Source organism: Pseudonocardia autotrophica, from assembly GCF_003945385.1.
GTDB lineage: Bacteria > Actinomycetota > Actinomycetes > Mycobacteriales > Pseudonocardiaceae > Pseudonocardia > Pseudonocardia autotrophica.
The window spans coordinates 5128341-5240838 of sequence record NZ_AP018920.1 but is presented as its reverse complement, the minus strand read 5'-3'; the positions used below and the strand labels follow the sequence as shown (position 1 = coordinate 5240838).

The 112498-nt window shown below is 72.8% G+C and carries 112 protein-coding genes (2 of these 112 only partly in view); 57 read left to right on the top strand and 55 right to left on the bottom strand.

Features of this window, described 5'->3' with window-relative positions; translation table 11 throughout:
* Positions 1-61, bottom strand: the start of a protein-coding gene (locus Pdca_RS24490; RefSeq protein WP_085916543.1) for a spinster family MFS transporter. 1301 nt of this gene lie to the left of the window's left edge; 61 of the gene's 1362 nt are visible here — the first part of the coding sequence; its start codon is at positions 59-61; the stop codon falls past the left edge of the window.
* 98 nt (positions 62-159) lie between these two features.
* Positions 160-1110 carry a sugar-binding transcriptional regulator gene (locus Pdca_RS24485; RefSeq protein WP_085916544.1) on the bottom strand — a complete coding sequence of 317 codons (951 nt, stop codon included), beginning with the start codon at positions 1108-1110 and terminating at the stop codon, positions 160-162.
* Positions 1111-1217: 107 nt separating this feature from the next.
* On the opposite strand from Pdca_RS24485, the gene Pdca_RS24480 reads away from it, so the two are divergent.
* The 5 genes from Pdca_RS24480 (at position 1218) to Pdca_RS24460 (ending at position 6910) form a co-directional block, all read left to right on the top strand.
* Positions 1218-1553: a glycosyltransferase family protein gene (locus Pdca_RS24480; protein WP_085916545.1), complete on the top strand. Its 336-nt coding sequence runs from the start codon at positions 1218-1220 to the stop codon at positions 1551-1553.
* Positions 1554-1770: 217 nt separating this feature from the next.
* On the top strand, positions 1771-2190 hold the full coding sequence (locus Pdca_RS24475) for a PEP-utilizing enzyme (protein WP_085916546.1): 420 nt from the start codon (positions 1771-1773) through the stop codon (positions 2188-2190).
* A 45-nt stretch (positions 2191-2235) separates the two neighbouring features.
* Positions 2236-3666 carry a hypothetical protein gene (locus Pdca_RS24470; protein ID WP_085916547.1) on the top strand — a complete coding sequence of 477 codons (1431 nt, stop codon included), beginning with the start codon at positions 2236-2238 and terminating at the stop codon, positions 3664-3666.
* 110 nt (positions 3667-3776) lie between these two features.
* Complete coding sequence (locus Pdca_RS24465; protein WP_085916548.1) at positions 3777-4397, top strand: hypothetical protein; 621 nt, start codon at positions 3777-3779, stop codon at positions 4395-4397.
* On the top strand, positions 4394-6910 hold the full coding sequence (locus Pdca_RS24460; protein WP_232021168.1) for a pyruvate, phosphate dikinase: 2517 nt from the start codon (positions 4394-4396) through the stop codon (positions 6908-6910). Before Pdca_RS24465 ends, Pdca_RS24460 begins: the two co-directional genes overlap by 4 nt.
* Positions 6911-7452: 542 nt before the next feature.
* Here Pdca_RS24460 and Pdca_RS24455 read toward each other — a convergent pair.
* Entirely contained in the window at positions 7453-8787 is a 1335-nt protein-coding gene (locus tag Pdca_RS24455; RefSeq protein ID WP_085916549.1) for an MFS transporter, read from the bottom strand.
* Between the two features lie 140 nt (positions 8788-8927).
* On the opposite strand from Pdca_RS24455, the gene Pdca_RS24450 reads away from it, so the two are divergent.
* From Pdca_RS24450 to Pdca_RS24425, 6 genes are all read left to right on the top strand, one after another.
* Positions 8928-9851 (top strand): carbohydrate kinase family protein, encoded by a 924-nt coding sequence (locus Pdca_RS24450; protein WP_158092361.1) that lies wholly within the window; start codon positions 8928-8930, stop codon positions 9849-9851.
* Between the two features lie 31 nt (positions 9852-9882).
* Positions 9883-10746: a hypothetical protein gene (locus tag Pdca_RS24445; protein ID WP_085916551.1), complete on the top strand. Its 864-nt coding sequence runs from the start codon at positions 9883-9885 to the stop codon at positions 10744-10746.
* On the top strand, positions 10743-11546 hold the full coding sequence (locus Pdca_RS24440; RefSeq protein ID WP_085916552.1) for a DeoR/GlpR family DNA-binding transcription regulator: 804 nt from the start codon (positions 10743-10745) through the stop codon (positions 11544-11546). Before Pdca_RS24445 ends, Pdca_RS24440 begins: the two co-directional genes overlap by 4 nt.
* 91 nt (positions 11547-11637) lie before the next feature.
* The gene (locus Pdca_RS24435) at positions 11638-12699 is read left to right on the top strand and encodes an alcohol dehydrogenase catalytic domain-containing protein (RefSeq protein ID WP_158092362.1); all 1062 of its coding nucleotides are present in this window, start codon (positions 11638-11640) and stop codon (positions 12697-12699) included.
* Positions 12696-13793 carry an isocitrate/isopropylmalate dehydrogenase family protein gene (locus Pdca_RS24430; RefSeq protein ID WP_085916554.1) on the top strand — a complete coding sequence of 366 codons (1098 nt, stop codon included), beginning with the start codon at positions 12696-12698 and terminating at the stop codon, positions 13791-13793. Before Pdca_RS24435 ends, Pdca_RS24430 begins: the two co-directional genes overlap by 4 nt.
* On the top strand, positions 13786-15228 hold the full coding sequence (locus Pdca_RS24425; protein WP_085916555.1) for an aldehyde dehydrogenase family protein: 1443 nt from the start codon (positions 13786-13788) through the stop codon (positions 15226-15228). The genes Pdca_RS24430 and Pdca_RS24425 overlap by 8 nt, the downstream gene beginning before the upstream one ends.
* Before the next feature lie 33 nt (positions 15229-15261).
* Here the strand turns inward: Pdca_RS24425 and Pdca_RS24420 are convergent, their stop codons facing one another.
* Genes Pdca_RS24420 through Pdca_RS24410 form a run of 3 tightly spaced genes read right to left on the bottom strand, consistent with a single transcriptional unit; the run spans position 15262 to position 18003 of the window.
* Positions 15262-16014: a tyrosine-protein phosphatase gene (locus tag Pdca_RS24420; protein WP_085916556.1), complete on the bottom strand. Its 753-nt coding sequence runs from the start codon at positions 16012-16014 to the stop codon at positions 15262-15264.
* Entirely contained in the window at positions 16011-16997 is a 987-nt protein-coding gene (locus Pdca_RS24415) for an HAD family hydrolase (RefSeq protein WP_085916557.1), read from the bottom strand. Before Pdca_RS24415 ends, Pdca_RS24420 begins: the two co-directional genes overlap by 4 nt.
* Before the next feature lie 7 nt (positions 16998-17004).
* A complete protein-coding gene (locus tag Pdca_RS24410) occupies positions 17005-18003 on the bottom strand; it encodes a DUF7064 domain-containing protein (RefSeq protein WP_085916558.1) in 999 nt (332 codons plus the stop codon).
* A 235-nt stretch (positions 18004-18238) separates the two neighbouring features.
* Between Pdca_RS24410 and Pdca_RS24405 the strand changes: the two genes are divergently transcribed.
* From Pdca_RS24405 to eutJ, 4 genes are all read left to right on the top strand, one after another.
* Positions 18239-18532: a EutN/CcmL family microcompartment protein gene (locus Pdca_RS24405; protein ID WP_085916559.1), complete on the top strand. Its 294-nt coding sequence runs from the start codon at positions 18239-18241 to the stop codon at positions 18530-18532.
* A 45-nt stretch (positions 18533-18577) separates the two neighbouring features.
* Positions 18578-18901, top strand: a complete 324-nt coding sequence (locus Pdca_RS24400) for a BMC domain-containing protein (RefSeq protein ID WP_085916560.1) — start codon at positions 18578-18580, stop codon at positions 18899-18901.
* Positions 18902-18996: 95 nt separating this feature from the next.
* Positions 18997-20406 (top strand): aldehyde dehydrogenase family protein, encoded by a 1410-nt coding sequence (locus tag Pdca_RS24395; protein ID WP_085916563.1) that lies wholly within the window; start codon positions 18997-18999, stop codon positions 20404-20406.
* The gene (eutJ, locus tag Pdca_RS24390) at positions 20407-21321 is read left to right on the top strand and encodes an ethanolamine utilization protein EutJ (protein WP_125911539.1); all 915 of its coding nucleotides are present in this window, start codon (positions 20407-20409) and stop codon (positions 21319-21321) included. It abuts the gene before it with no gap.
* Positions 21322-21332: 11 nt separating this feature from the next.
* Here the strand turns inward: eutJ and Pdca_RS24385 are convergent, their stop codons facing one another.
* The gene (locus Pdca_RS24385; protein ID WP_125911538.1) at positions 21333-22616 is read right to left on the bottom strand and encodes an IS110 family RNA-guided transposase; all 1284 of its coding nucleotides are present in this window, start codon (positions 22614-22616) and stop codon (positions 21333-21335) included.
* A 254-nt stretch (positions 22617-22870) separates the two neighbouring features.
* On the opposite strand from Pdca_RS24385, the gene Pdca_RS24380 reads away from it, so the two are divergent.
* Genes Pdca_RS24380 through Pdca_RS24365 form a run of 4 tightly spaced genes read left to right on the top strand, consistent with a single transcriptional unit; the run spans position 22871 to position 28144 of the window.
* Positions 22871-23503, top strand: a complete 633-nt coding sequence (locus Pdca_RS24380) for a BMC domain-containing protein (RefSeq protein ID WP_232021167.1) — start codon at positions 22871-22873, stop codon at positions 23501-23503.
* Entirely contained in the window at positions 23500-24918 is a 1419-nt protein-coding gene (locus tag Pdca_RS24375) for a malate dehydrogenase (RefSeq protein WP_085913118.1), read from the top strand. Before Pdca_RS24380 ends, Pdca_RS24375 begins: the two co-directional genes overlap by 4 nt.
* Complete coding sequence (locus Pdca_RS24370; protein WP_085913119.1) at positions 24918-25949, top strand: alcohol dehydrogenase catalytic domain-containing protein; 1032 nt, start codon at positions 24918-24920, stop codon at positions 25947-25949. The genes Pdca_RS24375 and Pdca_RS24370 overlap by 1 nt, the downstream gene beginning before the upstream one ends.
* Positions 25950-25963: 14 nt before the next feature.
* The gene (locus tag Pdca_RS24365; protein ID WP_085913120.1) at positions 25964-28144 is read left to right on the top strand and encodes a helix-turn-helix domain-containing protein; all 2181 of its coding nucleotides are present in this window, start codon (positions 25964-25966) and stop codon (positions 28142-28144) included.
* A 102-nt stretch (positions 28145-28246) separates the two neighbouring features.
* Here Pdca_RS24365 and Pdca_RS24360 read toward each other — a convergent pair whose 3' ends face one another.
* A complete protein-coding gene (locus Pdca_RS24360) occupies positions 28247-28552 on the bottom strand; it encodes a BMC domain-containing protein (RefSeq protein WP_085913121.1) in 306 nt (101 codons plus the stop codon).
* Between the two features lie 228 nt (positions 28553-28780).
* Between Pdca_RS24360 and Pdca_RS24355 the strand changes: the two genes are divergently transcribed.
* A complete protein-coding gene (locus Pdca_RS24355; protein WP_085913122.1) occupies positions 28781-29356 on the top strand; it encodes a DinB family protein in 576 nt (191 codons plus the stop codon).
* 7 nt (positions 29357-29363) lie between these two features.
* Here the strand turns inward: Pdca_RS24355 and Pdca_RS24350 are convergent, their stop codons facing one another.
* Both Pdca_RS24350 and solA read right to left on the bottom strand, forming a co-directional pair.
* Positions 29364-30656: an aromatic ring-hydroxylating oxygenase subunit alpha gene (locus Pdca_RS24350; protein ID WP_085913123.1), complete on the bottom strand. Its 1293-nt coding sequence runs from the start codon at positions 30654-30656 to the stop codon at positions 29364-29366.
* A 25-nt stretch (positions 30657-30681) separates the two neighbouring features.
* Positions 30682-31866 (bottom strand): N-methyl-L-tryptophan oxidase, encoded by a 1185-nt coding sequence (gene solA, locus Pdca_RS24345; RefSeq protein ID WP_085913124.1) that lies wholly within the window; start codon positions 31864-31866, stop codon positions 30682-30684.
* Between the two features lie 73 nt (positions 31867-31939).
* Here solA and Pdca_RS24340 point away from each other — a divergent pair, with 73 nt between their 5' ends.
* The gene (locus tag Pdca_RS24340) at positions 31940-32872 is read left to right on the top strand and encodes a LysR family transcriptional regulator (protein WP_085913125.1); all 933 of its coding nucleotides are present in this window, start codon (positions 31940-31942) and stop codon (positions 32870-32872) included.
* Between the two features lie 47 nt (positions 32873-32919).
* On the opposite strand, the gene Pdca_RS24335 is transcribed toward Pdca_RS24340, so the two are convergent.
* Positions 32920-33327 carry a hypothetical protein gene (locus Pdca_RS24335; RefSeq protein WP_085913126.1) on the bottom strand — a complete coding sequence of 136 codons (408 nt, stop codon included), beginning with the start codon at positions 33325-33327 and terminating at the stop codon, positions 32920-32922.
* 191 nt (positions 33328-33518) lie between these two features.
* Between Pdca_RS24335 and Pdca_RS24330 the strand changes: the two genes are divergently transcribed.
* From Pdca_RS24330 to Pdca_RS24315, 4 genes are all read left to right on the top strand, one after another.
* Complete coding sequence (locus tag Pdca_RS24330; RefSeq protein ID WP_085913127.1) at positions 33519-35840, top strand: S9 family peptidase; 2322 nt, start codon at positions 33519-33521, stop codon at positions 35838-35840.
* A complete protein-coding gene (locus tag Pdca_RS24325; RefSeq protein ID WP_085913128.1) occupies positions 35837-36439 on the top strand; it encodes a hypothetical protein in 603 nt (200 codons plus the stop codon). Before Pdca_RS24330 ends, Pdca_RS24325 begins: the two co-directional genes overlap by 4 nt.
* Before the next feature lie 99 nt (positions 36440-36538).
* Entirely contained in the window at positions 36539-37204 is a 666-nt protein-coding gene (locus Pdca_RS24320) for a GOLPH3/VPS74 family protein (RefSeq protein ID WP_085913243.1), read from the top strand.
* 182 nt (positions 37205-37386) lie between these two features.
* Positions 37387-37746 carry a hypothetical protein gene (locus Pdca_RS24315; protein WP_085913244.1) on the top strand — a complete coding sequence of 120 codons (360 nt, stop codon included), beginning with the start codon at positions 37387-37389 and terminating at the stop codon, positions 37744-37746.
* A 51-nt stretch (positions 37747-37797) separates the two neighbouring features.
* Here the strand turns inward: Pdca_RS24315 and Pdca_RS24310 are convergent, their stop codons facing one another.
* A complete protein-coding gene (locus Pdca_RS24310; RefSeq protein ID WP_085913129.1) occupies positions 37798-38553 on the bottom strand; it encodes an IclR family transcriptional regulator in 756 nt (251 codons plus the stop codon).
* A 126-nt stretch (positions 38554-38679) separates the two neighbouring features.
* Here Pdca_RS24310 and Pdca_RS24305 point away from each other — a divergent pair, with 126 nt between their 5' ends.
* From Pdca_RS24305 to Pdca_RS24275, 7 genes are read left to right on the top strand one after another with little or no spacing between them, the layout of a single operon-like run.
* Positions 38680-39594, top strand: a complete 915-nt coding sequence (locus Pdca_RS24305) for an amidohydrolase family protein (RefSeq protein ID WP_269462815.1) — start codon at positions 38680-38682, stop codon at positions 39592-39594.
* Positions 39591-40337: an SDR family NAD(P)-dependent oxidoreductase gene (locus tag Pdca_RS24300; protein ID WP_085913130.1), complete on the top strand. Its 747-nt coding sequence runs from the start codon at positions 39591-39593 to the stop codon at positions 40335-40337. The genes Pdca_RS24305 and Pdca_RS24300 overlap by 4 nt, the downstream gene beginning before the upstream one ends.
* A gap of 10 nt (positions 40338-40347) precedes the next feature.
* On the top strand, positions 40348-41826 hold the full coding sequence (locus Pdca_RS24295; protein ID WP_085913131.1) for a class I adenylate-forming enzyme family protein: 1479 nt from the start codon (positions 40348-40350) through the stop codon (positions 41824-41826).
* Positions 41823-43043 carry an acyl-CoA dehydrogenase family protein gene (locus Pdca_RS24290; RefSeq protein ID WP_085913132.1) on the top strand — a complete coding sequence of 407 codons (1221 nt, stop codon included), beginning with the start codon at positions 41823-41825 and terminating at the stop codon, positions 43041-43043. Before Pdca_RS24295 ends, Pdca_RS24290 begins: the two co-directional genes overlap by 4 nt.
* Positions 43040-44188: an acyl-CoA dehydrogenase family protein gene (locus Pdca_RS24285; RefSeq protein WP_085913133.1), complete on the top strand. Its 1149-nt coding sequence runs from the start codon at positions 43040-43042 to the stop codon at positions 44186-44188. The genes Pdca_RS24290 and Pdca_RS24285 overlap by 4 nt, the downstream gene beginning before the upstream one ends.
* 21 nt (positions 44189-44209) lie before the next feature.
* Complete coding sequence (locus tag Pdca_RS24280) at positions 44210-44692, top strand: FAS1-like dehydratase domain-containing protein (protein ID WP_085913134.1); 483 nt, start codon at positions 44210-44212, stop codon at positions 44690-44692.
* The gene (locus Pdca_RS24275; RefSeq protein ID WP_232021165.1) at positions 44689-45114 is read left to right on the top strand and encodes a MaoC family dehydratase; all 426 of its coding nucleotides are present in this window, start codon (positions 44689-44691) and stop codon (positions 45112-45114) included. The genes Pdca_RS24280 and Pdca_RS24275 overlap by 4 nt, the downstream gene beginning before the upstream one ends.
* Positions 45115-45253: 139 nt before the next feature.
* On the opposite strand, the gene Pdca_RS24270 is transcribed toward Pdca_RS24275, so the two are convergent.
* The 6 genes from Pdca_RS24270 to Pdca_RS24245 all read right to left on the bottom strand — a co-directional run bounded on the left by Pdca_RS24270 (position 45254) and on the right by Pdca_RS24245 (position 51448).
* Positions 45254-46870: a thiamine pyrophosphate-binding protein gene (locus Pdca_RS24270; RefSeq protein WP_085913135.1), complete on the bottom strand. Its 1617-nt coding sequence runs from the start codon at positions 46868-46870 to the stop codon at positions 45254-45256.
* A gap of 16 nt (positions 46871-46886) precedes the next feature.
* Positions 46887-47702 carry an ABC transporter ATP-binding protein gene (locus Pdca_RS24265; RefSeq protein WP_085913136.1) on the bottom strand — a complete coding sequence of 272 codons (816 nt, stop codon included), beginning with the start codon at positions 47700-47702 and terminating at the stop codon, positions 46887-46889.
* Between the two features lie 4 nt (positions 47703-47706).
* Positions 47707-48546, bottom strand: a complete 840-nt coding sequence (locus Pdca_RS24260; RefSeq protein ID WP_158092174.1) for an ABC transporter permease — start codon at positions 48544-48546, stop codon at positions 47707-47709.
* Positions 48543-49439, bottom strand: coding sequence for an ABC transporter permease (locus Pdca_RS24255; RefSeq protein WP_085913137.1), 897 nt, complete (start codon positions 49437-49439; stop codon positions 48543-48545). Before Pdca_RS24255 ends, Pdca_RS24260 begins: the two co-directional genes overlap by 4 nt.
* A gap of 32 nt (positions 49440-49471) precedes the next feature.
* Positions 49472-50434: an ABC transporter substrate-binding protein gene (locus tag Pdca_RS24250; protein WP_125911536.1), complete on the bottom strand. Its 963-nt coding sequence runs from the start codon at positions 50432-50434 to the stop codon at positions 49472-49474.
* A gap of 213 nt (positions 50435-50647) precedes the next feature.
* Positions 50648-51448: an IclR family transcriptional regulator gene (locus Pdca_RS24245; RefSeq protein ID WP_085913139.1), complete on the bottom strand. Its 801-nt coding sequence runs from the start codon at positions 51446-51448 to the stop codon at positions 50648-50650.
* Between the two features lie 58 nt (positions 51449-51506).
* Here Pdca_RS24245 and Pdca_RS24240 point away from each other — a divergent pair, with 58 nt between their 5' ends.
* The 4 genes from Pdca_RS24240 to Pdca_RS24230 all read left to right on the top strand — a co-directional run bounded on the left by Pdca_RS24240 (position 51507) and on the right by Pdca_RS24230 (position 54977).
* Positions 51507-52778 (top strand): FAD-dependent oxidoreductase, encoded by a 1272-nt coding sequence (locus Pdca_RS24240; protein ID WP_085913140.1) that lies wholly within the window; start codon positions 51507-51509, stop codon positions 52776-52778.
* Positions 52775-52933 carry a hypothetical protein gene (locus tag Pdca_RS35760; RefSeq protein WP_158092175.1) on the top strand — a complete coding sequence of 53 codons (159 nt, stop codon included), beginning with the start codon at positions 52775-52777 and terminating at the stop codon, positions 52931-52933. The genes Pdca_RS24240 and Pdca_RS35760 overlap by 4 nt, the downstream gene beginning before the upstream one ends.
* Positions 52934-52943: 10 nt before the next feature.
* Positions 52944-53828: a fumarylacetoacetate hydrolase family protein gene (locus Pdca_RS24235; RefSeq protein WP_085913248.1), complete on the top strand. Its 885-nt coding sequence runs from the start codon at positions 52944-52946 to the stop codon at positions 53826-53828.
* A 111-nt stretch (positions 53829-53939) separates the two neighbouring features.
* Positions 53940-54977 carry a 5-methyltetrahydropteroyltriglutamate--homocysteine methyltransferase gene (locus Pdca_RS24230; RefSeq protein ID WP_085913141.1) on the top strand — a complete coding sequence of 346 codons (1038 nt, stop codon included), beginning with the start codon at positions 53940-53942 and terminating at the stop codon, positions 54975-54977.
* A 112-nt stretch (positions 54978-55089) separates the two neighbouring features.
* Here the strand turns inward: Pdca_RS24230 and Pdca_RS24225 are convergent, their stop codons facing one another.
* The 5 genes from Pdca_RS24225 to Pdca_RS24205 all read right to left on the bottom strand — a co-directional run bounded on the left by Pdca_RS24225 (position 55090) and on the right by Pdca_RS24205 (position 60442).
* A complete protein-coding gene (locus Pdca_RS24225) occupies positions 55090-55668 on the bottom strand; it encodes a TetR/AcrR family transcriptional regulator (RefSeq protein ID WP_197719810.1) in 579 nt (192 codons plus the stop codon).
* 125 nt (positions 55669-55793) lie between these two features.
* The gene (locus Pdca_RS24220) at positions 55794-56963 is read right to left on the bottom strand and encodes an acyl-CoA dehydrogenase family protein (RefSeq protein ID WP_085913143.1); all 1170 of its coding nucleotides are present in this window, start codon (positions 56961-56963) and stop codon (positions 55794-55796) included.
* Between the two features lie 20 nt (positions 56964-56983).
* Positions 56984-57712 carry an SDR family NAD(P)-dependent oxidoreductase gene (locus Pdca_RS24215; RefSeq protein WP_085913144.1) on the bottom strand — a complete coding sequence of 243 codons (729 nt, stop codon included), beginning with the start codon at positions 57710-57712 and terminating at the stop codon, positions 56984-56986.
* Positions 57705-59318 carry an AMP-binding protein gene (locus Pdca_RS24210; protein WP_085913145.1) on the bottom strand — a complete coding sequence of 538 codons (1614 nt, stop codon included), beginning with the start codon at positions 59316-59318 and terminating at the stop codon, positions 57705-57707. The genes Pdca_RS24215 and Pdca_RS24210 overlap by 8 nt, the downstream gene beginning before the upstream one ends.
* Positions 59315-60442: an NDMA-dependent alcohol dehydrogenase gene (locus tag Pdca_RS24205; protein ID WP_085913146.1), complete on the bottom strand. Its 1128-nt coding sequence runs from the start codon at positions 60440-60442 to the stop codon at positions 59315-59317. The genes Pdca_RS24210 and Pdca_RS24205 overlap by 4 nt, the downstream gene beginning before the upstream one ends.
* Positions 60443-60680: 238 nt before the next feature.
* On the opposite strand from Pdca_RS24205, the gene Pdca_RS24200 reads away from it, so the two are divergent.
* Positions 60681-61130, top strand: a complete 450-nt coding sequence (locus tag Pdca_RS24200; protein WP_085913147.1) for an SRPBCC family protein — start codon at positions 60681-60683, stop codon at positions 61128-61130.
* 81 nt (positions 61131-61211) lie between these two features.
* On the opposite strand, the gene Pdca_RS24195 is transcribed toward Pdca_RS24200, so the two are convergent.
* The 13 genes from Pdca_RS24195 to Pdca_RS24135 form a co-directional block, all read right to left on the bottom strand.
* Complete coding sequence (locus tag Pdca_RS24195) at positions 61212-63503, bottom strand: heavy metal translocating P-type ATPase (protein WP_085913148.1); 2292 nt, start codon at positions 63501-63503, stop codon at positions 61212-61214.
* A complete protein-coding gene (locus tag Pdca_RS24190) occupies positions 63500-64447 on the bottom strand; it encodes a hypothetical protein (RefSeq protein WP_232021164.1) in 948 nt (315 codons plus the stop codon). Before Pdca_RS24190 ends, Pdca_RS24195 begins: the two co-directional genes overlap by 4 nt.
* 79 nt (positions 64448-64526) lie before the next feature.
* Positions 64527-64739, bottom strand: a complete 213-nt coding sequence (locus Pdca_RS24185; RefSeq protein ID WP_085913149.1) for a heavy-metal-associated domain-containing protein — start codon at positions 64737-64739, stop codon at positions 64527-64529.
* 43 nt (positions 64740-64782) lie between these two features.
* Positions 64783-65064 (bottom strand): metal-sensitive transcriptional regulator, encoded by a 282-nt coding sequence (locus Pdca_RS24180; protein WP_085913150.1) that lies wholly within the window; start codon positions 65062-65064, stop codon positions 64783-64785.
* A 189-nt stretch (positions 65065-65253) separates the two neighbouring features.
* Positions 65254-66399 (bottom strand): CaiB/BaiF CoA transferase family protein, encoded by a 1146-nt coding sequence (locus Pdca_RS24175; RefSeq protein ID WP_085913151.1) that lies wholly within the window; start codon positions 66397-66399, stop codon positions 65254-65256.
* Positions 66400-66475: 76 nt separating this feature from the next.
* The gene (locus Pdca_RS24170; RefSeq protein WP_085913152.1) at positions 66476-67084 is read right to left on the bottom strand and encodes a phosphoribosylanthranilate isomerase; all 609 of its coding nucleotides are present in this window, start codon (positions 67082-67084) and stop codon (positions 66476-66478) included.
* A 23-nt stretch (positions 67085-67107) separates the two neighbouring features.
* Positions 67108-68043, bottom strand: coding sequence for a PDR/VanB family oxidoreductase (locus tag Pdca_RS24165; RefSeq protein WP_085913153.1), 936 nt, complete (start codon positions 68041-68043; stop codon positions 67108-67110).
* The gene (locus Pdca_RS24160) at positions 68040-68258 is read right to left on the bottom strand and encodes a hypothetical protein (protein WP_085913154.1); all 219 of its coding nucleotides are present in this window, start codon (positions 68256-68258) and stop codon (positions 68040-68042) included. The genes Pdca_RS24165 and Pdca_RS24160 overlap by 4 nt, the downstream gene beginning before the upstream one ends.
* A complete protein-coding gene (locus Pdca_RS24155) occupies positions 68255-69310 on the bottom strand; it encodes an aromatic ring-hydroxylating oxygenase subunit alpha (RefSeq protein WP_085913155.1) in 1056 nt (351 codons plus the stop codon). The genes Pdca_RS24160 and Pdca_RS24155 overlap by 4 nt, the downstream gene beginning before the upstream one ends.
* 124 nt (positions 69311-69434) lie before the next feature.
* The gene (locus Pdca_RS24150; RefSeq protein WP_085913156.1) at positions 69435-70220 is read right to left on the bottom strand and encodes an IclR family transcriptional regulator; all 786 of its coding nucleotides are present in this window, start codon (positions 70218-70220) and stop codon (positions 69435-69437) included.
* On the bottom strand, positions 70217-70534 hold the full coding sequence (locus Pdca_RS24145; protein WP_085913157.1) for a hypothetical protein: 318 nt from the start codon (positions 70532-70534) through the stop codon (positions 70217-70219). Before Pdca_RS24145 ends, Pdca_RS24150 begins: the two co-directional genes overlap by 4 nt.
* A gap of 245 nt (positions 70535-70779) precedes the next feature.
* Positions 70780-71388 (bottom strand): TetR/AcrR family transcriptional regulator, encoded by a 609-nt coding sequence (locus tag Pdca_RS24140; RefSeq protein ID WP_085913158.1) that lies wholly within the window; start codon positions 71386-71388, stop codon positions 70780-70782.
* Positions 71385-72194, bottom strand: a complete 810-nt coding sequence (locus tag Pdca_RS24135; protein WP_085913159.1) for an enoyl-CoA hydratase/isomerase family protein — start codon at positions 72192-72194, stop codon at positions 71385-71387. The genes Pdca_RS24140 and Pdca_RS24135 overlap by 4 nt, the downstream gene beginning before the upstream one ends.
* Before the next feature lie 151 nt (positions 72195-72345).
* Here Pdca_RS24135 and paaZ point away from each other — a divergent pair, with 151 nt between their 5' ends.
* The 4 genes from paaZ to Pdca_RS24115 all read left to right on the top strand — a co-directional run bounded on the left by paaZ (position 72346) and on the right by Pdca_RS24115 (position 76901).
* The gene (gene paaZ, locus Pdca_RS24130; RefSeq protein ID WP_085913160.1) at positions 72346-74376 is read left to right on the top strand and encodes a phenylacetic acid degradation bifunctional protein PaaZ; all 2031 of its coding nucleotides are present in this window, start codon (positions 72346-72348) and stop codon (positions 74374-74376) included.
* Positions 74373-75698: a phenylacetate--CoA ligase PaaK gene (gene paaK / locus Pdca_RS24125; RefSeq protein ID WP_085913161.1), complete on the top strand. Its 1326-nt coding sequence runs from the start codon at positions 74373-74375 to the stop codon at positions 75696-75698. Before paaZ ends, paaK begins: the two co-directional genes overlap by 4 nt.
* A gap of 51 nt (positions 75699-75749) precedes the next feature.
* The gene (locus tag Pdca_RS24120; protein WP_269462814.1) at positions 75750-76445 is read left to right on the top strand and encodes a DsbA family oxidoreductase; all 696 of its coding nucleotides are present in this window, start codon (positions 75750-75752) and stop codon (positions 76443-76445) included.
* A gap of 147 nt (positions 76446-76592) precedes the next feature.
* Entirely contained in the window at positions 76593-76901 is a 309-nt protein-coding gene (locus Pdca_RS24115; protein WP_085913163.1) for an ACT domain-containing protein, read from the top strand.
* 119 nt (positions 76902-77020) lie between these two features.
* Here the strand turns inward: Pdca_RS24115 and Pdca_RS35755 are convergent, their stop codons facing one another.
* A complete protein-coding gene (locus tag Pdca_RS35755; protein WP_085913164.1) occupies positions 77021-77254 on the bottom strand; it encodes a DUF2795 domain-containing protein in 234 nt (77 codons plus the stop codon).
* A gap of 150 nt (positions 77255-77404) precedes the next feature.
* On the opposite strand from Pdca_RS35755, the gene Pdca_RS24105 reads away from it, so the two are divergent.
* Positions 77405-77878 (top strand): MarR family winged helix-turn-helix transcriptional regulator, encoded by a 474-nt coding sequence (locus Pdca_RS24105; protein ID WP_085913165.1) that lies wholly within the window; start codon positions 77405-77407, stop codon positions 77876-77878.
* Here the strand turns inward: Pdca_RS24105 and Pdca_RS24100 are convergent.
* From Pdca_RS24100 to Pdca_RS24085, 4 genes are read right to left on the bottom strand one after another with little or no spacing between them, the layout of a single operon-like run.
* On the bottom strand, positions 77862-78833 hold the full coding sequence (locus Pdca_RS24100; protein ID WP_085913166.1) for a pirin family protein: 972 nt from the start codon (positions 78831-78833) through the stop codon (positions 77862-77864). The genes Pdca_RS24105 and Pdca_RS24100 overlap by 17 nt on opposite strands.
* Positions 78830-79321, bottom strand: a complete 492-nt coding sequence (locus tag Pdca_RS24095; RefSeq protein WP_085913167.1) for a carboxymuconolactone decarboxylase family protein — start codon at positions 79319-79321, stop codon at positions 78830-78832. The genes Pdca_RS24100 and Pdca_RS24095 overlap by 4 nt, the downstream gene beginning before the upstream one ends.
* On the bottom strand, positions 79318-79653 hold the full coding sequence (locus Pdca_RS24090) for a GNAT family N-acetyltransferase (protein WP_085913168.1): 336 nt from the start codon (positions 79651-79653) through the stop codon (positions 79318-79320). Before Pdca_RS24090 ends, Pdca_RS24095 begins: the two co-directional genes overlap by 4 nt.
* Positions 79654-79697: 44 nt before the next feature.
* On the bottom strand, positions 79698-80342 hold the full coding sequence (locus Pdca_RS24085) for a hypothetical protein (protein ID WP_085913169.1): 645 nt from the start codon (positions 80340-80342) through the stop codon (positions 79698-79700).
* Between the two features lie 138 nt (positions 80343-80480).
* Between Pdca_RS24085 and Pdca_RS24080 the strand changes: the two genes are divergently transcribed.
* Positions 80481-81650 carry a low temperature requirement protein A gene (locus Pdca_RS24080; protein WP_085913170.1) on the top strand — a complete coding sequence of 390 codons (1170 nt, stop codon included), beginning with the start codon at positions 80481-80483 and terminating at the stop codon, positions 81648-81650.
* On the opposite strand, the gene Pdca_RS24075 is transcribed toward Pdca_RS24080, so the two are convergent.
* The gene (locus Pdca_RS24075; protein ID WP_085913171.1) at positions 81644-83002 is read right to left on the bottom strand and encodes a mycothione reductase; all 1359 of its coding nucleotides are present in this window, start codon (positions 83000-83002) and stop codon (positions 81644-81646) included. The genes Pdca_RS24080 and Pdca_RS24075 overlap by 7 nt on opposite strands.
* Before the next feature lie 840 nt (positions 83003-83842).
* Between Pdca_RS24075 and modA the strand changes: the two genes are divergently transcribed.
* A complete protein-coding gene (modA, locus tag Pdca_RS24070) occupies positions 83843-84640 on the top strand; it encodes a molybdate ABC transporter substrate-binding protein (RefSeq protein ID WP_232021163.1) in 798 nt (265 codons plus the stop codon).
* A 37-nt stretch (positions 84641-84677) separates the two neighbouring features.
* Here the strand turns inward: modA and cydB are convergent, their stop codons facing one another.
* The 3 genes from cydB to Pdca_RS24055 form a co-directional block, all read right to left on the bottom strand.
* Positions 84678-85694, bottom strand: coding sequence for a cytochrome d ubiquinol oxidase subunit II (gene cydB, locus Pdca_RS24065; RefSeq protein ID WP_085913173.1), 1017 nt, complete (start codon positions 85692-85694; stop codon positions 84678-84680).
* Between the two features lie 10 nt (positions 85695-85704).
* Entirely contained in the window at positions 85705-87099 is a 1395-nt protein-coding gene (locus Pdca_RS24060) for a cytochrome ubiquinol oxidase subunit I (RefSeq protein WP_085913174.1), read from the bottom strand.
* 211 nt (positions 87100-87310) lie between these two features.
* Complete coding sequence (locus Pdca_RS24055) at positions 87311-88315, bottom strand: Acg family FMN-binding oxidoreductase (protein ID WP_085913175.1); 1005 nt, start codon at positions 88313-88315, stop codon at positions 87311-87313.
* 206 nt (positions 88316-88521) lie between these two features.
* Between Pdca_RS24055 and Pdca_RS24050 the strand changes: the two genes are divergently transcribed.
* Positions 88522-90222 (top strand): sensor histidine kinase, encoded by a 1701-nt coding sequence (locus tag Pdca_RS24050; RefSeq protein ID WP_085913176.1) that lies wholly within the window; start codon positions 88522-88524, stop codon positions 90220-90222.
* Between the two features lie 10 nt (positions 90223-90232).
* On the opposite strand, the gene Pdca_RS24045 is transcribed toward Pdca_RS24050, so the two are convergent.
* The 3 genes from Pdca_RS24045 to Pdca_RS35750 form a co-directional block, all read right to left on the bottom strand.
* Positions 90233-90883 carry a response regulator gene (locus Pdca_RS24045; RefSeq protein WP_085913249.1) on the bottom strand — a complete coding sequence of 217 codons (651 nt, stop codon included), beginning with the start codon at positions 90881-90883 and terminating at the stop codon, positions 90233-90235.
* Between the two features lie 127 nt (positions 90884-91010).
* Positions 91011-92042 (bottom strand): Acg family FMN-binding oxidoreductase, encoded by a 1032-nt coding sequence (locus Pdca_RS24040; protein WP_085913177.1) that lies wholly within the window; start codon positions 92040-92042, stop codon positions 91011-91013.
* On the bottom strand, positions 92039-92503 hold the full coding sequence (locus tag Pdca_RS35750; RefSeq protein ID WP_085913178.1) for a hypothetical protein: 465 nt from the start codon (positions 92501-92503) through the stop codon (positions 92039-92041). The genes Pdca_RS24040 and Pdca_RS35750 overlap by 4 nt, the downstream gene beginning before the upstream one ends.
* A gap of 148 nt (positions 92504-92651) precedes the next feature.
* Here Pdca_RS35750 and Pdca_RS24030 point away from each other — a divergent pair, with 148 nt between their 5' ends.
* Positions 92652-93803, top strand: a complete 1152-nt coding sequence (locus tag Pdca_RS24030; RefSeq protein ID WP_085913179.1) for a PIN domain-containing protein — start codon at positions 92652-92654, stop codon at positions 93801-93803.
* A 52-nt stretch (positions 93804-93855) separates the two neighbouring features.
* Here Pdca_RS24030 and Pdca_RS24025 read toward each other — a convergent pair whose 3' ends face one another.
* Positions 93856-94758 carry a DUF2188 domain-containing protein gene (locus Pdca_RS24025; protein WP_085913180.1) on the bottom strand — a complete coding sequence of 301 codons (903 nt, stop codon included), beginning with the start codon at positions 94756-94758 and terminating at the stop codon, positions 93856-93858.
* A gap of 96 nt (positions 94759-94854) precedes the next feature.
* The gene (locus tag Pdca_RS24020) at positions 94855-95253 is read right to left on the bottom strand and encodes a DoxX family protein (protein ID WP_085913181.1); all 399 of its coding nucleotides are present in this window, start codon (positions 95251-95253) and stop codon (positions 94855-94857) included.
* 410 nt (positions 95254-95663) lie between these two features.
* On the opposite strand from Pdca_RS24020, the gene Pdca_RS24015 reads away from it, so the two are divergent.
* The gene (locus Pdca_RS24015; RefSeq protein WP_085913250.1) at positions 95664-95918 is read left to right on the top strand and encodes a hypothetical protein; all 255 of its coding nucleotides are present in this window, start codon (positions 95664-95666) and stop codon (positions 95916-95918) included.
* 57 nt (positions 95919-95975) lie between these two features.
* Here Pdca_RS24015 and Pdca_RS24010 read toward each other — a convergent pair whose 3' ends face one another.
* Both Pdca_RS24010 and gltB read right to left on the bottom strand, forming a co-directional pair.
* Entirely contained in the window at positions 95976-97427 is a 1452-nt protein-coding gene (locus Pdca_RS24010) for a glutamate synthase subunit beta (protein WP_085913182.1), read from the bottom strand.
* Between the two features lie 59 nt (positions 97428-97486).
* Positions 97487-101971, bottom strand: a complete 4485-nt coding sequence (gltB, locus tag Pdca_RS24005; RefSeq protein WP_232021721.1) for a glutamate synthase large subunit — start codon at positions 101969-101971, stop codon at positions 97487-97489.
* A 719-nt stretch (positions 101972-102690) separates the two neighbouring features.
* Between gltB and Pdca_RS24000 the strand changes: the two genes are divergently transcribed.
* Positions 102691-103518, top strand: coding sequence for a (2Fe-2S)-binding protein (locus Pdca_RS24000; protein WP_085913183.1), 828 nt, complete (start codon positions 102691-102693; stop codon positions 103516-103518).
* On the opposite strand, the gene Pdca_RS23995 is transcribed toward Pdca_RS24000, so the two are convergent.
* The 3 genes from Pdca_RS23995 to Pdca_RS23985 are packed head-to-tail and all read right to left on the bottom strand — an operon-like array spanning position 103502 to position 105056.
* Entirely contained in the window at positions 103502-103858 is a 357-nt protein-coding gene (locus Pdca_RS23995; RefSeq protein ID WP_085913184.1) for an Asp23/Gls24 family envelope stress response protein, read from the bottom strand. The two genes, Pdca_RS24000 and Pdca_RS23995, sit on opposite strands and share 17 nt — an antisense overlap.
* On the bottom strand, positions 103855-104415 hold the full coding sequence (locus tag Pdca_RS23990) for an Asp23/Gls24 family envelope stress response protein (protein ID WP_085913185.1): 561 nt from the start codon (positions 104413-104415) through the stop codon (positions 103855-103857). Before Pdca_RS23990 ends, Pdca_RS23995 begins: the two co-directional genes overlap by 4 nt.
* Complete coding sequence (locus tag Pdca_RS23985; RefSeq protein ID WP_085913186.1) at positions 104406-105056, bottom strand: RNA polymerase sigma factor; 651 nt, start codon at positions 105054-105056, stop codon at positions 104406-104408. The genes Pdca_RS23990 and Pdca_RS23985 overlap by 10 nt, the downstream gene beginning before the upstream one ends.
* 122 nt (positions 105057-105178) lie before the next feature.
* Here Pdca_RS23985 and Pdca_RS23980 point away from each other — a divergent pair, with 122 nt between their 5' ends.
* From Pdca_RS23980 to Pdca_RS23945, 9 genes are all read left to right on the top strand, one after another.
* Positions 105179-105355: a CsbD family protein gene (locus tag Pdca_RS23980; RefSeq protein WP_085913187.1), complete on the top strand. Its 177-nt coding sequence runs from the start codon at positions 105179-105181 to the stop codon at positions 105353-105355.
* Positions 105356-105454: 99 nt separating this feature from the next.
* Complete coding sequence (locus Pdca_RS23975; RefSeq protein WP_085913188.1) at positions 105455-105748, top strand: hypothetical protein; 294 nt, start codon at positions 105455-105457, stop codon at positions 105746-105748.
* A 207-nt stretch (positions 105749-105955) separates the two neighbouring features.
* Positions 105956-107437, top strand: coding sequence for a trigger factor (gene tig / locus Pdca_RS23970; protein ID WP_085913189.1), 1482 nt, complete (start codon positions 105956-105958; stop codon positions 107435-107437).
* Between the two features lie 321 nt (positions 107438-107758).
* Complete coding sequence (locus Pdca_RS23965; RefSeq protein ID WP_085913252.1) at positions 107759-108361, top strand: ATP-dependent Clp protease proteolytic subunit; 603 nt, start codon at positions 107759-107761, stop codon at positions 108359-108361.
* A gap of 32 nt (positions 108362-108393) precedes the next feature.
* A complete protein-coding gene (locus Pdca_RS23960) occupies positions 108394-109053 on the top strand; it encodes an ATP-dependent Clp protease proteolytic subunit (RefSeq protein ID WP_085913253.1) in 660 nt (219 codons plus the stop codon).
* A 239-nt stretch (positions 109054-109292) separates the two neighbouring features.
* Positions 109293-110585 carry an ATP-dependent Clp protease ATP-binding subunit ClpX gene (gene clpX, locus Pdca_RS23955; protein ID WP_085913190.1) on the top strand — a complete coding sequence of 431 codons (1293 nt, stop codon included), beginning with the start codon at positions 109293-109295 and terminating at the stop codon, positions 110583-110585.
* Between the two features lie 155 nt (positions 110586-110740).
* Positions 110741-112138 (top strand): OFA family MFS transporter, encoded by a 1398-nt coding sequence (locus Pdca_RS23950; protein ID WP_085913191.1) that lies wholly within the window; start codon positions 110741-110743, stop codon positions 112136-112138.
* Entirely contained in the window at positions 112135-112278 is a 144-nt protein-coding gene (locus tag Pdca_RS35745; RefSeq protein ID WP_085913192.1) for an MFS transporter small subunit, read from the top strand. Before Pdca_RS23950 ends, Pdca_RS35745 begins: the two co-directional genes overlap by 4 nt.
* An 80-nt stretch (positions 112279-112358) precedes the next feature.
* A protein-coding gene (locus Pdca_RS23945; protein ID WP_085913193.1) for an alkaline phosphatase D family protein crosses the window boundary here: on the top strand, positions 112359-112498 show its 5' portion. Its footprint extends 1423 nt past the window's final position; the window shows 140 of its 1563 coding nt (coding positions 1-140); the start codon lies at positions 112359-112361; the stop codon falls past the right edge of the window.

The window sequence follows — 112498 nt, the reverse complement described above, 5'->3', positions numbered from 1 at the left end:
CCTGCGCCCCCTGGTCCTGGTCGGTGGGCAGGAAGTCCTCGCGTGGGCGTCTGCTCGTCATCGACCCCTCCGATACCGGTGTCCACATCGTTGTGGATCCGGCACAGCCTGCCGGATCGGGACGAATCCGTCACCGGTTCCGGGCCGGCGTCCCCGGGGTCACGCGCCGGCGAGTCCGATGAGCGCGTCGGCCGTCCCGGCGTCGCAGACCAGGGTGTGCACCAGTCCGGACCGGAGCACCGCGTCGGCGGCCGCGGCCCGTTCCCGGTCCCGGACCAGCGCGACGACCTCGCCGGCCGCGCGCAGCTCCGCCTCCCCGATCGCGATCAGGTGCCGGGACAGCCCGGTGTCGAGCACCCGGCCGTCGGCGTCGACGAGCAGTCCGACGATCTCGCCGCAGGCGCCGCGCCCGCCGAGCCGCCTGCGCTCCTGCACGGTGAGCACGTCGTGCACCGTCGAGCCGCCGTCCCGCCAGGCGCCGATCCCGACGACCGCGGTGCCGAGCTCGCCGAAGCGGGCGTAGGCGTCGGCGACGCCCGGCTGCTCCCGCAGGGTCCGGACCGTCTCCGGGTCCGGGAGCACGAGCGGGGCGTAGATCGGGAACGCCTCACCCCCGCAGAGCGCGGCCGCCCGGAACACCGCGGTGGCCGATCCGTCCCGCCGCCACGGCAGCGAGTAGGCGCCGCACAGTTGCACGATCGTGCAGCGGGCGAGCCGGTGCAGGTGCTCGACGACGTCGTTGACCGTCCGTGACCAGGCCAGCCCCAGTACGTCCCCGGTGCGGACGGTCTCGCACAGCAGGTCCGCGCCGAGCGCGGCGACCCGGTCCGGCGCGGTACGGGCCGGGCCGTCCGCCGCGACGAGCGCGCGCTGCAGGCCGTAGGCGGCGCCGACCCGCGCCGACCGGGCCGCGTCGAGATCGGGTCCCGGGTCGATGGTGATCCGTACCAGCCCGCGCTCCTGGGCGGCCTCCAGCAGCCGTGCGACCTGGAAGCGGCTGAGCCCCAGCTCGGTGGCGATCGTGGTCTTCGTCCGGTGCTGCCGGAAGTAGCGGTCGGCGACGTCGGTCATCTGCAGCCGATGGGCCGGGCCCGGATCCAGCGCGCTCATATGAGCACCCTAGTGCGCAGATTCCGGTGCCGCGTTGACCCGGAGGAGGTCTGGAACATCTACTGGACTGTGAGCAGACCGCTCATCTGAGACCCGAGGAGGGCGCCATGACCGTGAGCGACGTCGTCCGCACCCGGGTCCGGACCGAGCCGGTCCCGCCGGCAGGTCTGCTCCTCGTCGGCCCCGATGACGGCTACGGCGACATCGCCCTGGAGCGACTCACCCTCACCGGCACCTGGCACGGCGCCGCCCGCACGACGGACCGGATGCTGGTCGTGCTGGCCGGGGCCGCCCGGGTGCTCGTGTCCGGTGGGCCGGTCGTGGTCCTGGGGCCGAACGAGGTCGTGCACGTCGGGCACGGGCGGGCCGTCACGGTCGAGACGCCCGGCGGCCCGGCACTGGAGCTGATCCTGCTCGCCGTCCCGGCGACGCACCCCGGCTGACCGCGCGACCTTCTTCCCGGCCGAGCACACGGCGGATCGCCCCGGCCGACCGCCCGGCGCTGTCCCCGCAGGACAAGTGTCACGGAGACTTTTGTCCGCGGGTTCCATCGGACAGCGTGGTGGTTGACGGCACTGTGACCTACGCAACGTAGTGATGCCGACGTCCGGCAGATCCTCGGGCAGGCGACAGTCCCACAGAGTTCAAGGAGGAACTTCCATGGCCGAAGTGCTGGCGGAGGGCTACAACGTCTTCGACACCGCCAAGTCGCCCAGCGGAACCGTGAAGTACCTGTCCGCGCCGGCAGACGTGATCGCACTGATCCAGTCCGGCAAGCTGAGCGAGCACATCCTGCTGGTCCAGGGCGGGACGACGACCTTCCTCGCGCCGGCCCTCAGCATGGGTGCGCTCGGCGTGATCACCATGTCCGGCGCCCCGGAGTCGCACCTGGGGATCCTGTCCCGCGAGTTCCAGACCCCCTGCGTCATGACGGCCTACCTGACCTCCAGCGAGTCCCGCTACGTGGTGGGAGCGACCGATCCCTCGCACTTCGACGAGATCGCCAAGGCGCTCGACGGCCGCAAGGTCCGGTTGGACTGCACCGACAACGAGGTCGGCCGGGTCGTCGCGGACGACTGACCACCCCCTCCCGCACGCCGCCGATCCGGACAGGAGCACACCGCAGTGACGACCACCGAAGGCAAGAAGGCGACCTACAAGAAGCGCTACGAGGAGGGCGACGACGGCCTCCGTTTCCAGGACCTCACCTACACCGGCAACTTCGTCGGGCTGGAGCCCGTCACCGACGGCATCAAGGGCGACAAGATGCTGAAGGCCCGGGCGAAGTCCGGTGTGCTGGAGAAGGTGTCCAAGGACGACGTCCTCAACGGCCAGTTCTCCATCGACGAGCTCAACGACCTCAACAACTACCTCGCCTGGAACATCTGGGACGTGCTGGTCATGCGCGCCACCGAGGGCGTGAGCGGCATGATCCCGCGCCAGGAGTACGAGATCCTGGCCTTCATGCACGAGTTCTACCGGTGGCCGGAGATCCTGCGGATGACCACCAACGAGGTCGGCCCGCAGGGCGTCATGGACATCGGCGCGTCCGCCCGCCGGGAGATCGGCACCAAGGTCAACTCCGTGCACGACTGGTGCATCGGGGCGGTCGGCTTCGGGATGGGCCGGTGCGGCCTGCTGGCCCTCGAGGCGATCGGGCCGGACGACTATGTCGCCGAGTCGAACGAGATCCTCAAGTTCATGCAGCGCGTGCTGTGGGGTAAGCGCCAGGACGGCTACATCCTCAACTCCCAGGACCGCTACCGCTGCCGGATCCACGAGGAGGACTTCCTGGAGCAGCTGACCGCCCAGGTCGAGACGCTCGAGCCCGGCAGCCCGAAGCACGGGGCCTTCACCCAGTTCAACGCCGCCACCGAGCTGCTCGCGTTCCTGCACCACTACGACAACCGGCTCGGGCTCGGCGACACCGGGCCCTACGAGCTGCCCGACGGAAACCTGCTGATCCTGCGGGACCTGTTCGTGAACGAGGAGATCTACCACTGGTCGGACGTGAGCGAGGACGCGAAGCTCCCGCACGCGTACACCCTGGCCATGATCATCGACCCGGAGAAGATGGGCCTGGAGGAGATCCGGGTCAACGACATCTCGACCACCTTCACGCGGCCGAAGAACTACATCGAGGCGATCATCGGCGGGGCGGTGTTCGCCCGCGAGAAGTGGGACACGCCGATGGGCGAGGTCTACCCGATCAAGATCGACGAGCTCGGGGATCACCTGGGCCGGGTGCAGCAGGCGACCCTGAAGCTCTACACCAAGACGTCGAAGATGTGCCGGCGCGACCTGATCTGGAACGGCCAGTACGTCTACTACATCGACATGATCCTCCCGCACCTGCGCAAGGCCGGAACCTACGAGAAGGCCTGCCGCGACTACGACCTGTGGGAGATCGACCAGCGGGTCTCGAACTACTACTACGACATCACCAAGCGCGGGTTCGCCCAGGAGACGGTGCCCAGCAAGATCTTCTCCGGAGCCGGGTACCTGCCCTTCTCCGAGAACGCGGACCTGCGCAGCTCCAAGGGCCGCTGGCTCTGACATCCGGGTGACCGCGCCGTTCCACCCGGCCGGTCCGACCTCGACGAGCCGACCCGGCCGGGCGGCGCGGCGCTCCCCGCCGCGCCGCCCGGCCCCGTGAAGGGAGCCCCATGACCGCAGTCGTGCTGGACAAGACCGACTACGACGTGCTCGACGTCGTCACGCTGAAGAAGATGGCGAGCACCCAGGTCGTCGCCGCCGCCTCCGGGATCGCCCCGGAGCAGGTGGACGCGGCGCTGGAACGGCTGACCGGCCGTGGCCTGGTCGTCGTCGCGGGCGGATCGGCCCTGCCCACCGACGACGCGGAGCCCGCACTCGCGGCCGCCGCGGCGCAGTTCTACGCCGCGGTGCGCGCCGACGCCGACGTGCTGGCACTCGTCGAGCGGTTCGAGACCACCAACGCACAGTTCCTGACCACCATGTCGTCCTGGCAGCAGATCGACGTCGGCGGGCGGAAGGTCACCAACGACCACTCGGACCCGGACTACGACGACAAGGTCATCGCCCGGCTGGAGAAGCTCGTCGCCCGGCTGACCCCGCTGCTCGACGCGCTGGCCGGGCACGACGCGCGCTTCGCCCGGTACCCGGAGCGCTTCGCCGCCGCCCTCGGGTCGATCGACCGGGGGCAGCACGAGTTCGTCTCGTCGCCGACGATCGACTCGGTGCACAACATCTGGTTCGAGTTCCACGAGGACCTGCTGCGGACGCTGGGCCGGGAGCGGGCGGAGTGACCGGGCAACGGACCACGATCGGAGCGCCGGTCCTCACCCGCACCTTCGCCGAGGCCGATCCGGCCGACGTCGACTGGCTCGGGGGCAAGGGCAGCGGGCTGGCCCGGATGAGCCAGCAGGGACTGCGGGTCCCGCCGGGGTACGTCATCGGCACCGCGGCCTGCCGGAGCTACCTGGGGGAGGGCAGACTGCCCGACGGCCTGGCCGAGGAGATCACGACCCGGCTCGCGGAGCTGGAACGGCAGGCCGGGAAGACCTTCGGCGCCGGCCCGGTCCCGCTTCTGCTGTCGGTGCGCTCGGGAGCGCCGGTCTCGATGCCGGGGATGATGGACACGATCCTCAATCTCGGGCTCGACCGGGCGGCCGCCGTCGCGCTCGCCGCGGCCACCGGGGACAGCCGGTTCGTCGCCGATCTGATCGCCCGCTTCCACGCGATGTACGCCGAGACCGTGCTCGGGGCGCTCGATCCGGGAGAGGGCATCGACGAGCTCGTCGCGCAGGTGCGTCCCGGCGACGACCCCGGTGAGGTGCACGACCGCATCTGGCAGGCCTGCGAGGAGGCGCTCGCGGACTCCGACGGCGAGTCGGTGCCCGCCGACCCGCACGCACAGCTCTTCGGGGCCGTCGAGGCGGTCTTCCGGTCGTGGAACACCCGCCGGGCCCGCACCTACCGCGACTTCCACGCGATCCCGCACGACCTGGGCACCGCCGTCGTCGTGCAGTCGATGGTGTTCGGGAACCTCTCCGACGACTCCGGATCGGGCGTGGTGTTCACCCGGAACCCGGCCACCGGGGAACCGGGCCTGTTCGGCGAGTACCTGGCGCACAGCCAGGGCGAGGACGTCGTCGCGGGCACCCGGACGCCCGACCCGGTCGACCGCGCGCTGGCCCCGGAGCTGCTCGACGAGCTGCGCCGGACCTGCTCCGAGCTGGAACGGGCGCAGGGCGACGTGCTCGACATCGAGTTCACCGTCGAGCGGTCGGTTCTGTATTTCCTGCAGGTCCGCAGCGCCAAGCGGACCCCGGAGGCGGCGGTGCGGATCGCCGCCGACTTCCTGACCGAGGGTGTGGTGGGCGCCGCCGCGGCGCTGCGCAATCTGACCCCGGAGCACGTCCGTCAGGTGCAGCGGCCGGGGTTCGACGACGAGGAGACCGAGCAGGCGCGCGCGGCGGGCCGGCTGCTCACCACCGGCATCGGGGCCTGCCCCGGCCAGGTGAGCGGATTGCTCGTGCTGGATCCGGACCGGGCGAAGGAGCGGGCCGACGCCGGCGAGGACGTGATCCTCGCGCGGGCCGTCACCAGCCCCGCCGACCTGCACGGGATGATCGCGGCGCGCGGCATCGTGACCGCGACCGGCGGCTCGACCAGCCATGCGGCCGTCGTCGCGCGGGCGCTCGGAACGGCCTGCGTGGTCGGCGCCGGGGCGATCGTCGTCGACGGCGCGGCCCGGACCCTGACGATCGGCGACCGGACCGTGGCCGAGGGCGAAGAGGTGTCGCTCGACGGTGCCGGCGGTGAGCTGTTCCTCGGCCGGATCAGCACGGCGACGCCGGCCGTCGCCACCGGGTCGCTCGGCTCGGTGCTCGCGACCGCGGCCGGGGCGTCCGGCTGCGAGGTGCTGGTCCGGGTGACGCTGCCCGCGGACGTGCAGCACGCCCGGGACGCGGGCGCACACGGGCTGGTGACCGCGGTCGACGACGTCCTCGCAGCGAGCGGGCACATCGACGGCCTGGTCCGCAGGCTGCTCGACGACGCCGAGGCGGACGGCCCGTTCGACCGGGTCGCCGAGCTCGTCGAGCTGGAGTTCACGCCGCTGCTCGCCGCGGCGGGGGACCTGGAGGTCGGGGTCCGCGCCATCGATCTCGTCGCCGACGAGGCCCGCGAGATGCTGCAGCAGACCGCGGTCACCACCCGGCACCCGGAGCTGGCTATGCCACTCGGCCGCCCGGCGCTGGTCCGCGCGCAGCTGCGGGGACTGGCCAGGGCAGCGGCCAACGCGGGCCGCACGTCGGGGGTGCATCTGGCCCTGCGGCACGTCTGCGACCCGGCGGAGGCCGCCGCGCTGCGCACGATCGCCGACGAGGCCGCCGACGAGACGCACGGCGCGGTCGCGGTCGGCGCCTACCTGACTAGCCCGCGGGCCGCCGCCGGCGCGCCGAAGATCGCCGCCGCCGTCGACGTCGTGTGGGTGGAGGTGCGGGCCCTGCAGGCGGCCGTGTTCGGGATCCCGGCGCGCCAGCTGCTCACCGCCGAGCCGCTCGACGGGTACCTGCGCCGGGGGCTGCTCGCGGTGGACCCGCGAACCGAACTCGACGAGGTGGTCCGGGGTCTGCTCGACGGCGTCGCCGGCGCGGTACGGGCCGGGCGCACGGTCGGGATGCGGCTGTCCGGCGAGGTCCCGGAGGAAGCCGCCGCGCAGCTGTTCGCGCTCGGGTTCCGGCGCTTCGCGGTGGACGCCGACGGGGCCCGCCCGCTGGTGCTGGCCCTGGGCAAAGCGGCGCTGGCCCGGTGAGTCCGGCGGCCGGGCCCGGCACCTCGCCGGGCCCGGCCACCGGACCCCTTCGGTCCTGAACAACCGCTCACGTGGTGAGTGGTTCACGAACTCGGGTACTGCCCGGGGGGGGGGAGCCGGGCGGTCGCGGGTGGTGCTGTGGAGTGGGCGATTCACTCACCTGGTGAGCGGTATCGGCTCGGGAGATTCCGGGCCCGGCTCGCGCCACCCTCAGCCTGCGGGCAACAGCAGAGCGCCAGGTGGCATCCGCTCCGTCGGTTCTCGACGTCGCACAGGCCGAGATTCCCCGCCTCCGGGATCACGACGGCGCATCCTCCGGTAGTGCGCTGATCGGTCCTCCGGAAGCCGGCTCAGCAGTTGTTGCAGGACAGCCGAGAGGCCGCACCCGGACTCGGTGCCCGGATCGGAATCTGCTGCGATCTCCGCGCAGGCTCGCGGGTGGGGGAAATCGTCCGGGGGCAGTTGCCGGACGTCATCGACCACCCCGGCAGGTTCGGGTACCGCCGCGAGAAGACGAGCAGCGCCTTGCCATGAACCCGCCTTCAGGCGGGGTCTCGGCCGGAGGTCGGAGTGATCGTCGACGGCGGTGCGGTCGCGTCGACCGGTCCACCTGCGATCGGATTCCGCTGGACCATGCGGCGCACGAAGACGAGCATCACCAGGCCGTAGATCGCCCAGAGGGCGAGGAACATCAGGCCGGCGCTCTCGGTGCCGAAGCCGTCGATGACGAGTCCGACGCCATAGGGGCCGACGAAACCACCGATGCTGCCCACCGAGTTGATGAAGGCGAGACCCGCGGCCGCTGCCGTGCCTGTGAGCATCCGCTGGGGGAAGCTCCAGTAGATCGGCTGGCCGGCGAAGATGCCGAAGGCCGCCACGCACAGCGCGATCATCTGTACGACCGGGTTGTCGAACACCGCACCGGCGGCCAGACCGATCCCCGCGAGCACCAGGGTGCCCGCGATGTGCGCGAACGGGGTGCGCTTGCGTTCCGCGCGGCGGGGGACCCAGATGAGGGCGAGCGCCGCGGCGATCCAGGGCAGCGTCGCGAGCCAACCGGTCGCCATCGCAGAGACACCGAATGCGCTGATGATGATGGGCAACCACAGCGACAGGCCGTACCCGAGCAACGGATAGGCGAGGAAACCGGCTGCGAGCAGCAGGACCCGACGGTCCTTGAGCGCGGCGAGCGGGTGGTGGTTCGCGACGTGCTCGACCTGCTTGCTGTCGGCGGCGACGTCCGCCGCGACGATTGCCCGCTCCTGCTCGGTCAGCCATGTCGCATCACTGGGGTGGTCCGGAAGAACGCGTAGCACGACGAAGGCCAGCAGGACCGGCGGGAGGCCCACGACGAGGAACAGCCACTGCCATCCTGCGAGGCCGCCGACCCCGTCGAGCGACAGGAGGCTCCCGGACAGCGGGCTCCCGAGCGCCAGCGCGATCGGGTTGGCCAGCAGGAACAGCCCGACGATCCGGCCGCGGCGGGGGCCGGGGAACCATCGGGTGATGAGGTACAGGATGCCGGGGTAGAAACCGGCCTCGGCGACACCGAGCAGGAACCGCAGGATGTAGAAGCTGATCGGCCCCTGGGCGAACGCCATCGCCATCGTGACCAGCCCCCAGGAGATCATGATCCTGGCGAACCAGCGGCGCGGCCCGTAGCGCATGAGGAGCAGGTTGCTGGGGACTTCGAGGAACGCGTATGCGAGGAAGAAGAGCCCCGCGCCCAGCCCGAAGGCTGCCGCCCCGATGCCGAGATCGGCCCCCATGTCGAGTTGGGCGAAGCCGACCACCGTGCGGTCGATGTAGGCGAAGAGGTAGATCACCACCAGCAGCGGCAGGAGCCGCAGGGAGACCTTGCGATAGACGTCCGACACGGGAGCAGTCCTCCTTGACCTGGTTCACCGGAGCGGTGGAAGTGGTGGATCACGCGCAAGAAATGTTTGAAAACCAACGTTCTGTCGGTAAGGTAGAGCATGTTGATGGAAAGTCAACACTTCAACTGGCAGGAGACTCGATGCCGCGCGCTACCCCTCTCTCCGGCTCCGTGCTGTTCGTCGGCTCCGCCGTGCACGACACGATCGCCGTCGTCGACGAGCTGCCCGGTCCGGACGACCGGGTCGAGGCGGACGCGATCGTGCGCAGCGGCGGCGGTCCGGCGGCCACGGCGGCGGTGGCAGCGGCCCGGATGGGAGTTGCCGTCGAGCTCGCCACCGCGGTCGGCGACGACGATCTGGGGCGCGAAGTGCTGTCGGCGCTCGAGGCGGCGGGGGTCGGTCTACGGCACGCCGAGATCCGACAGGGCGAGACCACCGCGCAGAGCGTCGCGGTCGTCTCCCGCACCGGCAATGCGCGGTGTCTGATGGTGCGCCCCGGGCCGGCCCTCGGCGGGCTCCCCGGTGGCTACGACTGGGTCCATGCCGACCAGGCCGGTTATCCGGTCGTCGGCCCCGCCCGTGACCGGTTCGGGTGCCTCAGCATCGACGACGGCAACCACATCACCGGGCTCGATCTGTCCGTCGTCGACCTCTACGCACCGACCCTGCAGAGTCTCCGCGCTCGCACCGGGACGTCCACGGCCACCTCGGCACTGGCCGTGGCGCACGCGCGGGGGGCGACCCTCACGGTAGCCACCGACGGAGGCGACGGCGCGGTGGTGTACGACGGAGCGCAGCCGCTGCACGTCCCCGCGCTGGCCGTCGAACCACTGGTGAGCACGCTGGGCGCGGGCGACGTCTTCCACGGGGCATTGCTGGCGGGTCTGATACTCGGCCGGGGCCTCGAGGAAGCGGCCCGGCTGGCCGCTGTCTGCGCCGCGTTGGCCTGCCGTGCGATCGACGGCCGGGGATCGCTACCCGATCTCGCCGAGGCTGAGGCCCACCTGGACCTGCTCGGGGCGAGCGCACCACTCGCCCCCGCGGCCGCCCTTCCGCTGTTCTGACCGACTCCCCGTCCACCTGGAGGAACGACACATGACGTCGATCACGATGCCCGAGGCCCTCGTCCCGTTGACCGACGCTGCGGGCAGGTTCTCCATGCTCGCCATCGACCAGCGGGAGTCCCTGCGGACGATGATCGGCGCTGTCACCCATGACCCGGTGACGGATGCCGACCTGACCGACTTCAAGACTCGCGCCGCACAGGCGCTCACCCCGCATGCGTCCGCGGTGTTGCTGGACCGCTTCCAGGGGCTCGGTGCCGCTGCCGTGCGTGATCCGGAGTGTGCGTTCATCCTCGCCGCCGACATCCTGCACCAGGAGCCGGGCGGGCCGGTGACCGGCGCGTCCCTCGACGAGGACCTGACCGTTGACATGATCCACGCGCACGGCGCCGATGCACTGAAGATGCTGGTGCCGTGGCTCCCGGGTGAGCGGGATGCCGCGATCGAGCTGGCCGGGCGCTTCATGGACCTGTGCACCGCGGCGGGCCTGCCGGGGATCGTCGAGGGTGTGGTGCGGCCGCACGACATCGCGTCATGGACCGACGTCGAACGCAACGACGCTCTGGTCGAGGCGGCCAAGGATCTTGCGACGGTCCGGCCTTCGCTGTACAAGGCCGAGGTCCCGTCCTACGGGCGCGGATCCTCCGCCGAGCTCACCACCGAGGCAACCCGGATCTCCGGGCAGCTCGACTGCCCCTGGGTCGTGCTGTCGTCGGGCGTGGCACCCGCCGACTTCCCGGCAGCGGTGGCCGCCTGCGTCGAGGGAGGTGCAGACGGCTTCCTCGCCGGGCGCGCGGTGTGGTCGGATGCCATCTCCGCATCCGATGTGGACGATTTCCTGGTCACCGAGTCCGTTCGCCGGTTGCGGGTGCTGTCCGGAGCTGAGACGTCATGAGTGGCATGCGGTACGGGTCCGCACCGTCCCGCCGCGCCCGGCTGCTCGAACTCGTCCGGAGCCAGGGCTTCTGTGCGACCTCCGAGCTGGTGCAGACGCTGGGGGTGTCGGACATGACGGTCCGGCGTGACGTGCAACGCCTCTCCGAGGAGGGCAAGGTCCGGATCGTTCACGGAGGCGTCAGCGTGCTGCCGCCCGAGGCGCTGAGCGGCAGCGGCGGCTACCTGGAGCGCGAGGGGCGCGAGTTCCTCGCCAAGCAGCGTGCCGGTCAGGCTGCGGCGGAGCTGGTGGCGCCCGACGACCACATCGCGCTCGACGCCGGTACAACCGTCCTCGAGGTGGCCCGTGCGCTGCCTGCCGGGCAGCCGAACACGGTCGTGAGCCACTCCGCCACCGTTCTGGGCGAGCTCATGCACCGTGAGGAGATCACGCTGGTGGGAAGTGGCGGAGTGCTCCACCACGAGACGATGTCGTTCGCCGGAGCGACAACCTTGACCACCCTGGCTGAGCTCCGGGTGGGCCGGCTCTTCCTTGCCGCCAGTGGTGTCAACGAGGCCGGTGTGTTCTGCGCCAACGACTTCGACGCCGTCACGAAGCGTGCCCTGATCGACATCGCCGACGAGGTCGTGCTGGTCATCGACTCGAGCAAGTTCCATACGCGTGCCCTCGTCCGGATCTGCCCGCTGGATGTCGTCGACACCGTCGTCGTGGACGACGCCATCACGGCGCCGGACCTCGCGATGCTCGAGCGCCACGGCGTCCGCCCGCACCGCGTACCGGTGGGTGAGCAGGCCCGCTGACGACCGGCCCGCCGACGCGCGGGCCGTGGTGCCTCGCCCCAGCACACCACTCGGCGTCGATGACGCCGTCAACCCGATCGGAGTACCCCTGATGAAAGCTGTCCGCGTTCACGGTCCCGGAGATCTGAGGATCGAGGACGTCCCCGATCCGCGCCCGGCGCACGGCCAGGTCCTGGTTGCAGTCGAGGCCGCCGGGATGTGTGCCACTGATGTTCACATCCTGCACGGGACGTTCCCGTGCCGGTACCCGCTGACCATCGGCCACGAGATCGCCGGCCGGATCGTCGAGGTCGGCGACGGTGTAGATCCCGCCCGGGTCGGAGCGTCGGTGACTGTGGAACCGCACGAGTACTGCCGTGAGTGCCTCTACTGCCGGATCGGACAGGAGCACATGTGCACGGCCAAGGAGGCCTACGGCGTGCACGTCGACGGCGGGATGGCCGAATACCTCGCCGTTCCGTCCCGTCTGGCCTACGACCTCCCGGAAGGGGTGTCGGCCGCACTCGGATCGATGACCGAGCCGATCGCGTGCAGCATCCACGCGATGGATCGGCTCGGCGCGGTCTCCGGGCTTCCGGTCGCGGTCTACGGCTGCGGCCCGGCCGGGGCGGTCCTCGTCGCGTTGTGCCGCCGTGCAGGCCTTTCTCCCATCGTGGTCCTCGATCCGCGCGCGGAGCGCCGTGATCTCGCGCTGCGGGTCGGTGCGGACATCGCGCTCGACCCGACCACCGGTGAGATCGAGGACATCGTCCGCGATCTCACCGGCGGATACGGGTTCAGCTACCAGATCGACGCCGTCGGCTCGCCGCGAGTGATCGAACAGGCGGTGGCCCGAGCCGCCCGCCGCGGCACGGTCCTGTTCTTCGGCGTGGCGGCACCCGGCGACCCCGCGACCGTCTACCCGCAGGAGATCTACGCGAAAGAGCTGAGCCTGCTCGGGACGGCGATCAATCCCTATACCCATCACCGGGCCGCCGCGCTGCTCCCGCAGCTACCGCTGACGGAGTTGCGGACCGCGACCTACCACCTGACCGACGCCGCGGCCGCGCTGGAGGCGCAGCAGCGAGGAGAAGTGGACAAGATCTTTCTGGCGCCCGGCGAATCGCTCGCGGGGGCCGGAGCGGGGAACGGCGCCACCCGGGCCACGGTGTGAGCCGCCCGCACATCGTCGACGTCATCGCCGGGGACGGGATCGGTCTCGAAGTCGTCCCCGCCGCACTCCGGTGTGTCGACGCCCTCGCCGAGCAGTTCGGTTTCGCCGTGACCTGGCGGGACCGCGACTGGGGGTCGGAGCGCTACCGGCGGACCGGCGCGATGATGCCCGAGGACGGCCTGGCCCGCCTCGCGGACGGCGATGCGATCCTGCTCGGGGCGGTCGGCGCGCCCGACATCCCCGACGATGTGACGCTCTGGGGGCTGTTGCTCCCGATCCGGCGGGCGTTCCTGCAGTACGTCAACCTCCGCCCGGTGCGCAGCCTCCCCGGGGTCCCGGGGCCGTTGTCCGACGGCAGCGGCATCGACCTGGTGATCGTGCGCGAGAACGTGGAGGGCGAGTACTCCGAGATCGGCGGACGGATCTACCGCGGCCGGCCCGAGGAGGCGGCGGTTCAGGAGACGGTGTTCACCCGGCGCGGGGTGGATCGGGTCGCGAGGTTCGCTGCCCGGCTCGCGGCCTCCCGGCGCGGCGGCCTGACGTCGGCCACCAAATCGAACGGGATCGTCCACACGATGCCGTTCTGGGACGAGGTGGTTGCCGGAGCCGTCGAGCGGATCAACCACAGCGGCCCGGAGACCCCGATCCGCCTGCGGAAGGTGCTCGTCGATGCGCTGGCCGCCGATCTGGTGCTGCGCCCCCGGGAGCACGACGTGATCGTCGCATCCAACCTGCTCGGTGACATCCTCTCCGATCTCGCCTCGGCGGTCGTCGGAGGCATCGGGACGGCCCCGAGTGCCAATCTGAACCCCGAGCGTGAGCACCCGTCGATGTTCGAACCGGTGCACGGCTCCGCCCCCGACATCGCCGGAACCGGAATCGCCAACCCGACCGGCCAGATCTGGGCCACCTCGCTGATGCTCGACCACCTCGGTGAGAGCACCGCGGCAGCTGCGCTGCTCGCCGCGCTGGAGGCGGCGCTGGCATCCGGTGTACGGACCCGGGACCTCGGTGGAACCGCGGGCACCGACGAGTTCACGTCCACGGTTCTCGATCACCTCACCACCACGACGGAGGAGCTGTCCGATGCGTGACCAGAAGCTGTTCATCGACGGGACCTGGGTGCCCGGCCACGACACCGCCACCGTCCGCTCGCCCTACGACGACAGAGCGGTCGGCTCCTACGCCGTCGCCGGTGAACAGCAGGTAGCCGACGCGGTTCACGCCGCTCGCCGCGCCATGGAGCGCGAGTGGAGCCCGGCCGCCCGCGCCGCGGTCCTGCGGAAAGCGGAACGACTGCTGGAGGAGCGGTCGGCCGAGTTCGTCGAGGTGCTCTCGGCCGAGGCGGGTAAGCCGGTCACCGCCGCGGCGGGCGAGATCGTACGGGCGCGGACGACACTGGGGCTCTCGGCCGAGGAGGCGACGCGGCTGTCCGGCGAGTTCGTTCCGTTCGAGCCCGGTGTAGGTACCGATGTCCTCGCGGTCACCGTGCCGGTTCCGGTGGGGGTGGTCGCCGCGATCACGCCGTTCAACTTCCCGCTCAACCTCGTACTGCACAAGATCGGACCGGCGTTGGCGGCCGGCTGCGCGGTGGTGTTGAAGCCCTCCGAGCGGACGCCGCTCACCGCCGGGCTGCTCGCCGAGCTGCTCGCCGAGGCCGGAGTGCCGGCTGGGCGGCTGAACGTGGTGACCGGTGCGCCGGAGCAGATCGTCGAGATCTGGGCGGACGACCCCGGTGTCGCCGTACTGACCTTCACCGGCTCCTCGGCGGTCGGGTGGGCCCTCAAGGCACGTTCCCCGCGCAAGCGTCATGTGCTCGAGCTGGGATCGAACACCGCGCTGCTCGCCGACACCGGTGCTGATCTCGACGCGGTGGTCGACGCGATCGTCACCGGTGGGTTCACCTTCGCCGGGCAGGCCTGCGTCTCCGTTCAGCGTGTCTACGCCGTCGCCGAGGTGTACGACGCACTGCTCGCGAAACTCGTGCCCGCGGTGGAGGCGCTGGTTGCCGGCGACCCGGCCGATGAGCGGACCGTCGTCGGACCGGTGATCGGGGACGGTGCGGTCGAGCGGCTGCTGGGGTGGATCGAGAAGGCCCGGGTGGATGGTGCGAGCGTCCTGACCGGTGGCACCGCCTCCGGGCGCGTCGTCGCCCCCACGGTGGTCGCCGATGTGTCCCCGCAGACCGATCTGGTGTGCGGTGAGGCTTTCGGGCCCGTCGTCACCGTGCAGCGGGTTGCGGATCTCGAGGCCGGGATCGGCCAGGTCAACGACTCGCGGTTCGGGCTCAACACCGCGATCTTCACCCGGGATGTCGGCGCGGCCCTCGCTTTCGCCCGGCGCGCGGAGGCGGGGACCGTGATGGTCAACGTCTCGCCGTCGTTCCGAGGAGATCACATGCCCTACGGCGGGGTGAAGGACAGCGGTCAGGGTCGCGAGGGCGTGCGGTACGCGGTGCAGGAACTCGTCGACCACAAACTCGTGCTCCTCGCCGGACAGCGCCAGGGACAGCTCTCCTCGCCTCGGTGATCGTCGTCCGAACCCGCAGGTGCGACGTCGCCGCTATCGGCCGGCGGGCAGCAGCAGGCCGTCGCGGAGCCGGTCCAGCTCCGCCGGTCCGATCCCGCGCTGCTCCGCCCAGCCGGACGCTCCGCCGTGGTCCCGGTCGAGGATCGCGAGGAACCCGCGGATCGTGTACTCCTGCGCCTGATAGACCTCGGACGGGACGGTCGCCATGTGGTCGCGGTAGCGCGGCCAGCTCCGGAACCGCTCGACGACGCGCACCATGTTCGGCCCGGAGCGCAGGTAGTCGGCCACGATGTCGTCGTCGTCCACGCCGAGCAGGCGCAGCGTCATCGCCGTCACCAGGCCGGTCCGGTCCTTCCCGGCGGCGCAGTGCAGCAGGGTCGGCCGGCCCGCCATGGCGCACAGCACGCGGATCACCGTCGCCAGCGGCGACGCCGGTGACGACAGATGCTCCCGGTAGAAGAACAGCGACTGCTCGCGGGCCGGCAGATCGGAGACCGGCAGGTCACGCAGCGGTGCGTTGAGGTAACTGACCGGGCGGGTCGCGAGTGGGCCGCGGCCCTGTTCGACGGCCTCGGCGCCGATCCGGAGATCGACGACGAGCTCCAGCGCGAGCGTCTCGGCGAGGTGCTCGACATCGGCCGGGGTGAGCGCCTGCAGGGTGTCGCTGCGGAACAGCGCGCCGGGCCGGATCCGCAGGTCCGGCCCGGCGCGCAGTCCACCCAGGTCCCTGAAGTTGTAGGCGCCCTCCAGCTCGTGCCCGTGCGAGTGCGAGCGGTGGACGGTCATCTGCGCATCACCCTTCGTACCGCCTCGAGCAGCTCGTCCTGCGGCCCGGGACGGGCGGGCGGAACGGACGTGTCCGGGAGCCCCGGCTCCCGGGCCCCGGCCGCGATCCGCCGCCGGTCGCGGCGCACCCGTCCGGCGGCCGCCGGGTCGAGCCCCCCATCGGGACCGCGATCGCAGCCGCAGCCGCAACCGGCGTCGGGTCCGGAATCGGGACGGGCGCCCGCGCCGCCACCCGCCGGTGGGACCGCGCAGGCCCCACCCGGGGGGAGCGTCGCGGCGTCGCCGAGCAGGTGTGCGGTCAGCTCCTGCGGCCACAGCGCGACGAACTCGGCTCCGGCCGCGACCAACTCCTCCGCGGAGTGCATCCCCCAGGCGACCCCCACCGCGCGGATCCCGACCTCGATCGCGTCCCGGACGTCCCCCGCGGTGTCGGTGACCAGCACCGTGCTGGCGAGATCGGGGGCCTGACGCAGGCCGATCTCGTCGTAGTCGGCGGAACAGCGGCGGCCGAACGTGTTCGCCGAGTCGGCGAGGAAGGTCCGCACGGCGGCCCGCTTGTCCGGGATCACGTCGCCGCCGAACACGTGCGCGAAGCAGAACGCCAGGTCGTTGTCGGTCAGCACCCGGCGCATCACCTGCATCGCGTTCGACGACATCACCGCGAGCGTGCAGTGACCCGCCAGCCGCCGGACGACGTCGCCGACGCCCGGCACCAGCGGCGGCGAGTACTCGGCGCGCAGCAGCGCCAGGAACGCCTCCTTGACCTCGGCGGCCTGCGCCTCGTCCCGGCACAGCTTCGCGATCGACTCGTAGACGTTGCCGCGGAACAGGTCGAAGTACTGCTCCGGGCCGTCGACACCCAGCTCGAACCGGTCGTTGATCGTCGAGAAGACCGTCCAGGACGCGATACGCGTCTGGACCAGCGTGCCGTCGAGGTCGAAGAGCACCGCCTCGGTCCGGGGCGTCGGGGAGTGCGCGTTCATGCCGGGATCACGAGCCGCCGTGCACCCGGTCGTAGATCGCACCGAGCTCACCCATGCCGATGAAGTCCATGCACTCGCCGTACGCGGTGTGCCCGTCGAGCGTCCAGCGCAGCAGCGCGTTGTGCCCGACGACCCCCGGCTGGGACTGCCACGGGAACGACGTCAGCGCCTGCCCGTCGGCCTCCCACACCCGGTCGGCGGAGTCGGTGACGCTGATCGAGATCCGCTCCGGATAGAGCCGGGAGCGCTTGGTGACCCCGGAGCCGGCCTTGAGGCCGCGCAGCGTGCCGTGGTCGAGGACGTAGCCGTGGGTGAGCCGCAGCGGCGACTCGCCGTCCGGCCCGTTCTCGGTCGTGAAGTCGAACAGCCCGTGCAGCGCCAGCTCCGGGCCGACGTGCGCGTGCAGCCAGCTCAGCCGCGAGGTCTGCCGCTCCGCACGGACACCCCAGCTGTGGTCCATCGTGGACACGCAGTCGATCGGGGTGGTCCGGCCACGCAGCCTGATCTCGCCCTCGTAGTGCCCGGTCTGGTCGAAGTGACCGGCGTAGGCGTGCCCCCAGGTCTTCGCCATGTCCCGATCGGCGGCGAGCGGGTCCTGGTCGGGGTCGTTGATGTCGTACGGCTCGTGCAGCGCCGTGTACCGGAACCGGATCTCCAGGTCGGCGGCCGGGTCCGAGTAGGACACGTCCCAGATCCGGTGCGGGTCGGTGGCGACGACCTTCAGCCCGTTCGCCAGCTCGTAGTCGAGCAGGTTCGACGGCTGCGGCACGACCAGGTGCTCCCAGGCGTCCCAGTACTCGGCCTCCCAGGGCGCGGTGACCCGGCGGCTGTTGACCGAGACCGTCGACCCGACGACACCGAGCGGCTCCCGGAACAGTCCGTACAGCCCGATGTTGAGCGGCCGGTCGGTGTCCTGCCCGGCGTAGAGACCGAAGTAGTTGGTCTCCGCCCAGAGCGGGTCGTCGCTGGTCGGAGCATGGAACTGTGCGTCCTCGGGGCGGATCACCGGTGAACCTCCTGGCGCGTACGGGCCCGGCCGCCGGACGACGGGGGCTGTGCCTGACATCCAGCACGCTCCCGCGCGGACCCCCGCCCGGCCACGGTGCCGATGGACAACGACCGACCGTGACGTTGTCCCGGACGGATAAGGCTCACCGGAACGTGCCGGACCTACTGTCCCCGCCAGCGGTGGTCCGGCGCACGCCTTCCACCACGTGTCTACCGACGGAGGTGGCCCGGGCATGCAGCTGGCCAAGGTGCTCGGACAGGTCGTCTCGACGATCAAGGGCCCCGGGCTCGAGCGGTTCACGTTGCTGCTCGTGCAGGAGGCCGCCGCCGACGATCCCGAGCGCGACGGCGGACCGTCCCGGGTCGCCGTCGACACCGTCGGTGCGGGGGTCGGCGAGATCGTGCTGGTCGCGACCGGCAGCGCGGCCCGGGTGGCTGCCGGCACGGACGTGCCGACCGACCTGGCCGTCGTCGGGATCGCGGACACCGTCGTCCGCTCCGGCGCCGTCACTTACCAGAAGACCTGAGATCCGGCACCCGTGCACCCATCCGAACCACTTCAGGAGGACGACATGGCTCCGACGACTGCGACCCCGGCCGCACCCGCCCTGCGCGGAGCGCTGGGCCTGATCGAGACCAAGGGGCTGGTCGGCGCCATCGAGGCCGCCGACGCGATGGTGAAGGCGGCCAACGTCCAGGTGCTCGGGCACCGCGAGATCGGCGGCGGTCTGGTGACCGTGATGGTCCGGGGCGACGTCGGTGCGGTGAAGGCCGCGACCGACGCGGGCGCGGTAGCCGCGGAGAAGGCGGGCGAGGTGGTGTCCGTGCACGTCATCCCGCGGCCGCACGACGAGACCGAGAGCATCCTCGCCGTCCTCACCCGTCCCAAGGGCTGAGTCCGCCCCACCCGAGCCCCCGCACCGTTCCGGCGTCCGCCGGAGCGGCGGCCGGGCGTGCCCACGTCGACCCCTGACGAACCCGAGGTGTGGAGATGACCGCAGCCACCGCCCCCGACCCGCCACAGCTCGACGCCGACCTGGCCGGTCTGGCCGACGTACGGACGAAGGTCCGTGCCGCCGCCGCGGCCTTCGCCGAGCTCGCCGGGACCGACCAGGAGACGCTCGACCGCTACGTGCGGGCGATGGCGCTGGCCGGGACGAAGGCCGCCGAGGAGCTCGCCCGGCTCGCCGTCGACGAGACCGGGTACGGCATCTACGAGCACAAGATCTACAAGAACCGGTACAACACCGGCTTCGTCGCGAAGTGGATGCTCGAACGGCGGGCGATCGGCGTGCTCTGGGTGGACGACGACGCCCGGGTCACCGCCGTCGGGTCCCCGATGGGGGTGCTCGCCGGGATCATCCCGGTGACCAACCCGACGTCGACGGCGCTGTTCAAGAGTCTGGCCGCGGTGAAGTCGGGCAACGCGATCGTGCACGCCCCGCACCCGCGGGCGGCCCGCTGCACGCTGCGCGCGGTGCAGGTGATGGCCGAGGCCGCGGTCGCCGCCGGGGCCCCCGAGGGGCTCCTGTCCTGCCTGGAGAACCCGACGCTCCCGGCCACCCGCGAGCTGATGAGCCGCGACGAGATCGCACTCGTGCTCGCCACCGGCGGGCCGGGGATGGTGCGGGCCGCCTACTCCAGCGGCAAGCCGACCATCGCGGTCGGCGCCGGGAACGTGCCGGCCTACGTCGGGGTCAGCGTGCCGGACCCGGCCGAGGCCGCCGAGATGATCATCACCTCGAAGTCGTTCGACAACGGCACCGCGTGCGTGGCCGAGCAGTCGGTCGTCGTGGTCGACGCGGTGGCGCCGGCGTTCCTCGCCGCGTTCGAGGAGCGCGGCGCCTACTGGATGAACGCGCCCCAGCAGGCCGCGCTGGCCCGGGTGCTGTTCGACGACCGAGGCGCGATGCGACCCGGCTCGGTCGGCCAGACCGCGCCCCGGCTGGCCGAGCTGGCCGGGTTCACCGTGCCGTCGTCGACCCGGGTGCTCGCCTGCCGGCTCGACACCGTCGGCCCCGGCACGCCGCTGTCGCGGGAGATCCTCGGCCCGGTGCTGTCGGTGTACCAGGTGCCCGACGCCGCAGCCGGCTGGCGACGCTGCCGGGAGATCCTGGCGCTCGACGGCGAGGGGCACACCACCGCGGTGCACGCGGCCGACCCGGCGGAGATCGCGCCGTTCGGGACGCTGCCGGCCGGCCGGATCGTGATCAACACCCCGGCGCTGTTCGGCGGGATGGGGTACTCGACCGACGTCGACCCGTCGTTCCAGCTCGGCACCGGCACCTGGAGCGGATCGATCTGCTCGGACAACGTCACCCCGTTGCACCTGATCAACATCAAGCGGATCGCGCACGAGGTGCGCCCGTGGCGGACCGTCTACGACCCGGTGGAGCTCTAGATGGCGACCACCACCGCCCGGCGGCGGACCCGGCGGCCCCGGCCGGCCGAGCCGCCGTCGTCCGGCCCGAAGGCGCTGCTCGCCGCGGCGGCCGCCACCGCGGCGGCGATCGGCGAGCACGGTGAGCCGGACCGGCCCGCGGCCGCCGCAGCGGCGGCCGCGGGCACCCTGCGGGTCGGTGTCGATCTCGGGACGGCCGGCTGCGTGCTGGTCGTGCTCGCGGTGACAGCCGACGGCGGGGAGCAGCCGATCTGGGTGCAGAGCCATCCCTCCGGCGCGCTCGCCGACGGCGTCGTCGTCGACTTCGCCCGCGCCACCGCCACGGTCCGCGGGCTCAGGGAACGCGCCGAGGCCGCGCTCGGCGTCGAACTGCGCAGCGCCGCGACCGCCTACCCGCCGTGCATCCCGGTGGCGGACGCGAGGGCCTGCACCTACGTCTGCGAGTCCGCCGGGTTCGACGAGGTCGGACTGGTCGACGAGGTCGGCGCGGCGCAGCGCACGCTGGAGGTGCGCGACGGTGTCGTCGTCGACGTCGGGGGTGGCTCGACCGGGGTCGGCGTCTACCGCGACGGCGAGCTGGTCCGGCTCGACGACCGCCCCGGCGGCGGGCACCACCTGGACCTGGTGCTGGCCGGTGGCCTCGGCATCGGGATCGAGGAGGCCGAGAGCTACAAGCGGACGCATCCGCGCGAGGCCCTTTCGGTGCTGGTCCCGGGGCTGCAACGGATCGCGGAGAACGTCCGCGCGCTGACCGAGGGCGCCGAGGACCTGCCGCTGCACCTGGCGGGCGGCGCCCTGATGATCCCCGGCGCGGAAGACGCGCTGGCCGGCTACCTGGAGCGAACCGTCGTGACCTATCCGCACGCCCTGCTCATCACCCCGGTCGGGATCGCCAGGGCGGGGGAGCGGGCATGAGATGCCCTGTGTCAACCCGCCGCTTGTTGATCTTCGAGGAGGCGTTGGAGGGCGCGGTGTCGGGTGGGGTCGTAGGCGAGGTTGTCCTGCCAGCAGTGCCAGATGACGAACAGCCAGGCGCGGCCCAGGATCCGGACCGCGTGGGCGTGGTCGTGCCCGCGGTCGCGGGCGCGTTGGTAGAGGTCGTCGGCCCAGGGGTTGGCGCGTCGCGAGTCGCCGGCGAAGTCGCAGACGGCGTCGCGGAGTTGTTTGTCGCAGGCCCAGCGGAAGCCGACCGAGCGGTGTTTGCCGGACTGGCGGGTCGACGGGGCGACGCCGGCCAGGCAGGTCAGCGCTTCGGGAGTGGGGAAGCGGGCCCGGCAGTCGCCGATCTCGGCGAGCAGTCGGGCGGCGCGGACTCGTCCGGCTCGCGGGAGGTTGGTGAACACGTGGGCGTCGGCGTGCTCGGCGAGCTGGCGCTCGATCTGGGCCGACACGGTGGCGATCTGCGTGTTGAGCGTGGTCAACACGTTGGTCAGGGCGTGGGTGATCTCGGTGTTGATCTCGGCGTCGTGCCCGGTCAGGCCGCGGGGCGCGGTGCGCAGACGGGCGTGGAGCACGGCCGGGGCGGTGCGCCCGCAGTAGCCGACCTCGCTCAGCCAGGCGGCCAGCCCGGCGGTAGTGAGCGCGTCGATGTGGTCCTGGGTGGCGAAGCTGCGCAGGAAGGTCAGGCTGATCGCGGAGTCGATGTGGGCGAAGAGCCCGACCACGCCGGGCAGCACGGTGCGCAGGTGCGCGCGCAGCTGGTTGGCCACCGCGACCCGGTGGCCAACGAGGTCCTTGCGGGTGCGGCAGGCCCGGCGCAGGGTCGCGGTCTCGGGGCGGTCCGGGGTCAGCGGGGCCAGGCGGGCGCGGTCGGTGCGCAGGGTGTCGGCCAGGACGTAGGCATCGAAGCGATCGTCCTTGTTCCCGGCCGAGCCGTAGCGTCCGCGCAGGTTCTTGACCTGGTTGGGGCTGATCACGACCACGGTGATCCCGGCCTGGAGCAGGGTGTCGACGACGGGGCCGTCGGGGCGTTCGATCGCGACCTCGGCTGCCCCGGCGCGGCGCAGGAGCGCGACCAGTTCCCGCAGACCGGCCGCGGTGTGGTCGATGGTGTGGCGGCCGATCTGGGTGCCGCGGTGGTCGACGATCGCGACCGCGTGGTCGTCACGGGCCCAGTCCAGACCGGCGGTGACATCACCGGGCGGGTCGGCGGGCAACGTGGCGTGGGCGTGGGCGGGGTTGCGGGTGCTGGTGGTACTGGCAGACTGCATGTCAGCCTCCTCGCTGCTAGTCCCAGTGGGGAGGCGCCTTCATGTGGTGCCGGGATGCGGCTGCCGGTTCGCTCACTGATCGGCGCTCAACGGCGCTCAGCCCTGTCGACGGTCCGCGCATCCCGGGTGTCCGCTGGGCCCCGCAGATCTCATGCTGGACCTCGACCGAGTCGAGCGAGCAGGGCGATGACCCAGCGGCACCTCGGGCGCATCGGCAACCCAATCACGATCACCGACACCCGGAGGGTGGACCAGTGAGCGCGACCCCCACCCTGCGTACCTACGCGTTCGTCGACCGGATGCAGCCGCAGTGCGCGGCGCACATCGCGGCGACCAGCCCCGGCGACGTCCCGCTCGCCGGGATGGCCGAGCTCTACATCGAGATGGCCCCCGGCAACGAGGTGTTCCGGGCCGCCGACATCGCGCTCAAGGCGGCCGGTGTGCGGCCCGCGCTGCAGATCATCGAGCGCGAGTTCGGCCTGCTGGAGATCCACTCCGAGCAGCAGGCCGAGGTGCTCGCCTCCGGGCAGGCGATCCTCGACGAGCTCGGGATGACCGAGGCCGACCGGATCCGGCCGACGATCGCCTCCACCCAGTTCATCACCAACGTGCACCCCTACCAGGCGCAGCTGCTGAACAAGTGGCGCAAGGGATCGATGCTGATGCCGGGGCAGAGCCTGTTCGTGATGGAGGTGGCCCCGGCCGCCTACATCGCGGTCGCCGCGAACGAGGCGGAGAAGGCCGCCGACATCACCGTCATCGAGCTGCGCGCGGTCGGCCGGTTCGGCCGGATGTTCCTGTCCGGCACCGAGAGCGCGGTGCAGGCCGCCCGGGACGCCGCGGTCGATGCGCTGGAGGGCATCCACGGACGGGAGGCCGGGCGATGACCGTGCACGGAGCGGCATCGGTCGACGCGGCCGCCGGCGGGACGCTGTACGTGCGGCCGGGCGACATCGTCACCCCGCTGGCCCGGGAGCGGGCCAGGGAGCTGGGGACCGAGATCGTGACCGGTCCGCCGCCGCCCGCCGCCGCGACGGGAACCGGGCCGCCACCGGCACCCACACCCGGCTCGGCCACGGCCCCCGGCGGCACCCCGGCCACCGTGCCCGGCCGCGGCGCTCTGCCCGGCCGCGGCGCCCTGCCCGGCCGCGATCCGGCGTCCGGCGCGACCCCGGGCACCGCGTCCGGTGCCGGCCGGGCCGAGCGGTCGGCCGGCCCGGCGCCCGCGCCGGTCGCTCCGGTGCCCGGCGGCCCGCCGCCGCCCGTCCGGCCCCCGTCCGGCGCACTGTTCCGGCGCGGCGCCCCGCTGCCGGGCGCGGTGCGTCCCGGCGCGGCCGGGGCCCGGCCGACCGGCCGGGGGAGCGCCGCGTCCGGCCGGGTGGTCGTCGTCGGGGCCGGGAACGTCGGCATGATCGCCGCGATGCGGCTCGCCGACGCGGACGTGTTCGACGAGGTCGTGCTGGTCGACATCGACGAGGGCCGGGCCGCGGGGATCGCGCTGGACCTGACGCACACCGCCGCGCTGTCCGGGTTCGGCACCCGGGTGCGTGGCGCCGGGACGGTCGCCGAGGCCGGCCCCGCCGACTACGTGATCATCACCGCCGGGAAGCCGCGCACACCGGGGATGAGCCGATCCGATCTGATCAGCACGAACGCGGCGATCGTCGGGGACGTCGCGCGGCGGGCCGCTGCGGTGTCGCCGCAGGCGGTGATCGTCGTCGTGACCAACCCGCTGGACGAGATGACCCAGCACGCGTGGACGGCGTCCGGGCTGCCGTCCGGCCGGGTGCTCGGCATGGCCGGCGTGCTCGACACCGCCCGCTTCCAGGCACTGGCCTCGCTCACCGGCGTCGCGCGGGCCGACCGGATCCAGGCCTGGGCGCTGGGCAGCCACGGCGAGGAGATGGTCATCCCGCTCTCCACGGCCACCACCGGAGGTCGTCCGCTGAGCGCGGCGATCCCGGCCGCGGAGCTCGACGCCGTGGTGTCCCGTGCCCGCGGCTCCGGCGGTGAGGTCGTCGGGCTGCTCCGCTCCGGCAGCGCGTTTATGGCACCCGGGATGTCCGCCGCCAGGATGGTCCTGGCGATGGCCGCCGACTCCGGCGAGGTGATGCCCGCCGCGGTGCTGGGCGACGGCAGCTACGGCATCTCCGAGGTCTACGTCGGGCTGCCGGCCCGGCTCGGCCGGAACGGGCTGCGCGAGATCGTCACCCTCGATCTGCTGCCCGACGAGCTCTCCGCACTCCGGGCGGCGGCCGACCGCATCCGGGAACGGGTGGCCGAGCTCGCCACGGCGGCGTGATGCGCGCGGTCACGTTCGCCGGCGACGGCACGGTCCGGGTGCTCGAGGTGCCCGATCCCCGGCTGGAGCAGCCGACGGACGCGATCGTGCTGGTCCGCCGGGCGGCCGTCTGCGGGACCGATCTGCACACGGTCGCGCACGGCGACAGCCTGGAGACCGGAACCGTGCTCGGCCACGAGTTCGTCGGGGAGATCGTCGAGACGGGCGCCGCGGTGCGCGGACACCGGCCCGGCGAGCTCGTCGTGGGCGCCGACTTCACGGCCTGCGGAACCTGCTGGTGGTGCCGGCGCGGCGACCACTGGGAGTGCCCGGACCGCCGCTTCTTCGGCACCGGCACCGCGTTCGGGCCGCCGCTGCCCGGCGCCCAGGCCGAGCTGGTCCGGGTCCCGTTCGCCGACACCGTGCTGCGGTCGGTGCCCGACGGGGTGTCCGCGGACGCCGCCGTGTTCCTCGGCGACACCCTGGCAACCGGCTACGCCGCGGTCCGGCGCGCCGATCCGATGCCGGGGGACACGATCGCGGTCCTCGGTGGCGGACCGGTCGGTCAGCTCACGGCCCTGGCGGCCCAGGCCTGCGGGGCGGGCACGGTGCTGCTCGTCGAGCCGGTCGCCGCGCGGCGTGCGCTCGCCGCCCGGGAGGGCTCGGTCGCGGTGGACCCGGCCGACGCGCTGCGGACCGCGCAGCTGCTCACCGACGGCCGTGGTGCCGACGTCGTGATCGACGCGGTCGGCGGGCCGCGCGGCCTGGAGAGCGCCTTCGAGCTGGTGCGCCGGCGCGGGACGGTGGTGTCGGTCGGGGTGCACACCGGCGACTGGGCGCTGCCCGCGGGCCGGGCCTTCGCCGACGAGCTGTCGCTGCGGTTCGCGATCGGCGACCTGATGCGCGACGGCGACCAGCTCCTGGCCCTGGTCCGCTCCGGGGCGGTCGATCCGGCGGTGGTCGCCGAGGAGACGGTGCCGCTCGACGGCGCTCCGGATGCATACCGGCGGATGGCGCAGCGACGTACCCTCAAGTCACTGATCGCGTTCTGACCGGCGGGGGTGCGATGACGACGCTCGACCCGGCCCGCATCGGATCCCGTCCGGACGGGCTGTCCCGGCTGCTGGGCACGGTCCCGGTCGATCCGGACCGCGCCGCCGACGATCTCGCGACCCAGGCGGCGATGCTCGCCGGCACCCCGGTGACCGTCGCCGCGTGGTGCAGCGAGCGCTGGCAGGTACTGGCCGGATCCGGTGTCGGAACCGCCGGGCTACCCGCGGGCGGGCCGGCGTCGGTCCCGGGGCGCTCCCGCCGGCCCGGATTGATCGTCGGTGCGGACGGCCCGGCCGCACTGTGCTGGGACCCGGACGCCGAGCTGGGCCCGGCCGTGGTCGAGCGACTGCGCCAGGGCCGCGCCTGGCTGTCGCTGCAGCTGATCCGCAGCCAGTCCCGGGTCGAGGTCGACTCGGCGGCCGCCGAGACCGACGCGGTGCGGGAGGTCTCGCGGCGGCTGCTCACCGTCCGCGATCTCGACCAGGTGCTGCTCACCGTCGCCGAGCAGACACTGCGACTGCTCGAGTCGGACATCTGCGGGGTCATGCTCCGCGACGGCGACGTCGTGCAGATGCGCGCCTGCGTCGGCAACCGCTCCACCGAGACGGCCCGGCTGCAGATGCGCCGCGGCCAGGGCGTCGCCGGGCTGGTGTTCCTCACCGGTGAACCGGCCAAGGTCGACTCCTATCTCGAGGACCGCACGATCAGCGACGACTTCATGTCCCTGGCCGAGCGCGAGGAGACCCGCTCGGCACTGGCCGTCCCGCTGCGGCTGCGCGGCGAGTTCCTCGGGGTGCTGGAGGTGTGGCGGCGGCGCCGCTCGGTGTTCACCGACCGGGACATGCGCCGGATGGTCACCCTCGCCGACTTCGCGACGATCGCGATCGACAACGCCCGGCTCTACGACGAGCAGGCGGCGGCCGCCGACCGGCTCGGCCGCGCCCGCGACGCGCTCCAGCAGCAGGTCGCGGTGCTCGACCGGACCTCCCGGCTGCAACAGGACCTGCTCCAGATCGTGATCGGCGGCGGCGGCCTGCCGGCGATCGCCCGCACCGTGGCCACCGAGCTGAGCTGCGAGATCGCCGTCTACGGGCCGGACGGGGTGCGGCTCGCCGGGCACCGGGCCCGCGACATCGTGTCCCAGCTGCCCGAGGTGCTGCCGACCGGCACCGGCGGGCCTGCGCTCGCCGATCGCCGGGCGCTGGCCCGCCCCGTCTACGCCGACGGCGACCAGGTCGGCCAGGTGCTGCTCGTGCGCACCGAGCGGGCCGGCGACATCCTGGACGCGGTCGCCGTCCAGGTGGCGATGGCCTGCTCGCTGGCCCTGCTGCGCGAGCGCGCCGCGAGCCGGGCCCGGGCCGAGGCGTCCGAGCAGGTGCTGTGGGACCTGCTGCAGGGCCCGGTCGAGCACCGGCTGGCCGCCCGCACCCGGGCCCAGCAGCTCAACGTGCAGCTGGCGGGCGGGCTGCGGGTGCTGCACGGCCGGATCGAGAACATCGACGCGCTCGCGACCCAGCTCGGCTGGGACACCTCACAGACCGACCGGGTCCGCAGACGGGTGCTGCGGACCGTGCGGACACTGCAGGGCCGCGGGCTCGCACTGGCCAGCCTGCGCGGCGACCTGCTCGTCGCGATCGCCGCCGATCTCGACCGCAACGGTGCCAAGGATCTGGTCAACGGGTTCGCGGCGGCCATCCACGAGGAGGTGCCCGAGCTGCAGCTGACCTGGGGGATCAGCCGCGAGCACGCCGAGGTCGTCGATCTTCCCAGCGCGCTGAACGAGGCGCGGACGGCGTTGTCGGCGGCGAAGCGGTTCGGCGGGCGCAACGTGTTCCTCTACGAGGAGCTCGGCATCGTCCGGCTGCTGCTGGGTTCGGGCGACGATCCGGACCTGCAGACCTTCGTCGACGAGGTGACCGGTCCGCTGCTCGACTACGACCGGGACAACGACGGTTCGCTGGTGCGCACGTTGCGCGCGTTCTTCGACGCCGACTGTTCACAGAAGCTGGCCGCCGACCGGCTGTTCGTGCACCACAAGACGCTGCGCTACCGGCTGGAGCGGATCCGGCAGCTCACCGGGCTGGACCTGGGCCGGCACGAGGACCGGATGCGGGCCGACTTCGCGCTCCGGCTGCTGCAGGTGACCCGGGCCGACAGCGAGGCCGACGGCGCCGGGGCCGAGCCGGAACGCTGAGGCGGCGCCGGGGCCGGGCCGGAACGCTGAGGCGGCGCCGGGGCCGGGCCGGAACGCTGAGGCGGCGCCGGGGCCGGGCCTCAGCGCCGCGGCCCGGGTCCGTCAGCGGGTCGACTCGACGGCGTCGGTGACGATCTGTTCGGTGTCTCCGTGCGGGCGCGGGATCACGTGGCTGCTGTAGAGCTCGCCGACCCGGACGGCGGCGGCCCGGCCGGCCGCGATCGCCGCGTTGACGGCGCCGACGTCGCCACGCACCAGCACCGACACCTGCCCGTTGCGCAGGGTCCGGTAGCCCTCGATCTCGACGTTCGCCGCCTTGACCATCGCGTCCGCGGCCTCGATCGCCCCGACCAGGCCCTTGGTCTCGATCATCCCGAGGGCGCCCCCGGCCCGCCGTGCCTCTGCCATGGAGCCATCTCCTCTCCGAGCCCTGACGCCGGCGTCGTCGCCGGACCGCTCTCGACGGTAGGTCCGCCGGCCGGGGCGCACGCTGTCCCGGCCGGACAACGGAGGGCGCCCCGGTTGTCCGCGACGGAGCGGTGCGGTGCCCGCCGCGGTGGCGCGCGGAATCCACGGAAGCCACGGAATCCACGGCCCGGTGCAGCACCACGGCGAGCATCCGGCAGGGTCTGGCGCATGGACGAGAAGGAGACGCTGCGCGGCTATCTGCAGACCGGGCGCGAGGCGATGGTGTGGAAGCTCGACGGGCTCGGCGAGTACGACGTGCGGCGTCCGCTCGTCCCGACCGGGACCAACCTGCTCGGCCTCGTGAAGCACCTGGCGCTGGTCGAGGCCGGGTACCTCGGGAGCACGTTCGGCCGCCCGCTGCCGGACGCACCCGCCTGGATGGAGCAGGTCGAGTCGGACCCGACCGTCGATCTCTTCGCGACGGCCGACGAGTCACGTGCCGACGTCGTCGATCTCTACCGGCGGGTGTGGGCACACTCCGACGCCACCGTCGCCGCGTCCGAGCTCGCGACCGAGGGAACCGTCCCGCACTGGCCCGCCGAGCGCGCCACCGTCACCCTGCACCGGGCACTGGTGCACCTGATCGCCGAGACGCACCGGCACGCCGGGCATGCCGACATCCTGCGCGAGACGCTCGACGGCGCGGTCGGGCTCCGGGCGGAGGTCGACAACATGGCCCCCGAGGCGACGTCGAGCGAGCTCCACGACCGGGTCGAGGCGGCCGCACGGGCACACCGGGGGTGAGCCCGGATCAGACCGGGTCGGGGAACATCCGGGTCATCACGTCGTCGTCACCGCCGGGGACCCGGTCGATGCCGACCATCCGGTCGACCACCATGTTCTGGAAGCGGTGCAGCGGCTCCTCGAAGCGGAAGCACATCCGGCCGCCGGTGTAGGCCGGGTTCGTGATGCCGTCCTGGACCCGCTCGACGATCTCCAGGTCCTGGGTGTTGACCAGGTCCCAGAACTGTTCGAGCTGGTCGAGCCCCTCCTGGGCGCCCGGCGTGTCGAGCGCCTCGGGATGGGTGAGCAGCACCGCGGTCTCGACCGTGCGGTCCGCCGCGACCGGCCGGTTGATCAGCACGAACGCATGGTTCGGGAGCACGACGAGCGCGGTGCTGGGGAACAGCCAGACGAACCGGCCGGCGTCGGCGTCGCGCTCGCCGAGCGAGCTCAGTGGCGGGAGCCCGTCCCAGCCGCCGGCGTCGGAGTTGCGCGAGACCGGCGTGGTGCACATGCCGGTGTACATCCCGGGGCCCTGCCAGCGGTAGTGGTCGGAGAACCGGGACACCTTGTTGAGCTCGGGATGCACCCAGGGCAGGTGGTAGTACTCCATGAAGTTCTCGGCGACGAGCTTGTAGTTCGCGGCGACGTCGTAGGTGCGGCGCCGCTGCGGTACCCAGCCGTCGAGATGGTGGTCGGCGAAGCGCCACGACAGGTCCCCGAGCTGCGCGGCGAGCGGGCCGGGGGACGGGTCGAGATTGACGAACAGCAGGAAACCCCAGGTGTCGACGGCGACCGGGAGCAGCCCGACGTCGGCCCGGTCGAACGCGGTCGCCCCCGAGGTGTCGAACACGGCCTCCTCACCACGGGGAACGTCCGAGCCCTCGAACAGCGGGGTGCCCAGGCACGCGCCGTCGGTGTCGTAGGTCCAGCTGTGGTAAGGGCAGCGGATCCGGCCCCGCTTGCCGACCTCGCGGGCGTCGGCGTCGAGCAGCCGGGTGGCGCGGTGCCGGCAGACGTTGTGGAAGCCGCGCAGCTCGCCGTGCCGGTTGCGGGTGATGATCACCGACCGGCCCGCGACCTCGGCGACGACGCAGGCACCGTGCCGGTCGACGTCGGCGACGAACCCGACGGCGACCCAGCCGGAGGCGAACACCCGCTCCCGTTCGATGGCGAAGAACCCGGGGGAGGTGTAGGCGTCCGGGACCAGGGTGGAGGCGCGGTCCACCGGCAGCCGGGTGTGCCGGTAGGTGAACTCGTCGGTGAACAGTGCCGGGTCGGTCGGACGCGCGAGGGGCACGTCGTAGGCGTCGGTGCTCATCGTTCTCCCCCTCTCGGAGTGGTGGTCAGATGTGGAAGCTGCGGCCGAACGTCGGATCGGTGAGCGCCGGCCGGGTGATCGAGAAGGCGTCGAGCGGGTGTGCGGGGGTGCGGCCCGCCGCCAGGTCGGCGAGCAGGCCGCCGATCAGTGCGGCGAACTTGAACGCGTGCCCGGCCCCGACGGCGACGACGATCTGCGGGTGCCCGGGCACGGTGTCGAGGATGAAGTTCTGGTCCGGCGGGACCGTGTAGAGGCAGGTCTTCGAGTACAGCTCCGGCCCGCCGAAGCGGGGCAGGTGCCGGTCGAGGAACCGGGTGTAGCGGTCGCGGCGCACCGGGTCCGGCTCGAAGGTGCGGCCATCGGCGGTGGTCTCGTGCCCGCCCATGTGCTGGCCGAGTTTGGTGGCGACCTCGCCGTAGACACCGAATCCGTAGAAGTTGTGCTCGCCGTGCCACATGAACACCGGGAACCGGGACGGCGAGAACTCCGCGAGATGCGGAGTGGCGTAGTAGGTGACCTGCTCCTGCAGGACGGTCAGCGGGAGCCTCACCCCGGTCCCGGCGAGCACCTCGTTCGTCCAGGCGTCGCTCGCGACGACGACGCGATCGGCGAGCAGCGTCGCGTCGTCGGTGACCACGGCGACACCGTCGCCGTCGGGCCGGATCGCGCGGACCGGGGTGTGCGTGCGGACCGCGGCGCCGTGCGCGCGGGCGAGCGCGACGTGCACCGCATTCGCGCGGGCGGCGTCGACGATGCCGGACTCGGACTGGTAGAGCGCCTGCTCGCTGCCGGACGGCCGGAACTGCGGCCAGCGGGCGGTCAGCTCGTCGGCGTCGAGCAGCTCGTAGCCGATCCCGAAGCGGTCGAACATCGCGGTGTAGCCCTCGATGTTGCGGGTCCCGGTGGCGGCGCCGGCGCGGGCGACCCGGTCCTCGATCACCAGGCCACCGGTGCGGGTGACGAGCTGCTGGCCGGATTCGGCCTCCACTTCGGCCCACGCCTTGTAGGCCGGCGAGGCCAGCGCCGCGTAGTGCTCCTGGTGCTGGGCCAGCCGGATGATCCGGGAGTGGTCCTGGGAGGCGCCACGGTGGTGCCCCAGCTCGAACTGCTCGATGCCCAGCACACCCGGGCCGAGCTCGAGCGAGAGCCGGTGCAGCGCCGCCGAACCCAGTCCGCCGAGCCCGACGACGATCGCGCGGTAGGTACTCACAGGGGTCAGTGTCGGAACGCGGAGTGTTCACGTCCATCGCAGAGTTGAACTACTGATCTTGTACGATTCTGCGATGATCGATCGGCGACTGCGGGTGCTCCAGGCCATCGCGCGGCACGGCACCGTGACCGCCGCCGCCGAGGTGTGCCGGATGACGACGTCGGCGGCCTCGCACCAGATGCAGGCACTGGCCCGGGAGCTCGGCGTCACGCTGCTGGAGCCGGACGGCCGCCGGGTGCGCCTCACCCCGGCCGCCCGCACCCTGCTGGTGCACGGCGAGACCCTGGCCGCGCAGTGGGAACGGGCCCGGGCCGAGCTCGACGCACACCGGCACGGCGAGGTGGGCGGCGCGCTGCGGTTCTGCGGGTTCTCCACGGCCGCCGCCGCGGTCGTGCCGCAGACGCTCGACCGGCTCCGCCGCAGTCACCCGGCGCTGCGCCTGCAGCTGCGCGAGACCGAACCGGCCCGGGCCTTCGAGCTGCTCGCCGCCGACGAGACCGATGTCGTGGTGGTGGTGGCGACGGCGAGCATCCCACCGGTCACCGACCCGGCCTTCGAGCAGTGGACGCTCTACGACGAGCCGCTGGACCTGCTGGTCGGGCCCGAGCACCCGCTGGTCGGGCGGGGCGAGGTCGCGTTGAACGACCTGGCCGGGGACCGGTGGATCTGCAGCAACCCCGGCCGGGCCTATCACCAGCTGGTCACCCTGGCCTGCGCCGGCGCCGGGTTCGCGCCGGACATCGCGCACTTCGCCGACGAGTGGGACACCGGCGCCGCGCTGGTGTCCTACGGGTTCGGGGTGGCGCTGGTGCCGCGGCTGGCCGATCTGCCTGCGCGGCACGAGACCCGGCGGCTGCGGATCGGGATCCCGCCGGTGCCGCTGCGCCGGGTGATCGCCGCCGTCCGCGCCGGCTCGCAGCACCAGCCGGTGGTGAGCGCCGGGCTGGACGCGCTGCGGGAGTCCTGCGCGGCACTCTCGAACCTGATCCAATCGTCCGACGAATGATCAGGGTTCGGTGTTGATCTCTCCATGATCATCGGACGATCGGGGAGTCAGACGTCGAAGACCTCGCAGGAGAGCGGCTCACCGTCGAGGCCGACCGCCTCCAGCGCGTCGACGACGAGATGCACGAGCTGGTCGTGACCGAGCTCGTCGGCCCGCAGCTGTAGCTCGAGGCCGTGCTCGCCCGGGCTGAATCCGAGCGCCTCCAGCCCGCGGACCTGGCCCTCGTCCAGGCCGGGGGGATCGGCGTCGGCCCGGCCGAGCAGCGTCCCGAACGAGCGCCGCAGCCACCCGGGCCGGTGCTTCGCCGGATCGGGCACCTCGAACACATATCCCTGCGGGCCGAAGCAGATCCACTGCACCACGCCCCGGGCACCGCTGTCCGAGCCGAGCACCGCTGTCCCGCCGTTGCGGGTCTCGTACAGGGCCCGCGCCGCGATCGTTCCGGTGTCGTTCATCGGGCGACGTTACCGCCTGGGGTTGCGCAGGGCCGCTGTCGTGCTGTGGCCGGTCGCCGATCCCGCGGTGGCACGCGCCGCCCGCAGCGGTCGGTGGCGCACGTCACAGGTCGTTGAGTGTGCCGCGGCGGCCGGGTGTCTCGTCGACGGTGACGACCTGACGGTGCACCACAGCGAGGGAGACATCCGACATGACCCGGCTCACCGCGTCCGACTACGCCCGTGCCGAGCAGATGCTGCTGCCCTACCGGGCGCGGAAGGCGCCGATGGTGCGGCCGCAGTGGCAGCGCGGCGGCGCCCGGTTCCGGTACCGGATCGGGGATCGGCACCTGCTGGTCGACCCGGCCGACGGCACCCGCGAGCCCGCGTTCGACCACGAGCGGCTCGCCGCGGCGTTGTCCACCGCATCCGGGCACCCGGTGGAGGCCGACGCGCTGCCGCTGCTGCAGGTCGAGTTCGACATCCCGGGACGCGACGACGACGTCGTCCGGTTCACCGCGTTCGGCGAGCGCTGGGAGTGGTCCGACGCCGGCGGTGAGTGCACGCGGATCGAGGACCCCGCCCCCGCCCCCGGGGAGATCGTCTCCCCGGACGGGAGATGGGTCGCGTTCACCCGGGAGGGGAACGTGTACGTCCGCTCCCGCGACGACGGCGAGGAGATCGCGCTCACCGACGACGCCGAGCCGGGCCACGAGTACGGCAGCCTGCCCGACCCGATGAGCGCGCGGGCGCTGATGCGGGCGTTCGGGCTGGGAACGTTCGGGCTGCTGACCTGGTCACCGGACTCCACCCGGCTGCTCGTGCACCGCCTCGACCAGCGTGGCCTGCCCGAGCAGGTGCTGGTCGAGTCGTCGCCGCCGGACGGCGGGCGCCCGGTCGAGCACCGCTACCGCTACCCGATGCCCGGCGACGAGAACCAGGCGTCGATGACCTGGAACGTCATCGACGTCGCGGCGCGCACGATCGTCCGGCAGCAGGACGAGCCGGCGACCGTCGTGCACCCGACCGCGCTCGTCTATGCGTGGTGGACGGGGGAGAAGGGCGACGTCGTGCACTTCCTGCGCCAGCCGCGCGACGCCCGGGCGCTGGAGCTGCACCGGTTCGATCCGGGCACCGGGGAGAGCACCGTGCTGGTCCGGGAGACCGGCGAGACCCGGGTCGACCCGACCCCGCAGCTCGGCGACCCGCCGATGGCGCGGGTGCTGGACTCCGGGGAGTTCCTCTGGTGGTCGCAGCGCGACGGCTGGGGGCACCTCTACCTGTACTCGGCCGACGGGTCGCAGGTCACGCAGGTGACCAGCGGTCAGTGGCCGGTCCGGTCGGTGCTGTGGGTCGACCAGGAGCGCAGGCAGCTGTGGTTCGTGGCCGCCGGGCTCGTCGGGAGCGACCCGTACGTGCGTCAGATCTGCCGGATCGGGCTGGACGGCAGCGGGTTCACCCGGCTCACCGACGACGACCTCGACCACGACGCCGTCAGCCCGCCGGAGGGCGGCTACCTGGTGGACCGGGCGTCGTCGGTGGACCGGGCGCCCCGCTCGCGGGTGCTGGGCGGTGACGGGCAGCTGCTGGTCGAGCTGGAGCAGCCCGGCACCGAGGCCCTGGCGGCGCTCGGCTGGTCCCCGCCGGAGCGGTTCCGGACGACCGCCGCCGACGGGCGGACCCCGGTGTACGGCCTGCTGTGGCGCCCGCACGACTTCGACCCGGAGCGCCGGTACCCGGTCGTCGAGCACATCTACGGTGCGCCGCAGGTGTACCGGGCCGGGCCGGCGTTCGACTCGCCGCACTCCGGTGAACCGGAGGCGCTGGCCGCGCTCGGGTTCGCCGTCGTCGCACTGGACGGCCGCGGCACCGCCGGGCGCAGCAAGGCGTTCCAGGACCACTCCTACGGCAACCTCGGCGACGGCGCGCTGGACGACCACATCGCCGCGATCCGCGAGCTCGGGCACCGGTACCCCTGGCTGGACACCGGCCGGATCGGGATCACCGGACACTCCGGTGGCGGGTACGCCACCGCACGGGCGCTGCTGGCGCACCCGGACTTCTACGGCGTCGGGGTGTCCGTGGCCGGCAACCACGATCCGGGCTTCTACCTGCCGATGTGGGCCGAGCAGTACCACGGCGACGTCAGCGAGGAGGGCAGGCAGGCGATCTCCACCCCGGCGATCGCGGCCGGACTGACCGGCAAGCTCCTGCTGATCCACGGTGAGCTCGACGACAACGTGCACCCGTACCACACGATGCGCCTGGTGAACGCGCTGATCGACGCCGATCGCGACGTCGACATGCTGATCGTGCCCGGTGGGGAGCACTCGCTGCTGCTCCGGATGCACCACGTGCAGCGCCGGATCTGGGACTACCTGGTGCGGCACCTGCACGGGACCGAGCCGCCGGCGTACCGGCTCGCGCCGCTGCCGATGCCGCCGGGCAGCTCACTGGGACCGGCTGCTCCGGGACCGGACGCCCGGAGGCATGCGGCGCTGGGACCGGCTGCTCGGGGGCCGGCTGCACCGTGAGCGGCGACCTGCTGCGCCCGCTGCGGCGCCACGAGATCCTGCACCGCCACCTCTACGAGATCGAGCATCCCGGCCCGGACGGCCGTCCGGCGACCTGGACGGTCGAGATCGACCTCGCCGGGGACGGGGACGCCCGGCTGTACCTCGACGGACGACGGGCGGCCACGACGGACGTGCCGGGGAGCCTTCCGGTCCCGGGCGGACGGATCGAGGTCGACGTCGGCCTGTACGGGACGACCCGGATCCACCTGGTCCCCGGCTCCGGCCCCGAGCACCGGCTGCGCCCGTCGCCCGGGACCCTGGAGTACCGGCGCGCCCGGCTCGCCCGGCGCCGGCCGGGCGTGAGCCGGGCGATCGCGGTGACGGCCGTGCTGATCCTCGCCGTCAACCTGGTGCTGGCGGTGCCCCAAGCACTCGAGCTCATCACCGCGCAACCCAGGATCGCCGAGCTCGTCGGCAGCTTCAGCTCGCCGGTGTCGCTGCCCGGCTGGCTGAACGCGACCCTGCTCGTGGCCGGGGTGCTCGCCGCGACCGAGCGGGTGCTCACCCTGCGACGTAACCGGGTGCTCGACGCCGAGACGTTGTGGACGGGGCTCTGACCACCCCCGATCGGGGCGCTCGGGTTGACCGTGCCGCTGCGGCATGGTGTCGACTGGATCCTGCGGCCGCTCGGAGCGGCAGCACAGGAGGCGGAGGACATGCAGGACGACACGCTGATCGTCGAGGACACGCTGCTGCTGATGCTCGACGACAAGTCGGGCACCCCGGCCGGGGCGGGCACCCTGCCCTACGTGCTGGGCGGCGGGATGCTGGTCGAGCTCGCGCTGCTGGGCCGGGTCGAGGCCGACGAGAGCCGGGCCGGGCTCGGCGGCCCGATGATCGTCGCCGTCGGCGACGGCCCGCTGCCGGATCCCCTGCTGCAGAACGCCTACGACATCGTCGCCCGGCGCCCGCGGCGCGTGCAGGGCCTCCTCTCGGAGCTCGGTGACCTCTGGAAGCCGCTGACCGAGCGGCTGCTCGAACGGGGCTTCATCCGCAGGGAGCGCAAGCGCATGCTCGGGCTGATCCCGATGACCTGGCTGCCCTCGACCGGCTCGCAGCACGAGACCGAGCTGCGGCAGCGGGTGGTCGACGTGCTGGAGGACGGCGCCGAGCCGGACCCGCACACCGCCGCCGTGATCTCGCTGATCTCGGCGAGCGGGACCCTGCCGTCGCTGCACCCCCGGCCGAAGTGGTCGAGCGCGGTGATCGGGCGGGCCAAGGAGCTCGAGGAGGGCAACTGGGGTGCCGGCGCGGTGAGCAGCGCGGTGACCCGCACGGCGGTCGCGATCGCCGCCGTGGTGGTCACCACGGCCACCCGTTAGCCGCGACGTCCGGTCCGCGGCCCGCCGCCGCGCAGCGAGCCGGCAGCGGCGGGGGATCGTCGCTGATCGGGGCGGTCGGGCGGCCCTGAACGCCGGCGAACGGGTGTACCCGGCGGCCCCGGCCACGGTGGGATGAACCCCCCGGCTTGCCAGCGTCTCCGCTGCGGCGCCATGCTGGGGTGGTGAGCGAGAAGTCTGTCGCACTGGACCTCGACGACGCCGGACTGGCCCGGGCTCTGCCCCGCCCGCCACACGGCCACGACGAGATCCAGGACGTACCGTTCCGCCCGGTGGGATTCCGGGACGACGATCTGCCCACGGCCCTGGAGCGTTCCGCGCTCTGGCTGCGGGAGGTCCAGAAGTGGTTGGGGGAGCCGGTCGATGTGATCGGCGTCCATCTCGACTACGACGACAGTCCGGACGGGATCTACTACGAGGTCAAACTGCTCTGCAACGACGAGGACCTGGCCGGGGTCCCGATCGCGCTGCGCGACCGCAGCGGTGCCCCGGGGGAGCCCTCCGCGGAGAGCAGGCCCGCCTGATCCACGCCCGTCACCGGTAACGAATACGCCCTCCCGCCCGCCGGACCGCGGTCAGCCGATCGCGATCCGGCGGGCGGCCGCGTTCGCGGCGGCGGCCCAGCGGGTCACCGCCTCCGCGGTCGCCCGACCGGCCGGAGCGGCCACCGCCAGCCCGGCGAGCGCCCCGGGGACCGCCACCCCGACGGCGGCGATCTCGATGTCGCTCTCGTTGTGCACCAACGCATAGCCCTGCTCGCGGGCGGCCGCCACCGACTGCTCCAGCCCGGACCGGCCGGCGATCCGTTCGGCGCGCTGAGCGTCGTCCATCGCGGCGATCACGGCCACCCCGGCCGAGGTGCGGTGCGCGGGTAGCTCCAGCCCGACGAGCCCGGCCACCCGCAGCGGCCGCTCGCTCTCCGCCGCGTCGACGAAGCGGGCGGTCGGTCCCTCCAGCAGCACCAGCGAGACGGTCTCGTCCAGCTCGTCGCGCAACGCCTCCAGGTGCGGGCGGGCGCGATCGCGAATGCCGAGGAGTCCGACCGCGGCCATGCCCAGGCCGATCAGGGCGGGCCCACTGCGGTACCCACGCCCGGACGGGTTGCGGGCCAGGAACTCGTAGTGCTCCAGCATCGTCAGGAGCCGGTGCGCGGTGGAGCGTGCCACCCCGATCTCCCGCGCGCACTCCGATATCCGCAGCTCGTCGCGGCTGCGCAGCAGGAGCAGCAGGCGCAGCGCGTTGCCCACCGACTCGATCGGATAGGCCGGCTGTGCCCCCGGGGGTGGCTGTGCCGCCGGGACTGCCGCCACTGCCTCTGCCGGCTCCGTCATCGCACCATCCTCCCTCCTTGACGATCGCTCGTCGTCTCAGGCACTGTCACGTAGAGCAGGACAATACAAGAGAGTGTCCTGCACTGCAGAACATCCAGAGAACATCTCGACGACGAGAGGAAGACCGTGGGTACGCAGGCGTTCCTCGCCCGACGGGCGATCGACGTGCACGTCCACGTCACCGAGGGCGGTGGTGCGGCCGGACGCGACGCCGCGAGCCGCGAGTTCCAGAAGGCGTCGGCGGCCGTGTTCGGCAGCGGCACCCAGACCACGGTCGGCTCGGTGGCCGAGTACTACCGCGAGCGCGACATCGGCGCCGTCGTGTTCGCCGTCGACAGCGAGAGCGCGACCGGCCGCACCCCCGTCCCCAGCGAGGAGGTCGCCGATCTCGCCGCCGCGCACGACGACGTGCTGATCCCGTTCGGCAGCGTCGACCCGTGGCGCGGTCAGGTCTCGCTGCGGCGGATCCGCAGCCTGGTCTCCGAGCACGGGGTCCGGGGTTTCAAGTTCCACCCGTCGACCCAGGCGTTCTACCCGGACGACCACCGGTTCTTCCCGCTCTACGGGGCCATCGAGGAGGCCGGGGTCCCGGTCGTGTTCCACACCGGGCAGACCGGGATGGGCACGGGCCTGCGCGGCGGCGGCGGGATCCTGCTCAAGTACTCGAACCCGATGCACCTCGACGAGGTCGCGGCGACCTTCCCGGACCTGACGATCATCATGGCGCACCCGTCGGTCCCCTGGCAGGACGAGGGGCTGGCCGTCGCCATGCACAAGCCGAACGTCTACATCGACCTGTCCGGCTGGTCGCCGAAGTACTTCGAGCCCAAGCTCGTCCGCTACATGAACCGGATGCTGCCGGACAAGGTCCTGTTCGGCAGCGACTACCCGCTGATCAGCCCGGACCGCTGGCTGCGCGACTTCGACGGCCTCGACATCGCCGACGACGTCCGGCCGCGCGTCCTCAAGGACAACGCCGTCACGGCGCTGGGGCTGGCCCCCGCGTCACCCGAACCCACGACGGGAGCGACCACCCGATGAGCCGACTGCAGAACGTGTCCGTGCTGGTGAGCGGGGGTGGACGGGGGATCGGCCGGGCCGGTGCCATCGCCATGGCCGCCGAGGGCGCCACCGTCGGCGTGCTCGATCTCGACGCGGGCGCGGCGGAGGCCGTCGCCGACGAGATCGGGCGGGCGGGCGGCACGGCGCGCGCCTGGAAGGTCGACGTCGTCGATCCGGACCAGGTCGCGGCCGTCGTCGAGGAGGCCGTGCAGTGGGCCGGCGGCGTCGACGTGTTCGTGCACTCGGCGGGCATCGTCGCCCCGGCGATGCTCAAGGACATGACCCTCGAGTCGTTCGAGAACGTCGTCAGGGTCAACCTGACCGGCACCTTCGTCTGCCTCACCGCGCTGATCCCGCACTGGACCGGGCGCGGGCGCGGCAAGTTCGTCGCGCTGGCGTCGCCGGCGGCGGTGCGCGGCCAGGTCGGCGGCGGGAACTACGCGGCCGCGAAGGCCGGCGTCGTCGCACTGGTGAAGACCGCCGCGGCCGAGCTGGCCCGCTACAACGTCACCGCGAACGCGTTGCTGCCGATCGCGGCGACCGAGATGTCGGCGAACGTGCGGGAGAACCCGAAGCTGGAGGAGAAGTTCCTCGGGATGATCCCGCTGCGCCGCTGGGCCACGCCGGAGGACATCGCGCCGAGCCTGGTCTACCTGGCCTCGTCCGACTCCGACTACATGACCGGTTCCGTGCTGTCGGTCGACGGCGGCCGGACGATCTGAGGAGGAACCCGTGCATCCCTGGACGGTCGCCGAGCAGCTCCGCTGGGTCGCGGCCCGGCGGCCCACCGACACCGCGCTGGTCGACGACCACGGGGAGTCCAGCTTCGCCGAGCTGTACCGGCGGGCGTCCGCGCTCGCCGGGCACCTCGTCCCGTACGCGGGCGGGCGGGTCGGGCTCTATCTCGCGAACCGGCGGGAGTGGGCCGAGGCGTTCTTCGCCTGCCAGCTGGCCGGGGTGGCCGCCGTGCCGGTGAACGACCGCTACCAGGAGCGGGAGGTGCGCCATCTGGTGTCCGACGCCGACGTCCGGCTGGTCGTCACCGACGGCGGCGCGCACCGGGCGGACGTCCTCGCCGGGCTGACCGGCGACGTCGACGTGCTGTCGGCCGGGCCGGACTACGAGCGTGCGCTCGCCGACGCCGGACCGGTCCGTCCCACCGGGTCGGACGAGTCGGCGGTGCTCTACACGTCCGGGACGACCGCGCTCCCCAAGGGTGTCGCGTTGAGCCGGGCCAACCAGGCGTTCGGCACCTGGCTGGGACCGGCGACCCTGCTGGGGCTCACCCCCGCCGACACCGTGCTGATCTCCACCCCGCTCGGGCACCGGGTCGGGCAGGTCCGGCTGCTCGGCGGGGTGCTGTCCGGCGGGCGCACCGTGCTCAGCGCCGACGCCCGGCCCGCGACCCTGGTCGACGCCGTCGCACGGCACCGGGTGACGGTCACCGGGATGGTGCCCACCATCGCCCGCGACCTGGTCGGCTCGGGTGCGATCGGCGACCGGATGCGCAGCCTGCGGGTGCTGAGCGTGACCGGCGAGGCGACCACCCCGGAGCTGCGCGAGGCGGTCGCGGCGGCGCTCCCGGACACCGAGCTGTGGACGTTCTTCGCCTCCACCGAGACCGGTCTCGCCGCCGCACTCCCGCCGGCCGAGTTCACCAGCCGGCCCGGCTCGTCCGGGCGGGCGCTGCCCGGGGTGGAGCTCGCCGTGCGCGATCCCGGCGGCGGCCCGCGCAGCCGCTCCGGGGCGGGGGAGGTGCTCGTGCGCTCCGGCGCTCCGGGGAGCTACGCGGTCGGCGCCGGGTACGTCGGCGCGGCCGCCTCGACGCCGTTCACCGACCCGGACGGCTGGTTCGCCACCGGTGACCTGGGCGAGCTCGACGCCGACGGGCTGCTGTCGATCACCGGCCGGTCCAAGGACATGATCCTCTCCGGCGGGTTCAACATCGCCGCCGCCGAGGTCGAGGAGATCCTGCGCCGCCATCCCGGGGTGCGCGACGTCGCGGTCACCGGTGAGCCCGACGAGCGGTTCGGCGAGCAGGTCGTCGCGTGGGTGGTGCCGGCCGGGGGCGAGCGGGTCACGGCCGAGGAGCTGCGTTCCTTCACCGCCGAGCAGGCCGCCGCGTTCAAGCGGCCCCGCACGGTCCGCTTCGTCGACGCGCTCCCGCGGACCGCGACCGGCAAGGTCGCGAAGTGGCAGTTGGTCCGATGAGCACCGCGGGCTCGCGCAGGCCGGTCGACGTACCGGACTCCTACCACCGGTTCGCCGGCGACGCCGCGGCCTGGCTCGCCGCGCACGTCGAGGAGCTCCCCGACGTCGACACCGACGAGGGCTTCGCCGCGCACCGGGCCTGGGAACGCACCCTGCACGACGCCGGCTGGAGCGGGCTGTCCTGGCCGCGCGAGTACGGCGGCGCGGGCGGCGACGTCCTGCACGAGGCGATCTTCGCCGAGGAGTACGAGCGGGCCCGCGGTCCGGTCCGGATCACCCGTCCCGCGTTGCGCTTCCTCGGGCCCGCGTTGATGCACACCGCCGACGCGGCGCAGCGGGCGCGCTGGCTGCCGCCGATGCTGGCGGCCGGGGAGATCTGGTGCCAGGGCTTCTCCGAGCCCGGCGCGGGCAGCGATCTCGCCGCCGTCGGGACCCGGGCGGTCCGGATCGGCGACGGCTACGTCGTCGACGGGCAGAAGACCTGGACCACCTACGGCCGGCACGCCGACCGGATGTTCGCGCTGGTCCGCACCGGCCCGCCCGGTGCCGGGCGGCACGGGCTCACCTGTCTCGCGATCGACCTGACCGGTCCCGGGGTCGACGTGCGCCCGATCCGGCAGGTGCACGGCCGCACCGGCTTCGCCGAGGTGTTTCTGACCGGTGTCCGGGTGCCGGTCACCGACCGGATCGGCGACGAGGGCGACGGCTGGGCAATCGCGATGCGGCTGCTGTCGTTCGAACGCGGGCCCGACGCCGGCGGTCCGGCCCGCAGCCGCCGGCGGCTGGCGGCGCTGGCCGCCGACGTCGCCGCGGCCGGCCCCGGCCGGGACCGGGCCTCCGACGAACGTGAGCCGGGAGCGCCGGCCGCCGACCTCACCGCGATCGGCCCGGACCTCGACCGGGCCGCCGTCGAAGGTGAGTTGGGGGCGCTGGTCGCCCGGGTGCACGGCTACCGCTGCCACACCGACCGCCGGGTCGCCGCGGCATGGCGGGGCGAGCAGCCGGGCGCGGAGTCGAGCGTGGTGAAGCTGTACTCCTCGGAGCTGGATCTCGACGTCGTCGAGCTGGGGCTGGACCTGTTCGGCGACGAGCGCACCGCCGAGGGGACGCCCGAGTTCCTGGACCTGTGGCACAGCCGCGCCGGGCGGATCTACGGCGGGGCGGCCGAGATCCAGCGGACCGTCGTCGCGGACCGGTTGCTCGGACTGCCCCGATGAGGTCGCAGGCGTCGCGGTTGTTCGACCCGTCCGCGGAGCAGCGCTCGCTCGCCGAGGCCGCGCGGCCCGTGTTCGACGCGGCGGGGCGGGCGGGATCCGCCGCGGCGCCGGGTGGGCCCGACCCGGCCGGTGATCCGGGCCCGCCCGGGCCCGGCTGGCGGGTCCTCGGCGAGTCGGGCCTGTTCGGCGCGCTGCTTCCGCAGGACCGCGGCGGCCTCGGCCTGGCGCCGTCCGAGCTGGCAGCGATCACCGAGCAGGCCGGACGGGTGCCGGTGCCGGGTCCGCTGGTGGAGACGCTCTGGGTCGCCGTCCCCGCGCTCGCCGCCCACGACCATCCGCTGCTGGCACGGGTGGTCGACGGCCACGCGGTCGCCACCGCGGCCGATCCGGCCGGGCGGGCCCCGGACCTCGACGTCGCCCATGCGGTGGTCGTGCCGGGTCCGCACGGTGACGTGCTGCTCGGCCCGGACCTCGGTGCGGCCGCTGATCCGGTGTCCACAGCGGACCGCCTGGAACGGTCGTTCCGGCTCCCGACGACCGCTGTCCCGTCCGGCCCGGTCCCCGGATCGGCGCCCGGCGGTGCCGCAGCGCCCGCCCGCGGTCCCGCGGATCGCCCGGCCGGACACCCGCTGCCGCTGCTGCTCGACGTCGGCGCCGTCACCCTGGGCCGCCTGGGCGGCGCCGCCTACCTGGTCGGCATCGCCGCGCGACTGCTGGAGATCGCCGTCGAGCACGCGCGCACGCGGGTCCAGTTCGGCGTACCGATCGGCAGCTTCCAGGCCGTCCGGCACCGGCTCGCCGACACCCACGTCGAGATCGAGATCGCCCGCAGCGCGGTCGGCGGTGCCGCCGTCGACGTCGACCGCGGCGACCCGGTCGCGGGCGGCACGGTCACCTGCGCGGCCGTCCTCGCCCGCCGCGCGTTCGACGCGGCGCAGCGGCACTGCCTGCAGGCGCTCGGCGGCATCGGCTTCACCTGGGAACACGAGCTGCACGTGCTCGTGAAACGGGGGCACACGTTCGCGCACCGGTTCGGCAGCCGGCGTGAGCTGGAACGGCTGCTCGGTGCCGGGCTGCTCGACGGCGAGCTGTTCCAGGACACGGCCGCCTCCCTGCGCCCGGGCCCGCCGCCACCCCACATCTGAGGACCGACCGAAGGAGGAACAGTGACCGACACAGGCAGGACCGACACAGGCAGTACCGACACAGGCAGTACCGACACAGGCAGGATCGACACAGGACGGATCGGCCACCGCTATCCGGTGTACCGCTACGAGGTGAGCCGCGCCAAGATCGAGGAGTACGCCGCGTCCGTCGGGTTCGCCGTGCCGGACGTGCCGGTCGGCACCCCGATGGAGGCGCCCGGGATGTTCGCCGCCTGCTTCACCGTGATGCGCGGCGCCGCCCTGCTCCGGGAGGACGAGGGCCTCGGCGGCAGCGGCGCGATCGTGCACGCCGGCCAGGAGTACGAGTTCCACGGCCGGGTCCGCAGCGGCGACGTGCTGCGCTGCACCCCGACGATCACCGATGTGCGCGACCGGGGCGCACACACCTACCTGACGCTGGAGATCGAGTGCGTGGACGAGTCGTCGGAGCGTCCGGTGGCCACCAGCAGACAGACGATCGCCTACCTGGGGGCGGCGGCGTGACCGCCGCGACGACGCTGCGGCCCGGCACCGTGATGCCGCAGCGCCGGCACACCGTGGAGCAGGCCGACCTGATCCGCTACGCCGGGGCGTCCGGTGACTTCAACCGGCTGCACTGGGACGAGCCGTACGCGGCGCAGGCCGGCCCGGCCGGTGGGGTGATCGTGCACGGCATGCTCACCCTCGGGCTGCTGGTCCGGGTGGTCGGGGAGTGGGTCGGCGGCGACGACCGGGTGCTCTCCACCTCGGTCAGCTTCCGGGCCCCCTGCCCGGTCGGCGCGACCGTGACCCTGCGGGCCGAGGTGCTGGAGGACGACGGGTCCGGCGCCCCCGGTACCGCGGTGCTCGCGGTCGGCGCCGAGCTCCCCGACGGCTCCCCGGTGCTCGACGCGAAGCGCTCCCGGATCGTCGTCCGCACCGGCTGACCTCGGCGCCGCACCGCCTGGTGGCGGTGCGGCACCGAGCAGGGCGTCCGGCGTGCGGTGCGCCGCCTCCGGAGGTGACATCGGGCAGGGTGCGCCGCCCCGCCACCGGCGACCGGCACGTATCCTGCACCGTGTCCACTCAGGACGGGCTGAACTCCGTCGGCTCCGTCATCACCTCGACCAGCGTCGGGTGGTCGACACCGGCGGAGTCCGCGAGCGCGTCCCGTAGCTCCGGCAGCGTCGTGACCCGGCGCCCCGGCACCCCGAACCCGGTGGCGATGTCGGCGATCCGCGGCCCGGAGATGTCGACCCCGGGATACACGCCCGAGGCGAGCGCGTCCCCGCCGAAGCGTTGCAGCGCCGAGCCGACGGCCGCGTAGCCGCCGTTGTTCAGCACCACGTAGGTGACCGGCAATCCGCTGCGCGCCGCCGACCAGAGCGCGGGCAGGCCGAACTGGAACACCCCGTCGCCCAGCACGGCGGCGACCCGGCGGCCGGGCATCCCCATCGCCACGCCGAGGGCGGCGCCCATGCCCCAGCCGAGCGAGCCGGACGTCGACACCAGGTAGTCGTCACCGCTCGCCTGGTGCGCACGCTGCTGCAGGATGCCGCCGGCGGTGGTCGCGTCGCCGATCAGCGTGCTGCCGCGCAGCGACTCGGTGAGCACGTCCACCACCTCGCCGGGGCGCAGCACCGCACCGCCCGACGGGGTACGGGCCGGTGCGGGGGCGGCCGGTGGGACGGTCCGGGGCGCCTGATCGGCGAGCGCGCCCGCCAGCGCGGCGATCACCAGCCCCTGATCGCCGACCAGTGCGACGTCCACGCCGTGGATCATCGCGATGTGCCGGGCGTCGCCGTGCCCGTGCACGACCGGGACGCCGTCGGGCAGTGGCGGCACCCGGGCAGGCTCGAACTCGTTGAACAGCCGGGCGCCGAGGAACACCAGCAGGTCGGCGTCGCGCACCAGCGGATGGTCCGGCGAGTACTGGCCGCGGAAGTGCGGGTGGTCGGTGGGGAACCCGGGCCGTTCGAAGCCGCGCCGGTCCTCGTGCAGCACCGGGAGCCCGAGCTGCTCGCTCAGCGCGACCAGCTGCTCGACCGCACGGACCCGGGCGATCTCGTTGCCCGCCACGATGACCGGCCGTTGCGCGGTGACCAGCAGATCGGCCGCCGCCCGGATCGGGCCCGCCGTCGGGGCGGTGCGCGAGTCGAACCGGAAGCGGGCCGCCTCCGGCACCGGGACCGGTTCGTCGTTCTCCAGGAGCTCCTGGCCGATCCCGACCCACACCGGCCCGGCCGGTTCGGTGACCGCGGTCCGGACGGCCCGGTTGACGTCCTCGGGGACGGCCGCGCTGCTCAGCGACTGCCAGTCCGACTTGACGTACTGGTGCACCAGATCGCGCATCCGGCGACCGGTGGTGAACCCCTCGCGGGCCTGGATCGAGGAGGGCTTGAGCCCGTTCAGCAGGACGACGGGGGAGTACCCCAGCTGGGCCGCGTACAGGTGGCTCAGGCCGTTGGTGAGCCCGACGTTGGCGTGCAGGTAGGCGACCGACGGCTCCCGGGTGATCCGGGCCAGACCGTCGGCCATCGACACGGCGACGCCCTCGTGGGTGGTCAGGACGGGTTCGACGTCCTTGCGGTGCACGAGTGCGTCGAGCACGGCCGCCTCGGTGCTTCCGGGACAGGTGAACAGCCGATCGACGCCCCAGTCGTGGAGGACGTCGAGCAGCGCGTGCGCGGCAGGTCGGGACATGGGTCCTCCGGTGGAGTCAGGGGGTGGTGACGAGTTCCATCAGGTGCCGGCGCAGCGTCCCGAACGTCTCGCTGGAGCGGGTCGCGAGCTGCGAGCGCGGACGCTCCAGCGGCACCTCGACGATCTCGGCGACCCGGCTCGGCGCTCCACTGAGGACGACGACCCGATCGGCCAGGTACACGGCCTCGTCGATGTCGTGGGTGACCAGCACGACGGTGATGCCGAGCTCGGCGCGCACCCGCAGGATGAGGTCCTCCAGGTCGAACCGGGTCTGCGCGTCGACCGAGGCGAACGGCTCGTCCATCAGGAGCATGTCGGGCCGGTGCGCGAGCGCGCGGGCGATCGCGACCCGCTGCTGCATCCCGCCGGAGAGCTGCCACGGGTAGCTGCGTCCGACGTCGCCGAGGCCGACGGCGTGCAGCACCTCGGCGATCCGCGCCTCGCGCTGCTCCCGGCCCACCCCCGCCACCTTGAGCGGGACGGCGACGTTGCGGTTCACCGACAGCCACGGGAACAGCGAGCGGCTGTAGTCCTGGAACACCACGCTCAGCTTGTCCGGCACCGAGTCCAGCGGGGTGCCCTCGAACCGGACCTCGCCCGAGGTCGGGGGCAGCAGCCCGCTGAGGCAGCGCAGCAGGGTGGTCTTGCCCGCCCCGCTGGGCCCGACGACGCAGACGAACTCGCCGAGGCCGACGTCGAACGTGACGTCGGCGATGGCGAGCCGCTCGGTGGGCCGGCCGGTGTTGTAGCTCTTGCGCAGCGAACGCACCGACAGCACCGGTTCCACCGCGGGGGTGCTGTCGGGGCGGACGGTCTCACTCGACGACGTCATGGGGTCAGCCCTTCTGCTCGACGGCGCGGGCGCCGATGTACCAGGCGAGAACGACACGTTCGACAGCGATGAACAGGAAGGTCAGCAGGCTCCCGACGACGGCCAGGACGATGATCCCGGTCCACATCTCGGTCATCGCGAACCGCTGCTGGGCGTCGAGGATGAAGAATCCGATCCCGGCCCGGGAGGCGATGAGCTCGCTCACCACCATCATGATCACCGCGATCTGCAGGCTGTGCCGGAGCCCGGCCATGATCTGTGGCATCGCCCCGGGCAGCACCACGGTGCGGACCGTGCGGGCCGAGGACATGTGCAGCACCCGGGCGGTGTCGAGCTTGACCGGGTCGACGCCGCGCATGCCGTCCAGGGTGTTCAGCAGGGTCGGCCAGATCGCGGCGAGCACGATGATCGTGACCTTCATCGACGAGCCGATGCCCATCAGCGCGACGATCGCGGGCAGCAGGGCCGCGGTCGGCACCACGTAGACGAAGTACAACACCGGCGAGACGGCGTCGCCGACCCGGTGGAAGCGCCACAGCAGCGCCCCGATGCCGACGCCGAGCAGCCCGGCGAGCGGGTAGCCGATCGCGAAGTGGCCCAGGCTCGACCACAGCTCGCCACGGGCGTCGCCGACGATCCAGAGCTCGTGGAGGCTGGCGACGATCTCGCGCAACGGTGGGAAGAACGTGGAGGTGCTGCCGTCCGACAGTACCCACCACAGCACCAGCACGAGCACGAAGAACCACAGCCGCCAGAGCTGGGTGAGCGGTCGCCGCCACGCGGCGGGCCGGCCGGGCCGGGCGCTGCGGGCACTGCGGGCCGGGGAAGGACGGGTGGTCGTCACGGTCGGGCCCCCTTCGCGGTGGCGTTGCGCTGGCTCTCGTGCCAGTGCAGGGCCCGGCGCTCCAGCCAGCTGAACGCGCTGGTCACCAGTACCCCGAGCACGCCGGTGACCAGGATGAACGCATACGTCGCGGGTAGCCGCTCCGGTCCGGCGTTGACCGAGCTGAGGATGCTCAGGCCGAGGCCCTCGGCGCCGCCGATCAGCTCCGCGATGATGGTGAGGATCAGGCCGACGGCGGCCGCGACCCGGACGCCGGTGGCGACGAACGGGGCGGCGCTCGGCAGGGTCACGGTGCTGAACCGGCGCAGGCCGCGCAGCCGCAGCACGGTCGCGGTGTCCCGGACCACCGGATCCACCGCGCGCACCCCGTAGATGACCTGGATGACCAGCGGCCAGAACACTCCGAACGCGACCAGGAAGACCTTCATCTCGGTGGTCGCGCCCCACACGACGATCGCCAGCGGCAGGATCGCGATGACCGGCACGGTCTTCACGAACTCGACGACGGGAATGACGCTGAGGTAGGCGAACCGGTTCAGCCCGAGCAGCGTGCCGACCGCGATCGCCAGCGTGACACCGATTGCCACGCCGGCCGACCAGCCCCGCAGGGTGTCGCCGATCGCCGTCCACAGTTCGGCCGAGACGAGCTGTCGGCCCAGCTCGGCCATCGTCGCCGTCATGCTCGGGAAGGCGCCCGCGTCGAGCAGCCCGGAGCGGCTGACCGTCTCCCACAGGCCGAGCAGGACGGCCACCACCAGCACCCGCGCACCGGCCCGGAAGACCGGGCCGTCGACGAACGGTTCGCGACGCGGTGGTGAGGCACGGCCTGGGTCCGGCCCGCCGGCGCCGGCGGAACCGGTGCCGTGCGGGGAGTCGAGCCTGAGGGTTGGCATCCGCAAGTCCCTGTCGTCGGAGGGGTTCGGGGTTATCCGGTCGCGCCGGGCCGCCAGACCAGGTCACCGGGCTCGACGGTGCTGTCGATCGAGCCCTGCTCCGCCATGAGGTCCTGGATCGTGCCGATCGACTCGACGTTGATCTCGGGCACCCAGTTGCTCGGGATCACCTGGGACGCGGCCTCCTCGGGGGACAGGTCCAGGTGTTCGACGAGCGTCTCCAGGGTCTCCGGCTCGTGGTCGCGGGCGTACTCGATCGCCTCGGTCATCGCCGCCTGGAAGTTGCCGGCGAGCTCGGGATCGCGCTCCAGCGCCTGTGCGGTGGCGGCGTAGCAGTAGATGGTGCTGTTGGGGAGCAGATCCGAGCTGGGGTTGGCCAGGGTGACCGCACCGGCGTCGACGGCCTGCTCGACATACGGCGAGGTGATCACGGCCGCGTCCACCCGGCCGTCGGCGAGCGCCTGGGGCATCTGCGGGAACGGCATCGCGACGAACTCGGTGCCGGTCGCGCCGGCGTCCTCGATCATCTTCTTGGCGCCGATCAGGTTGATGCTGGCGAGCTGGACGACGGCGACCGTCTTGCCGGCCAGGTCGGCGAGCTCCTGCACACCGCTGGCCGGGGAGGCGACCAGTGCGCTCGCATCGCGGTCCGGGCTCACCTGACCGTCGATCGGGCTGACGCACTGCACCGGGGTGCCCTCCCGGTTGGCGTTGATCAGCACCGGGGTCGTGACGAAGCCGAAGTCGGCCTGGCCCGCGACGAGCGATGCCACCACCGGTACCGGCGATGCGGCGCGCTGGATGTTCACCTCGATCCCGCGCTCGGCGAACATCCCCTTCTCCATCCCGAGGAACAGCACGGCGTTCGGGGAGAACGGGACGATGTTGACCGTCACCTCGGTCAGGTCGTCGGAGCCACCGGCCCCGCCGGAGCCGCAGGCGGTCGCCACGAACATCGTGGCGGCCAGGGCTCCGGCCATCAGTCGCTTGCGCACAGGTCCTCCAGAACGCGTCGTTGCGGCCACTGCGGCGGGGGAGCGGACCGGCGCCGCAGTGCCGGAGGTCAGCTCGTCGGAGGGCGGTACGCGCCTCCTGGTTCGCCGGTCGAGATGCGAGTCACAGTAGGTCGCTGCCCGAGGAACTGTCTACGTATGTGGACTTATATTCGACGTTATTCCGCACAGTCGAATTTCTCTGGAATGGCGATGTCAGTGCGGGCCACGAAGCCGTTCCCGCACCAGTTCGGCCGCGCGCAGGACCACCGGGGCGAACTCGGCGATCGCCTCCCGGGAGCCGATCCGGCTGCTCGGTGCGGCCACGCCGAGGCCCGCGAGCGGATGCCCCAGGGTGTCGCGCAGCGCGACGGCGACCGCGCACACGCCGTCCGAGCTCTCCTCCCAGTTCAGGGCGAAACCGCGGGCGCGGATCTCGGTGAGCTCGGTGCGCAGGTCGGCCGCCGAGGTCATCGCGGCGGGCGTGGTCGCGGCGGGCAGCTCGTCGACCGGGTAGCGGCGGTCGATCTCCTCCTCCGGCAGGCCGGCCAGGATCGCCTTGCCGACCGCGGAGGCGTGCGCCGGGCGGACGACACCGGTCCGGTTGCCGACCCGGACCGAGCGGGGGCTCTCCACGCAGTCGACGAACCGGATCGTCGGGCCCTCCAGTACCGCGAGGCTGGCCGTCTCCTGGGTCTCCTGCTGGATGTGTTCCAGGACCGGGCGGGCGACCCGCCGGATGTCGATCCGGCTGACGGCGGCGAGTCCGACCTCGTAGAGCGCGGGCCCCGGCCGGTAGGCGCCGTTCGGCCGGTCCTGGCTGACGAAGCCGCGCCGCCGCAATGTGGTGAGCAACCGGTGTGCGGTGGACCGGGCGACGCCGAGCAGCTCGGCGGCCTCGGCGACCCGCAGCGCCTGGCGCTCGCCGATGAGCTGGAGCAGCAGCAGGACGTTGTCCGCCGAGGTGGTCGGTGATCCGGCCCCCGGTTCCGTGGGTTGCGGCAGTTCGTTCGACATAGCGGAACTATATCCGAGAGTGTGCCCAATAACGGAAAACTCTGGTTAACCTCGCCGCATGACCCGTGACCCAGCCCTCCTTTCGGACCCGCCCGGCGAGCGGCCCGTCGCCGTCGTCGGGGGTGGTCCGGTCGGGATGACGGCCGCTGCGGCGTTGGTGTGCGCCGGTGTCCCCGTGGTGCTCGTCGAGCTCAACGACGAGCCGCGGCCGGACTGGCGGGCGAGCACGTTCCACGCGGCGACCCTCGAGCTGCTCGAGACCATCGGCATCACCGGACAGATGCACGACGAGGGTCTCGTCGTGCCGACCTACCAGTTCCGCGACCGGCGCGACGGCCTCGTCGCCGAGTTCGACTTCCGGTTGCTCTCCGACGCGACCCGCTACCCGTACCGGCTGCAGCTCAACCAGCAGCACCTGGTCCGGATGCTCTACGACCGGCTGCGCGCCGAGCCCACGGCGCGACTGGAGTTCGGTAGCCGGGTGACCGGCCTGCGGTTCGACGACGCCGGCGCGGTGCTCACCGTGCACGGCCCGGACGGCGAGCGGGAGATCGCCGCGTCCTACGTGATCGGCGCGGACGGGCCGCGCAGCACCGTGCGCGGGGCGCTGGGCGTGGAGTTCGACGGCTTCACCTATCCCGAGCGCTTCGCCATCACCTCGACGTCGGTCGACCTGCAGGAACTGCTCCCCGATCTCGGGCACGTCAACTACGTGGCCGATCCGGAGCAGTGGCTGTTCATCCTGCGCACCCCCGAGTCGTGGCGGGTGGTCTGGCCGGTGCCGGCGGAGCTGAGCGACGAGCAGGCCCGTGATCCGGAGTTGCTGCAGCGCCAGCTGCAGGGCATCGCGTCGCGGGCCGAGGACTACCCGGTGATCGACCACCAGGTCTACGGCGTGCACCAGCGGGTCGCGTCGTCGTTCCGGGCGGGGCCGGTGCTGCTGGCCGGCGACGCCGCACACATCAACTCACCGATCGGCGGCGTCGGGCTCAACTCCGGCATCCACGACGCGATGGACGCCACCCGGCGGATCGCCCGGATCCTGCGCGAGGGCGCCGATCCGGAGCCGGAGCTCGACGCCTACGACCGGATCCGGCGCACCGTCGCCGTGGAGTACGTGCAGGCCGACACCCAGCGCAACACCGACCGGTTGCGCGAACGCGACGAGACCGTGCGCCGCCGCCACCAGGACGACATGCGGGCCATCGCCGCCGATCCGGAGCAGGCACGTGCCTACATCCGCCGGGTCTCGCTGCTGGAGAGCGTGCAGCGCTTCGGGATCGGGACGCCACCGGCCGAGCTGGAGCTGGAGCTGGAGAAGCTGCGATGACCGCTTCGGCCGGAACCGGACCGGACGCGCTGCACCCCGGCCCGGGGGTGTCACCGCCCGCCGCGACGTCGGCTGCGCTGCCCGCCGCACCGCTGCCTGTTGCACCGCCCGCCGCACCGCTGCCTGCTGCACCGCTCGCCGCACCGCCCCGCTGAGGAGGCCATCGTGAAGATCGCACTGTTCGACAGCCCCGCGGGGGCGGCCCGGCTCGGCGTGGTCGACGACGCCGCCGGGACGGTCGTCGACGTGACCGGCACGCTGCCCTGGCCGCACGATCCGGACCCGGTCACCGCCGGCTGGTGGCGCGGCCTGTGCCGGGACTTCGACACGCTCGGACCGGCGCTGGCCGAGGCCGCCGCGAACGGGACCCCGGTCCCGATATCGGATGTCGCGCTGCAGGCCCCGGTACTCGGACCGTCCAAGATCGTCGCTGCGGCGTCCAACTACGCCGACCACGTCGCCGAGATGCACGGCGTGCAGGAACGCACGCTCGGCCGGGTCGAGTCCTGGATGATGAACTTCGACGTGTTCCTCAAGGCCCCGTCCTCGGTGGTCGGGCCGGGCAGCTCGATCGTGCTGCCGCCCGACGTCGTCGCCGCCGGGCACGAGGTGCACCACGAGTCCGAGCTCGTGGTGGTGATCGGCCGCGGCGGCCGGGACATCCCCGCCGAGTCGGCGCTCGATGCCGTCCTCGGCTTCACCGCCGGGCTCGACATCACCGTGCGCAGCGCGGCCGATCGCTCGCGGCGCAAGAGCTACGACACCTTCACCCCGCTCGGACCGTGGATCGCCACCGCCGACGAGATCGGCGACGGCTCCGACCTGGACATCGAGCTGGTGTGCGGAGGGGAGACGCGGCAGTCGGTGAACACCCGCGATCTCGTCGTCCCGGTGGCGCAGATCGTCGCCTACGCCTCGTCGATCATGACCCTGAACCCCGGTGACCTGCTGTTCACCGGCGCGCCGCCGGGAGTGGGGCCGATCTCGCCCGGCGAGAAGCTCGAGATGAGCATCAGCCGGATCGGTGCCATGGACGTCACCGTCGCCTGAACGTCACCGTCGCCTGAACGTCGGCGTCGCCTGAACCTGACCGCTGCCTGAACCTGACCGTCACCTGATCGTCCCGGTCACCTGATCCTGTCGTCGATCCCCAGGAGAACCATGACCTCGCTTCCCCTGCTGCCCACCTCGCTGGTCGGGAGCTACGCCCAGCCCGAGTGGCTGATCGACCGAGCCCGGCTGGCCGACCGGTTCCCGCCGCGGGTCCGCGCCAAGGAGCTGTGGCGGGTCGCGCCGGACCTGCTGCCCGAGGCGCTGGACGACGCGACCCTCGTCGCGATCCGGGCCCAGGAGCAGGCCGGGCTCGACATCGTGACCGACGGGGAGGTGCGGCGGGAGAGCTACTCCAACCACCTCGCCACCGCGCTCGACGGCGTCGACGTCGACAACCCGGGCACCGCGCTGGACCGCAGCGGGCACCCGAACCCGGTCCCGAGGATCACCGGCCCGATCCGGCGGCGTGGCCCGGTCCAGGTCGACGACCTGCGCTTCCTGCGGGAGCACACCCTGGCGAGCACGAAGATCACCATCCCGGGGCCGTTCACGATGAGCCAGCAGGCGCAGAACGATCACTATCCCGATGCCGAGGCGGCGGCGATGGACTATGCGGCGGCGGTGAACGCCGAGATCCGGGATCTGCACGCGGCGGGTGCGGACGTCGTGCAGATCGATGAGCCGTACATGCAGGCGCGGCCGGATGCGGCGCGGGCCTACGGGCTGGCGGCGTTGAACGCGGCGCTCGAGGGTGTCTCCGGGACGACGGCGGTGCACATCTGTTTCGGGTATGCGGCGATCATCCACGAGCGTCCGGAGGGGTATTCGTTCCTGCCGGAGCTGGCCGGTTGTGCGGTGGATCAGATCTCGATCGAGACGGCGCAGTCCGGGCTGGATCTGGGTGTGCTGCAGGACCTGTCCGGGAAGACGATCATCCTGGGGGTGATCGACCTGTCCGATCCGGAGGCGGAGACGGCGGAGGTCGTCGCCGGGCGGGTGCGCCGGGCCTTCGACCACACCACCCCGGACCGGATCGTCATCGCCACCGACTGCGGCATGAAGTACCTCCCGCGCGGCGTCGCGGACGCCAAGATGCGCGCCATGTCCGGCGCCGCACAGATTCTGCGCGCGGAGCAGACCGCCTGATCCCGGCGGCGCCGCGCCCGCACCGGCGCTGCACGGCCGCAACGACGCCTGCCCGCCGCGCCGGGACCGCGACGTCCGGCGCGGTGCCGCCCCGGTCCGGGCGTGCGCCGGCTCAGCGGCGGATGCCGTCGATCAGCGCGTCCAGGAACAGATCGGCCAGCTCCTCGGGGCTCAGGTCGCCGTCCGGGGTGAACCACAGGTAGGTGTAGTTCAGCATCCCCAGCATCCCCTTCACCAGCAGCCGCGGCGTCGGGCGCAGCACCCCGCTGCGCACCCCCTGGTCGAGGGCCTGGCGCCAGTAGCCCTCGTAGCGTTCCCGGGCGGCGACGACGGCGTCCCGCCGCTCCCCGGTCAGCGCCTGGTACTCGCGGAAGAACACCGCCCACTCGGACCGGTGGTCGGAGATGTTGCGCACCAGCACCCTGGCCATCTCGCGGAGCAGCTCGTCGGCGGGCAGACCGCTGTCGAGCACCTCCTCGGCGGCGGCGTTCATCGAGTCGACCTGGTCCTTGCTGATCGCGTAGAGGACGGCCTCCTTGCTCCCGATGTAGTGGTAGAGCGCGCCCCGGCCGAGCCCGGCCGCACGACCGAGCTCGGCGATCCCGGTGCCGTGGTAGCCGTTGCGGGCGAACAGCTCCGCCGCGACCGCGATCACCCGCCGCCGGTTGACGTCGTACGACATCACCGTCATCGTCCGTCCCTGCCCCCACCTCGGTGTCCCGGCCCGGCCACGAGGCTAGTGCCCCGTTCGGGGCCGAACCCGGCGGCCGATTCCGACCCCGCCGTTCGGCGACGAGGCACTGGTGCCCGTCCGGCTCAGGCCGGCTGCGGATCGAAGGCGTCGTCGAAGGTGTGGCCGTCGAGCAGCGCGCGGGCCGCGACCAGGTACTGGACGGTGGGCGGGCCCTCCTCCAGCCAGTTGAGCCGGGCGTCCCGGTAGAGCCGTTCGATCGGGTGCGCCCGGGTGTAGCCGATCCCGCCGTGCACCAGCAGCGCCCGGTCGGTGACCCGGCCGACGGCCTCCAGCCCGAACTGCTTGAGCAGGCTGGCCTCGGCCGGGATCCGGCGGCCGCGATCCCACTTGGCGGCGGCGTCGGCGAGCATCCCGCGCAGCGCGTAGAGATCGACGGCCATCTCGGCGAGATAGCGCTGCACGGCCTGGCGTTCGGCGATCGGCCTGCCGAAGGTGACCCGCTGCCGGGCGTAGGCCCGGGACAGGTCGAACGCCCGGGTCGCCGTCCCCAGCGACGACGCCGCGATGAACACCCGGCTGATCTCCAGCGCGCGCTCCAGGTGCGCGATCCCGTCGCCCTCGGTACCGACCAGGCCGGTGGCCGGGACCCGCACGCCGGTGAAGGTCAGCTCGCCGTGCTCGGCGCCCTTGCAGCCCATCGTCTCGGGCAGCGCGGCGATGGTGAGGCCGGGGGTGTCCCGGCCGACGATGATCGCCGAGACGGCCCGCGGCCCGGTCCTGGCGAGCACCAGGAAGTGCGACGCGATGTCGGAGTTGGTGATCAGCCACTTGCGGCCGTCGATCACGTAGTCGTCGCCGTCGCGCCGGGCGGTGCTGGACAGGTCCATCCCGGTGCCGTTGCCCGGCTCGGTGAGCGCGAAGGCGAGCGAGCGTTCGCCGACGGCGGCACCGGGCAGGATCTCGGCGCGCTGCTGTTCGTCACCGATCTCGGACAGCGCGTGCGCGAACGAGTTGTGCACGTGCACCAGGGTCCGGATACCGCCCTGGATCTTCGCGAACTCGGCGAGGATCGGCAGGTACTGGGCGATCGAGAGGCCGGAACCGCCGTAGCGGCGGGGCACGATCAGCCCGAACGCACCGCACGCGCGCAGCGCCGGCACGACGATGTCGAGCGGGATCCGCTCGGTGTCCTCGATCTCGCGCTCCAGCGGATCGAGCACCGACCAGATGGTGTCGAACACCCGCTCGCGCAGCGCGGTGTACTCGTCGTCGGGAAGGCCGGTGGCCGTCATCGGGGTACCTCCAGAGGGGTTCACAGGGACCAGCCGCCGTCGGCCGTCAGAACCGAGCCGGTGCAGAAGGTGGCGTCGTCGGCGAGGAACACGGCGGCGCGGGCGATCTCGTCGACGGTGCCGAACCGGCCGAGCAGCGTCGCCGCCGCGATCCGCTGCCGCGATCGGTCGGGGACGGCCGAGGTCATGTCGGTCTCGACGAAACCGGGGGCGAGCACGTTGACCCGCACCCCGTCCGGGGCGAGCTCCTTGGCCAGCGACCGGGCGAACCCGACGAGCGCGGCCTTGCCGGCGGCGTAGGCGGTGTCCCCGGCGAAGCCGACCTCGCCGACCACCGATCCGACCAGCACGATGCTCGGCTGCGTCCCCTCGGTGAGCAGCCCGGTCGCGGCGCGGACCAGCGCGGCGGTGCCACCGAGGTTGGTCCGGACCACGCTCCACCAGACGTCCGGGTCCATCGTGGACAGTCGGCCGCCGTGCCACACGCCGGCGTTGAGTACCAGCGAGTCGAGCCGGCCCCAGTGCGCCCGGACCTGCTCGACGGCGTGCTCGGCGGTGGCCGGCTCGGCCAGGTCGAACGCGACCGGGAGCACCCGGCCGGGATGCCCGGCCGCCAGCGCCTCGACGTCCGCGCGACCGGACCGGTAGCTGCCCGCGACCCGGCCGCCGCGGTCGAGCAGCAGCCGGGCGATCCCGGCTCCGATCCCGCGGGACGCCCCGGTGACCAGTGTGCTGCGCGGTTCAGACATCCGGGTCGCCCTCCGCCCGTAGCCGGGCCCGTTGCAGTTTGCCGACCTCGTTGCGCGGCAACGCGTCGACGTAGGTGAACAGTCGTGGCCGGGCGTGTGCCCCGATCCGCCGGCGGACGGCGTCGGCCAGCTCGCGCTCCAGCACCTCGCCGGTGGGCCGGCCGGACTCGGGCACCAGGACGGCGCGCACGACGGTGGACCCGCCGGGGCCGGTCCCGGCGACCGCGGCCGCCTCCCGGACCGCCGGATGGTCGGCCAGCACCCGTTCCACCTCGACCGGGCCGATGTTGTAGCCGGAGGCGACGATCATGTCGTCGCCCCGGCCGAGGAAGCGCCACCGCCCACCGGCTGCCGGCGCGGCCCGGTCACCGGTGATGAACAGGTCGCCGTGCCAGTTCGCCGACCAGGCGTCGGCCTTGTTCTCGTAGCCGTCCGAGAGCTGGTGCCGGGGCCGTCGTACCGCGATCAGGCCGTCGGCGCCGGGCTCGACCGGCTCGCCTGCCGGGTCGACCAGCAGCACGTCGAACCCGGGCACCGGGCCGCCGAGGGTGCCGGGCTCCGGCGGGGTCCCGCCCGCGAGATCGGCGAGCACCATGCCGACCTCGGTCAGCCCGTAACCGTCGCGCACGGCGGGCCCGCCGGCGTCCCGCCAGCCGATCGCGGTCCCGGCGTCCAGTGGTTCGCCGGCCGCGGCGGCGATCTCCAGTGCCGGCGGGGCGCCGTGCTCGCGCAGCGGCTCGAGCAGCCTGCGGTAGGCGCTGGGGGCCGCGGCCAGGCAGCTCACCGACTCCTCGCGGACGATCCGCCACCACGCCTGCGGATCGAAGTCGCCGCTGTAGAGCACCCGGGGCGAGCCGAGCGCCATCGGCGCCGCACCGGTCGAGTAGAGCCCGTAGGCCCAACCCGGGTCGGCGGCGGTGAACACCGTGCTGCGCGGTCCGGCACCGAGCGAGTGCCGGGCGAACCGCAGCACCGACAGCAGCGCCGAGTGCGGCATCGTGCACGCCTTCGGCTCGCCGGTGGTCCCGCTGGTGAACAGCAGGGTCGCCAGGTCGGCGGCCGAGGTGCGCCGGTCCGGGCCGTCGTCGGCGCCGTCGCACGCGGCCCGGAAGTCGGTGTCGCCCTGGGCGATCCCCGATCCGTCCCGGGCCGCGACGGCGAGGACGACCGGATCGTGGTCCGCGACGGCGAGTGCCGCCGCCGCGGCGCGCCGCCGGGTGTGGTCGACGACCAGCAGCCGGGTGCCGGAGGTCCGCAGCCGGTAGGCCAGTGCGTCGGTGCCGAGCCCGCCGAACAGCGGGACGTAGACCAGCCCGCTGCGCCAGGCGGCGAGCGCCACGATCCAGCTCTCCACCTGGCGGCCGAGCAGCCCGGCGACCCGGTCCCCGCGGCGCAGCCCGGCCCGGGCGAACACCCCGGCGGCGCGGGCGGCGGCGCGGTACAGCTCGGCGTGCGTCCATCGCTCCCGCGATCCGTCGGAGTGCCGGACGACGAGCGCGAGCCGATCCGGGGCGTCGCTCCACCGGCCGCACGCCTCCTGGGCGGTGTTCAGCTCGGTGGCCGGGTCCCGGGACAGGCCGCGCTCGACGTCGTCCCAGACGGTCACAGGTCCGCGTACCGGATCAGGCCGCGGACGTTGTGGCCGTCGAGCATGTCCCGGTAGCCCTGGTTGATCTCGTCGAGGGTGTAGGTGGCGGTGACCAGCTCGTCGAGCTTCAGCTCGCCGTCGGCGTAGAGGTCCAGCAGCCGCGGGATGTCGATCCGCGGGTTCGCCGATCCGAACAGCCCGCCGCGGATCTGCTTCTCGTAACAGGTGAGGGCGAACAGGTCGAGATCGACCTTCAGCTGGTCGCCGGGGGCGATCGCGGTGACCACGAGCACCCCGCGCTTGCCCGCCAGCTGCAGGCACGGCTCGATCAGCGCGCCGTCGGCGGTGCTGGTGGTGAGCACGACCCGCTGCGCCATCGTGCCCCGGGTCAGCTCCCGGACCAGCTCGAACGCCTCTTCCACCGACGCCGCGGTGTGCGTCGCGCCGAACACCTCGGCCCGGTCGCGCTTGAGCTCCACGGTGTCGACGGCGACGATGTCGCGGGCCCCGGCGTAGCGGGCGCCCTGCACCGCGTTCATCCCGATGCCCCCGGCACCGACGACGACCACCGTGTCGCCGGGCTCGGTGCCCGCGGTGTGGAACGCCGAGCCCCAGCCGGTGGTGACCCCGCAGCCGACCAGCGCCGCCTTCTCCAGCGGGACGTCGTCCCGGATCTTGACGACGTTGGCCTCGTTCACGACGGCGTACGGCGCGAACGTCCCGAGCAGGCACATCGTGCCGACGCCGCGTCCGCGCGCGGTGACCCGGTGCGTGCGGTCGGAGAGCGCGACCCCGCCGAACAGGTGCGCGCCCAGGTCGCAGAGGTGGGTCCGGCCCGAGACGCAGGAGAAGCACCGCCCGCAGGACGGGATGAAGGCGAGCACGACGTGGTCGCCGGGGGCGAGCCCGGTCACCGCGGAACCGACCTCCTCGACGACGCCCGCGCCCTCGTGGCCGCCGAGCATCGGATCGAGCCCGACGTAGATCCCGGAGTCGATGTGGTCGTCGGAGTGGCACAGGCCGGAGGCGGCCAGCTTCACGACGACCTCGTCCGGACGGGGGTCGCCGAGCTCGATGTCCTCCACGGACCAGCCCTTGCCGGCTCCCGGCTCCCAGCAGATCGCACCTCGGGTCGTCCTCATCGGTTTCTCCTCGCAAGTGGCGGCACCGCCTCGTCGCGGTGGCCGTGCCACGTCAGGAGAGCACCTCGACCGGCGTGATCGCAATAGCTTTGGACCGATCGATACGCAGATCTATCCGTCGTAATTATGCGAGTATCAGCAGGTAGAGGTGGTCAGCGAGCATTATATGATCTGAGTATTGTATCGATCGGAACGACGGCGTGTTCCGAGTCGGACCGCGAGATGGCAGACTGCCCTGGTGAGCGAAGCAGCCCCGACCGTCGTCACCAGCCATCGCGTCGTCGCCGCACCCGCCGAGCAGCTGTTCGAGCTGATCGCCGACCCGGCCCGCCAGCCGGAGTGGGACGGCAACGACAACCTCGTCGAGGCCGCACCCGGTCAGCGGGTCCGCGGCGTGGGGGAGGTGTTCTCGATGCTGCTCACCCAGGGCAGCGTCCGGGAGAACCACGTCGTCGAGTTCACCGAGGGCAGGCTGATCGCCTGGCGGCCCTCGGAGCCGGGCCGCGAGCAGCCCGGCCACCTGTGGCGCTGGGAGCTGGAGCCGCTCGACGACGGCGGCACCCGGGTCGTCCACACCTACGACTGGACCGACCTGACCGACGCCAACCGCCTCGTCCGGGCCCGGGCCACCACGGCGGACATGCTCGGTGCCTCCCTGGACCGGCTGGCCGCCCTCGCCGAGTCCTGAACCCCGCCGAGAGGCACAGGAGCGTCGTCCAGCCGACCGTCGACGACGCTCGTGTGCCTCTCGGAGCGCGGAGCAGACGGGTCAGACGGCGTGTGCGCGGAAGCGGCGCAGGCGCAGGCTGTTCGCGACCACGCAGGCCGAGCTGAACGCCATCGCCGCACCGGCGATCATCGGGTTCAGCAGGCCCATCGCGGCCAGCGGGATCGCGGCGGTGTTGTAGGCGAACGCCCAGAACAGGTTGCCCTTGATCGTGCCCAGGGTCCGCCGGGACAGCCGCACCGCGTCCGCGGCGGCCCGCAGGTCGCCGCGCACCAGGGTGATGTCGGAGGCCTCGATCGCCACGTCGGTGCCGGTGCCCATGGCCAGGCCCAGGTCGGCCTTGGCGAGCGCGGCGGCGTCGTTGACGCCGTCGCCGACCATCGCGACGACCTTGCCGCCGGCCTGCAGCCGCTCGATGACGGCCAGCTTCTCCTCCGGCATGACGTCGGCGACCACCACCTCCGGATCGATCCCCACCTCGGCCGCGACGGACCCGGCGACGGCGTGGTTGTCGCCGGTCAGCAGCACCGGCACCAGGCCCAGCCTGCGGAACTCGGCGATCGCCTCGGCGGAGGTCGGCTTGATCGTGTCGGCGACGACGAGGACCGCGCGGGGCTCCCCGTCCCAGGCGACGGCGACCGCGGTCCGGCCCTGGGCGGTCTCGGTCTCGACGGCCTCGGCCAGCGCGCCGGTCAGCGGCATCGACCACTGCTCCAGCAGCCGGGGCCTGCCGACGAGCACCGCGTGCCCGTCGACCACGCCCTGCACGCCGAGTCCCTCGTGGTTGGTGAAGTCGCTGACCTCGGGCAGCTCACCGGCACGGTCGACGGCGCCCGCGACGATCGCGGCGGCGATCGGGTGCTCGGAGGCCCGCTCCAGGGCACCGGCCAGGCGCAATGCGGTGGTCTGGGCCTCCTCGTCCGCGCCGTCCGCGGTGTGCACGCCGGTCAGCGACATCGCCCCGGTGGTGACGGTGCCGGTCTTGTCGAGCACGACGGTGTCGACCCGGCGGGTCGACTCCAGCACCTCCGGCCCCTTGATCAGGATGCCCATCTGGGCGCCGCGGCCGGTGCCGACCAGCAGCGCGGTCGGCGTCGCGAGCCCGAGCGCGCAGGGACAGGCGATGATCAGGACGGCGACGGCAGCGGTGAAGGCCGCCGAGGTGCCCGCCCCGGCGCCGAGCCAGAACCCGAGGGTGACCGCGGCGATCACGATCACGATCGGGACGAACACCCCGGAGATCCGGTCGGCCAGTCGCTGCACGGCGGCCTTGCCGTTCTGCGCGTCCTCCACCAGCCGCGCCATCTGGGCGAGCTGGGTGTCCGACCCGACCCGGGTGGCCTCCACGACGAGCCGGCCGCCCGCGTTGACGGTCGCGCCGACCACGGCGTCGCCGACGGTCGCCTCGACCGGCACCGACTCGCCGGTGAGCATCGAGGCGTCCACCGCGGAGCGGCCCTCGACGACCCGGCCGTCGGTGGCGATCTTCTCGCCCGGCTTGACGACGAACCGGTCGCCGACGGCGAGCTGCGAGACCGGGATGAGCACCTCGGCGCCGTCCCGCAGCACCAGCACGTCCTTCGCGCCGAGGTGCAGCAGCGCCCGCAGCGCTGCCCCGGCGCGGCGCTTGGATCGCATCTCGAACCAGCGCCCGGCCAGCAGGAACGTGGTGACCCCTGCGACGACCTCCAGGTAGATGTTCCCGGCGCCGTCGGTGCGCGAGATCGACAGCTCGAACGGGTGCACCATGCCGGGGATCCCGGCGGTCCCGAAGAACAGCGCATAGACCGACCAGGCCATCGCGGCCGTCGTCCCGAGCGAGATCAGGGTGTCCATGGTGGCGGCGCCGTGCCGCAGGTTCGTCCAGGCGGCCCGGTGGAACGGGGCACCGGCCCACGCCCACACCGGCGCGGCCAGCACGAGCGACAGCCACTGCCAGTTCACGAACTGCAACGGTGGTGCCATCGCCAGCACCACGACCGGCAGCGAGAGCAGCGCCGACACCACGAGCCGGTGCCGCAGCTCGCGCAGCGCCTCGGTGTCCTCGCCCTCGTCGTCCGGGCTGTCGCCGGTGGAGTCGTCGTCCTGCGGTGCGTGGACCGGGGTCGCGCTGTATCCGGCGGCCTGCACGGTCGAGACCAGCTGGTCGGTGCCGATCCCGTCGGCTGCGGTGACCTTGGCCTTCTCGGTGGCGTAGTTGACCGTGGCGGTCACGCCGTCGAGCTTGTTGAGCTTGCGCTCGACCCGGTTCGCGCAGGACGCGCAGGTCATGCCGCCGATCGCGAGCTCGATCTCGTGCACCGGGGTGTCGGCCCCGGGCAGCGTCGCGGTCATCGGTGACCCCCTTCGTCGTGCGAGTGCTCGTCACCGGCCGGCCCCGGCCGTGCGGCCGGCCCTGCCGGCGCGGGCCCGTCGGCCGGCGCGGCGTTCCCGGTGGTCGGGACGGTGAACTCGGCGGTGCGCACCACGTCGTCGTGCCGGAAGTCGAGGAACAGCCGGTAGGTGCCCGCCGACGGGACCTCGGTGTGGAACGTGATGCCGGGGCCGGCACCGGGCGCGTCCTCGGGATGGACGTGCAGGTAGGCGAGGTCCCCGGTGCGCAACGCGACCAGGTGCCCGGAGGCGCCGAGGTAGGGCTGCAGGTCGGTGACCGGCCGGCCGTCGCGGGTGACGGTCAGGGTGAGCGGGCCGGTCTCACCGGGCCGCAGGTCGCCGTCGAGCTGCACCTCGTAGCCGCCGTCGACCCGGGCGACCCGGCTCGGCTGGGGGGAGACCGGCTCGAACGGCCCCGGGGCGGACAGATCGACCCCGAGGGTGGCCGGCTCGCCGCCGGTCGGGGTGAAGTCGGCGAACACCCGGTAGGTGCCGCCCCCGTCGAGGGTGACCGGAGCCCGCCAGGTGCCGTCGCCGGACATCTCCGGGTGCAGGTGCTGGAAGCCCGCGGTGTCGCGGCGGAGCAGGATCAGGTGCATCCGCTTCTCGTGCGCGACGTCGAAGGTGGTGACCGGCGCCCCGTCGGCACCGGTGATCCGGAACGCGATCTCGGTCGCCGCGCCGGAGGGCAGGGTCGGCGTCGCGGCTTCCAGGGTGTAGCCGTCCGCGGTGCTGGCCAGCCCGGCGGGCCGGACCTCCGGAGTGTCCTCCCGGGGCGCGGCGTGTGCGGGTGGTGGGCGCAGATGCCCGGTCGACGTCCCGGCGGAGGTGCCGGCGACGTAGGCGCCCGCGGCGAGCAGGAGGACCGCTGCGCCGTAGACGGACAGCCGGAGGGCTGTGTTCATCGTGGGGTCCCTCGGTTGGACCCGATGCGGGTGGACGGCGCCCGGGCCGTGACCCGCACCGGGTGGTGGACCGGGGCGGTCAGGCCCCGGCGGTGACCTCGTAGCCGGCCTCGCGGACGGCCTCACGGACGGCGTCGGCCGAGATGTCGGCGTCGCTGGTCACGGTGACGGCGCCGGTCGGTAGGTCGACGGAGACGTCGGTGACGCCGGAGATCTCACCGATCTCCTCGGTGACCGAGCTGACACAGTGCTGGCAGGTCATACCGGTGACGGTGTAGGTGGCGGTGCTCATGACGGGTGTACCTCCTCGTGCGGATCCGCGGGGAGCGGGGATGTCAGGAACGGACCAGGCGCGCGATGGCGGCGCTGGCCTCCTCGATCTTCTCGTCGGCGAGCTGGCCGCCCTCGGCGACCGCGTCGGCGACGCAGTGCTTGAGATGTTCGTCGAGCAGGCCGAGCGCGACGGCCTCCAGTGCCTTGTTGACGGCCGAGACCTGGGTCAGGACGTCGATGCAGTACTTGTCCGATTCGATCATCTTGCTGATCCCCCGGACCTGGCCCTCGATCCGGCGCATGCGCTTGACGTGCGCGTCCTTGTTGTCGGCGTAACCGTGCATCGCGTACCTCCTCCGTCCGCCCGTCGGACGATACCCCCAGGGGGTATCAATGTCGAACCGGGGTGTGTGGGAGCCGGGCGAGTGGGTATCCGCGGGGCATACCGGTCGACGGGCCCGGGCGCGCCGATCGGTTCAGGCCCTGCCGGTTCAGACGGCGCAGCCGGCGGGGCCGCCCCCAAAACCGAGGTGTCACGACCGCTCGTCGAGCCAGGCGAGGACGGCGTCGGTGTGCTCGCCGATGGCGGGGACCGGACCCATCCGGGCGCTCCGCCCGGTGAACGTGATCGGCGGCAGCACCGCGCGCACCGGTCCGGCCGGGCTGTCCACCTCCGTCCAGCGGTCCCGGGCGGTGAGCTGCGGATGGTCCAGCACATCGGGCAGTTCGCGCTGCCGGGCGTGCGCGATCCGGGCGTCGGCCAGCCTGCCGGTGAGCTCGGTGCCGTCGAGCGTGCCGAACACGGCGTCGATCTGGGCGTGCAGCTCCGGCCGGTGCTCCACCCGCCGGTGCCCGGTGTCGAAGCGCGGATCGGTGGCGATCTCCGGGCGGCGCAGCACGACCTCGCAGAAGGTCACCCATTCCCGCTCGTTCTGGATCGACAGCACCACGTCGGTGCCGTCGCCCGCGGTGAACGTCCCGTACGGCGCGATGGCGGCGTGGCTGGTACCGGTCCGCTGCGGCGGGGTGCCGCCGTAGCCGGCGTAGTAGAGCGGATAGCCCATCCACTCGACGAGCGAGTCGAACAGGCTCACCTCGAGATCGGTGCCCTCGCCGGTGCGCTCCCGCTCGTAGAGCGCGGCCAGGATGCCGGAGAACGCGTACATCCCGGCGCCGATGTCGGCCGCCGGTATCCCGCTCTTGGCCGGTGCCTCCGGCGTCCCGGTGATCGACACCAGCCCGGCCTCGGACTGGATCAGCAGGTCGTAGGCCTTCGCGTCCCGGTACGGCCCGCTGGATCCGTATCCGGAGATCGAGCAGGTGATCAGCCGGCCGAAGCGCTCCCGCAGCGCGGCCGCCCCGAGTCCGAGCCGGTCCGCCGCGCCGGGTGCGAAGTTCTGCACGAAGACGTCGGCCCGCTCCAGTAGCCGCAGCACCGTCGCGTGGTCGTCCGGGTCCTTGAGGTCCAGCGCGACCGACTCCTTGGACCGGTTCAGCCAGACGAAGTGGCTGGACATGCCCCGGACGGTCTCGTCGTAGCCGCGGGCGAAGTCGCCGCTGCCCGGCCGCTCGATCTTGATCACCCGCGCGCCCAGGTCGGCGAGCTGCCGGGTGGCCATCGGCGCCGCGACGGCCTGCTCGCAGGAGACGACCACGATCCCGTCCAACGAAAGGCTCACGTGCCCGATCCTCCCGGCTCGCGGTGCGCACCCCGTCGCGGCCCAGCACACCCGCCGCAGCGGGTGCGAACCGCGGTCATCGGGTGTGTACCGAACGGGCCGCCGCCACGAACGCGGCGATCCGGGCGTGGTCCTTGACGCCGCGGGTGGACTCGACACCGCTGGAGACGTCGACGCCCCACGGGTCGATGCGGCGGACCGCGTCGGCGACGTTGTCCGGGGTCAGGCCGCCGGCCAGCAGCCAGTGGCCGTCGGGCCGGGGATCCAGGGACTCGACGTCCCAGGTCTCACCGGACCCGGCGCGCGGGGAGTCGAGCAGCAGCACCTCCTCGCCGTAGGTACCGACGTGCAGGTCGGGACCGTCGGCGAGCGAGGTGGCCCGCCACAGCCGGACGGGCTCGGCCGCCGCGACGGCGAAGTCCTGGGCGGTGTAGCGGCCGTGCAGCTGCAGGACGTCCGCGCCGATCTCCCGGGTCAGCCGGGCGGCGTCGGCGGCGGTGTGTTCGGCGACGACCACCACCGACAGCGTCGGCTCCGGCACCAGCGCCACCAGCTCCCGTGCCGCCTCCGGCTCGACGTAGCGGGGGCTGGCCGGATGCAGCACGAAGCCGACCGCGTCGGCTCCCGCCTCCAGGGCGACCCGGACGTCGTCGGCGCTGCGCAGGCCGCACACCTTCACGAACACGGCACCGACCCTACGTGCGCGCCTCAGAGGTCCAGCACCAGCCGCGGCGACCGGGACCGTGACACACAGATCATCATGGTGTCGCCCGCCTCCTGCTCCTCATCGGTGAGCAGGGAGTCACGGTGCTCGGGCACCCCGGCCAGGACGCCCGTCTCGCAGGTCCCGCAGGTCCCCTCCTGGCACGACGACAGCACCTCGACGCCCGCGTCCTCCAGCACGTCGAGCACCGACCGGTCGGCCGGGACGGTGATCACCTCGCCGGTGCCGGCGAGCTCCACCTCGAACGCGTCCCGCGGGCCGTCCAGCACCCCGTCCTTCGGTGTGAACCGCTCCAGGTGCACGGCCAGGCCGCGCTCCGCGCACTCCTTCTCGACGGCGCCGAGCAGGCCCTCCGGGCCGCAGCAGTAGACCGGCCGGTCCGCGGCGGCACCGATGATCCCGGCCAGGTCGAGCAGTCCGGTCTCGTCCTGGGGCCGGATCTCCACCCGGCCCGGGTAGCGCTCGGCGAGCTCGGTGAACGCCATCGACCCGCGGGTCCGGCCGCCGTAGACGAGCCGCCAGTCCGCACCGGCCGCCTGGGCGGCGGCGAGCATCGGGAGGATCGGGGTGATCCCGATGCCCCCGGCGACGAACACGTAGGACGCCGACGGCAGCAGCGGGAAGTGGTTGCGCGGCCCGCGGGCCGCGACGGTGTCCCCGACGGCGAGCACGTCGTGCACGTGTGCGGAGCCGCCGCGTCCGCTCTGCTCACGCAGCACCGCGACCTGCCAGCCGGAACGGTCGGCCGGGTCGCCGCACAGCGAGTACTGCCGGACCAGGTCGGCGCCCAGCACCAGATCGACGTGCGCGCCGGGCTCCCAGGCCGGCAGCTCACCGCCGTCGGCCCGGCGCAGCGTCAGCAGCGCGACGCCGTCGGCGGCGGTCTGCTTGTCCGCCACCACCAGATCGAGATCGGTCATGCCGGGCTCCCTGCGAGTGCGGGGGAGCGGTCGGGCGCTCCCGCGGTCGGACGGTGGTCGTCGGGATGGCCGAGCAGCCACTCCCACAGCTCCACCGGATCGTCGAACAGTCGCTCGGCGCCGCAGTGGCAGACCGCGCGCAGCCGGTCGGTGCCGAGCACCCAGTGGATCCGGTGCACCCGCTCCCCGGTCAGCACCGGCGGGAGCCCGCTCATCGGGCGGGGACCGCCGGCACGGCGCCGCCGGCCATCCTGGTGAGCATCCGGCGCGCGGCGAGGCCGCCGGTGTCGATGTTGACCGACAGCTCCTGGTAGCCGGCGGGCTCGGTCGCGATCACCTGCTCCAGTACGTCGAGCGCCTCCACGTCCTGCAGCACCACGGTGCGGTTCTGCTCGGCGAGGAACGCCGACACCCCCTCGTCGTCCAGCGCGAAGTCGCGGGCGACTAGCCAGAAGTCGTGCGTGGAGTGCTCGGTCTCCGGGGTGATCGCGTAGACGACCTCGACGTGGAACGCGTCCGGATCGCTGCCGTCCGGGTTCGGGACCGAGCCGACCGGCGCGATCCGGGAGTGCAGCTTGTACAGGCACGGCGGGGTGTACTCGATGTCCTGCCACCGGGAGATCCGGCCGGACAATCCGGTGGAACGCTCGTAGAACGGCGGGCACTCGGCGTCGGCCATGTGCCGGGAGACGTAGACGATCCCGGCGTCGTCGTCGACCTCGGTGCTGATCGGGGTCTGGGCGACCTCGGGGGTGCCGATGTAGCCGCCGTGCAGATACGTCTCGTGCGAGAGGTCGAGCAGGTTGTCCACCAGCAGCGAGTAGCGGGCGGCCAGCGGCTCCATGCCGCGCACCGTCGTCCAGCCCGGTGCATCCAGATAGGACGCGCGCGGGATCCGGCCAGGGTCGGCCAGTTCCGGATCGCCGATCCAGACCCATACCAGAGAGTCCTGCTCGACGACCGGGTACTGCGCGAGCCGCGCGGTGCGCGGCACCCGGGTCTGGCCGGGGACGGCGACGCAGCGGCCGCCGGCGTCGTAGGTGAAACCGTGGTAGCCGCAGACGACGGTGTCGCCGACCAGTCGGCTGGGGGCCTGGGACAGCGGGAACCGGCGGTGCACGCATCGGTCGGCGTGCGCGGTGACCTCGCCGGCCTCGGTGCGCCAGAACAGGATCGGGTCACCGCAGATGGTGCGGGAGAACAGCTCGCGGCCGATCTCGGCGGTGTAGGCGGCGACATACCACTGGTCGCGGGGAATGGTGCTCACGACGACGCTCCTTCGCGTGTACCGGCTGTGCGACGTCCGTGCGTGGTGGGACGGCCCGGCAGGACCGAGGATGCGGTCCACGCCGGGGGCGAGCGAAGCGCACTTCCGGAAAATGGAAGGTTGGTCAGTCGGTGAGTGCCCGGCCGATCCCGCGGGCGCTGGTCCGTACCAGCGGTGCGAGTGCCCGCGGGGCTGCGGTGCCGCGCCGGACGACCAGCGAGACGGCGGCGACGACCCGGCCGTGCGCGTCCTGCACCGGGGCCCCTACGGACAGTGCGTCGTCGGTGACCTGGCGATCGCTGACCGAGTACCCGTCCCGGCGGACGTCGGCGAGTATCCGCCGCAGCCGGGCCGGGTCGGTCACCGTGAACGGGGTGTAGCGCTCGACGTGCCCGGCGAGGACCTCCTCCTGCAGCTCGGGGGGTGCGTGCGCGAGCAGCACCAGCCCGACGCCGGTCGCGGTGAGCCCGAACCGGCCGCCGACCCGGGTGTGTACCGGCACCGCACCGGATCCGGCGAGCCGCTCGACGAAGACCAGCTCGGTGCCCTCCCGGACGGCGAGCTGCACGTTCTCCCGGGTGACGTGCGAGAGGTCCTCCAGGAACGGCAGCGCGGTCTCCCGCAGTGCCTGCCCCCGCGGGGCGAGCGCGCCGAGCTCCCACATCCGCAGCCCGATCCGGTAGCGGCCGGTCTCGTCCCGCTCCAGGGCGCCCCAGCCGGTGAGGTCGCCGACCAGCCGGTGCGCGGTGGACAGCGGGATCCCGGCGTGCCGGGCCAGCTCGCTCAGGGTCAGGGCCGGCCGGTCGGGGCCGAACGCCTCGAGCACGCCGAGCGCCCGGGCGACGACCGAGCCGGTGTGGCCGGTCGGGCGCCCGCGGTGCGGCGCAGTGGCCCGGTCCGGCGAGGTCACCGGGCCGGGTCCTGCCCTTCCGGTGCGGACGGGTCCGCCGGTGCGTCCGGGGCCGGTGCGGCGGAGGCGCTCTCCCGGCGCAGCGGATCGGTGGCCGTCGCCGGATTCCCGGGTTCCACCGGGCCGCCCGACTCCACCGGGCCGCCCGACTCCGCCGGGCCGCCGGGTTCCACCGGGCTGCCGGGCTCTGCCGGGTCGGTCACCGGGTCCGCGGCCAGCAGCGCCTCGATCTCCTCGTCGAGCGCCCGGGAGGTCAGCCCGCCCGCCTGGTTCGCCCGGGCCTGCCACGCCGCTGCCCGCCGTCGCTCTCCCACATCACGAAGCCTGTCCCACGCCGCACCCGGTGACAACCCCGGCGCGGGTGCTCCGGCCCCGGCACGGCAGCGGTCCCGCACCGGGCCGGGTCGGTCGACGCACCGACCCGGCGCCGGCGACGTGCTCGGCTGCGTGCCGGACCTGCCACCGGTGCGGCACCGGTGACGTGCTCGGCTGCCGCCCGGCCCCGCCACCTCCTCGCCCAGCGGTGCCGGATCAGGCCCGGCCGCCCTGCGGTGCCGGATCAGGCCCGGTCGGTCGGCGCCGGGACGATCCCGGTGAAGGCGGCGTTCACGACGTCGTCGGGCAGGGTGGCGCTACCGGGCCGTCCCGGGCGATACCACTCGACGATCGAGTTGACCAGGCCGGACAGCAGCCGCGCGGCCAGCGCCGGATCGACGTCGGCGCGGACCTCGCCCGCCTCGACGGCCTCACGGACCAGCCCGGTGACCGCGGCGTCGAAGGCGCGTCGTCGTTCCAGCGCCCATCGCTCGGTCTCGGTGTTCCCCCGCACCCGCAGCAGCAGCGTCACGTAGGGCAGCTCGCGCATCAGCACCCGGACCTGCTCGGAGACGATCGCGCGCAACCGCTGGGCGGGGCCGCCGGTCTGCGCGACGGGCAGCGACAGCACCCCGAACAGGCCGTCGACCGCGCGTTCCAGCGCGGCCCGCAGCAGCGCCTCCTTGCCGGTGAAGTGGTGGTAGAACGACGACTTCGTGATCCCGGCGGCCCGCGACAGATCCTCCATCGAGGTCGCGTCGTAGCCGCGGGTGATGAACTCGCCGACCGCGGTCTCCAGCAGCTGGTCGCGCCCGCCGCTGGGACGTCGGGCCCGCCGGACCGCCGAGCTCATCGGCCCTCGAAGGTGGGGGCCTTCTTGGCCAGGAAGTCCGCGACCGCGCGCTGGTGGTCGGTGGTGCCGGCGAGCCGGGCCTGCGCGTCCGCCTCGTGCTCCAGCACCGCGGGCAACTCGTTGACGGCGCCGAACCGGATCGCGGTCTTGACCTCGGCGTAGGCGCGGGTGGGCCCGGCGGCCAGCCTGCGGGCCAGTCCGAGCGCCGCGGGAAGCACGTCCTCGGCGGGGACGACATCGCGCACCAGACCCCAGTTGCGCGCGTCCTCTGCGGTGAACTTCTCGCCGAGCAGCAGCAGCTCGGTGGCCCGGGAGACGCCGACGGCGTGCGCGAGGCTCGCCGAGAGCCCGGAGTCCGCGGTCAGCCCGATCCCGGTGAAGGCGGTGGCGAAGCTCAGCCCCTCGGCGGCCACCCGCAGGTCGGCGGCCAGCGCCAGACCGAGCCCGGCGCCGACGCAGGCGCCGTTGATCGCGGCGATCACCGGCTTCGCCGTCCCGGTGATCGCCAGGATCAGCGGGTTGTAGTGCTCCCGCACTGTGTCGAACGCGGTCGACGGATCGTTCTCCAGCGCCGTCGCGTGCTCGCCGAGATCCTGCCCGACGCAGAACGCCTTCCCGGAGCCGGTGATCACGACCGCGCGCACCGACTCGTCGCCGGTGACCTCGGCGACCGCGGTGAGCAGCGCCTCCTTCAGCTCGACGGTGAGCGCGTTGTACTTCGCGGGCCGGTTCAGCGTGACCACCGCGACGGCGGGATCGGTGTCGTCGCGGGCGACGAGAACGGCGGGTTGCACGGGGTCGGACATGGGGGCAGCCTAGCCGCCGACCGAACGATCGGTCCCCGGTCATCGGCGGGGAACCTCTCCCCAAGCGGCCCGAGGGGTGCTAGCGTTCCGTGCCGAACGAACGGTCGGTCTAGAGCCGGCCGCACGACGGACAGTTCCGGAGGCGTCGCCGATGACCTTGCTCCGCAGCCATCTCTCGGGCTCCTGGCAGGCCGGGACGGGTGACGGGCGACCGTTGCACGACGCGGTGACCGGCGAGGAGGTCGCCCGGCTCTCCACCGACGGCCTCGATGTCGCAGGGGCACTGGCGTACGGCCGCCGGACCGGCGGCCCGGCCCTGCGCGAGCTCACCTTCCACCAGCGCGCCGCGCTGCTGAAGGCACTCGGGCAGCACCTGCGTGAGCACCGCGAGCGGCTCTACTCGGTCTCCGCCCGCACCGGCGCCACGCTCGGGGATTCGAAGTTCGACGTCGACGGCGGCATCGGGGTGCTGCTCGCCTATGCCTCCAAGGCCAAGCGCGAGCTGCCCAACGACACGTTCCACGTCGAGGGCGCGGTCGAGCCGCTGGGCCGCGGCGGGACGTTTCTCGGTCAGCACGTGCTGACCCCGCTGCGCGGGGTCGCGGTGCAGGTCAACGCGTTCAACTTCCCGGTGTGGGGGCCGCTGGAGAAGTTCGCCCCGGCCTTCCTCGCCGGCGTCCCGACGCTGATCAAGCCGGCGTCGCCGACCGCGTTCCTCACCGCGGAGCTCGTCGAGCTGATCATCGGCTCCGGCCTGCTGCCCGAGGGGTCCGTGCAGTTCGTCGCCGGCTCGCTCGGTGACACGTTCGACCACCTCACCGGGCAGGACCTGGTGTCGTTCACCGGCTCGGCGTCGACCGCGCAGACCCTGCGCAGCCACCCCGGGATCGTCCGGAACTCGGTGCGGTTCTCCGCCGAGGCCGACTCGCTGAACCTGGCAGCGCTCGGCCCGGACGCCGCGCCCGGCACACCTGAGTTCGATCTGTTCGTGAAGGCCCTGAGCACCGAGATGACGGTCAAGGCCGGGCAGAAGTGCACCGCGATCCGGCGCGCCTTCGTGCCGCGTGCGCAGGTCGACGCCGTCGTCGAGGCGGTGTCGGAGCGGCTGGCGAAGGTCGTGGTCGGCGCCCCCGGAGCGGAGGGCGTCCGGATGGGGGCGTTGGCGAGTCTCGACCAGCGCGAGGAGGTCCGCCGCAGTGTGAAGGCGCTGCGCGCCGCCGGGCGCATCGTGTTCGGCGATCCCGACCACGTCGAGGTCACCGGCGCCGACGCCGATCGCGGCGCGTTCGTCTCCCCGCTGCTGCTCGTCGGCGACCCGGACCGCGCCGAGCCGCACGAGGTCGAGGCGTTCGGCCCGGTGTCGACGGTGCTGCCCTACGACACCACCGATCAGCTGATCGACTACGCCGCCCGCGGCCAGGGCTCGCTCGCCGGGTCCGTCGTCTCCGCCGATCCGGCCTTCGTCCGCGAGGTCGTGCTCGGCATCGCGCCGTTCCACGGCCGGGTGCACGTGCTCAACGCCCGGGACGCGGGCGAGTCCACCGGGCACGGTTCGCCGTTGCCGCAGCTGGTGCACGGCGGGCCGGGCCGGGCCGGTGGCGGCGAGGAGATGGGCGGTATCCGCGGGGTGCTGCACCACATGCAGCGCACCGCGATCCAGGCCGATCCCGACTCGCTCGCCGCGATCACCGGCCGCTGGGTCACCGGCGCGCAGCGGCACACCTCCGAGGTGCACCCGTTCCGCAAACACCTCGAGGAGCTGCGCCCCGGTGACTGCCTGGTCGCCGGGCCGCGCCGGGTCACCCAAGCCGATGTCGAGCACTTCGCCGAGTTCACCGGCGACACCTTCTACGCGCACATGGACGAGGCCGCGGCCGCGGCGAACCCGCTGTTCGGGCAGCGGGTGGCGCACGGCTACCTGGTCGTCTCGCTCGCCGCGGGACTGTTCGTCGATCCCGATCCGGGGCCGGTGCTGGCCAACTTCGGCGTCGACGGGCTGCGGTTCCTCACCCCGGTCCGGTTCGACGACGAGCTGACCGTGACGCTGACCTGCAAGCAGCTCACCCCGCGGGACTCAGCCGACTACGGCGAGGTGCGCTGGGACGCCGACGTCACCCGGCAGGACGGCGAATCCGTCGCCCGCTACGACGTGCTCACCCTCGTCGCGAAGAAGGACGCATGACCACCACCGCACGCCGACTCGGCGACAGCCCACCGCCGGAACTGCTCGACCGTGAGGAGCGCATCCCGGTCGACGAGCTGCGCGCGCTGCAGCTGCGGCGTCTGCAGTGGTCGCTGCGGCACGCCTACGACAACGTGCCGCACTACCGCGCGAGGTTCGACGCGCACGGGGTGCACCCCGACGACTGCCGCGAGCTCTCCGACATCGCGCGGTTCCCGATGACCACCAAGGCCGATCTGCGCGAGAACTACCCGTTCGGCATGTTCGCGGTGCCGCGCGAGCGGATCGCGCGGGTGCACGCGTCGTCGGGCACCACGGGCCGGCCGACCGTGGTCGGCTACACCGCGACCGACATCGACAACTGGGCCACGCTGATGGCTCGCTCGATCCGGGCCGCCGGCGGACGCCCGGGCCACCGGGTGCACAACGCCTACGGCTACGGCCTGTTCACCGGTGGGCTCGGCGCGCACTTCGGCATCGAGAAGCTCGGTGCGACGGCGATCCCGATCTCCGGCGGGATGACACCGCGCCAGGTGCAGCTCATCGGCGACTTCGAGCCCGACGTCATCATGCTGACCCCGAGCTACATGCTCACCCTGCTCGACGAGTTCGCCCGCCAGGGCGTCGACCCGCGGAGCACGTCGCTGAAGGTCGGGATCTTCGGCGCCGAGCCGTGGAGCGAGCAGATGCGGATCGAGATCGAGGACCGGACGGACATGCACGCCGTCGACATCTACGGCCTGTCCGAGGTGATGGGGCCCGGCGTGTCCCAGGAGTGCGTGGAGACCAAGGACGGTCTGCACATCTGGGAGGACCACTTCCTGCCCGAGGTCGTCGATCCGCTCGACGGGACGTCCCTGCCCGACGGCCAGGAGGGCGAGCTGCTGTTCACCTCGCTGACCAAGGAGGGACTGCCGATCATCCGGTACCGCACCCGGGATCTGACGACCCTGCTGCCGGGGACGGCGCGGCCCGCGATGCGCCGGATGGCCAAGATCACCGGCCGGTCCGACGACATGATCATCCTGCGCGGGGTGAACGTCTTCCCGACCCAGATCGAGGAGATCGTGCTGCGCACGCCGGGTCTGGCGCCGCACTTCCAGCTGGTGCTCACCACCGAGGGCCGGATGGACGCGCTCGCAGTCCGGGTCGAGGCCCGGCACGACACCCCGGCCGGCCGCCGCGAGCCCGCCGCGGCCGAGCTGATCCGGGCGGTCAAGGAGACCGTCGGGGTGACGGTCGCCTGCGAGATCGTCGACCCGGACAGCCTGGAGCGGTCGGTCGGGAAGCTGCAGCGGCTGCAGGACCGGCGCGCGCGGTGAACCCGGCCGGGAATCGCCGGCCGCACGGGCGGCGTTACCCCGGACGTGAAGGTGGAGATCTGGTCCGACGTCGTGTGTCCCTGGTGCGCGATCGGCAAGCGGCGGTTCGAGGCGGCGCTGGCCGGCTTCGCGCACCGCGACGACGTCGAGGTGCGCTGGCGCAGCTTCCAGCTCGACCCGCAGGCGTCCGGTGAGCGCGAAAGCGGGCCCGGGCCGCTGGCCGCCAAGCTGGGCGTGAGCGTCGAGCAGGCCCGCGAGATGCTGGACGGGGTGACCGCGACCGCCGCCGAGGACGGGCTGGAGTTCCGCTTCGACATCGCCCGGCACGGCAACACCCTCGACGCGCACCGGCTGCTGCACCTGGCGTGGGAGCTGGGCGGTGCGTCGCTGCAGGGCGCGCTCAAGGAGCGGTTGCTGCGCGCGTCCTTCACCGAGGGGGAGCCGGTCGGCGACCCGGACACCCTGGCGCAGCTGGCCGCCTCGGCCGGTGTGCCAGAGGCCGATGCCCGCGCGGTGCTCGGCTCGGATCGCTACCTCGACGCCGTCCGCGGCGATCAGGAGCTCGCCCGCCGCTACGGCATCTCCGGCGTCCCGTTCTTCGTGATCGACGACCGGTTCGGTGTCTCCGGCGCACAGCCGGCCGAGGCGTTCGGGCAGGCACTGGACCGCGCCTGGGCGGACGCGCACCCGCTCACCCCGGTCGGCGACGACGGACGGACGTGCGCCGACGGCAGCTGCACGACCTGAGGGCTGCTACCCTCGTCGACGTGCGCGGACTGATCATTATCCGGCGCGCCGGCTGAACCCAGGTCGCCGGCGCGCGTGCCGTCGTGCCGCCACCGGACCTGGCCGGATCCTCCGCACCAGCCGACCGGGAGATCCGAGATGTCTGCGATGTCCACACCGAGTTCCGTCGATGCCCCCGCTGATTCCGCTGTCGATTCGGCTGTCGAGGGTGCACCGTCGCCCGCCGCCTGCGACGCCCATCCGTTCAGCCTGCTCGTCGCCGACGGCGGCGACGGGCTGGCCAAGGTGCTGGTGACCCTGCGCTCGCGCCGATACCAGCTGCGTGAGCTGCGTGCCGACCTGAGCGGCGACATCGGCCGGGTCGAAGGCAGCGTCGAGCCGGACGGGCGCGATCCCGAGCTGCTGCTGGAACAGCTGCGCCGGGTGGTCGCCGTCGTGCGGGCCGAGCACGGCTGAGCAGGCTCGGCCCCGCCGGTCGGTCTCGCCGGTCGGCTCTGCCGGTCGGTCTCGCCGGTCGGCTCTGCCGGTCGGTCTCGCCGGTTGGCCCTGCCGGTCGGTCCCGCCGGTCGGCGAGGTCAGCGGCGCAGCGCGGCCAGCGCCGCCGCGACGATCGCCTCGTAGCTGCGGTACGTGCCCTCGGGCAGCGCGGCGAGGCGCTGGCGCAGGCTCGCCGGGGCACCCCAGTCGGTGGCGTGCGCGAGGATCTGCCAGCGCTGCGCGGGCAGCGCGAGCCCGGCCAGCACGTGGCGCAGTGCGTACCGGAGGTGTTCGGCGTCGTCGGACCCGGGGTGCAGCGGCGCAGCCGTCATCGGAACCTCCGGAAGGTGGGGCGGGAGCGAGGCACCGGCGTCGTCGACGGTGGATGACCACGGATGTGATCTGCACCACGATGACAGATCCTGACTTCGGCAGTCAAAGTGTTCGCCGATCGAGAAATCGTCGTCGGAAGGTTCTCGCCCATGCCGGAGGCGTCCGAGCAGGCCCGGGCGGTGCTCGCGGGCGTGCACGCCTTCGCCCACGGCATCGACCGCTACCGGCTGGCCGTCGGCACCCGGTTCGGGCTCGGTGTCCCCGAGGTCGTCACGCTCACCCATCTCGCCATGGCGGGGCCGGCTCGGGCGGGCGAGGTGGCCGAGCGCACCGGCCTGAGCCAGGGCAGCGTCACGGCGCTGGTCGACCGGCTGGAGCGGCGCGGACTCGTGGCGCGGCTCCGACCGCGGGACAACCGGCGGATCGTGCTGGTCGAGCTGACCGGCGCCGGGCGCGAGCTGACCGACGGCCTGCTCGCTGCGGTGCTGCCGAGCATGGCGGCGACCGCGGCCGAGCCCGGCCTGCCCGAGCCCGCGGATCTCGCGCACGGCCTGCACCGGGTCGCCGACATGCTCGTCGAACTCGCGGACCGGGATCCGGCGCAGGTCACTCCCGCGGGGTGAGCCGCGCGTTCGGGAGCTCGGGGGCCGGGAGCGTCGAGTCCCAGGCGTCCGGGAACGTGCCGAAGCGGCCCTGCTCGGACCCGCCGGCCGCGCGCTCCTGCTGCCACTGCTCGCGGAACGCGACGATCTCCTCGTGCGAGGAGCCGATGAAGTTCCACCACATGACGATCTGCTCGTCGAGCGGCTCCCCGCCGAGCAGCAGCACCCGGGTCTCACCGGTGCCGGTTGCCCGGATCTCGATTCCGGAGGCCCCCGGCGGCAGGTAGACCAGCTCGCCGGATCCGGCGGCGGTGCCGCACACGTCCGCCGAGCCGGTGTCGACGAGCACCCCGTACTCGAACGACGGTGTCGCCGGAACCGACAGCCGTCCGCCCGCCGGGAGCACGACCTCGGCCCCCAGCAGCGGCGAGAACGTCTGTACCGGTGACGTCGACCCGGCCAGCGAGCCGAGGAAGACCCGCAGCGTCGCGTCGTCCTGCCGGATCGGCGACGGCGCGTGGTGGGCGAACCCCGGGGCGGTCTCCCGGTGCGCGACCGGGAGCGCCAGCCACAGCTGGACCCCGTGCAGGGTCTCGGTGTCCGGGGTGGAGTACTCGGAGTGCGCGATGCCCGATCCGGCCGTCATCAGGTTCAGCTCGCCGGGACGGATGATCGCGTGCGCGCCGGTGGTGTCGCGGTGCTCGATCTCGCCCTCGAACAGCCAGGACACCGTCTGCAGCCCGGTGTGCGGGTGTCCGGGGACGGCCATCCCGCCGGTCCCGGACACCCGGTCCGGCCCGTAGTGGTCGATGAAGCACCAGGCCCCGATCAGCGAGCGCACGCGGCGGGGGAGGGTGCGGCGCACGGTCATCGCCCGGGGGCCGCCCAGCGGGACCTCACGGGGTGTCACCAGCTCGGCCCGGGCGGAGCCACCGCCGCACACGACCTCCTCGGGGACGGCTTCGACGTTGCTCATCGCAGTGCTCCCGTGGTCGTCCTGCCCTGTGCGTCCCGCTCCGGCACCGGATGGCGGGAGAGTATCGAGATGCGGTTGAACGCGTTGATCGTGATCGCGGCCCAGATCAGCGCCGAGGTCTCGTCGTCGGTGAGGCCGGACCGGGCCTTCGCGTAGGCCTCGTCGTCGAGGTGCGTCGCCGCGGTCAGGGTGACCGCCTCGGCGATCTCCAGCGCGGCGCGCTCACGGGCGTCGTAGATCCGGCTCTCCCGCCACGCCGGCAGCAACGCGAGCCGCTGCGGGGTGACCCCGGCCGTGATCGCCGCCCGCGAGTGGATGTCCAGGCAGATCTCGCAGCCGTTGAGCTGGGAGACCCGGACGTTGAGCAGCTCCATCAGCGCCCGGTCGATCCCGGCCGCCTCGGCCGCGTCCCGCACGGTGCGTACGGCCCGTCGCATGGCCGCGTACACCTCGGGGTTCTGCTTGTCGATCAGGACCCGGCCGCTCATCGCAGGGCCTGCTCGACCGTCCGGATCACGGCGGGCGTGACCGGATCGAGGACGTCGGCGAACCCCTCGTGCGAGGAGACCCAGCGCCGCACGTACGGGCACATCGGGACGATCCGTTTCCCGGCGGCGCGGGTGTCGGTCAGCGCCTCGCGGACCAGCGTCCCGGCCAGGCCCCGGCCGCCGTAGGCGTCGTCAATCTCGGTGTGGTGGAAGATCCGCCGCTCGCCGTCGTCCACATAGGCCGCGAGACCGACCCGAACCCCGTCCAGGGCGATCGAGTAGCGGTGTTGTGCCGGGTCGTCCGTGACGACCGTGTCCTGGTTGTCCGACATGCCCCCGACAACCACGCGGGCCGCCGTGGTGTTCCGGCGGCTCCTCAGGCGGTCGCCCGTCGCCGGTCGAACGAGACCTGCACCCGGTACCCGGTGTAGGCCAGCGCCACGAGCACGACCACTGCGGCGATGCTCTCGAGCGGGGTCGCCGGGGCCTGCAGCCCGGCGAGGAACGCCGGCCCGGCCGAGATCACGCCGCGCACGACCAGCGCGGCGCCGCCGAGTGCAGTGGCGATCCGCAGCACGATGCCTCTGGCCCGGGCCAGCGCGAGGCCGGCGACCAGCGCCGCCGCCGCGACCACGACGAGGGTGAGCATCCGGGACAGCCCGCCGCCGGACGGCAGTGCGGCCAGCAGACCCAGCACGGCGGCGCCGCCGGCGAGCCCGCCGACGACGAAGACCGCGGCCCCGGCAGCGAAGCGCACCAGCGCGACCGCCCCGGCGGCGCCCGCGACGCCGACGAGCACCGTGACCGGGACCGGCCCGCCGAGCGCCGAGGCCAGGCCGCCGGCGAGGCCGAACCCGGCGGCACCCGCGGCGAGCAGGATCGAGCGGGCGCCGCCGAGGCACAGCACCAGCCCGGCGAGGAGCACCAGGAGCCCGCCCCCGGAGCCGCCCGGGGCGAGATCGGCGGGCGGGACGGCGAGCGCGACGAGCGCTGTCGGGTCGCCGGGACCTGCTGTCGTCATGTGCCGGTTCCTCCTCCCGCCCACAGGTGATCCACTGCGGTGGCTCGGGGCGACGCTAGCGCCGGGGCGGAACGGGCGGGTAGGCGCAACGGCCCTACCGGCAGGGAGCCTCGTCGCCGCGCCGGTACCCTGCGGCAGATGACGATCCGGAGCGGGTCACCGCGGTTGCTGCGGCGGGACGGCGACTCCGAGGTCGCGCCGATCGAGCTCTTCTTCGACCTGGTCTACGTGTTCGCGATCATCCAGGTCTCGCACACGCTGCTCTACCACCTCACCCCGCGCGGTGCCCTCGAGACGGCCCTGCTGTTCGCAGCGGTGTGGTGGCTGTGGAACTACTCGGCCTGGGCGATGAACTACCTCGACCCGGCGCGGACGTCGGTCCGGTTGCTCAACGCGCTGCTGATGCTGGCCGCGCTCGGGATGGCGCTGGCCCTGCCGACCGCGTTCAGCGACGGTGGCCTGCTCTTCGCCGCCTGCTACGCGACGGCCCAGATCGGGCGGCCGCTGTTCATGTGGATCGCGATGCGCGGCCACGTGCTCTCCCGCAACTACCGGAACCTGCTGGTCTGGAGCTCGGTCGCGGGGGGCCTGTTCCTGCTCGGCGCGCTGCTGCCGCCGACCGCCCGGCTGGTCGTCTGGGGGCTCGCGGTCGCGGTCGACCTGGCCGGGCCGCGGGTCGAGTTCCGGGTCCCCGGCCTCGGCTCGACCCCGATGCGGAGCTGGCCGATCGACATCGTGCACCTCGCCGAACGCAACCGGCTGGTCTTCATCATCGCGCTCGGCGAGTCCATCCTGATCATGGGTTTCACGCTGTCCGAGCTGGAGCCGATCACCCCGTACGCGGTGCTGATCGCGGGGCTCGGGTTCACCGGGCTGGTCGCGCTCTGGTGGTCGTACTTCGCACTGGCCGGTCACGACGCTCCGGCCTCCCACGGCGACGACAGCGCCGGGGCGGCCCGGGCGGCGTTCGCCTACGCACACGGACTCATGGTCGCCGGTGCGGTGCTCTTCGCGGTCGGGATCGAGGTGCACCTGACGCATCCGGAGAACGGCCCGGCGCTGGTGCTCGTCTCGATCGGCGGACCGCTGCTCTACCTCGCGGGCAACACGATCTACCTGCGCGGCCGGACGGGTGCTGCCGGGCGCAGCCGCTACCTCGCGGCCGTGATCCTGGTCGTCGGCGGTGCGGTGGCGCTGCTGTTCGGTGCGGCGCTCCCGGCGATCGTGATCGGGCTCGTGGTGCTGGCCGTGCTGATCGGGCTGGCCGCTGTCACCCAGCTGTCGACGCGGCGGGCACCGGCCTACTGAGCGTCGCGCAGCGCGTTCTCGACGACCTCGGACAGCGCGGGGTGGATCCAGTACTGCACGTCGGCGAGCTGCTGCGCGGTGGTCCCGAGCGCCATCGCCTGGACCAGCTGCTGGACCAGGACGGACGCCTGCGGGCCGAGGACGTGCGCCCCCAACAGTGTCCCGTCCGGCGAGGTGATGATCTTGCAGAAGCCGCGCTGCTCCTCCATCGCCCAGCCGTAGGCGACGTCGCCGTACTCGTGCAGGCCGGTCCGGTGCGCCAGGCCCTCCGCGCGGCACTGCTGCCCGGTCCGGCCGACCGTGCCCACCTGGGGGCTCGCGAACACCGCCGCCGGGACCCGGTCGTGGTCGACGGTGCGCAGGTCGTCGGGGTGCGCGAGATTGTGCGCGACGATCGTGGCCTCGTGGTTGGCGACGTGCTTGAGCGGGTGCGGGGTGCTGACGTCGCCGAGCGCCCAGACGCCGTCGGCGGTGGTGCGGCCGTGCCGGTCGACGCGGACGCGGCCGTCGTCGTGGGTGGCGACGCCACCGGCGGCGAGGTCCATCCGGTCGCCGTTGGGGATGCGGCCGGCCGCCACCAGGAGCCGGTCGGCGCGCACCTGGGTGCCGTCGTCGAGGTGCAGCCGGACGTCACCCGCGCTGCCCGTGACCCGCTCCACCGAGCGCCCGGTGCGGACGTCGAACCGCTCCCGGGCGGCCGCGGTGAACCGCTCCGTCACGGTCTCGTCCATCCCGTCGAGCAGGGTGTCCGCGAGCTCGACGATCGTGACCTCGCAGCCGAGACCACCGAAGACGTGCGCGAGCTCGGCGGCGATGTAGCCGCCACCGAGCACCGCGAGGTGCCGGGGCAGCTCGCCGATCCGCATGATCGTGTCCGAGGTGTCGAACGGGACGCCCGAGTCGGCGACCGGCGGCGGCACCACCGGGCGCCCGCCGGTGGCGAGCACGATGCGATCGGCGGTGAACGCCGTCGTACCGCCCTCGGCGAGCTCGACGGTCATCGCGCGCGGCCCGGTGAACCGGGCGTGCCCGATGTGCACGGTGCCGTGCTCGCTGCGGTACTCGCGGCCGTCGTCGCCGATCGGGTCGAGCCTGCCGTACACGCGGTCCACGATGTCGCGCCAGCGGATCCGGTCGATCCGGGCGTCGATCCCGAGGCGGGAGGCGGTGCGCACCGACTCGGCGATCTCCGCGGTGTGGGCGAGCATCTTCGTCGGGATGCAGCCGACGTTGAGGCAGGTGCCGCCGAACCGGGTGGCCTCGACGTGCACCACGTCGAGCCCGGCGAACCGTTCGTCGACGATGGTGTTCCCGGAGCCGGTGCCGACGACGGCGAGATCGTGATGGGCCACGGACCGAGCCTAGGAAGCGACGGCCGATCCCGCCCGCCGAATCCGGTCGACCGCGCCCGGGGCCGGTGTCCCGGGCACCCGCGCGGCACCCACGCGGCACTCGCGCGGCAACCGCGGTGGCCGCCGCAGCCGCCTGAGCGGCGACCGCCCATGCGGCGGCGGCCTAGGCGACCGGCCGAAGGCGCGCGGTGTTCGCACGGGATCGTCGTGTTCGCACGGGATCGGATCCCGTGCGAACACGGCAACCCCGTGCGGATGGGGGAACTCCGTGCGAACGCGGCGACCCCGTGCGGATGGGGCCGTCGTGGCGGTCCCCGTGCGGGCGGAGCGATCCGGCGTGAGCGGGGGCGGGGCGCCGGTCGTTCGGTAGCGCGGCGCGGGTCCCGTGCGCAGCTCGCGTGGGCTCGCACGGGGTTGCGGTGTTCGCACGGGTGCGAATCTCGTGCGAACGCGGCGATCTCGTGCGGACGCGGCGATCTCGTGCGTGCGGATGGGGTCGACGCGGACGATCCCCGGTACGAACGCGACGGTCCCCGTGCGGACACGACGAACTCGGGCGGACGGAGCCGAGGCAGCGATGCCGTGCGGACGAGGCTGCCGCGCCGGCCCCCGCGACCCGCGCCGATCCGGTGCCGATGTACCGGCCCTACGCGGCGCGCGCCCACGCGAGCGCCACGAATCCGAGCGACTCGAGCAGGAGCGCGCCGGAGCTGATCTCCGATCTGCGTGGATCCCGCCCTGGCAATGACGCTGATGCGTCCATATCATCCTCGCGATACCGCAGCTCCGGTTTCGACGATCGGTGCTGCGGGCATGTCGTCGAGTACCGGGAGAGCCCACGTGAAGAGCCGATCCGTTCCCCGCTCCGTCGGTGCCGCGCTGGCCGCGACCGCGCTGGCCGTGCTGGCCGGCTGCGGCGGGGGTGACACCGGCGGCGACCAGGAACAGGGCGGGCAGGCCGGGGGCGGCACGCTGACCGTGTTCGCCGCCGCGTCGCTGACAGGCACGTTCGAGGAGCTGGAGCAGCGGTTCGAGGCGGCGAACCCCGGCACCGACGTCGTGTTCAACTTCGCCGGATCGTCGGCGCTGGCCCAGCAGATCAACCAGGGCGCGCCGGCCGACGTCTTCGCGTCGGCCGACCAGAACAACATGACCAAGGTGACCGACGCGGACAAGGCCGAGGGCGCGCCCGTGGTCTTCGCGACGAACACGCTGCAGATCGCCGTCGCCCCGCAGAACCCGAAGGCGGTGGCGTCGCTGCAGGACCTGGTCAACCCGGATCTGCGCACGGTCGTCTGCGCGCCGCAGGTGCCGTGCGGGTCGGCGACCGAGAAGATCGAGCAGGCCGCCGGCGTCGACATCCCCGCGGTGTCCGAGGAGCAGGACGTCAAGTCGGTGCTGCAGAAGGTCACCACCGGCAACGCCGACGCCGGGCTGGTCTACCGGACCGACGTCACCGCCTCGAACGGGCAGGCCCAGGGCGTCGACTTCGACCAGGCGGCGCAGGCGGTGAACGAGTACCCGATCGCGGTGCTGCGCGACACCCAGAACCAGGCCCTCGCCCAGCAGTGGGTCGACTACGTGAACGGCGACGAGGGCCGGCAGGTGCTGGAGGCCGCCGGGTTCGGCGCCCCCTGAGCCCTCCCCGGGGCCGCCGGCGGGATCAGGCCGGCGGTCACGAGGCGCCCCCGGCGAGCTCGGCGGGGGCGCCGTGGTCGGCCCGGGTCAACCGCCTGCGGAACACCCAGAACGTCCAGGCCTGATAGCCGAGCACGATCGGCGTGAAGATCCCCGCGACCCAGGTCATGATCGTCAGGGTGTACGGCGTGGACGCCGCGTTGACCACGTTCAGCGAGAACGCGGGATCGATCGTGGACGGCAGGACGTCCGGGTACAGCGACCCGAACAGGGTCACCGCCACGGCGACGATCGCAACCGTCGTCGCCGTGAACGACCAGCCCTCCCGGCCACGGGCGACCAGCACGGTCGCCAGCACCAGGCCGAGTGCGGCCACCGCGACCGGGGCGAGCGCCCACAGCGGGGCGCCGTCGAGCAGCGTCCACACCAGGAAGACCCCACCGGCCGGGACGGCGAGCAGCCCGGCAGACGCCGCGACGGCCGCGGACCGCTCGCGCACCGGCCCGTCCGTCTTCAGCGCCAGGAACACCGCCCCGTGCAGCGCGAACACCAGCACCAGCGTCACCCCGCCGAGCAGCGCGTACGGGTTGAGCAGGGTGAGCAGGGTCCCGGTGAACTCGTGATCGGCGTCCAGCGGGACACCGCGCACGATGTTCGACAGGGCGACGCCGACCAGCAGCGCCGCGGCCAGCGACGACCCGGTGAGGATCCGGTCCAGCACCGGCGCCCAGCGCGGCTCCTTGGCCCGGTACTCCAGTGCGATCCCGCGCAGGATCAAGGCCACGAGCAGGAGCAGGAACGCCAGGTAGAACCCGGAGAACAGGCTCGCGTACCACTCCGGGAACGCCGCGAACGTCGCGCCGCCCGCGACCAGCAGCCACACCTCGTTGCCGTCCCAGACCGGGCCGATCGTGCCGAGCGCGACCTGCCGGTCGTGCTCGTCGCGGGCCACCGCGGGCAGCAGCATCCCTACACCGAAGTCGAAGCCCTCCAGGCACAGATAGCCGGTCCACAGGACCGCGATCAGGACGAACCACACGTCGACGAGTTCCACGTCGTCCTCCTCAGTAGCTCGGAGCCGGATCGGCGACGGGTGCCGGTTCGGCGCCCGCCACGGGCTCCCCGGGCGGTGGGCCGGCCCGCACGGCCCGGATCAGCAGCACCACCTCGACCACTGCGAGCACCCCGTAGAGCAGCGTGAACACGATCAACGAGGTCAGCACCGATGCCCAGCCGACCGACGGCGACACCCCGTCCGCGGTCTGCAGCACGCCGAACACCACCCACGGCTGGCGGCCCATCTCGGTGAAGATCCAGCCCGCCGAGTTCGCGGCGAACGGGGTGACGAGCCCGAGCAGTGCCACCGTGCCGAACCAGGCCGGGAACCGGCCCGCCCGGCGGCGGGTCAGCCACAGCCCGATCACCGAGACCAGCACGGCCAGCAACCCGAAACCGATCATCAACCGGAACATCCAGTACGTCATCGCGATGTCCGGTGTGTAGAGGCCCGGCCCGAAGGTGGCCACCGTCTGCGCCTGCAGCTGGTTGATGCCCTCGACCTGCCCGTCCCAGGTGCCGGTCGCCAGGAACGACAACAGCCGCGGGACGCGCAGGCTCCACAGCTCCTGGGTGCCGTCCGGGGTGCCGATCGTGAAGATCGAGAACGAGGCCGGCGCCACGGTGTCCCAGAGCGCCTCGGCCGCGGCCATCTTCATCGGCTGCTGCCGGGTCATCAGGCGGGCCTGGACATCGCCGGTCAGCACCACGCCGAGGCTCGCGACCAGGACCGTCCACAGGCCCAGCCGGATCGAGGGCCGGAAGACCTCCGGGAACCTGCTCCTGGCCAGGTTCCAGGCGCTGATCGCGACCAGGAACATGCCCGCGGTGACGAAGCAGGCGGTGATCGTGTGGCCGAACGCGGCGACCGCCGTCGAGTTGGTGAGCAGAGCGGCGAAGTCGTTCAGCTCGGCCCGTCCGGTGGCCTCGTTCACCGCGAACCCGACCGGATGTTGCATCCAGGAGTTCGCGGCCAGGATGAAGTACGCCGACAACACGGTGCCGATGGCGGCCAGCCAGATGCAGGCCAGGTGCACCCGCCGGGACAACCGGTCCCAGCCGAAGATCCACAGCCCGAGGAAGGTGGATTCCAGGAAGAAGGCCAGCAGGCCCTCGATCGCCAACGGCGCCCCGAAGACGTCGCCGACGAACCGGCTGTAGTCGCTCCAGTTCATCCCGAACTGGAACTCCTGGACGATCCCGGTGACCACGCCCATCGCGAAGTTGATCAGGAAGAGCTTGCCCCAGAACTTCGTCATCCGCAGCCAGCGATCGTCGCCGGTCACGAACCAGACCGTCTGCATGCTCGCGACGAGCACCGACAGGCCGATCGTGAGCGGCACGAACAAGAAGTGGTACACGGTGGTGACAGCGAACTGCCACCGCGCCAGGTCGAGGTTCATCCGATCTCAGCGCCCCTCCGAGCCGATGAGTGGCCCGGTCGTCCGGGCCGTCGGATCCGAGCCTCGCCGTCGCGGAGCCGGGGCGGACCGGGCGGAGGACCGGCGCCGCGGCGCCGGTGGTCCGCCGTGGCCGGGACGTTCGGCCCGCCCGGGCAGGGGCCCCGCCGCGGGACCGGTCCGGGCCCACCCCCACGTGGGCCCGGACCGGTGTTCAGACGGAATCGACGATCTTCTCGGGGGCCCGGCGCGGCGTCGCCGGTACCGGGACGCCGTGTCCCAGCCGCAGGAAGACCTGCGGCGGGCGGGTCCCGCCGAACAGCCGTCTGGCCTGCTCGCGGACGTCCGGGACCTCGACGAGCTGGGACAGGAACGACGCGGACAGCCCGGCCACGGTCGCCGTCAGCAGCACCCGCTGCAACGCCTCACCGGCCCGTAGCTCCTCGCGCGGCCCGTCGGTGTGCACGCTGAGCACCGCGATCAGCGGATCGGACTCGAAGGCGGCCTGCGCCGGGCGCGGATGGGCGTCGCCACCGAAGTCGCGCAGCACCCACGGCTGGTTCGGCGGCGGGCAGGGACCACCGGCGGAGGCGGGAACCCCGTCGTCGCGGGAACCGGACCGCCCGGTCCAGGCGGCCAGCTCGGCGGTGAACCCGGCGTCCGCCCCCTGCACCCGGTGCGCCTCGCGGGCCAGTCTGCCCAGCTCGGCCAGCTGCGCCGGATCGGTGACCAGTTGCAGCCAGGCGCCCTCCTCGAAGGCGGCGCGGCGCAGCGCCGACCGGGCCGGCTCGGGCACGGCGGTGTCCCGGAACGGCCGCCGGTTGGTACGCCGGCGCGGCACCGCCTCCAGCATCCTGCGCTGCTCGGGAGTGGCGCGCACGATGCCGCCGTGCCGGACGGCCGCGATCAGGTCCGGATCGCCGGGCTGCGGGTAACGGCTGACCAGCGGGCGGATCCCGGCGCCGATCAGTGCCAGCCGCAGTGTGAACAGCGCGGCACCGCACCCGATCCGCAGCTCCCGCCCGGTCGGGTCGGCGGCCGGCAGCCGGCGTTCCGGATCGGCGCGCAGCTCGATCCGGTCCGGCAGCAGCCGGAACCGCCACGGCTGGCTGTTGTGCAGCGACGGCGCCCGGGTGGCGAGCCGGAGCACGGCGGCGGTGGTCTCCCCGTCCAGCCCCAGCGCGCCGGTGACCGCGCCGGGGTGAAAGGTCGCGTCCATGCGGTCCCCCTTCGCGGACGGCGCCTCGGTCCCGCCCGGTCGACGCTCCGATCCTGGCGGGGTCCGCACCGCGGGGTCAGGTGCGAAGGTCCCGCCGTGACCGGGACCGCGGGCCCGCCCGGCTGCGGGGGTAACCGTCGGGAACGCTTGTGCGAGTACGCCTGGGGTGCCAGGTTCGGCGCCGGGGAGTGAGAAGGGTGAGCGGCATGGAAGGCAGTACCGAGCCGGAGCCGGCGCCGGGCGAGCTCGCCCGGATGCTGTCCGGATTGCGGCTCGATGAGCTCATCGGCGAGGTGCAGGACCGGCTCGGCCAGATCGCATCAGCGCGCTGGCGGATGCAGAAGCTGCTCGACGCGGTGCTCGACGTCGCAGCCGGGCTGGAGCTGGACGCGACGCTGGAGCGGATCGTGCAGTCCGCCGTCGACCTGGTCGACGCCCGCTACGGCGCGCTCGGCGTGCTCGCCCCGGACGGCTCGATCGCCCGCTTCATCGACGTCGGCCTGGACCCGGCGACCCGCGCCGCACTGGGCAGGCCACCGGAGGGCAAGGGACTGCTCGGCCAGCTGATCGAGGATCCCCGCCCGCTGCGACTCGCCGATCTGTCGGCGCACCCGGCATCGGCCGGTTTCCCGCCGAACCATCCGCCGATGCGCAGCTTCCTCGGCGTCCCGATCCGGGTCCGGGAGGCCGTCTACGGCAACATCTACCTCACCGAGAAGGTCGGGGCGGCCGAGTTCACCGCGGACGACGAGCTGATCCTGCAGGCGCTCGCCGCGGCAGCCGGGATCGCGGTGCAGAACGCCGACCTGTTCGAGCAGGGACTGCTGCGCCAGCAGTGGCTCGAGGCCTCGGCGGAGATCCGCGGTGAGGTGCTGGCCGGGACCGGCGAGGCGGACTCGCTGGCTCTGGTCGCCCGCCGCTGCCTGGAGCTGTCCCGCGCCAGCGGGACGTTGATCGCGCTCGGGCCCGACTCCGCGGGCGCTTTCCGTGAGGGCGCCACCGCCGGCCGGCCGTGGCCATCGGGCGGGCTCGGCGGGACGTTGCTGCGCGACGTCGTCGAGGGTCTGCAGCCGGTACTGGCACAGAGCCCGCGGGCCATCCTGAACGCCCCCGCGGACGAGGGCGGGCCCGGCGGGGGCCCGACCGTCGCCGTCCCGATGCGGGCCGTGGAGCGGGTGATCGGAGTCCTGATCGCTCAGCGTGAGCCGGGCGACCCGCCGTTCCGGCCGTCCGAGGTGCCGTTGCTGGTGTCGTTCGCCGACCAGGCAGCGCTGGCCCTGGAACTGGGGGAGAAGCACCGCGCCCAGCAACAGCTGGCGGTGCTGGCCGATCGCGACCGGATCGCCCGCGACCTGCACGACCACGTCATCCAGCGGTTGTTCGCGGTCGGGTTGAAGCTGCAGGGCACGCTGCGCCGCACCACCGACGCCGACGTGCGCGAGCGGGTCGAGCAGACCGTCGACGAGCTGGACCGGACCGTCCGCGAGATCCGCACGACGATCTTCGACCTGCACACCGCCGATCACGGCACCGGCGGATTGCGCCGCGCGCTGCTCGACACCGTCGCAGAGGTCACCTCGGAGTCCGGGATCGCGACCTCGGTGCACACCACCGGACCGGTCGACACGCTCGTCCCGCCGGCAGTCGCGGCGCACCTGCTGGCGGTCGTCCGGGAGGCCGCGACGAACGCGGTGCGGCACTCCGGGGCGAGCACGCTGTCGGTCACCGTCGCCGCCGGGCACGATCTGACCGCCGAGATCACCGACGACGGCTGCGGGCTCGGCGGCACCGAGCGGCGCAGCGGGCTGCGCAATCTCGCCGATCGTGCGGCCGAGCTGGGCGGGGAGTGCACGCTGGACTCACCGACCATCGGGACCCGGGTGCTCTGGACGGTCCCGCTGCCGTGAGGCCCGTGCCTCAGTGCCGGGTGCGGCGGCGTTCGACGGCGTAGACGGCGGCCTCGGTGCGCCGCGAGTAACCGAGCTTGTGCAGCACCGAGGAGACGTAGTTCTTGACGGTCTTCTCCGCCAGGTGCAGCTCGTCGCCGATCCGGCGGTTGGTCAGCCCGTCCGCGATCAGCTCGAGGATCCGCTGCTCCTGCGGGCTCAGCGCGTCGTAGCGGGGATCGGCGTCGGCATCGGCGCCGCGGCGCAACCGGTCCAGCACCGCGGCGGTCGCCTTCGGGTCGAGCAGCGAGCCGCCTGCGGCGACCGTGCGGACCGCGCCGACCAGATCCACCCCGGCGACCTGCTTGAGCAGGTAGCCCGAGGCGCCGGCCATGATCGCGCCGAACAGCGCCTCGTCGTCGGCGTAAGAGGTCAGCATCAGGCAGGCCGGTGGAGGGGTGACCGCGGAGCGGACGTCGCGGCACACGCTCACCCCGTCGCCGTCGGGCAGCCGGACGTCGAGGATCGCGACGTCCGGGCGCAGTGCGGGCAGCCGGGCCACGGCCTGCGCCGCGGTAGCCGCCTCGCCGACGATCTCGATGTCGTCCTCCAGCTCGAGCAGCTGGGCGAGCCCTCGCCGGACGATCTCGTGGTCGTCGAGCAGGAACACCGAGATCGTCACGATCGCCTCCGGGTAGCGGGCTGGGTGCCGCCGACGGTAGTGGGAGCCGGCCGCCGGGCGCAGCGACCGATGGGCCCGGGCCGGATGGACCGATGGTCCGTGTCGGCGGTCACGGCGGTCACGGTGGTCACCGCTGACGCGGAGGGTCACGGCGAGCGGTCCGGTCGCCGCGCAGCAGCACGTCGGCGAGCCGCCGCCGCCCGGTGGCAGGCAGCTCCCGATCATCGGGTGCGCGACCGACCCGGATGAGCAGCTGCGGGTGGTCGGTGGTGTGCAGCACCCGGGTGGCCAGCGCCGAGCGGGTGGAGACGGTCTCCAGTACCCGCGACAGCGGGCAGGTGCCGAGCCCCGCGCGGGTCGCGGCGAGCAGCACCACGCCGAGTGCCTCCCCGGCGGCCAGCCGGGCCGGGTCGTCGTCGGCCGGGGTGCTCAGCGCCAGGATCGTCGCGCGATCCGCGGCGAGCGGTGGCACGGGCAGCGACCCGGCAGGGAACCGGACACCGATCTCCGGTTCGCGCGGCCGGGGCGCTCCGGCCGGGATCGAACCGGTGCGCACGCCGTCCCGGGAGTCCGCGTAGCGGTGCGTCCACACCAGCAGTTCGGCGGCCTGTCCGGGACGCGACCGCAGCTCCCGCGCCGCCTCCCGCTCCAGCTCGATGAGGTGGTTGCGGGCGGCCGCGTCGGTGACCGTGTGCAGGGTGACGTCGTAGCGCGCGGCTCGCGCACGCAGCGCGGCCCGCGTGTGGTCGGCGAGGCCCGGGTCGCGGAACGGCCTGCGATCGGTCCGGCGGCGCCGGATCGCCGGGGCGAGCAGCGCGTCGGTGCGGTCGGCCGCGGTCGGCGGTCGCCCGGTGAACCGGACGGTCGCGAGGTGGTCGCGATCGTCGCCGGGGAACCGTTCGATCCGGTGCCCGATCCCGGAGGCGGCCAGCGCCACGTGCAGGGTGGCCAGCGCCGCCCCGCAGCTGACGAGATGGTCGCGCCGGTCCGGGTCGGTGAAGGGCAGCCGCCGGTCCGGGTCGGCGTACAGCTCCACCCGGTCCGCCGCGATCCGCCACCGCCACGGCTGCGCGTTGTGCACCGACGGCGCGAGCAACGCGGTCGCGACAGCGTGCCGGACCGTGTCGGGGAGCGGGAGCGCGGGCGCCTCGGAGCTCACCGGGCCGGCACCGCCGCGGCCGGCGCACCGAGCTCCGGTGCGGCACCGGTCGCCAGCTCGGCCGCGACGACCGCGGCCCACGAGCCCCACCCGTCGGCACCGGGTGCCTGCACCGGTGCGCGCAGCTCGAGCTCCGGGGCCGGCCCCGGGTGCGGGCGCGGCACCGGTCCGAGCAGCGGAGCCGCATCGAACATCCACAGTGGCCGGACCCGCAGCACCACGCTGTGCCGTCGCAGGAACCGGCGGGCCGCCGCACGGGCCCACGGCCGGTCCCAGGCGCCACCCAGCACGACGGCCCGGACCCCGGCCAGCGACGACACGTCCCCGGCGGTGGTGATCAGCGGGCGCAGCCCGGCCACGGACAGCTCGTGCCCGATCTCCGCGGCGGCCCGCAGCGTGCGGTGGTCGGCTGAGGTGAGCGCGATCAGGACGGTGCCGCCCTGCGGTCTCCGGTCGGTCATGGGGCCCTCCCATCGGTGGACCTGCTGAGCGTGCACCCGGCCGGCCGGACGCGGCAGGGTCCTCGGTCACCCGGTGCGCCGGACGGAGGGCCCACCGGTCGGCGTGCCCGATCCGGCCGCCGGCCCGCACCGGCCGTAGGCTTCCGCGGTGGCCCACGAGGACGAACGCATCGCACTGCTGCTCGACTACGAGAACCTCGCGATCGGCGCGCGCGACGGTCTCGGCGTCGTCCCGTTCGATTTCGGGCCGGTCGCCGACGCACTCGCCGAGCGGGGCCGGGTGGTGGTGCGACGCGCCTATGCCGACTGGTCGGCGTTCGACGAGGACCGGCGTCTGATGGCCCGCGCCCAGGTCGAGCTGATCGAGATCCCGCAGCGGATCGGTGGTTCCCGCAAGAACGCCGCCGACATCAAGCTCGCGGTCGACGCCATCGAGCTCGCCTACGAGCGGGAGTTCGTGACGACCTTCGCGATCGCCACCGGCGACTCCGACTTCACCCCGCTGATGCACAAGCTGCGCGAGCTGGACAAGCGGGTGATCGGGATCGGCGTGCAGTCGTCCACCTCGGCACTGCTTCCCCCGGCGTGCGACGAGTTCCTGTTCTACGACCGGCTGCCGGGTCTCGAACCGACCCGTGAGCCCGCCCCGCCGCGCCGCCGCCGCGGTACCCGGCCACCCGCGACGAGCACGGCGCCGCCGGTTCCGGTCCCGGCCGCCGCCCCGGTGGAGCCGGAGCCCGCCCCGTTCGACGTGATGTTCCGGGCGGCGCCCGGCGGGCCCGACGCGGAGGAGACCGCGACCACCGGCGCCGAGGAGCGCGACGTGGCCGGGCTCGTGGTGAGCACACTGGCCGGGTTGTCCCGGCAGGCCGACGGCCCGGTGCTCGCGTCCCGGCTCAAGCGCGCGGTGCTGCGCAAGGACCCCACGTTCGACGAGGCCGATCACGGCTTCCGCGGGTTCGGGGAGCTGCTGCGGCACCTGGAGGGCCAGGGCGCCGTCGCCCTCACCGCCGGTTCCGCGCAGGGCGACCCCGAGGTCGGCGTCCCGGACGACCCGGACGCCGACCAGGACGCGTTCAGCCTGCTCGTCGACGTCGTGCGCGAACTGACCGCGGCCGGCGGCCCACCGCAACTGTCCGGGCTGAAGGACCAGCTGCGCAAGCGGGTCCCGGAGTTCACCGAGAAGCGCTACGGCTTCGGCAGCTTCCTGTCGTTCGCGAAGGCGGCCCGGGCCAGGGAGCTGGTCGGGATGGCCTGGCAGGACGAGACCGGCGACTACGTGCTGAGCCCGCGGCCCTGACCGACCAACGGGGGCCCCGCCGTGGCGGGGCCCCCGGGTACGACGGGTGCGGTCAGCGGCCGGTGGCCCGGCGGGTGCCGCGCTGGAACAGCGTCCCGGCCCGCGACACCACGGCGCCGGAGACGCCGAAGGCGGTCGCGACCGCTCCGGCGGCGACCCGGCTGCCGAACCGGATCGGGTTGAGTGGCTTGTAGACGCGCGCGGCGAACTCGTCGAGCTGGGTCGCCGCCCGCTCACCGCGCTCGTAGAGCCGACGGGCCAGCTTCGCACCGGTGTCGTCGATGTCGTCGGAGACCGTCTCACCGACCCGGGCGGCCCGGTCCGCGGTGCGCACCGCGGTGTCGGCACCGCGCCCGGCCGCGGCCTGCACGGCCGCCGCGGAGCGCCCGGCGGAGGCACCGACCTCACCGGCGACCTGGCGGCCGGTGCGCGAGGCGTTGTCCGCCAGCTGCTTGCCGGTGGTCCGGGCGGCGTCGGCGGCCGCCTTGCCCGCGTTGCCGGGCGCCTTGCCGTTCTCGGAGACCTTGCGGCCCTCCACGCCCGCCTTCTCGGCGCCCGCCTTCGCGGTGCCTGCGGCCTCCGCGGCGGCGTTGCGGGTCTCCCCGGCGACCTTCTTCCCGGTCGTGCGGGTGTCCGAGGCGACCTCGTCCGCGGTGCGTGCGGTGGCCGAGGCGGCCTTCGACGCGGTGTCGGCCGCGGCGGTGGCGGTGGCTCCGGCCGCCGCCTTCGCGGCGGTGCCGCCGGTCTCCTCGGCGCCGGAGTCGACCGAGCGCCGCTCGCGGACGGCTCCGTCGGTGCCGTACACGACGAGGTTGCCGCCGCCGTCGTTGGCGATGATCTCCACCGCCCGGGTGATCGCCTCGGCCTGGGTGCCGGCCTTGGCACTCGGGCGCTGGGCGTTCTCCTTCACGACGGTCCAGCCGTCGTCGACCGGCTTCACATGGCGGTCGGCCATGGCGGTTCCTCCTGTACGTGGACTGCACGGGTGCGCCGGGCTCCCGGCGCTCGTTCTGCTCGTGGATTCCCGGGCCCGTACGGAGGTAAACGCTGGTCAGCGCCCTGTGCGCAAGGTCTCCCGGCGTCCGAAGGCGATCGCGGCGGCGAGCAGCCCCAGCACGATCGGGGTCAGCACGAGCAGTCCGCCGTGCAGCACCGCGGCCTGGACCACCGCGGCACCGATCATCAGCAGGACCAGGCCGGCGGCGGCGGGCCCGGCGAACCGCCTGGTCAGCAGCCCGATCCCGCCGGCCAGCTCGAACGCGCCGATGAGGTAGCGGAACCACTGGCCGATACCGATCTCGTCGAAGACGGCCACGGCGTACGGGTCGCCGTAGAACTTCGGCACCGCCGAGGCGATCACGAAGAACAGCCCGAGCAGGATCTGCAGCACCCACAACGTCCGGTGCGCGGCGGGGGAGAGGGCGGGACGGATCGCGAGCTGGGCAGTCACTGTGGACCTCCGGGATGCGGTCGCCGCGGACCTCCCGCAGCGTTCACCGGAGAAGACCGGCCGGGTGGCGGGGACTCATCGGTCGGGCCCGACGGCACGTCCGGAAGGGATACACCACCGGGAACCGGGACCGCGACGAAGTCGCGATGCCCGGTGTCCCGATGGTGCCCGGCACCGACAGGGGCTCCCGGTTCTGCAGGTGCCGGTCGCCCGGTTCAACGCACGAGAAGGCCGGGAGTTGTGGTGCGAGTGGCGTCAGTCTCCGATCCGACCGCGAGCGGCGTCGTGTCCGCGACGGGCGGTGAATCGGTTCCGTTCACGCCGTTGCACGACGCACCCTCGCGATCGTCGGTATCAGGCGGGCGACGGGCGGGGTGACGGGCGGGGTGACGTGCGCCATAATGCACGGCATGGCAGAACAACGCTGGCGGGTCGAGGTCGGTCCCGAGAACGCCGCCTGGCTGGCGACCGAGTGCCGCACCGCACTCCTGGCCCGTGAGTACCGCCCGATCGACGCGGGGGAGGGCGTCGTCGAGTTCAACCGGCTCGCGATGGGCGCGATCCGCGAGCTCGGCGAGGAGGAGGACGGCTACGTCACCGACGACGGTGACGGCCTGCGGATCTGGATCGGCGACGACGCGTTCGAGCTGGAACGGCTGGACTGAGACGAACGGGGGCCCGGCCGTACGGCCGGGCCCCCGTTCGTTCGTCCGCGGACCGGATCAGGAGATCTGGCGGTCCGTCGGGTCGATCGGCCGGGGGAGCACGCTGCGCCCGGTGAGGAACGCGTCCACCCCGGCGGCCGCCGCGCGGCCCTCCGCGATCGCCCACACGATCAGCGACTGCCCGCGGCCGATGTCACCGGCCACGAACACACCGTCCACCGACGACATGTAGCTGTCGTCGCGGGCGACGTTGCCGCGCTCGTCGAGCTCGACCTCCAGGTCGTTGAGCAGCTTGCCCTTCTCCGGGCCGACGAAGCCCATCGCCAGCAGCACCAGCTGGGCGGGCAGCTCGCGCTCGGTGCCCTCGACGGCCTCGAACCCGTTGTCGCCCCGCTTGACCTCGCAGATCCGGATGCCGGTGAGCTTGCCGTCGGCGTCGGACACGAACTCGGTGGTGTTGACCGAGAACAGCCGCTCGCCGCCCTCCTCGTGCGCCGAGGAGACCCGGTAGACCATCGGGTAGGTCGGCCAGGGCATCCCTTCGGTGCGGTGCTCCGGCGGTGTCGGCATGATCTCCAGCTGGGTCACCGAGCGCGCACCCTGACGGTGCGAGGTGCCCAGGCAGTCGGCGCCGGTGTCACCGCCGCCGATGATCACGACGTCCTTGCCCTCGGCCGAGATCGGCGGTGCGTCCATGTCGCCCTGCTGCACGTGGTTGGCCCACGGCAGGAACTCCATCGCCTGGTAGACGCCCTCGGCGTCGCGGCCGTCGGCCGGGAGATCGCGCCACGCCGTCGCACCGCCGGCGAGCACCACAGCGTCGTACTCGGAGCGGAGCTGCTCGACGGTGATGTCGGTGCCGACGTCGACCGAGGCCCGGAAGTGGGTGCCCTCGGCGACCATCTGCTCCAGGCGCCGGTCGAGCCGCGCCTTCTCCATCTTGAACTCGGGGATGCCGTAGCGCAGCAGACCGCCGATCCGGTCGGCCCGCTCGAACACGACGACGTCGTGCCCGGCCCGGGTCAGCTGCTGGGCGGTGGCCAGACCGGCCGGCCCGGAGCCGACCACGGCGACCTTCTTGCCGGTCTTCACCGACGGCGCCTGCGGCGCGACCCAGCCCTCGTCCCAGGCCCGGTCGATGATCTCGATCTCGACCTGCTTGATGGTGACGGCGTCGTCGTTGATGGCCAGCACGCACGCCGCCTCGCAGGGCGCGGGGCACAGCGTCCCGGTGAACTCCGGGAAGTTGTTCGTGGCGTGCAGCCGCTCGATCGCCTCCCGCCAGTCCTTGCGGTACACCAGGTCGTTCCATTCGGGGATGAGGTTCCCCAGTGGACAGCCCTGGTGACAGAACGGGATGCCGCAGTTCATGCAGCGGCCGGCCTGCGACTCCAGGCTCTTGCGCGGGAAGTCCTCGTAGACCTCGCGCCAGTCCATCAGCCGCAGGTCCACCGGGCGCCGCGCCGGCGTCCGGCGCGGGGTGGTCATGAAGCCCTTCGGGTCACCCATGAGCGGCCTCCCCCGTGCGCGCTGCTGCCGCCTCGTCGCTGGTGTGCCGTGCTGTCACCTCAGCCATGTGCAGCCTCCATGATCGCCTCGTTCACGTCCCGGCCCTCGCGTTCGGCGTTCTCCGTCGCGAGCAGCACGCGCTTGTAGTCCTTGGGCATGACCTTGCCGAACCGCGCGACCGAGGCCTCCCAGTCGGCGAGCAGCGCCCGCGCGACCTCGGAGCCGGTCTCGGCGTGGTGCCGCTCGACACGGTCCCGCAGGATCGCCCGGTCGTCGTCGCCCAGCGGGTCGAGATCCACCATCTCCGGGTTGACCCGGTTGCGGTCGATGTCGAGCAGGTAGGCGACACCACCGGACATCCCGGCGGCGAAGTTCCGCCCGGTCCGCCCGAGGACGACCACCTGGCCGCCGGTCATGTACTCGCAGCCGTGGTCACCGACGCCCTCGACGACGGCCACCGCACCCGAGTTGCGCACGCAGAACCGCTCGCCGACGACGCCGCGGACGAACATCTCGCCGGAGGTGGCGCCGTAGCCGATCACGTTGCCGGCGATCACGTTGTCCTCGGCGGTGAACGGCGCCGACGGGTCCGGACGCAGGGTCAGCCGGCCACCGGAGAGCCCCTTGCCGAAGTAGTCGTTGGTGTCGCCGACCAGCCGCAGGGTGATCCCCTTGGGCACGAACGCACCGAAGCTCTGCCCGGCCGAGCCGGTGAACGTGATGTCGATCGTGTCGTCGGGCAGGCCCTTGCCGCCGTGGATCCGGGTCAGCTCGGAGCCGAGCATGGTCCCGACGGTGCGGTTGACGTTGCGCACCGGCAGGTCCAGCCGGACCTGGTCGCCGTTGCGCAGCGCGCCCTCGGCGAGCTGGATCAGGGTGTTGTCCAGGGCCTTGTCGAGGCCGTGGTCCTGCTCGCGGGTCCGCTTGCGGGCCACGTCCTCGCCGTCCCCGCCGACCTGGAAGATCGGCGACAGGTCGAGATGCCGGGACTTCCAGTGCTGTGCGGCGGCGTCGACGTCGAGCACGTCGGCCCGGCCGATGGCCTCGTCGATCGAGCGGAAGCCCAGCTGCGCCAGGTACTCCCGCACCTCCTCGGCCACGAACTTCATGAAGTTGACGACGTACTCGGCCTTGCCGTCGAACTTCTTGCGCAGCTCCGGGTTCTGGGTCGCGACGCCGACCGGGCAGGTGTCGAGGTGACAGACCCGCATCATGATGCAGCCCGAGACGACCAGCGGAGCGGTCGCGAAACCGAACTCCTCGGCGCCGAGCAGCGCGGCTATCACCACGTCCCGGCCGGTCTTGAGCTGGCCGTCGGCCTGGACGACGATCCGGTCGCGCAGGTTGTTCGCGACCAGCGTCTGCTGGGTCTCGGCCAGGCCGAGCTCCCAGGGGCCACCGGCGTGCTTGATCGACGACAGCGGCGACGCGCCGGTACCGCCGTCGTGACCGGAGATCAGCACGACGTCGGAGTGCGCCTTGGACACCCCGGCAGCCACCGTCCCGACACCGACCTGGGAGACCAGCTTCACGTGGATGCGGGCCCGCGGGTTGGCGTTCTTCAGGTCGTGGATGAGCTGCTTGATGTCCTCGATCGAGTAGATGTCGTGGTGCGGCGGCGGCGAGATGAGGCCGACCCCGGGCGTCGAGTACCGGGTGGTCGCGATCCACGGGTAGACCTTGCCGCCGGGCAGCTGACCGCCCTCGCCGGGCTTGGCGCCCTGCGCGATCTTGATCTGGATGTCGTCGGCATTGACCAGGTACTCGCTGGTGACGCCGAACCGGCCGGATGCGGCCTGCTTGACCGCGCTGCGCCGGGAGTCGCCGTTCTGGTCCGGGGTGAAGCGGTCCGGGTCCTCGCCGCCCTCACCGGTGTTCGACCGCCCGCCGATCCGGTTCATCGCGATCGCCAGGGTCTCGTGCATCTCCTGGGAGATCGAGCCGTAGGAGATCGCGCCGGTGGCGAAGCGGGTCAGGATCGACTCGATCGGCTCGACCTCGTCGATCGGCACCGGCGGGCGCAGCCCCTCCTTGAAGGCGAACAGGCCGCGCAGCGTCATCAGCCGCTTCGACTGGTCGTCGACGGCCTTCGTGTACTCCTTGAAGACGTCGTAGCGCCCGGACCGGGTGGAGTGCTGCAGCTTGAACACCGTCTGCGGGTTGAACAGGTGCAGCTCGCCCTCGCGGCGCCACTGGTACTCGCCGCCGACGGCGAGTGCCCGGTGCGACGCGCGGACGTCGTCGGCGGGGAACGCGCGGCGGTGGTGGGCCAGCACCTCCTCGGCGAGGACGTCGAAGCCGACGCCGCCCAGCCGGGAGGTGGTCCCGGTGAACGCCGAGTCCACCACGTCGCGGCCCAGGCCGACGGCCTCGAAGATCTGCGCGCCGGTGTAGGACGCGACGGTCGAGACACCCATCTTCGACATGGTCTTGCGGACGCCCTTGCCGAGCGCCTTGACCAGGTTCTTGGCCGCGGTCCGGCCGTCGACGCCGGGGATGTCGCCGCGCTCGGCGAGATCCTCCACGGTGGCCATCGCCAGGTACGGGTTCACCGCCGAGGCGCCGTAGCCGAGCAGCAGCGCGATGTGGTGCACCTCGCGGGCGTCCGCCGACTCGACGATCAGCCCGACCCGGGTCCGGGAACGCTCCCGGACCAGGTGGTGGTGCACCGCGCCGGTGAGCAGCAGCGACGGGATCGCGGCGTGCTCGGAGTCGACCCCGCGCTGGGAGAGCACGATCATCCGGGCGCCGCCGTCGATCGCGCGGGACACCTCCTGCTTGATCTCGGCGAGCCGGGACAGCATCCCCTTGCCGCCGTCGCGGGCCAGGAAGACACCGGGGACGACGTGCGAGGCGAACCCCGGGAACTCCTTGTCGTCGTTGATGTGCACGACCCTGGCGAGATCGTCGTTGGTGAGCACCGGGAACGGGACGACGATCGTCCGGCAGTGCGCCGGCGTGGCGTCGAGCAGGTTCTGCTCCGGGCCCAGCTGGCTGAACAGCGAGGTGACGAGCTCCTCGCGGATCGCGTCCAGCGGCGGGTTGGTGACCTGCGCGAACAGCTGGATGAAGTAGTCGTAGAGCTGGCGCGGGCGCTCGGAGATGGCGGCGATCGGCGCGTCGTTGCCCATCGAGCCGATCGGCTCGGCACCGGTGACGGCCATCGGCCGCAGCAGGAGGTTGAGCTCCTCCTCGGTGTATCCGGCGGCCTGCTGGCGCAGGGTCAGGGCCTCGTGCGACGGGAACTCGCGCTTGCGGGCGGGCAGCTCGTCGAGCCGGATCAGGCCGGCGTGCAGCCACTCCGCGTACGGGTGCTCGGCCGCGAGCTCGCCCTTGATGTCGTCGTCGTCGACGATCGTGCCGCGCTCGGTGTCGATGAGGAACATCCGGCCCGGCTCCAGGCGGCCCTTGCGGACCACCTTGTCCGGCTCGACGTCCAGCACGCCGACCTCGGAGGCCAGCACGACCAGACCGTCCTCGGTCACCCAGTAGCGGGCGGGGCGCAGACCGTTGCGGTCGAGGACGGCACCGATCTGGGTGCCGTCGGTGAAGGCGACCAGCGCCGGTCCGTCCCACGGCTCCATCAGGGTGGAGTGGTACTCGTAGAACGCCCGCCGGGCCGGGGACATCTCGGTGTTGTGCTCCCAGGCCTCCGGGATCATCATCAGCACCGCGTGCGGGAGGCTGCGTCCGCCCAGGTGGAGCAGCTCGAGGACCTCGTCGAAGGTGGCCGAGTCCGACGCGTCGGGGGTGACGATCGGGGTCAGCCGGGACAGGTCGCCCGGCAGGTTCGCGGACTCCAGCAGCGCCTCGCGGGCGGCCATCCAGTTCCGGTTCCCGCGCAGCGTGTTGATCTCACCGTTGTGCGCGACGTAGCGGAACGGGTGCGCCAGCGGCCACGCGGGGAACGTGTTGGTGGAGAACCGGGAGTGCACGATCGCCAGCGCCGAGGTCACGCGCTCGTCGGTCAGATCGGGGTAGAACGCCGCGACCTGGGGCTCGGCGAGCATGCCCTTGTAGATGATGGTGCGCGGCGACAGCGACGAGAAGTAGGTGTCGTGGCTGTGCTCGACCCGCTTGCGCAGGCAGAACGCGCGCCGCTCCAGCTCGATGCCGACCGGTGCGCTCTCGGGGGAGTCGCCCGTCAGCTCGGCGCCGGCGACGAACAGCTGCTTGAACGTGGGCATCGCGGCGAGCGCGGTCGGGCCCAGGTCGGCTGCCTCGGGATCGGTGGGCAGCTCACGCCAGCCCAGGACCGTGAGGTTCTCCTCGGCGGCCAGCGCATCCACGGCTCGCACCGCGGCGTCGGCCAGCTCCGGGTCCTGCGGGAGCATCGCGATGCCGACGGCGTAGGCGCCCTCCGCCGGCAGTTCGAAGTCGGTGACCTCGCGGTAGAACCCGTCGGGGACCTGGATCAGGATCCCTGCGCCGTCGCCGGTGTTGTGCTCGGAACCGCGCGCACCACGGTGCTCCAGGCGCAGGAGTGCCTCGATGGCCTTCTGCACGATGGAGTGGTCGCGCTTGCCGGTGACGTCGGCCAACATGGCCACACCGCAGGCGTCGTGCTCGTGATCGGCGGCATACAGACCACCGGGCGAGGGGCGACGCGTCTGGTCACTGATCGCGGCCAACTGCTCCTCCTGTCGTCTCGGTGCACCTCTGCCACCCGCATCGGACGACCCGGGAACCGGCAGCTCGCTGCGGTCCGAAAAGGGTTTCCAGAATACAGCGGGCACCCGGGAGGGGGCGTAGGATGCGGACCGTTCGGGTGCTCCGTGCCATCGGGTGTGGTGACCGGCGGAGTTTTCTCCTTCGGGCACGCCTAGCGGCCGGGCGCTGACTTACCAGTACCCGGCCAACTCCCTGCGGCACGGTTCGACCGCACACCCCGGCGAGTGCGGTCTGGCGAGAGCACAGAGTCGCACGCCGCTACCCGAGCGCGCTACTGATGATCGGCCGTCGGCCCCGTGATGTGGATCGCTGGCCATTCGAGCAGGCAGACGTTGCCGTCCCGTATCCGGACGGTGAGCAGAGCGTGACCATCGGCCGGGAGTGGCCTCTCGCTGGATGAGATCGCTGACAGTGGTGGATCCGTTACAAGAGTCCGAATCGTCACAAGGGGCTTGAACCGGCACCGGGGCCGAATCGTCACAAAGGCCGAACCGGGGCCGGGGCCGGGGCCGGGACCGGGCCGGGACAGGGGCCGAACCGTTACCGGAATGCTGCGGGCGCGTCACCGGGCGGTACCGGACACTGGTGCCCGATGCGCCCGACCGATGTCCCGCCCGACGAGACCGCCGCGTCCGCCGAGATCGCTGCCGTGCTCGCCGATGTCGCGCGGATCGGTCCGTGGTTCGCCGTCGCCGTCCCCGCGGGGCCGGGCTGGCGGCGTTGGGACGAGCTGTACGCCCCGCCCGGTCCGGCCGATCCGCTGTCGGCCCGGATCGACCAGGTGGCGACGGCGCTGGGCACCGGGCAGCGGGTCGCCGCGTCGATCGCGGTGCAGGGGATGGCCGCCCGGCTGGTGTCGGCGCCGTTCGCGGCGGTCGCGCTGCACGCGACCCTGCCTCGGCTCGCGGACCTGCACCGGGACCCGGACGGCGAGGACCCGTGGGCCCCCGGGCTGCCGGTGGGCGCGCCGGGGTCGGGGCCCGCCGCGATCCGGACGCCGGATCCGCGCCGCGATCCCGCCGGCGCCGCCGACCTGCTGGCCCGGGAACTCGCCGGCACGCACCTGGAGGCGCTCTACGACGCCGTCGGTGCCCGGGTGCGGGTGTCCGGGCGGGTGCTGCGCGGCAACGTCGTGTCCGCCGTCGCCGGGGCCGCCCGGGTGATGGACTCGGCCCGCCCGGCCGACCGGCCCGCGTTCCTCGCCCTGCTCGACGTGCTCGCCGACCATCCCGTGCTGCGCGGGCCGCTGCCGTCCGGTGCCACCGGGGCCGTGCTGCGCGGGCCCGGGAGCGGCCGGGGGTCGTCGGACGGGTGGGCCTTCCGGCGCCGCTCCTGTTGTCTCTACGTGCACGTCCCCGGCGGCGGGACCTGCGGGGACTGCGTACTCGCCGGGACCGGCCCGGTCACTCGGGGAGGATGACCTCGGCGATCGTGACGCGGACCCGGGCTACCAGCCCGGTGGTCGCGGCGATCTCCTGCGCCACCTCGGCCTGCACCTGCTCGGCGAGGGCGGCGCACCCGGTGCCGAAGCGGATCGCCACCGTCACCCGGACCTCGGCCTCGCGGCCGTGCACCGTCGCGACGACGCCGTGGCTGCGGAGCTCCGGCGGTACCGGCTCGCGGGGGAGCCAGTCCGCTGCCAGCCCGAGCAGCGTCTGGGTCATGTCACCGACCAGCATCACCACGCCGGGCACCGCACGGGCCCGGTGCGCGGCGACGCGCGCCAGCGCGAGATCGGAGACCCGCAATCTGGTCGTCATCGCCGGACCTCCGCCGCGTCGTCCCACAGGTCCTCCACATGGATGTCGACGCCGGCGATCGGGACACCGAGTGTCCCCTCCCCGGCCGAGATGACCATCTGCCGGACCCGGGCGGTGACCGACGCCAGGTCGACCCCGAACCGGGCCGTCACCGTCATCCGGACCCAGACCGGAACCGGGCCGTCCCCGACCGGCCCGTGCTGCTCGATCCGGCAGTGCCGTGCGCGCAGCCCGCCCATCGAGTCGACGACGTGGCGCAGCGCGGCCTCCGCCGTCGGCCGGCCCAGCCAGGCGTCCGGGCCGAGTGCCAGCAGTTCGTGCGGGCGCAGCTCGGCGACGACGGCGCCGAGCACCTGCTCCAGTACCGAGGGCGGGGGACGCAACGGCTCCGCCGCCATCCGGGTCACCAGCCCGCCGAGCCGGTCGTGATCGGCCCGCGCCGACCGGCAGTGCGGGCAGCTCAGCTCGTGCTCGTCCAGCGTGCCGGCCTCGGCGTGCTCCCAGACGTCGGCGGCGTCCCGGCCGCAGGCCAACGGCTCCACCTGCTCTACCGCCATGCCCGCATCCTCTCCGCCAGCGCCGTCCGTGCCCGGTGGAGACGGCCGCGCACGGCTGTCTCGGAGGCTCCGGTGATGTGCGCGATCTCCGCGTAGCCCAGGCCTTCCAGCTCGCGCAGCACCCAGCAGGTGCGCTGCTCGCCGGGCAGGTCGGCGAGCGCACGGGACAGGGCGGCCAGCTCGGCGTCGACCTCGGCGGCCCGCTCCGGTGAGCCGGAGCCCGCGTCGAGCATCGCACCGGGAGCGTCGTCGTCGGGGAGCGGGACGGTCGGGCGCTTCCGCCGGATCACCGCCGTGCACCGGTTGGTGACGATCCGGTACATCCAGGTGGAGAACGCCGCGTCGCCGCGGAAGGTCCCGATCCGCCGCCAGGCGTCGATCAGCGCCTCCTGCAGCGCGTCCTCGGCGTCCGCGCGTTGCCCGAGCACCCGCACCGCCACCCGGAACAACGCGTCCTGGTGCCGGCGGGCGAGCTCGGCGAAGGAGTGGACGTCACCGTCCTGGGCCCTGGCCACGAGGGTCTGCTCGTCGAGTTCGGAGCGGGCCGAGCCCGGTACCGCCGATCCCGGGACCCGGGGCGCCGCGGACGCCGGTCCGCCGGATCGCGGGCCGCGCTGGGGTGCCGGGTCGGTGGCCTGCACGTGCGTGCATCGCTCCTCGATGTGTGAGAACGGGTCGGTGGGGTACCCGCCTCGGGACAGCGACGGTAGCGAGGGCACGGTCCGCGCGCCCGTCGGACACGCACTCCGGAGGGGAACCGCTCATGGGACTCGGAGACAAGATCAGCAACAAGACCGAGGAGCTCGGCGGTAAGGCCAAGGAGGCCGCCGGCGAGGCCACCGACGACAAGGACCTGCAGGCCGAGGGCAAGGTCGACCAGGCCAGCGGCAACCTCAAGCAGGCCGGCGAGAAGATCAAGGACACCTTCACGAAGGACTGAGCTCCGACGACTCGTCGCCGTCGGCGCCCCCGGATCCGTCCGGGGGCGCCGCCGTGTGCGGGCCCGGCGGTCGCGCTCCGGTGTCGCTAAGGTGCCCGGGTGACCGAGCGGACGGGCCCCGGGCCCGAGGACGTGGCGGCGGCCGTCCTGCAGCATCCTTCCGTGCTGCGGCTCGACGGCGGCCCGTTCGGCACCGTCGCCTCCTACCTGCCGGGCCTGCGGGTGTACGGCGTGCGACTGGGGGACCCGGTGGAGATCGCGGTGGTCGTCGCGCTGGGCAGGCCGTTCGGTGAGATAGCCGACGAGGTCGCCGCCGGCGTCCGCGGAGTGCTCGGCGACGAGACCCTCGAGGTGGAGGTCACCGTGGCCGACGTCGGTGCGGTTGCGACGTGACCTACGCCCGGCCCGACGCGACGTGACCGGCCTCGCCTAGACTCGCGCGGGCGCCCCACCGCCACCCGAGCACGTCCGACGTGCTCGCACCCGGCCAGGAGCGACCTGCGAGGTCGTCCGCCGTACCGGCAGGTGGGTCACAGCACAGACCGGGGGCCGCTCCCATGCGGCCCGTTCGTACAGCCGTACCGCCCAAGGAGTTCCACCGTGAAGAGCACCGTCGAGCACCTCAGCCCGACGCGCGTCCGGATCAACGTCGAGGTGCCGTTCGACGAGCTCAAGCCCGACTTCGACCGCGCGTACAAGAAGATCGCCGAGCAGGTCCGCATCCCCGGCTTCCGCCCGGGCAAGGCGCCGGCCCGCATCCTGGAGGCCCGCATCGGCCGCGGCCCGGTCCTCGACGAGGTCGTGAACAACGCGATCCCGACGAAGTACCAGGAGGCCGTGGTGTCGTCCGAGGACGTCACCCCGATCGGCCGCCCCGAGATCGAGGTCACCGAGATCGCCGACGGTGAGCGCCTGGCGTTCACCGCCGAGGTCGACGTCCGCCCGGAGATCGAGCTCCCCGACCTGGCCGGCCTGACCGTCGAGGTCGACGAGACCGAGGTCGCCGAGTCCGATGTGACCGAGCAGCTCGACCAGCTGCGGGCCCGTTTCGGCACCCTGGCCGGTGTCGAGCGTCCCGCCGCGGACGGCGACTACGTCCAGATCGACCTCTCCGCGGCCGTCGACGGCAAGGAGATCGAGGAGGCCACCACCACCGGCTTCTCGTACGAGGTCGGCCAGGGCGGCCTGATCGAGGGCATCGACGAGGCGCTGCAGGGCATGTCGGCCGAGGAGGAGAAGACCTTCACCTCCACGCTGGTCGCCGGCGAGTACGCCGACCGCGAGGCCGAGATCACCGTCAAGGTGACCGCGGTCAAGGAGCGGCACCTGCCCGACGCCGACGACGAGTTCGCCCAGCTCGCGTCCGAGTTCGACACGCTGGACGAGCTGACCGAGAACCTGCGCGAGCGGCTCGGCCAGTCGAAGCGGATGGAGCAGGCCGCGCAGGCCCGCGACCGGCTGCTCGACAAGCTCGTCGAGGGCGCCCGGGTCGGCGAGGACCCGGTCCCGCTGCCGGAGAGCGTCGTCCAGGCCGAGGTGGACACCCGCTCGCACGACGCGGTGCACGCCTTCGACCACGACGAGGAGAAGTTCGCCGAGTTCCTGTCCTCGCAGGACAAGACCCGCGAGCAGTTCGACGCGGAGAACCGCGAGGAGGCGGAGAAGGCCGTCCGGTACCGCCTGGTGCTGGACGCGCTGGCCGACTCCGAGGAGATCTCGGTCGGCGACCAGGAGCTCACCGAGCGGATCGTCTACCAGGCCCAGCAGTACGGCATGCCGCCCGAGCAGTTCGTCCAGCAGATCCAGCAGGCCGGCCAGCTCGGCGTGATCTACCAGGACGTGCGCCGCTCCAAGGCGCTGATCACGGCCGTGCGGTCGGCGTCGGTGACGCTGCCCAACGGTGACGCCGTCGACCTGTCCGACCTGCTCGGGTCGGACGACGACGCCGAGATCGTCGAGGAGGTCCCCGGCGAGGTCGTGGAGTCCTCCGATGACACTGCCGACACCGCCGACGACACCGCTGCGGCGGACGCCGACGGTGCGGGCGACGCGGCCGGCGACAAGGCCGACGTCAAGGCCTGACCTGGCCGTCCGGCCCTGCCGGGGCGCCGATCGGTACGTCCGGTCGGCGCTCCGGCGGCCCGGTCGGTGCGCTCTCGGCGAACATCGGGCGTTGCTCCCCACGTGGGCCCGCCGGTCCGCGTAGGGTCGGCTCCGAACCGGTCCCGACAAGGGCCGGAGCGGGTTCGCAAGACCCGACAACCGGAGAACGAGAGCGATCCAGAGGAAGACTTTCTCCGATCCGGCCGGCGTCCCGCGCAGGCCGGACGAGACTTCGGAAAGCAGGGTGAAGTGAGCCAGCAGGACACCGGCCCGCTCCAGGGCCGCGGTACCGGGTCGCAGATGCGGTCCGGAATCAGCGCCATGTCGCTGTCCGACTCGGTGTACGAGCGGCTGCTGCAGCAGCGGATCATCGTGCTCGGTCAGCAGGTCGACGCGGAGATCTCGAACCGGATCGCGGCGCAGATGCTGCTGCTCGCGGCCGAGGACCCCGACAAGGACATCGAGCTCTACATCAACTCCCCGGGTGGATCGGTCACCGACGGCATGGCCGTCTTCGACACGATGAACCTGGTCCCGTGCGACGTGTCGACCACGGTGATGGGTATGGCCGCGTCGATGGGGCAGTTCCTGCTCTCCGCGGGAGCCCCCGGCAAGCGCTTCGCGCTGCCGCACGCGCGGATCATGATGCACCAGCCCTCGGCGGGCGTCGGCGGCACCGAAGCCGACATCACGATCCAGGCCGAGCAGTTCCGCCGCACCAAGAAGGAGATGGCGGAGCTGATCGCCCAGCACACCGGCCAGACCGTCGAGACCATCGAGCGGGACTCCGACCGGGACCGCTGGTTCTCGGCGCAGGAGGCCCTCGAGTACGGCTTCGTCGATCATGTCGTGACCCACGCCGGCCGGGCGCCGGGCGCGGGATCGCAGAACGGGAGCGCCTGATGAGCACCTTCGATCCGCGCCACCCCGAGTCGATGGCCGACCTGCGCGGACCCGGCGGTTACGCGCCGGACCCGGCCCGTGCCCGGTACGTGCTGCCGTCCTACGTGGAGCGCACCAGCTACGGGGTCAAGGAGTCGAACCCGTACAACAAGCTCTTCGAGGAGCGCATCATCTTCCTCGGTGAGCAGATCAACGACACCTCGGCGAACGACACCATGGCGCAGTTGCTGGTGCTCGAGTCGCTGGACCCGGACCGCGAGATCTCGCTGTACATCAACTCGCCGGGCGGGTCCTTCACGTCGCTGATGGCGATCTACGACACGATGCAGTTCATCCGCCCGGACATCCAGACGGTCTGCCTCGGGCAGGCGGCGTCGGCGGCGGCCGTGCTGCTGTGCGCCGGCACCCCGGGGCGCCGGATGGCGGTCGAGAACGCCCGCATCCTGATCCACCAGCCGGCCACCCAGGGCGTCTACGGCCAGGTGTCGGACCTGGAGATCCAGGCGACCGAGATCTCCCGCATCCGTAAGCGGATGGAGGAGGTCATCGCGCGGCACTCGAACCGCACTGCCGAGCAGGTGCGCGAGGACATCGACCGGGACAAGATCCTGACGGCCGAGGAGGCCAAGGACTACGGCCTGGTCGACGAGATCGTGCAGAGCAGGAAGCTGTCCGCCACCAGCGGCAGGTAAGCGATATCCGGTCATCGGTGGCGGCCGCGCCACCGGTGACCGCCCGCCGACCCGCCGCCGAATCGGACTCCTCGGGAGTCCCCGGCGGCGGGTCCGGGCAGGTACCGTCTCTTCCGGAGACCTCGACGTGGCTTCGGGGGCCTGCGGAAAGAAGTCGGAGCCACGCCGCGTCGGTCGAGCTCCGGCTCGTCGGACGGGCAGACGCGAGAACGCCGGACCAGGACTGGGGATCGACACCTATGGCACGCATCGGCGACGGCGGGGACCTGCTGAAGTGCTCGTTCTGCGGGAAGAGCCAGAAGCAGGTCAAGAAGCTCATCGCCGGCCCCGGCGTCTACATCTGCGACGAGTGCATCGATCTCTGCAACGAGATCATCGAGGAAGAGCTGGCCGAGGCCGGTGAGGTGAAGCTCGACGAGCTTCCCAAACCCGCCGAGATCCATGAGTTCCTGGACCAGTACGTCGTCGGTCAGTCCGTCACCAAGCGCACGCTCTCGGTGGCGGTCTACAACCACTACAAGCGCATCCAGGCCGGTGAGCGGAACCGCGCGAGCGGTGGCGACGGCGGCGACGGCATCGAGATCGCCAAGTCGAACATCCTGATGCTCGGCCCCACCGGCTGCGGCAAGACCTACCTCGCGCAGACCCTGGCCAAGCTGCTGAACGTCCCGTTCGCCATCGCCGACGCGACGGCACTCACCGAGGCCGGCTACGTCGGTGAGGATGTCGAGAACATCCTGCTGAAGCTGATCCAGGCCGCGGACTACGACGTGAAGCGGGCCGAGACCGGGATCATCTACATCGACGAGGTCGACAAGATCGCCCGCAAGTCGGAGAACCCGTCGATCACCCGGGACGTCTCCGGCGAGGGTGTCCAGCAGGCGCTGCTGAAGATCCTGGAGGGGACCACCGCGAGCGTCCCGCCGCAGGGCGGCCGCAAGCACCCGCACCAGGAGTTCATCCAGATCGACACTACGAACGTCCTGTTCATCGTGGCCGGTGCGTTCGCCGGGCTGGAGCGGATCATCGGTGAGCGGGTCGGCCAGTCCGGCATCGGCTTCGGCGCGGACATCCGCTCGAAGAAGGACATGGACTCCGCGGAGCGGTTCGCCGAGACCCTCCCCGAGGACCTGATCCGGTTCGGCCTGATCCCCGAGTTCATCGGGCGGCTGCCGATCGTCGCCTCGGTGACATCGCTCGACAAGGACGCCCTGGTCAAGATCCTGACCGAGCCGCGCAACGCGCTGGTGAAGCAGTACCGCAAGCTGTTCGAGATGGACGGTGTGGAGCTCGACTTCGCCGAGGACGCTCTCGATGCGGTGGCCGACCAGGCGATCCTGCGCGGTACCGGCGCCCGTGGCCTGCGGGCGATCATGGAGGAGGTGCTTCTCCCGGTGATGTACGACATCCCGAGCCGGGACGACGTCGCCAAGGTCGTGGTCACCGCGGAGACCGTCAAGGAGAACGTCAACCCGACGATCGTCCCGCGGACGCAGTCCCCACGCCGGGAGCGCCGCGACCGTTCTGCCTGAGTACGTACGTCCGGTATCGACGACGCCGGTCCCACCCTGTGGTGGGGCCGGCGTCGTCGTGTGTGCGACGGGTGATCAGATCGACGTCTACTCCGGTTGCTCTACTCCGAACGGCTACTTAGCGTTGCGCTATCAACGAGCTTGAAGGAGGGCCGATGACGGCCGGGTTTCTGACGAGGGAGCGCATCGTCGCACCGCCGGGATGGAGCCGCTGGCTCGTTCCGCCGGCCGCGCTGTCCATCCATCTGGCGATCGGCCAGGCGTACGCGTGGAGTGCGTTCAAGGCGCCGCTGGAGAGCGGGCTGGACATCTCGGGTGTCGCGAGCGCGCTGCCGTTCACGCTCGCGATCATCATGCTCGGGCTGTCGTCCGCACTGTTCGGTACCAAGGTCGACGCGAACGGTCCGCGCTGGGCGATGGTCGTCGCGACGACGTGCTTCGTGTCCGGGTTCATGATCTCCGGGATCGGGTTGCACCTGGGCTGGTTCTGGCTGGTGGTGCTGGGTTACGGCTTCGTCGGCGGGATCGGGCTCGGGGTCGGCTACATCTCCCCGGTGTCCACGCTGATCAAGTGGTTCCCGGACCGGCCGGGGCTGGCGACCGGCCTGGCCATCATGGGATTCGGCGGTGGCGCGCTCATCGCATCGCCACTGACCGCGTCGTTGCTGTCCACGTTCGGGGCCAGCGGTGACACGCCGTCGGTGCCGGGGATCGGCAACACCTTCCTGGCGATGGGCGCCATCTATCTGGTGTTCATGTCGGTGGGCTGGCTGCTCATCCGGGTGCCCGCCGAGGGCTGGGCGCCGGCCGGCTGGACGCCGAGCCAGGCGAAGAAGTCGGGGATGATCTCGGCCGGTCAGGTGTCGGCCCGCAACGCGCTGCGGACACCGCAGTTCTGGCTGCTCTGGGTGGTCCTCTGCTTCAACGTGACGGCCGGCATCGGCATCCTGGAGCGGGCCAACCCGATCTTCCAGGACTTCTTCGCGGAGACCGGCACGGCCGAGACACTGGCCGCCGCGGCCGTCGGGTTCGTCTCGATCCTGTCGTTGGCGAACTCGCTGGGCCGGATCGCCTGGTCGTCGCTGTCCGACGTGCTGGGCCGCAAGAACATGTACCGCATCTACCTGGGTGTCGGTGCGCTGCTGTATCTGCTGATCACGCTCGTCCCGAACCAGAGCAGGGCGTTGTTCCTGGTCGCGTCGGTGCTGATCCTGTCGTTCTACGGCGCCGGGTTCGCCACCGTCCCGGCATACCTGCGGGATCTGTTCGGCACCTACCAGGTCGGCGCGATCCACGGCCGGCTGCTGACGGCCTGGTCGACGGCCGGTGTGCTCGGGCCACTGATCGTGAACGCGATCGCCGACGCCCGGATCGACGCCGGGGTCGAGGGCCCTGGCCGCTACACCACGGCGTTCGCGATCATGATCGTGCTGCTCGTGATCGCCTTCGTCTGCAACGAGCTGATCAAGCCGGTGGACGCGAAGCACCACGAGCCGGAGCCGGACGCACCGGCCGACCGTGCCGCCGCCGAGTCGAAGGGAGCGCAGTCGTGAGCACACCGGAGATCACCGGGGCCGCCGCGTGGGGGCCGATGCAGTGGGTCGGCGCCGTGCTGGCGTGGATCTGGGTCGGGGTGCCGTTCGCCTACGGCCTCTACCAGCTGGTGCTGAAGATCCCCGCCCTGTTCGGCTGACGAGCCGGGCGCCCGACGTTCATCCGGTCGTCAGCCGGACGGGGGTACGCGGTCATCCGGACGGGTGAGCATCAGCGGTCGTGGTCTCCGAACGACAGCTCCTCAACCGCCGCGCCCTGCTGCGCACCGCGGTCGCCGGCGGTATCGCCGGCGCCGCGGCGCTCGGGCTCCCCGCCACCGCCTCCGCCGGACCGGGCCTGATCCGGGCGGGCCGACCCGT

Coding starts and splice junctions, on each gene's coding strand:
- Pdca_RS24485 (WP_085916544.1), bottom strand. CDS start 1,110: ATGAGCGCGCTGGATCCGGGCCCGGCCCATCGGCTGCAGATGACCGAC.
- Pdca_RS24480 (WP_085916545.1), top strand. CDS start 1,218: ATGACCGTGAGCGACGTCGTCCGCACCCGGGTCCGGACCGAGCCGGTC.
- Pdca_RS24475 (WP_085916546.1), top strand. CDS start 1,771: ATGGCCGAAGTGCTGGCGGAGGGCTACAACGTCTTCGACACCGCCAAG.
- Pdca_RS24465 (WP_085916548.1), top strand. CDS start 3,777: ATGACCGCAGTCGTGCTGGACAAGACCGACTACGACGTGCTCGACGTC.
- Pdca_RS24450 (WP_158092361.1), top strand. CDS start 8,928: ATGCCGCGCGCTACCCCTCTCTCCGGCTCCGTGCTGTTCGTCGGCTCC.
- Pdca_RS24445 (WP_085916551.1), top strand. CDS start 9,883: ATGACGTCGATCACGATGCCCGAGGCCCTCGTCCCGTTGACCGACGCT.
- Pdca_RS24440 (WP_085916552.1), top strand. CDS start 10,743: ATGAGTGGCATGCGGTACGGGTCCGCACCGTCCCGCCGCGCCCGGCTG.
- Pdca_RS24435 (WP_158092362.1), top strand. CDS start 11,638: ATGAAAGCTGTCCGCGTTCACGGTCCCGGAGATCTGAGGATCGAGGAC.
- Pdca_RS24425 (WP_085916555.1), top strand. CDS start 13,786: ATGCGTGACCAGAAGCTGTTCATCGACGGGACCTGGGTGCCCGGCCAC.
- Pdca_RS24420 (WP_085916556.1), bottom strand. CDS start 16,014: ATGACCGTCCACCGCTCGCACTCGCACGGGCACGAGCTGGAGGGCGCC.
- Pdca_RS24415 (WP_085916557.1), bottom strand. CDS start 16,997: ATGAACGCGCACTCCCCGACGCCCCGGACCGAGGCGGTGCTCTTCGAC.
- Pdca_RS24405 (WP_085916559.1), top strand. CDS start 18,239: ATGCAGCTGGCCAAGGTGCTCGGACAGGTCGTCTCGACGATCAAGGGC.
- Pdca_RS24400 (WP_085916560.1), top strand. CDS start 18,578: ATGGCTCCGACGACTGCGACCCCGGCCGCACCCGCCCTGCGCGGAGCG.
- Pdca_RS24395 (WP_085916563.1), top strand. CDS start 18,997: ATGACCGCAGCCACCGCCCCCGACCCGCCACAGCTCGACGCCGACCTG.
- eutJ (WP_125911539.1), top strand. CDS start 20,407: ATGGCGACCACCACCGCCCGGCGGCGGACCCGGCGGCCCCGGCCGGCC.
- Pdca_RS24385 (WP_125911538.1), bottom strand. CDS start 22,616: ATGCAGTCTGCCAGTACCACCAGCACCCGCAACCCCGCCCACGCCCAC.
- Pdca_RS24375 (WP_085913118.1), top strand. CDS start 23,500: ATGACCGTGCACGGAGCGGCATCGGTCGACGCGGCCGCCGGCGGGACG.
- Pdca_RS24370 (WP_085913119.1), top strand. CDS start 24,918: ATGCGCGCGGTCACGTTCGCCGGCGACGGCACGGTCCGGGTGCTCGAG.
- Pdca_RS24365 (WP_085913120.1), top strand. CDS start 25,964: ATGACGACGCTCGACCCGGCCCGCATCGGATCCCGTCCGGACGGGCTG.
- Pdca_RS24360 (WP_085913121.1), bottom strand. CDS start 28,552: ATGGCAGAGGCACGGCGGGCCGGGGGCGCCCTCGGGATGATCGAGACC.
- Pdca_RS24355 (WP_085913122.1), top strand. CDS start 28,781: ATGGACGAGAAGGAGACGCTGCGCGGCTATCTGCAGACCGGGCGCGAG.
- Pdca_RS24350 (WP_085913123.1), bottom strand. CDS start 30,656: ATGAGCACCGACGCCTACGACGTGCCCCTCGCGCGTCCGACCGACCCG.
- Pdca_RS24340 (WP_085913125.1), top strand. CDS start 31,940: ATGATCGATCGGCGACTGCGGGTGCTCCAGGCCATCGCGCGGCACGGC.
- Pdca_RS24335 (WP_085913126.1), bottom strand. CDS start 33,327: ATGAACGACACCGGAACGATCGCGGCGCGGGCCCTGTACGAGACCCGC.
- Pdca_RS24330 (WP_085913127.1), top strand. CDS start 33,519: ATGACCCGGCTCACCGCGTCCGACTACGCCCGTGCCGAGCAGATGCTG.
- Pdca_RS24320 (WP_085913243.1), top strand. CDS start 36,539: ATGCAGGACGACACGCTGATCGTCGAGGACACGCTGCTGCTGATGCTC.
- Pdca_RS24310 (WP_085913129.1), bottom strand. CDS start 38,553: ATGACGGAGCCGGCAGAGGCAGTGGCGGCAGTCCCGGCGGCACAGCCA.
- Pdca_RS24300 (WP_085913130.1), top strand. CDS start 39,591: ATGAGCCGACTGCAGAACGTGTCCGTGCTGGTGAGCGGGGGTGGACGG.
- Pdca_RS24290 (WP_085913132.1), top strand. CDS start 41,823: ATGAGCACCGCGGGCTCGCGCAGGCCGGTCGACGTACCGGACTCCTAC.
- Pdca_RS24285 (WP_085913133.1), top strand. CDS start 43,040: ATGAGGTCGCAGGCGTCGCGGTTGTTCGACCCGTCCGCGGAGCAGCGC.
- Pdca_RS24270 (WP_085913135.1), bottom strand. CDS start 46,870: ATGTCCCGACCTGCCGCGCACGCGCTGCTCGACGTCCTCCACGACTGG.
- Pdca_RS24265 (WP_085913136.1), bottom strand. CDS start 47,702: ATGACGTCGTCGAGTGAGACCGTCCGCCCCGACAGCACCCCCGCGGTG.
- Pdca_RS24255 (WP_085913137.1), bottom strand. CDS start 49,439: ATGCCAACCCTCAGGCTCGACTCCCCGCACGGCACCGGTTCCGCCGGC.
- Pdca_RS24245 (WP_085913139.1), bottom strand. CDS start 51,448: ATGTCGAACGAACTGCCGCAACCCACGGAACCGGGGGCCGGATCACCG.
- Pdca_RS24240 (WP_085913140.1), top strand. CDS start 51,507: ATGACCCGTGACCCAGCCCTCCTTTCGGACCCGCCCGGCGAGCGGCCC.
- Pdca_RS35760 (WP_158092175.1), top strand. CDS start 52,775: ATGACCGCTTCGGCCGGAACCGGACCGGACGCGCTGCACCCCGGCCCG.
- Pdca_RS24230 (WP_085913141.1), top strand. CDS start 53,940: ATGACCTCGCTTCCCCTGCTGCCCACCTCGCTGGTCGGGAGCTACGCC.
- Pdca_RS24225 (WP_197719810.1), bottom strand. CDS start 55,668: ATGACGGTGATGTCGTACGACGTCAACCGGCGGCGGGTGATCGCGGTC.
- Pdca_RS24220 (WP_085913143.1), bottom strand. CDS start 56,963: ATGACGGCCACCGGCCTTCCCGACGACGAGTACACCGCGCTGCGCGAG.
- Pdca_RS24215 (WP_085913144.1), bottom strand. CDS start 57,712: ATGTCTGAACCGCGCAGCACACTGGTCACCGGGGCGTCCCGCGGGATC.
- Pdca_RS24205 (WP_085913146.1), bottom strand. CDS start 60,442: ATGAGGACGACCCGAGGTGCGATCTGCTGGGAGCCGGGAGCCGGCAAG.
- Pdca_RS24195 (WP_085913148.1), bottom strand. CDS start 63,503: ATGACCGCGACGCTGCCCGGGGCCGACACCCCGGTGCACGAGATCGAG.
- Pdca_RS24190 (WP_232021164.1), bottom strand. CDS start 64,447: ATGAACACAGCCCTCCGGCTGTCCGTCTACGGCGCAGCGGTCCTCCTG.
- Pdca_RS24185 (WP_085913149.1), bottom strand. CDS start 64,739: ATGAGCACCGCCACCTACACCGTCACCGGTATGACCTGCCAGCACTGT.
- Pdca_RS24180 (WP_085913150.1), bottom strand. CDS start 65,064: ATGCACGGTTACGCCGACAACAAGGACGCGCACGTCAAGCGCATGCGC.
- Pdca_RS24165 (WP_085913153.1), bottom strand. CDS start 68,043: ATGACCGATCTCGATCTGGTGGTGGCGGACAAGCAGACCGCCGCCGAC.
- Pdca_RS24160 (WP_085913154.1), bottom strand. CDS start 68,258: ATGAGCGGGCTCCCGCCGGTGCTGACCGGGGAGCGGGTGCACCGGATC.
- Pdca_RS24140 (WP_085913158.1), bottom strand. CDS start 71,388: ATGAGCTCGGCGGTCCGGCGGGCCCGACGTCCCAGCGGCGGGCGCGAC.
- Pdca_RS24135 (WP_085913159.1), bottom strand. CDS start 72,194: ATGTCCGACCCCGTGCAACCCGCCGTTCTCGTCGCCCGCGACGACACC.
- paaZ (WP_085913160.1), top strand. CDS start 72,346: ATGACCTTGCTCCGCAGCCATCTCTCGGGCTCCTGGCAGGCCGGGACG.
- paaK (WP_085913161.1), top strand. CDS start 74,373: ATGACCACCACCGCACGCCGACTCGGCGACAGCCCACCGCCGGAACTG.
- Pdca_RS24115 (WP_085913163.1), top strand. CDS start 76,593: ATGTCCACACCGAGTTCCGTCGATGCCCCCGCTGATTCCGCTGTCGAT.
- Pdca_RS35755 (WP_085913164.1), bottom strand. CDS start 77,254: ATGACGGCTGCGCCGCTGCACCCCGGGTCCGACGACGCCGAACACCTC.
- Pdca_RS24105 (WP_085913165.1), top strand. CDS start 77,405: ATGCCGGAGGCGTCCGAGCAGGCCCGGGCGGTGCTCGCGGGCGTGCAC.
- Pdca_RS24100 (WP_085913166.1), bottom strand. CDS start 78,833: ATGAGCAACGTCGAAGCCGTCCCCGAGGAGGTCGTGTGCGGCGGTGGC.
- Pdca_RS24095 (WP_085913167.1), bottom strand. CDS start 79,321: ATGAGCGGCCGGGTCCTGATCGACAAGCAGAACCCCGAGGTGTACGCG.
- Pdca_RS24090 (WP_085913168.1), bottom strand. CDS start 79,653: ATGTCGGACAACCAGGACACGGTCGTCACGGACGACCCGGCACAACAC.
- Pdca_RS24085 (WP_085913169.1), bottom strand. CDS start 80,342: ATGACGACAGCAGGTCCCGGCGACCCGACAGCGCTCGTCGCGCTCGCC.
- Pdca_RS24080 (WP_085913170.1), top strand. CDS start 80,481: ATGACGATCCGGAGCGGGTCACCGCGGTTGCTGCGGCGGGACGGCGAC.
- Pdca_RS24060 (WP_085913174.1), bottom strand. CDS start 87,099: ATGAACCTCGACCTGGCGCGGTGGCAGTTCGCTGTCACCACCGTGTAC.
- Pdca_RS24055 (WP_085913175.1), bottom strand. CDS start 88,315: ATGGACGCGACCTTTCACCCCGGCGCGGTCACCGGCGCGCTGGGGCTG.
- Pdca_RS24050 (WP_085913176.1), top strand. CDS start 88,522: ATGGAAGGCAGTACCGAGCCGGAGCCGGCGCCGGGCGAGCTCGCCCGG.
- Pdca_RS35750 (WP_085913178.1), bottom strand. CDS start 92,503: ATGACCGACCGGAGACCGCAGGGCGGCACCGTCCTGATCGCGCTCACC.
- Pdca_RS24025 (WP_085913180.1), bottom strand. CDS start 94,758: ATGGCCGACCGCCATGTGAAGCCGGTCGACGACGGCTGGACCGTCGTG.
- Pdca_RS24015 (WP_085913250.1), top strand. CDS start 95,664: ATGGCAGAACAACGCTGGCGGGTCGAGGTCGGTCCCGAGAACGCCGCC.
- Pdca_RS24010 (WP_085913182.1), bottom strand. CDS start 97,427: ATGGGTGACCCGAAGGGCTTCATGACCACCCCGCGCCGGACGCCGGCG.
- gltB (WP_232021721.1), bottom strand. CDS start 101,971: ATGTTGGCCGACGTCACCGGCAAGCGCGACCACTCCATCGTGCAGAAG.
- Pdca_RS24000 (WP_085913183.1), top strand. CDS start 102,691: ATGCGCCCGACCGATGTCCCGCCCGACGAGACCGCCGCGTCCGCCGAG.
- Pdca_RS23995 (WP_085913184.1), bottom strand. CDS start 103,858: ATGACGACCAGATTGCGGGTCTCCGATCTCGCGCTGGCGCGCGTCGCC.
- Pdca_RS23990 (WP_085913185.1), bottom strand. CDS start 104,415: ATGGCGGTAGAGCAGGTGGAGCCGTTGGCCTGCGGCCGGGACGCCGCC.
- Pdca_RS23980 (WP_085913187.1), top strand. CDS start 105,179: ATGGGACTCGGAGACAAGATCAGCAACAAGACCGAGGAGCTCGGCGGT.
- Pdca_RS23965 (WP_085913252.1), top strand. CDS start 107,759: ATGCGGTCCGGAATCAGCGCCATGTCGCTGTCCGACTCGGTGTACGAG.
- Pdca_RS23960 (WP_085913253.1), top strand. CDS start 108,394: ATGGCCGACCTGCGCGGACCCGGCGGTTACGCGCCGGACCCGGCCCGT.
- clpX (WP_085913190.1), top strand. CDS start 109,293: ATGGCACGCATCGGCGACGGCGGGGACCTGCTGAAGTGCTCGTTCTGC.
- Pdca_RS23950 (WP_085913191.1), top strand. CDS start 110,741: ATGACGGCCGGGTTTCTGACGAGGGAGCGCATCGTCGCACCGCCGGGA.